This is a genomic window from Paraburkholderia sp. GAS82 (genome assembly GCF_050436285.1).
GTDB classification, from domain to species: Bacteria; Pseudomonadota; Gammaproteobacteria; order Burkholderiales; family Burkholderiaceae; genus Paraburkholderia; species Paraburkholderia phenazinium_B.
Genome location: NZ_JBNDLX010000003.1, coordinates 230687 through 346029 on the forward strand (window position 1 = coordinate 230687; position 115343 = coordinate 346029).

At 61.3% G+C, this 115343-nt stretch carries 98 protein-coding genes, 1 tRNA gene and 2 pseudogenes (2 of these 101 running past the window's edge); 40 read left to right on the forward strand and 61 right to left on the reverse strand.

Annotated features, from left to right (window positions below; translation table 11 throughout):
* The 4 genes from mrdA to P3T17_RS11400 form a co-directional block, all read right to left on the reverse strand.
* Positions 1-373, reverse strand: the beginning of a protein-coding gene (gene mrdA, locus P3T17_RS11385; protein ID WP_429406718.1) for a penicillin-binding protein 2. 2024 nt of this gene lie to the left of the window's left edge; only the first 373 of its 2397 coding nucleotides appear in the window; it begins with the start codon at positions 371-373; its stop codon lies off the left edge, out of view.
* Positions 374-538: 165 nt separating this feature from the next.
* Positions 539-1051 (reverse strand): rod shape-determining protein MreD, encoded by a 513-nt coding sequence (gene mreD, locus P3T17_RS11390; RefSeq protein WP_074263054.1) that lies wholly within the window; start codon positions 1049-1051, stop codon positions 539-541.
* Positions 1048-2262, reverse strand: a complete 1215-nt coding sequence (gene mreC, locus P3T17_RS11395) for a rod shape-determining protein MreC (RefSeq protein ID WP_429406725.1) — start codon at positions 2260-2262, stop codon at positions 1048-1050. Before mreC ends, mreD begins: the two co-directional genes overlap by 4 nt.
* 151 nt (positions 2263-2413) lie before the next feature.
* The gene (locus P3T17_RS11400; protein ID WP_004189550.1) at positions 2414-3457 is read right to left on the reverse strand and encodes a rod shape-determining protein; all 1044 of its coding nucleotides are present in this window, start codon (positions 3455-3457) and stop codon (positions 2414-2416) included.
* Positions 3458-3834: 377 nt separating this feature from the next.
* Here P3T17_RS11400 and gatC point away from each other — a divergent pair, with 377 nt between their 5' ends.
* From gatC to P3T17_RS11425, 5 genes are all read left to right on the forward strand, one after another.
* Entirely contained in the window at positions 3835-4134 is a 300-nt protein-coding gene (gene gatC, locus P3T17_RS11405; protein WP_074301099.1) for an Asp-tRNA(Asn)/Glu-tRNA(Gln) amidotransferase subunit GatC, read from the forward strand.
* A gap of 58 nt (positions 4135-4192) precedes the next feature.
* Entirely contained in the window at positions 4193-5692 is a 1500-nt protein-coding gene (gene gatA, locus P3T17_RS11410) for an Asp-tRNA(Asn)/Glu-tRNA(Gln) amidotransferase subunit GatA (RefSeq protein WP_074263056.1), read from the forward strand.
* A gap of 4 nt (positions 5693-5696) precedes the next feature.
* Positions 5697-7172, forward strand: coding sequence for an Asp-tRNA(Asn)/Glu-tRNA(Gln) amidotransferase subunit GatB (gene gatB / locus P3T17_RS11415; RefSeq protein WP_429406727.1), 1476 nt, complete (start codon positions 5697-5699; stop codon positions 7170-7172).
* Positions 7173-7315: 143 nt separating this feature from the next.
* Positions 7316-8152: a PPK2 family polyphosphate kinase gene (locus tag P3T17_RS11420; protein ID WP_429406728.1), complete on the forward strand. Its 837-nt coding sequence runs from the start codon at positions 7316-7318 to the stop codon at positions 8150-8152.
* A gap of 93 nt (positions 8153-8245) precedes the next feature.
* Positions 8246-9034 (forward strand): exodeoxyribonuclease III, encoded by a 789-nt coding sequence (locus P3T17_RS11425; RefSeq protein WP_074263059.1) that lies wholly within the window; start codon positions 8246-8248, stop codon positions 9032-9034.
* A 28-nt stretch (positions 9035-9062) separates the two neighbouring features.
* On the opposite strand, the gene P3T17_RS11430 is transcribed toward P3T17_RS11425, so the two are convergent.
* The 7 genes from P3T17_RS11430 to argB form a co-directional block, all read right to left on the reverse strand.
* Entirely contained in the window at positions 9063-10250 is a 1188-nt protein-coding gene (locus P3T17_RS11430) for a M48 family metallopeptidase (RefSeq protein WP_429407197.1), read from the reverse strand.
* Between the two features lie 188 nt (positions 10251-10438).
* Positions 10439-11833, reverse strand: coding sequence for an AmpG family muropeptide MFS transporter (locus P3T17_RS11435; RefSeq protein ID WP_429406730.1), 1395 nt, complete (start codon positions 11831-11833; stop codon positions 10439-10441).
* A 14-nt stretch (positions 11834-11847) separates the two neighbouring features.
* Entirely contained in the window at positions 11848-12456 is a 609-nt protein-coding gene (gene metW / locus P3T17_RS11440; RefSeq protein WP_429406732.1) for a methionine biosynthesis protein MetW, read from the reverse strand.
* Positions 12453-13598: a homoserine O-succinyltransferase MetX gene (gene metX, locus P3T17_RS11445; protein ID WP_429406734.1), complete on the reverse strand. Its 1146-nt coding sequence runs from the start codon at positions 13596-13598 to the stop codon at positions 12453-12455. The genes metW and metX overlap by 4 nt, the downstream gene beginning before the upstream one ends.
* A gap of 335 nt (positions 13599-13933) precedes the next feature.
* Positions 13934-14623: a nucleoid occlusion factor SlmA gene (gene slmA, locus P3T17_RS11450; protein ID WP_074263063.1), complete on the reverse strand. Its 690-nt coding sequence runs from the start codon at positions 14621-14623 to the stop codon at positions 13934-13936.
* Positions 14590-15390 carry a pyrimidine 5'-nucleotidase gene (locus tag P3T17_RS11455; protein WP_429406736.1) on the reverse strand — a complete coding sequence of 267 codons (801 nt, stop codon included), beginning with the start codon at positions 15388-15390 and terminating at the stop codon, positions 14590-14592. Before P3T17_RS11455 ends, slmA begins: the two co-directional genes overlap by 34 nt.
* A 246-nt stretch (positions 15391-15636) precedes the next feature.
* The gene (gene argB / locus P3T17_RS11460) at positions 15637-16536 is read right to left on the reverse strand and encodes an acetylglutamate kinase (RefSeq protein WP_074263065.1); all 900 of its coding nucleotides are present in this window, start codon (positions 16534-16536) and stop codon (positions 15637-15639) included.
* Between the two features lie 288 nt (positions 16537-16824).
* On the opposite strand from argB, the gene P3T17_RS11465 reads away from it, so the two are divergent.
* The gene (locus tag P3T17_RS11465) at positions 16825-17055 is read left to right on the forward strand and encodes a cysteine-rich CWC family protein (RefSeq protein ID WP_074263067.1); all 231 of its coding nucleotides are present in this window, start codon (positions 16825-16827) and stop codon (positions 17053-17055) included.
* A 25-nt stretch (positions 17056-17080) separates the two neighbouring features.
* Here the strand turns inward: P3T17_RS11465 and P3T17_RS11470 are convergent, their stop codons facing one another.
* On the reverse strand, positions 17081-18712 hold the full coding sequence (locus P3T17_RS11470) for a hypothetical protein (RefSeq protein WP_429406738.1): 1632 nt from the start codon (positions 18710-18712) through the stop codon (positions 17081-17083).
* 102 nt (positions 18713-18814) lie between these two features.
* Between P3T17_RS11470 and P3T17_RS11475 the strand changes: the two genes are divergently transcribed.
* Together P3T17_RS11475 and P3T17_RS11480 are read left to right on the forward strand one after the other, a co-directional pair.
* Positions 18815-20125 carry an ATP-binding protein gene (locus tag P3T17_RS11475; RefSeq protein WP_429406740.1) on the forward strand — a complete coding sequence of 437 codons (1311 nt, stop codon included), beginning with the start codon at positions 18815-18817 and terminating at the stop codon, positions 20123-20125.
* Positions 20122-20664: a response regulator transcription factor gene (locus P3T17_RS11480; RefSeq protein WP_074263070.1), complete on the forward strand. Its 543-nt coding sequence runs from the start codon at positions 20122-20124 to the stop codon at positions 20662-20664. Before P3T17_RS11475 ends, P3T17_RS11480 begins: the two co-directional genes overlap by 4 nt.
* A 195-nt stretch (positions 20665-20859) precedes the next feature.
* Here the strand turns inward: P3T17_RS11480 and hslU are convergent, their stop codons facing one another.
* The 9 genes from hslU to P3T17_RS11525 form a co-directional block, all read right to left on the reverse strand.
* Positions 20860-22194, reverse strand: a complete 1335-nt coding sequence (hslU, locus tag P3T17_RS11485) for an ATP-dependent protease ATPase subunit HslU (protein WP_074263071.1) — start codon at positions 22192-22194, stop codon at positions 20860-20862.
* A gap of 9 nt (positions 22195-22203) precedes the next feature.
* Positions 22204-22740, reverse strand: coding sequence for an ATP-dependent protease subunit HslV (hslV, locus tag P3T17_RS11490; protein ID WP_074263072.1), 537 nt, complete (start codon positions 22738-22740; stop codon positions 22204-22206).
* 439 nt (positions 22741-23179) lie between these two features.
* Positions 23180-23599, reverse strand: a complete 420-nt coding sequence (gene dksA / locus P3T17_RS11495) for an RNA polymerase-binding protein DksA (protein WP_074263073.1) — start codon at positions 23597-23599, stop codon at positions 23180-23182.
* Between the two features lie 651 nt (positions 23600-24250).
* Positions 24251-25339 carry a CobW family GTP-binding protein gene (locus P3T17_RS11500; RefSeq protein ID WP_429406742.1) on the reverse strand — a complete coding sequence of 363 codons (1089 nt, stop codon included), beginning with the start codon at positions 25337-25339 and terminating at the stop codon, positions 24251-24253.
* Positions 25340-25520: 181 nt separating this feature from the next.
* Complete coding sequence (locus tag P3T17_RS11505; RefSeq protein WP_429406744.1) at positions 25521-26723, reverse strand: class I SAM-dependent rRNA methyltransferase; 1203 nt, start codon at positions 26721-26723, stop codon at positions 25521-25523.
* Between the two features lie 88 nt (positions 26724-26811).
* The gene (gene xerC / locus P3T17_RS11510; RefSeq protein WP_074263076.1) at positions 26812-27735 is read right to left on the reverse strand and encodes a tyrosine recombinase XerC; all 924 of its coding nucleotides are present in this window, start codon (positions 27733-27735) and stop codon (positions 26812-26814) included.
* Between the two features lie 54 nt (positions 27736-27789).
* A complete protein-coding gene (locus P3T17_RS11515) occupies positions 27790-28503 on the reverse strand; it encodes a DUF484 family protein (RefSeq protein WP_429406746.1) in 714 nt (237 codons plus the stop codon).
* Between the two features lie 109 nt (positions 28504-28612).
* Positions 28613-29476 (reverse strand): diaminopimelate epimerase, encoded by an 864-nt coding sequence (gene dapF, locus P3T17_RS11520; RefSeq protein WP_429406748.1) that lies wholly within the window; start codon positions 29474-29476, stop codon positions 28613-28615.
* Positions 29477-29521: 45 nt separating this feature from the next.
* The gene (locus P3T17_RS11525) at positions 29522-30406 is read right to left on the reverse strand and encodes a lipid A biosynthesis lauroyl acyltransferase (RefSeq protein WP_429406750.1); all 885 of its coding nucleotides are present in this window, start codon (positions 30404-30406) and stop codon (positions 29522-29524) included.
* 276 nt (positions 30407-30682) lie between these two features.
* Here P3T17_RS11525 and metK point away from each other — a divergent pair, with 276 nt between their 5' ends.
* Positions 30683-31870 carry a methionine adenosyltransferase gene (metK, locus tag P3T17_RS11530; RefSeq protein ID WP_074263079.1) on the forward strand — a complete coding sequence of 396 codons (1188 nt, stop codon included), beginning with the start codon at positions 30683-30685 and terminating at the stop codon, positions 31868-31870.
* Between the two features lie 57 nt (positions 31871-31927).
* On the opposite strand, the gene P3T17_RS11535 is transcribed toward metK, so the two are convergent.
* A complete protein-coding gene (locus P3T17_RS11535; RefSeq protein ID WP_074263080.1) occupies positions 31928-32281 on the reverse strand; it encodes a hypothetical protein in 354 nt (117 codons plus the stop codon).
* Between the two features lie 406 nt (positions 32282-32687).
* Here P3T17_RS11535 and P3T17_RS11540 point away from each other — a divergent pair, with 406 nt between their 5' ends.
* Entirely contained in the window at positions 32688-33449 is a 762-nt protein-coding gene (locus P3T17_RS11540) for a phytanoyl-CoA dioxygenase family protein (protein WP_429406752.1), read from the forward strand.
* A gap of 153 nt (positions 33450-33602) precedes the next feature.
* Here the strand turns inward: P3T17_RS11540 and P3T17_RS11545 are convergent, their stop codons facing one another.
* Positions 33603-33809, reverse strand: a complete 207-nt coding sequence (locus P3T17_RS11545; protein WP_074263082.1) for a DUF3185 family protein — start codon at positions 33807-33809, stop codon at positions 33603-33605.
* A 255-nt stretch (positions 33810-34064) separates the two neighbouring features.
* On the opposite strand from P3T17_RS11545, the gene mgrA reads away from it, so the two are divergent.
* Positions 34065-35108: an L-glyceraldehyde 3-phosphate reductase gene (gene mgrA / locus P3T17_RS11550; RefSeq protein WP_074263083.1), complete on the forward strand. Its 1044-nt coding sequence runs from the start codon at positions 34065-34067 to the stop codon at positions 35106-35108.
* A 164-nt stretch (positions 35109-35272) separates the two neighbouring features.
* The gene (locus P3T17_RS11555; protein ID WP_429406753.1) at positions 35273-36295 is read left to right on the forward strand and encodes a fatty acid desaturase; all 1023 of its coding nucleotides are present in this window, start codon (positions 35273-35275) and stop codon (positions 36293-36295) included.
* A gap of 63 nt (positions 36296-36358) precedes the next feature.
* On the opposite strand, the gene P3T17_RS11560 is transcribed toward P3T17_RS11555, so the two are convergent.
* The gene (locus P3T17_RS11560) at positions 36359-36544 is read right to left on the reverse strand and encodes a hypothetical protein (protein ID WP_074263084.1); all 186 of its coding nucleotides are present in this window, start codon (positions 36542-36544) and stop codon (positions 36359-36361) included.
* Positions 36545-37162: 618 nt separating this feature from the next.
* On the opposite strand from P3T17_RS11560, the gene P3T17_RS11565 reads away from it, so the two are divergent.
* Both P3T17_RS11565 and P3T17_RS11570 read left to right on the forward strand, forming a co-directional pair.
* A complete protein-coding gene (locus P3T17_RS11565; RefSeq protein WP_074263085.1) occupies positions 37163-37375 on the forward strand; it encodes a hypothetical protein in 213 nt (70 codons plus the stop codon).
* 70 nt (positions 37376-37445) lie between these two features.
* The gene (locus P3T17_RS11570; RefSeq protein ID WP_429406755.1) at positions 37446-38474 is read left to right on the forward strand and encodes a serine/threonine protein kinase; all 1029 of its coding nucleotides are present in this window, start codon (positions 37446-37448) and stop codon (positions 38472-38474) included.
* Positions 38475-38505: 31 nt separating this feature from the next.
* Here P3T17_RS11570 and P3T17_RS11575 read toward each other — a convergent pair whose 3' ends face one another.
* The 18 genes and pseudogenes from P3T17_RS11575 to P3T17_RS11660 all read right to left on the reverse strand — a co-directional run bounded on the left by P3T17_RS11575 (position 38506) and on the right by P3T17_RS11660 (position 58307).
* Positions 38506-38841, reverse strand: coding sequence for a helix-turn-helix domain-containing protein (locus P3T17_RS11575; RefSeq protein WP_367946949.1), 336 nt, complete (start codon positions 38839-38841; stop codon positions 38506-38508).
* 49 nt (positions 38842-38890) lie between these two features.
* A pseudogene (locus P3T17_RS11580) lies at positions 38891-39337 on the reverse strand (type II toxin-antitoxin system RelE/ParE family toxin); the annotation flags it as partial.
* 65 nt (positions 39338-39402) lie between these two features.
* Positions 39403-40425 (reverse strand): XdhC family protein, encoded by a 1023-nt coding sequence (locus P3T17_RS11585; RefSeq protein ID WP_429406757.1) that lies wholly within the window; start codon positions 40423-40425, stop codon positions 39403-39405.
* Positions 40398-40967, reverse strand: a complete 570-nt coding sequence (locus P3T17_RS11590; protein WP_429406759.1) for a CoxG family protein — start codon at positions 40965-40967, stop codon at positions 40398-40400. The genes P3T17_RS11585 and P3T17_RS11590 overlap by 28 nt, the downstream gene beginning before the upstream one ends.
* The gene (locus P3T17_RS11595; protein WP_429406761.1) at positions 40958-42199 is read right to left on the reverse strand and encodes a vWA domain-containing protein; all 1242 of its coding nucleotides are present in this window, start codon (positions 42197-42199) and stop codon (positions 40958-40960) included. The genes P3T17_RS11590 and P3T17_RS11595 overlap by 10 nt, the downstream gene beginning before the upstream one ends.
* Positions 42200-42204: 5 nt before the next feature.
* A complete protein-coding gene (locus P3T17_RS11600; protein WP_429406763.1) occupies positions 42205-43092 on the reverse strand; it encodes an AAA family ATPase in 888 nt (295 codons plus the stop codon).
* 28 nt (positions 43093-43120) lie between these two features.
* On the reverse strand, positions 43121-43918 hold the full coding sequence (locus P3T17_RS11605) for an FAD binding domain-containing protein (protein ID WP_429406765.1): 798 nt from the start codon (positions 43916-43918) through the stop codon (positions 43121-43123).
* Positions 43919-43933: 15 nt separating this feature from the next.
* The gene (locus P3T17_RS11610) at positions 43934-46315 is read right to left on the reverse strand and encodes a xanthine dehydrogenase family protein molybdopterin-binding subunit (RefSeq protein WP_429406766.1); all 2382 of its coding nucleotides are present in this window, start codon (positions 46313-46315) and stop codon (positions 43934-43936) included.
* Positions 46316-46325: 10 nt separating this feature from the next.
* A complete protein-coding gene (locus P3T17_RS11615) occupies positions 46326-46832 on the reverse strand; it encodes a (2Fe-2S)-binding protein (RefSeq protein ID WP_429406768.1) in 507 nt (168 codons plus the stop codon).
* A gap of 344 nt (positions 46833-47176) precedes the next feature.
* Complete coding sequence (locus P3T17_RS11620) at positions 47177-48583, reverse strand: amino acid permease (RefSeq protein WP_429406770.1); 1407 nt, start codon at positions 48581-48583, stop codon at positions 47177-47179.
* 161 nt (positions 48584-48744) lie between these two features.
* Entirely contained in the window at positions 48745-49401 is a 657-nt protein-coding gene (gene rqpR, locus P3T17_RS11625) for a response regulator transcription factor RqpR (protein WP_074265903.1), read from the reverse strand.
* Between the two features lie 10 nt (positions 49402-49411).
* On the reverse strand, positions 49412-50242 hold the full coding sequence (locus tag P3T17_RS11630) for a sensor histidine kinase (protein ID WP_429406772.1): 831 nt from the start codon (positions 50240-50242) through the stop codon (positions 49412-49414).
* Positions 50243-50813: 571 nt separating this feature from the next.
* Entirely contained in the window at positions 50814-51584 is a 771-nt protein-coding gene (locus P3T17_RS11635; protein WP_074263095.1) for a ferredoxin--NADP reductase, read from the reverse strand.
* Positions 51585-52096: 512 nt separating this feature from the next.
* Positions 52097-53056, reverse strand: a complete 960-nt coding sequence (locus P3T17_RS11640) for an ABC transporter permease (protein ID WP_429406774.1) — start codon at positions 53054-53056, stop codon at positions 52097-52099.
* A gap of 61 nt (positions 53057-53117) precedes the next feature.
* Positions 53118-54089 carry an ABC transporter permease gene (locus tag P3T17_RS11645; protein WP_429287812.1) on the reverse strand — a complete coding sequence of 324 codons (972 nt, stop codon included), beginning with the start codon at positions 54087-54089 and terminating at the stop codon, positions 53118-53120.
* Between the two features lie 37 nt (positions 54090-54126).
* Complete coding sequence (locus P3T17_RS11650) at positions 54127-55755, reverse strand: sugar ABC transporter ATP-binding protein (RefSeq protein ID WP_429406775.1); 1629 nt, start codon at positions 55753-55755, stop codon at positions 54127-54129.
* Between the two features lie 356 nt (positions 55756-56111).
* Positions 56112-57134, reverse strand: coding sequence for an ABC transporter substrate-binding protein (locus P3T17_RS11655; protein ID WP_074263099.1), 1023 nt, complete (start codon positions 57132-57134; stop codon positions 56112-56114).
* 120 nt (positions 57135-57254) lie between these two features.
* Positions 57255-58307 carry a LacI family DNA-binding transcriptional regulator gene (locus P3T17_RS11660; RefSeq protein ID WP_074263100.1) on the reverse strand — a complete coding sequence of 351 codons (1053 nt, stop codon included), beginning with the start codon at positions 58305-58307 and terminating at the stop codon, positions 57255-57257.
* 292 nt (positions 58308-58599) lie between these two features.
* Here P3T17_RS11660 and P3T17_RS11665 point away from each other — a divergent pair, with 292 nt between their 5' ends.
* Positions 58600-59568 carry an aldose 1-epimerase gene (locus P3T17_RS11665; RefSeq protein ID WP_429406777.1) on the forward strand — a complete coding sequence of 323 codons (969 nt, stop codon included), beginning with the start codon at positions 58600-58602 and terminating at the stop codon, positions 59566-59568.
* 129 nt (positions 59569-59697) lie between these two features.
* Here P3T17_RS11665 and P3T17_RS11670 read toward each other — a convergent pair whose 3' ends face one another.
* Together P3T17_RS11670 and P3T17_RS11675 are read right to left on the reverse strand one after the other, a co-directional pair.
* Positions 59698-60495, reverse strand: coding sequence for an endonuclease/exonuclease/phosphatase family protein (locus tag P3T17_RS11670; protein ID WP_074263101.1), 798 nt, complete (start codon positions 60493-60495; stop codon positions 59698-59700).
* A gap of 28 nt (positions 60496-60523) precedes the next feature.
* The gene (locus P3T17_RS11675) at positions 60524-61015 is read right to left on the reverse strand and encodes a hypothetical protein (RefSeq protein ID WP_074263102.1); all 492 of its coding nucleotides are present in this window, start codon (positions 61013-61015) and stop codon (positions 60524-60526) included.
* Between the two features lie 323 nt (positions 61016-61338).
* Here P3T17_RS11675 and P3T17_RS11680 point away from each other — a divergent pair, with 323 nt between their 5' ends.
* The gene (locus tag P3T17_RS11680; protein ID WP_429406779.1) at positions 61339-62316 is read left to right on the forward strand and encodes an AAA family ATPase; all 978 of its coding nucleotides are present in this window, start codon (positions 61339-61341) and stop codon (positions 62314-62316) included.
* Here the strand turns inward: P3T17_RS11680 and P3T17_RS11685 are convergent.
* Positions 62313-62585 carry a hypothetical protein gene (locus tag P3T17_RS11685; RefSeq protein ID WP_429406780.1) on the reverse strand — a complete coding sequence of 91 codons (273 nt, stop codon included), beginning with the start codon at positions 62583-62585 and terminating at the stop codon, positions 62313-62315. The two genes, P3T17_RS11680 and P3T17_RS11685, sit on opposite strands and share 4 nt — an antisense overlap.
* On the opposite strand from P3T17_RS11685, the gene P3T17_RS11690 reads away from it, so the two are divergent.
* From P3T17_RS11690 to P3T17_RS11705, 4 genes are all read left to right on the forward strand, one after another.
* Positions 62584-62877: a DUF4148 domain-containing protein gene (locus tag P3T17_RS11690; RefSeq protein WP_429406782.1), complete on the forward strand. Its 294-nt coding sequence runs from the start codon at positions 62584-62586 to the stop codon at positions 62875-62877. The genes P3T17_RS11685 and P3T17_RS11690 overlap by 2 nt on opposite strands.
* Positions 62878-63160: 283 nt before the next feature.
* Positions 63161-64267, forward strand: coding sequence for an NAD(P)/FAD-dependent oxidoreductase (locus P3T17_RS11695; RefSeq protein WP_074263105.1), 1107 nt, complete (start codon positions 63161-63163; stop codon positions 64265-64267).
* 187 nt (positions 64268-64454) lie between these two features.
* A complete protein-coding gene (locus P3T17_RS11700) occupies positions 64455-64766 on the forward strand; it encodes a high-potential iron-sulfur protein (RefSeq protein ID WP_074263106.1) in 312 nt (103 codons plus the stop codon).
* Positions 64767-65008: 242 nt separating this feature from the next.
* A complete protein-coding gene (locus tag P3T17_RS11705) occupies positions 65009-66298 on the forward strand; it encodes an MFS transporter (protein WP_429406784.1) in 1290 nt (429 codons plus the stop codon).
* 36 nt (positions 66299-66334) lie between these two features.
* On the opposite strand, the gene P3T17_RS11710 is transcribed toward P3T17_RS11705, so the two are convergent.
* Entirely contained in the window at positions 66335-67795 is a 1461-nt protein-coding gene (locus tag P3T17_RS11710; protein ID WP_429407199.1) for an amidase, read from the reverse strand.
* A 40-nt stretch (positions 67796-67835) separates the two neighbouring features.
* Positions 67836-68534: a dienelactone hydrolase family protein gene (locus tag P3T17_RS11715; RefSeq protein WP_074263108.1), complete on the reverse strand. Its 699-nt coding sequence runs from the start codon at positions 68532-68534 to the stop codon at positions 67836-67838.
* Positions 68535-68783: 249 nt separating this feature from the next.
* Here P3T17_RS11715 and P3T17_RS11720 point away from each other — a divergent pair, with 249 nt between their 5' ends.
* The 3 genes from P3T17_RS11720 to P3T17_RS11730 all read left to right on the forward strand — a co-directional run bounded on the left by P3T17_RS11720 (position 68784) and on the right by P3T17_RS11730 (position 72636).
* The gene (locus P3T17_RS11720; RefSeq protein ID WP_429406785.1) at positions 68784-69890 is read left to right on the forward strand and encodes an NAD(P)H-dependent flavin oxidoreductase; all 1107 of its coding nucleotides are present in this window, start codon (positions 68784-68786) and stop codon (positions 69888-69890) included.
* 444 nt (positions 69891-70334) lie between these two features.
* The gene (locus tag P3T17_RS11725; RefSeq protein ID WP_074263109.1) at positions 70335-71480 is read left to right on the forward strand and encodes a branched-chain amino acid ABC transporter substrate-binding protein; all 1146 of its coding nucleotides are present in this window, start codon (positions 70335-70337) and stop codon (positions 71478-71480) included.
* A 151-nt stretch (positions 71481-71631) separates the two neighbouring features.
* Positions 71632-72636, forward strand: a complete 1005-nt coding sequence (locus P3T17_RS11730; protein WP_074263110.1) for a cupin-like domain-containing protein — start codon at positions 71632-71634, stop codon at positions 72634-72636.
* Positions 72637-72750: 114 nt separating this feature from the next.
* Here P3T17_RS11730 and P3T17_RS11735 read toward each other — a convergent pair.
* A pseudogene (locus P3T17_RS11735) lies at positions 72751-74013 on the reverse strand (collagen-like triple helix repeat-containing protein); the annotation flags it as partial.
* Between P3T17_RS11735 and P3T17_RS11740 the strand changes: the two are divergent.
* Positions 73935-74456 (forward strand): hypothetical protein, encoded by a 522-nt coding sequence (locus P3T17_RS11740; RefSeq protein WP_429407223.1) that lies wholly within the window; start codon positions 73935-73937, stop codon positions 74454-74456. The pseudogene P3T17_RS11735 and the gene P3T17_RS11740 overlap by 79 nt on opposite strands.
* Before the next feature lie 337 nt (positions 74457-74793).
* On the opposite strand, the gene P3T17_RS11745 is transcribed toward P3T17_RS11740, so the two are convergent.
* Complete coding sequence (locus tag P3T17_RS11745) at positions 74794-76005, reverse strand: MFS transporter (RefSeq protein WP_429406787.1); 1212 nt, start codon at positions 76003-76005, stop codon at positions 74794-74796.
* Between the two features lie 204 nt (positions 76006-76209).
* Here P3T17_RS11745 and P3T17_RS11750 point away from each other — a divergent pair, with 204 nt between their 5' ends.
* The 3 genes from P3T17_RS11750 (at position 76210) to P3T17_RS11760 (ending at position 79039) form a co-directional block, all read left to right on the forward strand.
* Complete coding sequence (locus tag P3T17_RS11750; RefSeq protein ID WP_429406789.1) at positions 76210-76878, forward strand: HugZ family protein; 669 nt, start codon at positions 76210-76212, stop codon at positions 76876-76878.
* 389 nt (positions 76879-77267) lie between these two features.
* Entirely contained in the window at positions 77268-77567 is a 300-nt protein-coding gene (locus P3T17_RS11755; RefSeq protein WP_074263113.1) for an H-NS family nucleoid-associated regulatory protein, read from the forward strand.
* A gap of 269 nt (positions 77568-77836) precedes the next feature.
* Complete coding sequence (locus P3T17_RS11760) at positions 77837-79039, forward strand: cation diffusion facilitator family transporter (RefSeq protein WP_429406791.1); 1203 nt, start codon at positions 77837-77839, stop codon at positions 79037-79039.
* Positions 79040-79096: 57 nt separating this feature from the next.
* On the opposite strand, the gene P3T17_RS11765 is transcribed toward P3T17_RS11760, so the two are convergent.
* The 3 genes from P3T17_RS11765 to P3T17_RS11775 form a co-directional block, all read right to left on the reverse strand.
* A complete protein-coding gene (locus P3T17_RS11765; RefSeq protein ID WP_074263115.1) occupies positions 79097-79555 on the reverse strand; it encodes an Lrp/AsnC family transcriptional regulator in 459 nt (152 codons plus the stop codon).
* A gap of 88 nt (positions 79556-79643) precedes the next feature.
* On the reverse strand, positions 79644-80291 hold the full coding sequence (locus P3T17_RS11770; RefSeq protein WP_074263116.1) for an exonuclease: 648 nt from the start codon (positions 80289-80291) through the stop codon (positions 79644-79646).
* Complete coding sequence (locus P3T17_RS11775; protein ID WP_429406793.1) at positions 80288-80932, reverse strand: MBL fold metallo-hydrolase; 645 nt, start codon at positions 80930-80932, stop codon at positions 80288-80290. The genes P3T17_RS11770 and P3T17_RS11775 overlap by 4 nt, the downstream gene beginning before the upstream one ends.
* 624 nt (positions 80933-81556) lie before the next feature.
* Between P3T17_RS11775 and P3T17_RS11780 the strand changes: the two genes are divergently transcribed.
* Positions 81557-82159 (forward strand): septal ring lytic transglycosylase RlpA family protein, encoded by a 603-nt coding sequence (locus tag P3T17_RS11780; RefSeq protein ID WP_429287656.1) that lies wholly within the window; start codon positions 81557-81559, stop codon positions 82157-82159.
* 117 nt (positions 82160-82276) lie between these two features.
* On the opposite strand, the gene rsmI is transcribed toward P3T17_RS11780, so the two are convergent.
* A complete protein-coding gene (gene rsmI, locus P3T17_RS11785; RefSeq protein WP_429406794.1) occupies positions 82277-83164 on the reverse strand; it encodes a 16S rRNA (cytidine(1402)-2'-O)-methyltransferase in 888 nt (295 codons plus the stop codon).
* Here rsmI and P3T17_RS11790 point away from each other — a divergent pair.
* The 12 genes from P3T17_RS11790 to P3T17_RS11845 all read left to right on the forward strand — a co-directional run bounded on the left by P3T17_RS11790 (position 83163) and on the right by P3T17_RS11845 (position 99359).
* Positions 83163-83621 (forward strand): YraN family protein, encoded by a 459-nt coding sequence (locus P3T17_RS11790; protein ID WP_429406795.1) that lies wholly within the window; start codon positions 83163-83165, stop codon positions 83619-83621. The two genes, rsmI and P3T17_RS11790, sit on opposite strands and share 2 nt — an antisense overlap.
* A gap of 182 nt (positions 83622-83803) precedes the next feature.
* Positions 83804-84391: a phosphoheptose isomerase gene (locus tag P3T17_RS11795; RefSeq protein WP_074263120.1), complete on the forward strand. Its 588-nt coding sequence runs from the start codon at positions 83804-83806 to the stop codon at positions 84389-84391.
* 20 nt (positions 84392-84411) lie between these two features.
* Positions 84412-85203, forward strand: coding sequence for a BON domain-containing protein (locus P3T17_RS11800; RefSeq protein WP_429406796.1), 792 nt, complete (start codon positions 84412-84414; stop codon positions 85201-85203).
* A gap of 14 nt (positions 85204-85217) precedes the next feature.
* The gene (locus P3T17_RS11805) at positions 85218-85583 is read left to right on the forward strand and encodes a c-type cytochrome (RefSeq protein WP_429407201.1); all 366 of its coding nucleotides are present in this window, start codon (positions 85218-85220) and stop codon (positions 85581-85583) included.
* A gap of 63 nt (positions 85584-85646) precedes the next feature.
* Positions 85647-85722 (forward strand) — tRNA-Ala (locus P3T17_RS11810).
* A gap of 190 nt (positions 85723-85912) precedes the next feature.
* Positions 85913-87127, forward strand: a complete 1215-nt coding sequence (locus tag P3T17_RS11815; protein WP_429406798.1) for a tyrosine-type recombinase/integrase — start codon at positions 85913-85915, stop codon at positions 87125-87127.
* Between the two features lie 537 nt (positions 87128-87664).
* A complete protein-coding gene (gene zorA / locus P3T17_RS11820; RefSeq protein WP_429406800.1) occupies positions 87665-89839 on the forward strand; it encodes an anti-phage ZorAB system protein ZorA in 2175 nt (724 codons plus the stop codon).
* 18 nt (positions 89840-89857) lie between these two features.
* Positions 89858-90616, forward strand: coding sequence for a flagellar motor protein MotB (locus P3T17_RS11825; protein WP_429406802.1), 759 nt, complete (start codon positions 89858-89860; stop codon positions 90614-90616).
* Complete coding sequence (locus tag P3T17_RS11830) at positions 90595-92301, forward strand: EH signature domain-containing protein (protein ID WP_429406803.1); 1707 nt, start codon at positions 90595-90597, stop codon at positions 92299-92301. The genes P3T17_RS11825 and P3T17_RS11830 overlap by 22 nt, the downstream gene beginning before the upstream one ends.
* An 85-nt stretch (positions 92302-92386) precedes the next feature.
* Complete coding sequence (locus P3T17_RS11835; RefSeq protein ID WP_429406805.1) at positions 92387-95614, forward strand: DEAD/DEAH box helicase; 3228 nt, start codon at positions 92387-92389, stop codon at positions 95612-95614.
* 44 nt (positions 95615-95658) lie between these two features.
* Positions 95659-98037, forward strand: a complete 2379-nt coding sequence (locus P3T17_RS11840; RefSeq protein ID WP_429406807.1) for an AAA family ATPase — start codon at positions 95659-95661, stop codon at positions 98035-98037.
* Complete coding sequence (locus tag P3T17_RS11845; protein ID WP_429406809.1) at positions 98034-99359, forward strand: McrC family protein; 1326 nt, start codon at positions 98034-98036, stop codon at positions 99357-99359. The genes P3T17_RS11840 and P3T17_RS11845 overlap by 4 nt, the downstream gene beginning before the upstream one ends.
* A 357-nt stretch (positions 99360-99716) precedes the next feature.
* Here the strand turns inward: P3T17_RS11845 and P3T17_RS11850 are convergent, their stop codons facing one another.
* From P3T17_RS11850 to P3T17_RS11885, 8 genes are all read right to left on the reverse strand, one after another.
* Entirely contained in the window at positions 99717-100421 is a 705-nt protein-coding gene (locus P3T17_RS11850) for a protein mobD (protein WP_429406811.1), read from the reverse strand.
* Between the two features lie 9 nt (positions 100422-100430).
* Positions 100431-100892, reverse strand: a complete 462-nt coding sequence (locus P3T17_RS11855) for a hypothetical protein (protein ID WP_429406812.1) — start codon at positions 100890-100892, stop codon at positions 100431-100433.
* Between the two features lie 1360 nt (positions 100893-102252).
* Positions 102253-104292, reverse strand: a complete 2040-nt coding sequence (gene brxL / locus P3T17_RS11860; protein WP_429406813.1) for a protease Lon-related BREX system protein BrxL — start codon at positions 104290-104292, stop codon at positions 102253-102255.
* 14 nt (positions 104293-104306) lie between these two features.
* Positions 104307-106934, reverse strand: coding sequence for a BREX-1 system phosphatase PglZ type A (gene pglZ, locus P3T17_RS11865; RefSeq protein WP_429406815.1), 2628 nt, complete (start codon positions 106932-106934; stop codon positions 104307-104309).
* A 159-nt stretch (positions 106935-107093) separates the two neighbouring features.
* Positions 107094-110672: a BREX-1 system adenine-specific DNA-methyltransferase PglX gene (gene pglX, locus P3T17_RS11870; RefSeq protein ID WP_429406816.1), complete on the reverse strand. Its 3579-nt coding sequence runs from the start codon at positions 110670-110672 to the stop codon at positions 107094-107096.
* A gap of 81 nt (positions 110673-110753) precedes the next feature.
* Positions 110754-114425: a BREX system P-loop protein BrxC gene (brxC, locus tag P3T17_RS11875; protein WP_429406817.1), complete on the reverse strand. Its 3672-nt coding sequence runs from the start codon at positions 114423-114425 to the stop codon at positions 110754-110756.
* Between the two features lie 17 nt (positions 114426-114442).
* A complete protein-coding gene (locus P3T17_RS11880) occupies positions 114443-115018 on the reverse strand; it encodes a DUF1788 domain-containing protein (protein WP_429406819.1) in 576 nt (191 codons plus the stop codon).
* Positions 115019-115040: 22 nt separating this feature from the next.
* Positions 115041-115343, reverse strand: the final stretch of a protein-coding gene (locus P3T17_RS11885) for a DUF1819 family protein (protein ID WP_429406821.1). The gene runs 309 nt beyond the window's last position; the window shows 303 of its 612 coding nt (coding positions 310-612); the start codon falls outside the window, past its right edge — the gene reads right to left on this strand; the stop codon is at positions 115041-115043.

Below are 115343 nucleotides of genomic sequence, written 5' to 3' on the forward strand. Positions count from 1 at the left end.
AATCTTCCTGCAGCTTCTTGAAGTTGCGCCGGTCGCGGGCGTCGATGGTAATGACGGTCGCGAGATTGTCGATGACGTTGTCGAGCGTGTCGTTGAGCTTCGACGGCGTGATTTCCAGCGTGTAGGCAGAGTAGTTCTTCGCCAGCACGACGCCGTTACGATCCGTGATGATGCCGCGATTGGGCACGATTGGCGCAACCGAGATGCGGTTCTCGTCCGCTTGCAGTGAGTACTTGCTGTAGTGCCAGACCTGCAGGAACAGGAAGCGGAAAACAATCAGCCCGAAGCAGACGAACACGAACAGTCCCGCCGCCGCGACTCGCAGGCGGAACTTCGAGAGCTGTTGTTGAGTGTCCTTGAATTCGGCTGCCATGCTTTCGATCAAAAGGCCGCGAAACGGCCGTCAGGTAAGAGTGTCCGGCCGGCGCTCGTGGCCGGCAGGAAAGTGCTGTGCGGGTCGAGCGAACTCCGCGAACCATCGCCTGGCGTCTGCAACATCGTTAGCGTGTTCAAGGAGGGGCTCGATGCGCGCGTTGCGCTAAATGGGACGGGTGTCGTCCGGATCGGCCGGACGGCGCTGCGGCATTAGCAGCAGCACACTCGCAACGGGCCACAAGGCAGCTTCGACGAACCCGTCGATCAGGTAGCCCCAGCCCGGAAAAGCCGCGCCCATCAGTAGACGGATGACGAACGGCACAAGTTGCGCGATGACCAATAAAGGCATCACTGCGAAGGTCTGCACGCCCATTGGCATCCACAATACACGCCGGTGAATCGTGATGGCGCCGTACGACAGCAGCGTATACGCCAACGCATGCTCGCCGAGCAGGCTGGCGTTGTGCACGTCCATCAGGATGCCGAGCAGGAAGGCGATGCCCATGCCGACCTTGCGCGGTTGATGCACATTCCAGAACAGCAGCACCAGCGCGACGAAGTCAGGCACGCCGATCAGGCGTCCCCACGGCATCAGGTTCAGCAGGAAAGCGGCTGCCAGGCTGAAGGAGATGAAGTACGGGTTGACCGGTTGCAGGATGTACTGAGGGCGGTTCATTCGTCGATCCCCCTCGTGGCCGGTTTCGTGGCGCCTGCGGCCGGCTTTCCGTCGGCCGGCGACCCGGCGGCGGCCGATCCCGAGGCCGACCGTCCGGTAGCGGCCCGGATAGCGGCCAGACGTTCAGCCGCCGCTTTCTTTTCTCTGGCCTGCTTCGCGTCGGCACCCTTCTTCTCCGCTTCTGCCAGAGCGGGTTTTGCCGCCGAAGCAGGCTTTGCCGCCGAGGCCGGCTTTGCAGCAGCCGCTGCCGCGGAGGCCGGAGCGGCAGCCTTAGCGTTCTTGTCCGCGGGTTTCTCCGCGGACTTCGCGCCCCTCTTCGCCTTTGCTTCTTTCGCTGCGCTGGCCGCATCAGGTTCGTCAGCCGGACGAGGCGGCACCGTGTTCACATAATGCAGCACCAGCAACTGGCGCGCACCGCGCACCGGCGCAACCGGCAGGCAGACCACGTGGGCGAAGGCGGTGTCGGCCAGCTTGTCGACCCGTACGACCTTGGCGACCGGCAGCCCCGGCGGATAGGTGCCGTCGAGGCCGCTCGTCACCAGTTCGTCGCCAGTCTGCAGATCCGCGCTGATCGGCACGAAGCGCAGATCGAGCGTATCGCCCTTCGGTGTGCCGTAGATCACGCTGCGCAGGCCCGTGCGCACGACTTGCACCGGCACCGCCTGGTCCTTGTCGGTGAGAAGCGTGACCTCCGCCTGCAGCGGAAACACGCGCGTGACCTGGCCAATTACGCCGTCCTCATTGACGACCGGCGAACCGTTCTGGATGCCTTGCTGCGAGCCACGTCCAATGATGACCTTCTGCGTGAACGGGTCGCGCGTGTCGTACTGGATTTCGGCCGGAATCGACTGGGTCGTCATGCGCTGCGAGAGTTGCAGCAGCGAGCGCAGATGCTCGTTCTCGGCGGCCAATGCCGATGCCGTATTGGCCTGCAGCGAGAGTTGCAGGTTCTTCTTGCGCAGCTCGTCGTTCTGACCGCGCAGCGTCGCGCTGGTCACCGCCAGATCCGCCGCGCCCATGAAGATGTCGCGCGGCACGAGCGCGGCACGTTGCAACGGATAGAGACCCGCGCCCAACATGCCGCGGACGATCTCGAGCGTCCTGAAGCGCGCATCTGAGATCAGCAGGACGAACGCAAGCAGCACGAAGAAAATCAGCCGTGCGAGTGCGGAGGGGCCTTGCTTGAACAGAGGCGGCGGACTGTATTCCATGGTCGGCGCCGGGGGCGTGAGCGGTTGGGTATGACTGCGGCGCGAAAGCGCGCGTCAGTGCGCGGTGGCTGGATGAACCAGCTTAGGACAGGCCAACCCCAAGAAGGCTAGCCGTCCGATTCGCGCTGCTGACATGGAGCCAGGCTCCCGCTTACTCGTACGAGAAGATGCTGCCGAGCTTGTCCATGCGCTCGAGGGCCATGCCCGAGCCACGTACGACGCAAGTCAGCGGGTCTTCGGCGACGAGCACCGGCAAGCCGGTTTCTTCCGCCAGCAGACGATCCAGGTCGCGCAGCAGTGCGCCGCCGCCCGTCAACATCATGCCGCGTTCGGCGATGTCGGCGCCGAGTTCCGGCGGCGTCTGTTCGAGCGCGATCTTCACCGACGACACGATCTGGTTCAGCGGATCGGTGAGGGCTTCGAGGATTTCGTTGCTGGAGATCGTAAAGCTGCGCGGGATACCTTCCGACAGGTTGCGGCCCTTCACTTCCATTTCCTTGACTTCCGAGCCCGGGAATGCGGAGCCGATTTCCTTCTTGATCGCTTCAGCGGTTTGCTCGCCGATCAGCATGCCGTAGTTGCGGCGGATGTAGTTGACGATGGCTTCGTCGAACTTGTCGCCACCGACACGCACCGAACCCTTGTAGACGATGCCGCCAAGCGAGATCACGCCGACTTCCGTCGTGCCGCCGCCGATGTCGACCACCATCGAGCCCGTGGCTTCCGAAACCGGCAGACCGGCGCCAATGGCAGCAGCCATCGGCTCTTCGATCAGATAAACCTGCGAGGCGCCGGCGCCGTGAGCCGCTTCCTTGATGGCGCGGCGTTCCACCTGGGTGGAACCGCACGGCACGCAGATGATGATGCGCGGCGACGGCGAGAACATACGCGATTCGTGGGCCGTCTTGATGAACTGCTTGATCATCTGCTCGGTGACGGTGAAGTCGGCGATCACGCCGTCTTTCATCGGGCGGATCGCCTCGATGTTGCCCGGCACCTTGCCAAGCATCTGCTTGGCTTCCTTGCCGACCGCCTGAATGGTTTTCTTGCCGTTGGGACCGCCTTCCTGGCGGATAGACACAACTGACGGTTCGTCGAGAACGATACCTTTGCCACGCATGTAGATGAGCGTGTTGGCAGTGCCAAGGTCAATCGCCAGATCGTTAGAGAAGTAGCTGCGCAAAAAACCGAACATTCAAAATCCTGTCTCGCTTGGGGCCTGGCCTCGCAACATTGCGTAGGGCGGCAGCGGAAAAAATAACAGCTTCAACCGGGCGGATACTGCGCCACAGAGACTTGAAGCTGCGAGGGAATCTACCGGAGGTACGAACAAGACCGCATCTATCTCCGAATCATTTTTGTGGGAAATGACCAGAAAGGTCCTGGTAAGTCGGTCCGGGTTTGGGTCGAACGCGTAATGATACCTTATAATTTTGCTTGATTTAAAGGAAACGGTTGGCACTTTTTGCCACCGCTGGCCCCTTTTTCGAGGGCCTCCTCCAGTGTCGTAACCCGCTGTTACAGCTTTGTTTTTCCGCGCTGTGACAGTTCGCTACATTTTCCGGTGACCGCATGGCTCTGACCCTGACCGATGTTAAGCGCATCGCGCATCTTGCGCGCCTCGAACTGGCCGACGCCGAAGCTGAGCACACGCTTGCCCAGCTCAACGACTTTTTTGGCCTTGTCGAGCAGATGCAGGCCGTCGACACCAAGGGCATCGAACCGCTCGCCCATCCGATCGAGCAGATCGAAGATGTTGCACTGCGTCTGCGCGAAGACGCAGTGACAGAAATCGTCCAGCGCGACGAATTTCAGCGTCCTGCGCCTGCTGTGCAGGACGGGCTGTACCTGGTGCCGAAGGTGATTGAATAAAAACACGGGCGCGGCGCGCGGCGGTTGCTGCGCTGCCATACCCTTGAGGAAAAACGCAATGCATGAAAAAAGCTTGACCGAACTGCGTGCCGCCCTCGCTGCGAAGGAATGCTCCGCGGTCGAACTGGCGCAGCTTTATCTGAAGCGGATCGACGCAGCGAAGAGCCTGAACGCCTTCGTTCAGGTCGACGCCGATCTCACCCTCGAGCAGGCCAAAGCCGCCGACGCGCTGCTGCACACCGGCCACGCCGGTCCGCTGGTTGGCCTGCCGATCGCCCACAAGGACGTGTTCGTGACGCGCGGCTGGCGCTCCACCGCCGGCTCGAAGATGCTCGCCAATTACGCCAGCCCGTTCGACGCGACCGTGGTCGACCGTCTGAAGCGCGCCGGCATGGTGTGCGTCGGCAAGACCAATATGGATGAGTTCGCGATGGGCTCGTCCAATGAGAATTCGTATTTCGGCCCGGTGCAGAACCCGTGGGATACGAAGGCAGTGCCCGGCGGTTCGTCGGGTGGCTCGGCGGCTGCCGTGGCCGCGCGTCTCGCGCCGGCAGCTACCGGCACGGATACGGGCGGCTCGATCCGTCAGCCGGCGTCGTTCTCCGGCATCACCGGCATCAAGCCGACCTACGGCCGCGTGTCGCGCTACGGCATGATCGCGTTCGCGTCGTCGCTGGATCAGGGTGGTCCGATGGCGCGCAGCGCCACGGACTGCGCGCTGCTGCTCAACGCCATGCACGGTTTCGACGAGCGCGACTCGACCAGCCTCGTGCGCGACGACGAAGACTACACGCGCTATCTCGGCCAGAGCTGGTCGGCCGATGCTGCGGGCAATGCCGCGGGCAAGCCGCTCGCCGGTTTGCGCATCGGCCTGCCGAAGGAGTACTTCGGCGCGGGCCTCGCCGACGACGTGCGCGCCGCGATCGATGCCGCGCTGAAGCAATACGAAGCGCTTGGCGCCACGCTGGTCGAGGTGACGCTGCCGAAAACCGAGCTGTCGATCCCCGTGTACTACGTGATCGCCCCGGCCGAAGCATCGTCGAACCTGTCGCGTTTCGACGGTGTGCGCTACGGTCACCGCGCCGCGGAGTACCGCGATCTGCTCGACATGTACAAGAAGTCGCGCGCCGAAGGCTTCGGCCCGGAAGTAAAGCGCCGCATTCTGGTGGGCGCCTACGTGCTGTCGCACGGCTACTACGACGCGTACTACCTGCAGGCGCAGAAAATTCGCCGCATCATCGCAAACGACTTCCAGGAAGCGTTCAAGCAATGCGACGTGATCATGGGGCCGGTGGCGCCGTCGGTCGCGTGGGATCTCGGTGCCAAGGGCGACGATCCGGTGCAGATGTATCTGGCCGATATCTACACGCTGTCGGTGAGCCTCGCGGGTCTGCCCGGCATGAGCGTGCCGTGCGGCTTCGGCGCGGGCGCCAATGCGCAACGTCCGGTAGGTCTGCAGATCATCGGCAACTATTTCAACGAAGCCCGCATGCTGCAGGTTGCGGATGCGTTCCAGCGCGCGACCGACTGGCATCGCCAGGCACCGGCAGGAGTGTGAACACATGACCAAACAATGGGAAGTCGTGATCGGTCTCGAGACGCACACGCAACTGTCGACCGTCTCGAAGATTTTCTCGGGCGCCGCCACCCAGTTCGGCGCGGAACCCAACACGCAGGCTTGCCCCGTCGACCTCGCGTTGCCGGGCACGCTGCCGGTGATGAACCGCGGTGCCGTGCAGCGGGCGATTGAACTTGGCCTCGCTATCGGCGCGAAAATCGCGCCGCGCAGCATCTTCGCGCGCAAGAACTACTTCTACCCCGATCTGCCAAAGGGCTATCAGATCAGCCAGTACGAGATTCCTGTGGTGCAAGGCGGCCAGGTCACGATTCAGGTGCCTGCGAACGAGAAAGCCGGCAAGGAAGCGTACGAGAAGACCATCAACCTGACGCGCGCTCACCTCGAAGAAGATGCCGGCAAGTCGCTGCATGAAGACTTCGAAGGCATGACCGGAATCGATCTGAACCGCGCCGGCACGCCGCTGCTCGAAATCGTCACCGAGCCGGAAATGCGTAGCGCGGACGAAGCGGTCGCCTATGCGAAAACCTTGCATACGCTCGTTACCTGGCTTGGTATCTGCGACGGCAACATGCAGGAAGGTTCGTTCCGCTGCGATGCGAACGTGTCGGTGCGACCGGTCGGGCAAAAGGAATTCGGCACGCGTGCCGAGATCAAGAACCTGAACTCGTTCCGCTTCCTCGAAGAAGCGATCCAGTACGAAGTGCGCCGTCAGATCGAACTGATCGAAGACGGCGGCACAGTGGTGCAGGAAACGCGTCTCTACGATTCGGACAAACGTGAAACGCGTTCGATGCGCAGCAAGGAAGATGCGCACGATTACCGCTATTTCCCAGATCCGGATTTGATGCCTTTGGTCATTGATGCGGCGTGGGTGGAGCGCGTGAAGGCCGAGATGCCGGAACTGCCGGTGGCGATCCAGCAGCGCATCGTCGAACAGTACGGTTTGACGCCGTATGACGCGGGTGTGCTGACCTCGAGCAAGGCGATGGCTGCGTATTACGAAGCAGTCGTGGCGAAAGTGGGCCCGGCGCAAGCGAAGGTCGCAGCCAACTGGATGATGGGCGAAGTGTCGTCGTTGTTGAACCGCGAAGGTCTCGACATCGCCGACAGCCCGGTCTCGTCAGCGCAACTCGCTTTGCTGCTGCAGCGCATTGCCGACGGCACGATCTCGAACAAGATCGCGAAGGAAATTTTCATCGCGATCTGGGACGAGAAGGCCACCGACGAAGCCGCTGCCGATCGCATCATCGAAGCAAAGGGTCTCAAGCAGATCTCCGACACCGGCGAGTTGGAAGCGATCATCGATGAGGTGCTCGCGGCCAATCAGAAATCGGTCGAGGAATTCCGCGCCGGCAAGGAAAAGGCGTTCAATGCGCTGATCGGCCAGGCGATGAAGGCCACCAAGGGCAAAGCGAATCCGCAGCAGGTCAACGAACTGCTGAAGAAAAAGCTGTCCTGAGCGATGGGATGCACATGCCGGAGCGCGCGTCGTCGGATCGGTGCGCGGCTTCGGTCATAACGGGCTGTTGCCGGACGAGAGTGGGGCAGCGGCCCGTTTCCTTTTGCTGGCGCCGCGTTTGAACGCGCCTCTGGAGACAATGCATGGCGAAGAAGCCGGAACTCGACGATTTCCGCGTGCCGTACTTCGACGACAAGAAGATTGCGAAATTCGCGCTCACCGATTTCGATCCGGGCGCGAAGCCGTTTTCAACCGGGTCGAAAGACGGTGACCGCGACCGCCTTGCAGAAATCGGCGCGAAGCTCGATGCGTTGCAGGAGCGCCTGCATGCACAGCGCCTGCAGCGCGTGCTGCTGGTGCTGCAGGGCATGGACACGAGCGGCAAGGACGGCACAGTTCGCGGGGTGTTTCGCGACGTCGATCCGCTCGGCTTGCGCATCGTGCCGTTCAAGGCGCCGACGCCTGACGAACTGGCGCACGATTTCCTCTGGCGCGTGCACTCGCAGGCGCCCGCAGCCGGCGAACTGACCGTCTTCAATCGCAGTCAGTACGAAGATGTGCTCGTGCCGGTCGTGCTGGGTCAACTGAACAAGGCGGCCTGCGAAAAGCGCTACAGCCACATCCGCGATTTCGAGGCGCTGTTGGCCGACAACGGCACGACCATCATCAAATGCATGCTGCACATCTCGAAGGACGAGCAGCGTTCGCGTTTGCAGGCGCGCATCGACGATCCCACCAAGCACTGGAAATTCGACGTCTCGGATCTGGAAGCGCGCAAGCAGTGGGACCAGTATCAGACGGCGTATCACGATGCCCTCTCGGCCACCTCGACGCCTTACGCGCCGTGGTACATCATCCCCGCCGATTCGAAGACGCATCGCAACGTGATGGTCGCGGAATTGCTGCTGCGCACCCTCGAAGGATTGAAGCTCGAGTACCCGCCCGCGAAGGAATCGCTCAAGGGCGTGAAAGTGGAATGAGAGCCGCGCAGGCTTCGGCCTCCCGCTCTGCCTGACCAGCAAGATAAACAGGCTAAGCAAGCCTCGACAACGAATCGACAATAAAGGAACGACATGTTGCGTGTGATTACCGCCAACCTGAACGGCATCCGTTCTGCGGCGAAGAAGGGCTTTTTCGAATGGTTCGGTGAGCAGAAAGCGGACGTGCTGTGCGTGCAGGAAATCAAGTGCTCGCAGGACGACATGACCCCCGAGTTTCTCGCCCCGCACAACTTCACCGGCTACTTTCAGCATGCGGTGAAGAAGGGCTACAGCGGCGCCGGTGTGTACACGCGTCACGAGCCGGATGAAGTGGTGATCGGCTTTGGCAGTGAGGAGTTCGATCCCGAAGGACGCTATGTTGAACTGCGCTTCGGCAAACTCTCCGTTGTCTCGGTGTATGTGCCATCGGGGTCGAGCGGCGAGGATCGTCAGCAGGCCAAGTTCCGCTTCATGGACGAGTTCATGCCGCACCTCGCGGAACTGGGTAAGGAGCGCGAAGTGATCGTGTGCGGCGACGTGAACATCGTCCACAAGGAAATCGACATCAAGAACTGGAAGAGCAACCAGAAGAACTCAGGTTGCCTGCCGGAAGAACGCGAGTGGCTGACAAAGCTGTTCGATGAAGTGGGTTACGTCGACGTGTTTCGCACGCTCGATCAGCGGCCAGAGCAGTACACGTGGTGGAGCAATCGCGGTCAGGCGTATGCGAAGAACGTGGGGTGGCGGATCGATTATCAGATCGCCACGGCGGGCATTGCCGCGAAGGCGAAGCGAACGGACGTGTTCCGCGACATCAAGTTTAGCGATCACGCGCCGCTGACGGTCGACTACGACCACAAGCTGACGAAGCCGAAGAAGTAAGCGCGTTTCTGGCTTAGGTCGCGAACGTTCAGTCGCCGCGAACCGGCACGCGGCGCGGACGGCCGATGCCCGCATAGTCGGGCAGTTCATCGACCGTCTTGCCGATCGCTTTTGCGTAGAGCGGCAGCATGTCCGGCAGGCGCTTCATGAGATCCGCGCGGCGTGCAGGCGAGTACGGGTGCACGTAGATATAGCCCTGATTGCGACTGCTGTGCGTCGCCACGGCCAGCTTGTCCCACAGCGTGATCGCGGCGCGCGGATCGTAACCGGCGCGTGAGGCGATGTCGCTGCCGATCACGTCGGCTTCGGTTTCATCGGTGGGCGTGTATTTCATCTCGACCAGTTGCGAGCCGATGCCCAGCACCGGGGCGCCCAGATCGGCCAGCCCGAATAGCTGCGGAATCGTACCGGACGAATCGAGCTGCGCCGCCTGCTGCTCGCCCAGGCGCTCCCGCGCATGCTCGCGCAGGGCGTGCGCGATTTCGTGGCCCAGCAGCATGCCGAGTTCGTTATCGTTCAGGCGTGCGCGATCGAGGATGCCGCTGTAGATCACGATCTTGCCGCCCGGCAGACAGTACATGCGGATGTCGGGCGAGCGCACTATCGCGATCTGCCACTTCCAGTTCTTTGCCCGGTCATTCCACTTCAACGAATAGGGAATCAGCTTGTCGAGAATGGTCTGCACGCGGATCACACGCGGGTCGGTGTCCGGGTAGAGGCGATCGGCGTGCTGTGCGCCGTAGACGATCTGCTGGAACTCGTCAGCGGCCTGGGCTTCCAGTTGCGGCGACGGAATCAGGTTGCGGAACACCGCGTAGCTGCCGAAGCGCAGTTGCTGCGGCGGTGGGGTGTAGGGCGGCGGCCGGTTGTCGGTGGTAGCGGCGCTGGCGGGGTGCGCTGGTTGCTTCGCGGTTGCCGGGGGCGTAGGCGAGGCGGCTGATGCGGACGCGGGTGCTGAAGACGTCGCCGACGCCGACGACGTAGCCGAGGGCGCGTGCGCGGCACTGGCTGCGCTGCTGGTGCCCGGGCTGGGGTTGCTGGCGCCTTCTGCGGGAGTGGCAGCGGTCGAAGCCGGGCCCTCTGGAGCCGGTGCGCTCGACGCCGATCTGGTGGCGGGTGCGCTGGCCGGCGCGGCGGCACTGCTGGCCGCCACGGCAGGCGTTGCAACCGCGTAGGCGCTCCACGACGTTGCAAGCATGCCGCCTGTGCAGAACAGCACAAGCGCCGCGCGTGCCGCGCGCACGACCAGCGGCGCGTCCTTTGCAGGTAACGTAGGCCGAGCAGGTAACGCATGTGGCACATGTGGCACATGTGGCACATGTGGCGCACGCACGTCAGGCAATGCACGACGTACGATGGCCGCAATCGCTCCCGAGGCGGCCGCTTGCCTTGACGCGAACCCGCTCACGACCTCAGCCTCCAGGGCGCGATACGCAGCAACAGCAGCATGCCCGGCAGCGCCAGTGCGGTGCAGGCAAGGAAGTAGTCGAACCAGCCTATCTGTGCAACCACATACCCGCTCGCCGCCGACGCCAGCGTGCGCGGCACCGACGCGAGACTGGTAAAGAGTGCGAACTGGGTAGCGGTGTAACGCGGATCTGTCGTACTGGCGATGTAAGCCGTAAATGCCGCCATGGTCAAACCAGTGGCAAACGTCTCGAGACCGTAGACGAGCGCCAGCGCAACCGAGCGCGGATCGAGCTGCACGGCCCAATCCACACCAAACACGGACAGCAGCTTCGTCACACCCTGGCTCGTGAAGACAGCGAAATCGTAGATGGCCGTAAGTCCAGGCGACGCCGGCCCAAGATGCGCGAGCCATGCGAAGCCAAGCGTCGACACCATCTGCAGAACGCCGAACACCCACAGCCCGCGGCCGATGCCAATGCGCATCATCCAGATCCCGCCGACGATCCCACCCGCAAGGCTCGCACCGAACGCGGTGGTCTTGGCGATCACGCCAATCTGCGTGCGCGAGTAGCCGATATCCAGAAAGAACGAGGTCGACAGATTGGTCGCCATCGTATCGCCGAGCTTGTACAGAAAGATAAAGCCGAGCACGAACAGCGCCCCGCGCCAGCCGTCGCGCAGGATGAATTCGCGAAACGGCTCGATGATCGCTTCACGCAGGTTCTTCGGCGGCGCACCGTGCACTTCCGGCTCGCGCACGACGAGCGTCATGATCATGCCCGGCACCATGAATGCGGCCGTGACAATGAACACAGTAGTCCATGGCAAATGGTCGGACAGGATCAATGCGAGCGAGCCCGGCACCAGCGCGGCAATCTTGTAAGCGTTGACGTGAACCGCGTTGCCGAGACCCTGCTCGGTATCGGTGAGCAACTCGCGCCGGTAGGCATCAATGGAGATATCCTGGCTCGCGCCGAAAAGCGCCACCAGTGCGGTGAGCGCGGCGACCGTCCAGATCGAATCGCGCGGCGACACGAAGCCGAGCGTGGCGATCGCGCCGGCCACCAGAATCTGCGTGACCAGCATCCAGCCGCGCCGCCTGCCCGGCCGCCAGCCGGGCAGGCGCGGCACGTAACGGTCCATCAGCGGTGCCCAGACAAATTTCCATGTGTAGGGAAACTGGATCAGCGCAAACAGGCCGATTTCCTTCAGATTGACGCCTTCGGAGCGCAACCACGCCTGCACCAGATAGACGAGCGTGAACAGCGGCAATCCCGACGTAAAGCCGAGAAAGACGCAGATCAGCATGTGCGTGTTGAGAAACGCGCGCCAGCCGGTGTGTTCGACGTGAGCGGTAAGTGCGGGCGCCTCGTGCGGCGGGTTCGACATTTGGGTGAGTGACGTTAGCTTTTCTTGACGCGATAGACCGCAAGACTACCACGCCAGTTCGCCCCCCACCGCACCACCTGGCCGCCGTGCAGCACGACCCGGTCGAGTATTTCGATACCGACCTCGGGCGCCAGCGCCTCGAAATCCTTGATCGTCAGCACCCGCACGTTCGGGGTGTTGTGCCACTGGAAAGGCAGCGATTTCGATACCGGCATGCGTCCGCGCAACACCGAAATGCGGTGTGCCCAGTAGCCGAAATTCGGGAACGATACGATGCATTCCTTGCCGACCCGCACCGTCTCGCGCAGGATCGCAGCGGTCTGATGGATGGTCTGCAGCGTCTGCGACAGGATCGCGAAGTCGAAACTGCCGTCTTCGAAGAGCCGCAGACCGTCTTCCAGATTCTGCTGGATCACGTTGACGCCGTTCTGGGTGGCGGCGAGCACGCCGGCGTCGTTGATCTCGATGCCGTAACCGGAGACTTCGAGCTCCTCGGTGAGCGTCGACAGCAGCGAGCCGTCGCCGCAACCCAGATCGAGCACCGTCGCGCGCGGTTCAACCCACCGGGCGATGGCGCGGAAGTCGGGGCGCAGCGCAAGATAATCGAGAGCGCGCTGGTTCATGCGTTCACCTCGTTGGCAATACGTTCGTAATAGGCGCGCATCAGGTTGTGATAGCGGGCGTCGTCGAGCAGGAATGCGTCGTGGCCGTGCGGCGCGTCGATTTCTGCGTACGTCACCGTGCGTTTGTGATCGAGCAGTGCCTTCACCAGTTCGCGCGAGCGCGCCGGCGCGAAACGCCAGTCGGTCGTGAAACTGGCGATCAGGTATTTCGCCGTCGTATGCGCAACGGCCTTGGTCAGATCGCCCTCGAAGGCCTTGGCCGGATCGAAGTAGTCGAGCGCGCGCGTGATCAACAGATAGGTGTTGGCGTCGAAGTAGTCGGCGAATTTGTCGCCCTGATAGCGCAGATACGACTCCACTTCGAATTCGACGTCGAAATTGAAGTTGTACGCGTCGAGGGCACCCTCCGCCCGTCGCAGCGAGCGGCCGAATTTCTCGGCCATGTCATCGTCCGACAGATAGGTGATATGACCGATCATGCGCGCCACGCGTAGTCCGCGCTTCGGCTTAACGTTGTGCGCGTAGTAGTTGCCGCCGTGGAAGTCGGGGTCCGAGAGGATCGCGGAACGCGCCACTTCGTTGAACGCAATGTTCTGCGCGGAGAGCTTCGGCGTGGACGCCACCACAATGCAATGGCCCACGCGCTCCGGATACATCATGCTCCACGCGAGCGCCTGCATGCCGCCGAGGCTGCCGCCCATCACCGCTGCGAAACGCTCGATGCCGAAGCTGTCGGCGACGCGCGTCTGCGCATTCACCCAGTCTTCCACGGTCACCACAGGAAAGCTCGCGCCGTACGGCTCACCGGTCGCCGGGTTGAGGCTCATCGGGCCGGTCGAGCCGAAGCACGAGCCGAGATTGTTCACGCCGATTACGAAGAACCGGTTCGTGTCGAGCGGCTTGCCCGGACCGACCATGTTGTCCCACCAGCCGACGTTTTTCGGGTCATCCGCATAGACGCCCGCCACGTGGTGCGAAGCGTTGAGCGCGTGGCAGACGAGCACGGCATTACTGCGCGCGGCGTTGAGCGTGCCGTAGGTTTCCACCATCAGGTCGAAACCGGCTAACGAGCGGCCGTTCTGCATGAGCAGCGGCTCGGAGAAATGCATTTTCTGGGGAGCGACGATACCGATTGAATCCATTCATTCCGCCTTCAACAGGGCGGCTAAATGGGTGTCGGCAAGGCACGGAGAAGGACAATGTGCGCGGCTGACGACCTCTTTAGCCGCATTTATAGTGAACCGCCGGATGGAATTCCAGCAGGTTCGCGCGCCCGCAATCGAGTCAGCAAATCGGCGCGTCAGTCAAAGCAATTAGCGCAAAGTATAGCGGAAAATTCCGCGCGGCAGCGGCGCCGATGCCGCGCGGGCGTCGCCCGGCGCGAGTTGCGTCTGGATGCGTGAACCATGGCGGAAGCACCAAAACCAGATCGCGGCGAGCGGCAGTCTTGATCCGCAACGCCCGCGATTCCAGCGGACTACTGAAGAATCAATCTCAACTGGGCGTCGGCCTGCTCAGCCGGATTGCGTGCGAAGCCGCCTCGCACATACCGGTGCCAGCGTCCGACGATGTAGCTAAGCAGCAGGTTGGCCCGCACGGCTGGATCGTAGTCCTCCGGCAGCGGCACGGCGGTGCCCTGGGCGGAGGCGTTACCGTTGGCCTGCGAGTTGGCGTCCATCAGGCCGAGCCGCAGGCATTGCTTGAGCGAGGCCTCGACGCGTTCGAGCAACTGGTTGACGCGCTCGGTCAGCCGTTCGTGCTCGCCCACCAGCGCTTCGCATGTCAGCACGCGCGTCATCCCAGGATTCTTCGCGGAAAAGTTGAGCAGCATCAACGCGATCGTACGGGCCTGCAGCACGCCATTGGGCTCTTTCGTCGCGATCTGGTTGATGAGTCCGAAGATCGACTGTTCGATGAATTCGATCAGTGCTTCGAACATTTGCGCCTTGCTGGCGAAATGCCGGTACAACGCGGCTTCCGAGACGCCCAGCCGCGCGGCCAGCGCCGCCGTGGTGATCTTTTCGTTCTTCGGCGCCTCCAGCATGGTGGCAAGCGTCTGCAGGATATGCACGCGGCGCTCGCCCGGTTTCAGGCGGGCCGCGCGGGTACTGCCCGTGGCTGGCGGGTCTTCGGTTACGGCCTCGTCATGCTTGTGATCCGGTTGCATGTCTGTCGTTCCTTCAGGCGCACTGAGCGGGTGCCCAATCTCAGCGATTTTAACGAACGAATCCGGCGGTCGACATAGTGCGGTCGGCCAGTACCGGGCAGCAGGCCTGGTACGCCGTCCGCGCGCACCTTGTTGGGCAGGTGGCCGACGATCCACACAGTGCGGATCCCCAGCCGGCGATAGTTCTTCAGATGCGAGCGCGTGTCTTCGACGAGGATGGCGTCGGCGAGCGGCACGTGGGCGTCGCGCATCGCCCGGCGCAGCATGCTCGCGTCAGGCTTGGCGCGCCAGCCGCGACGATCGCGCATGTGCTCGATGGCGATCACGCGCTCGAACAGCCGCTCTATCCGCAGCTCGGCCAGCACCGCATGCGCGTAGGCTTCCGGGGCATTGGTCAGCACGATCTTGCGGCCCGGCAAGGCGGCAACGAGACGCGCCAGGCCGCGTTCGCTGCGCACCATCGAAGGCAGATCGGCGAACGTATGCACGACCTTCAGAAAATCGTGCACGTCGACCGGATGGTGGCGGGCGAGGCCCAGCAGTGTCGCGCCGTAACGGTCTGTGTAGAGCCTGCGCAGGCGGTCGGCTTCGTCGCGTTCCACTTGCAGCGAATCAATGATGTACTGCGTCATGCCCCGGTTGATCTCTGGAAAGATGGCATGCGATGCGTGGTGCAGCGTGTTGTCGAGATCGAACAGCCATACCGGGCTGCCGCCTGCGATGTGAGGCCGGCGGCGTTTAGCGTGTCTGGACGGGAAGGTGCGCATGGTGAGGGAAAACCGGACCGGGCTCTTGCCGGCGCCGTATGAAATGAACGAGCGGGTGCCTGCGGTCCATCATGCGTGCGCCGGGAGAAAAAGGGAAGGGTGGCGTGCCACGGCGGACGATTGGCCGGGCGCTTGATGCTGAAACTGATGCGGAGGACGACGCGGAAACTGCCGCAGCAAGGCGAAGGGAAACGGCAGGTGAAATATGCAGCGCATCGACGGGACGCGCTGCATATCCAGACATGCTCAGTGCGAGCGGATCATCGTACCGAACGGCTGCTCGGTCAGGATTTCGAGCAGCACCGAGTGTTCGATACGGCCGTCGATGATGTGCACCGAGCGCACGCCGCTCTTTGCTGCGTCGAGCGCGGAGGAGATCTTCGGCAGCATGCCGCCGGAGATCGTGCCGTCTTCGAACAGCGAATCGATTTCGCGTGCCGACAGATCGGTGAGCAGATTGCCTTCCTTGTCCATCACGCCGGGGATGTTGGTCATCATGACGAGCTTCTCGGCGTTCAGCACCACCGCCAGTTTGCCCGCAACCAGATCCGCGTTGATGTTGTACGACAGGCCGTCTTCGCCGAAGCCGATCGGCGAGATCACCGGGATGAACGCGTCGTCCTGCAGCGCTTTCACGACCGCCGGATTGATGGCCTCGACTTCGCCGACCTGGCCGATGTCGACATACTGGCCGGGATTGTCGCGATCCGGCATCAGCATCTTGCGCGCATGGATCAGGCCGCCGTCTTTGCCGGTCAGGCCCACAGCCTGGCCGCCGAAGTGATTGATCAGCGTGACGATGTCCTGCTGGACTTCGCCGCCGAGCACCCATTCGACGACTTCCATCGTCTCTTCGTCAGTGACGCGCATGCCCTGGATGAAGGTGCCCTGCTTGCCGATCTTCTTGAGCGCCTGATCGATCTGCGGGCCGCCGCCGTGCACGATGACCGGGTTGATACCGACCAGTTTCAGCAGAATGACGTCGCGCGCGAAGCCTTGCTTGAGGCGCTCCTCGGTCATCGCGTTGCCGCCGTATTTGATCACCACGGTCTTGCCGTGATACTGCTTGATGTAAGGCAGCGCCTCGGCCAGGATTTCAGCCTTCAGGGTGGGGGCGATCTGCGAGAGGTCGGGAATTTCGGACATGGCGGCAGGGCTCGGCACGGATCAGTTGAAACACGGCGAATTGTACAGGACTGGCGCGCTGCAACAGGGTTTTCCATACGTCTTCTGGCGGCCGGCCCCGCCGGGGTTTCGCAGTGCGCAATCGACGTTGCGCGCACGCCACTCATGCGCCGTTTTCGACGCCGTTTGCGAGGGTAATTCCGTCGAAATCCCGCTTTGTGGACGCAACCTCGAGGCAGGGGCCTTCAGGTGGCTTGCCGGACGTGGCATCATTTCCTGACCGGATGTCCGGTACTTCATTGGGTCGCCATGAAACAGCCCGCTTCCCAGGTCCATGCGCAGAGTGCCCGTTGCCCACGCTGCCGCAGCGTGTTCGATTGTGCAATGCACGGCCAGCCGTTCGACTGCTGGTGCAAATCGATGCCGGCGTTGCCCGCCGAACGGCTCGATCCGGGCAGCCGGTGTTTATGTCCGGAGTGCCTCGCGGCGGATATTGCCCGCGTGCAGGCCGCCGGCGTTCGGGGTGGCGAAGAAGTGTGAGGGGCGCGGCGCGCCCGCTGCGTCGTTACCGCTGGCCGGCTAGCGTGCCGAGGTCCCGCGCTACTTCTTCCAGCACCGGATCCCAGTCGGCGAACTGCCGTTGCCGGTACAGCGTGGCGGTTGGATACCACGGGTTATCGCGCCGTTCGAGCAGCCACGTCCAGTGTGGATTGGTGTCGAGCAGCACCCACGTGCGCTGCCCGATTGCCCCGCTCAGATGCGCGACCGACGTGCACACCGTAATCACCAGATCGAGCGCGCTGACGAAGGCCGCGGTGTCGTCGAAACTTTTCAGCTCGGCGGTGTAGTCGGCCATGGGCAGCCCGGCTGACTGCGCGGCGGCAACATCTGCTGTGGCGCCATGCTGCAACGAATAGAACGCGACGCCGTCGATACCGGCAAAGGCCGACGCGTAGCGCTGCCAGCCCACCGCCCGGAACGGATTGCGCTGATGGTTGAGGCTGCCGGTCCACGCCAGTCCGACCTTAAGCCGCTTTTCTCCGGCGAGCCGCTGGCGCCAGGTTGCGCTGGCTGCGGCGTCCGCTTGCAGATACGGGACCGCGTTGGGAAGGGTATCGCCGAGCGTGCCGAGCACGAGCGGTACGCTCATCAACGGTATCTCATAGTCGAATGCGGGCAGTGTCTCGATGCCACCACCCGCCGAGTACCCGTCCACGTGGCTACCCAGGCTCCGTACCAGCAGCGCTCCCATCTGCGGGAACGAATTCCACACGACGCGGCCGCCTTGCGCATGCACATGCGCCGCCAGCAGCGGGATGAACCTGCAGCATTGCAGCAGATCGCCCATGCCCTGTTCGCCCCACACCAGCAGTGTCTTGCCCATAAGCGGCTCGCCCTGCCACTGCGGCGCCGGCATCGCCGGACGGTTGCCGTCAAGTTCCTTCGAACCTTGCCAGCGCGCTTCGTGAGCGGGCCAGCCCTGCGCGTAGTTGCCATGCACCAGATGCAGCAACGCCAGATTCGAACGCATCGCCGGGTCGCCGGGCGCGAGTTCGCAGGCGGCCTGCGCGAAACGAACGGCGTCGTCCCAGCGTTGCGCTTCCTTGAGTGCCAGCGCATAGTTGTTCAGCGCCAACGAGTTGTGGGGCGCCAGTTCGACCGCGCGAGCGCCTGCTTGCAGCGCGCGTGGCAGATCCATCGCGAAGCGGCTCGACTGGGTGAGATTGATCCAGGCGTTGCTGTCGAGCGGGTCGGCTGCGACCGCACTTTCCAGCAACGTGACCTGTTCGGTCACATCGCCGCCGGTGAGCGCGATTGCGCCCGCCAGATTCGTGCGCAGTTGGGGAAAGTCCGGTTCGAGAGTGAGGGCGCGGCGGTACGGCACAAGCGCCTCGGCGTGGCGGTCGGCGAGCTGCAGCGCGTAGCCTAAGCGGAAGCTGGCAGCGGCATCGTCGGGACGCAGTTGCGCAATAATGGCGGCGAATGCGATGGCGTCGTCGTGGCGGTTTTGTTCCAGCAGCGCGCCAGTGATGTTTGCAAGCGTGTCGTGTTCGACGGGCTGCAGCAGTGTGGCGGCTTCAAGCCAGATGGCCTGGGCTTCGGCCTCGCCGTTTTGCTGCGCCGCCGCGGCGCGCTGAAGGAAAATCAGGAAGGCGACCCACGCAGGGTGGCCGGGGGCGGAAATCGTAAGCGGCATGAGTCTGTTCCAGGCGAGAGCGCGATTGCGATCAAACGCTCAATGGTAATGTCCACGCTCAACACAGTGTGTCGGACAACTCCCAACAGGTAAACTGGCGTTATGCATCGTATAACCATTACCGGCCGGGTCAACCTGGGACATCTGTTCTGGCTGCGCAGTCTTGCGATCATCGGCCAACTGGTGACCATTGCTGTCGTGCAGATCTTCGTGGGCGTGCATCTGCCTCTGCCGGCCATGCTGCTTGTGGTCAGCCTCGAAGTGGCCTTCAACGCGCTGACCTGGTGGCGCGTCTCGCGTCAGCGGCCCGAATCCAATCTCGAACTGTTCGGCCAGCTATGGGTCGATCTCGGTTCATTGTCCGCGTTGCTCTTTCTGTCGGGCGGCACGACCAATCCGTTCGTCTCGCTTTACCTGCCCTCGCTCGCGATCGCGGCGGCGGTGTTGCCATGGCATCTGATGCTGTGGCTCGCGGCATTTGCGGTGGCTTGCTACGCCGTGCTCGGTTTCGATTCGGTGCCGCTGAATCTCGACAATCCCGCCAATCTGTTCGACTACTACCGGGCGGGCATGTGGGTGAACTTCACGGTGAGCGTGGGCCTGATTGCATGGTTCGTCGCACGCATGTCGCGCGCACTGCGGCAACGTGACGCGGCACTCGGCGACGCCCAGCAGCGCCTCTTGCGGGACGAACGCGCGGTGGCCCTCGGCGTGCAGGCGGCGACCGTCGCGCATGAGATCGGCACACCGCTATCGACCATCGCGATGCTCTCCGAGGAACTGCGCGACGCGGCGCGTACCGACAAGGGCCTCGCCCCTTACACCGCTGATCTGGACCTGCTCGAACAGCAGATGACACTGTGTACCTCGGCGCTTGCGCGGCTGCGCTCGCGCGCCTCGGCGCCGGCGAGCCGGCAACCCGTTGGCGAGTGGCTCGAGTCGTTCGCGCAGCAGTGGCGTCTGCGCCATCCGCACGTCAAGTTCGAGCAACTTGGCACGCCGCCCGCCGAACTGAACCTTGACGATACGGTCGCGGTCAGCCAGATTCTCACGATCCTGCTGGACAATGCGGCGCGCGCCAGCAGCGATCACGTGACGCTGACCGCGACGCTGTCGCTGCCGGGCGATCGTATCCAGTTTGAAGTTTGCGACGCAGGGCCCGGCATACCGGCATCGTTGCGCGGCTCGCTTGGCACGATGCCCGTCGACAGCACCCAGGGTGGTCACGGCGTGGGGCTGTATCTGGCGTTTTCGGCGGCGGCCCGGCTCGGCGGATCGATCGAGCTGACCGACGCCCGCGAGGCCAGGCCGCGCGGCACCCGCGCGGTGTTGCGCTTGCCGGTGGCGGGTCGACAATCTTCCGGCGCGGGCCGCACAGGCACCGTGCCATCCAATACGGAGAAACAGGCATGAGCGACATGAATTTTCTGGTGATCGACGACGACGAAGTGTTCTCCGGCATCCTCGCGCGCGGTCTGACGCGGCGCGGCTACACGGTGGCCGAAGCGCACAACGCGGACGAGGCGATCAAGCTCGCGAACCAGCAGAAGTTCGGACAGATCACGGTGGATTTGCACCTGGGCCACGATTCGGGCCTGACACTGGTAGCGCCGTTGCGCGAATTGCAACCGGACGCGCGGATGCTGGTGCTGACCGGTTACGCGAGCATTGCGACGGCCGTGCAGGCGGTGAAGGACGGTGCCGACAACTATCTGGCCAAGCCTGCCAACGTGGAGACGATTCTCTCGGCACTGCAAACCGAAGCAAGCGCGCTGCAGGCGGACGCGGCGATCGAGCATCCCACGCCGCTTTCGGTGGCACGCCTCGAATGGGAACATATTCAGCGCGTGCTGGCGGAGAACGGCGGCAATATCTCCGCGACGGCGCGGGCGTTGAACATGCACCGGCGGACGTTGCAACGCAAGCTGGCGAAGCGGCCGGTGAAGCAGTAAGAGCGAGCGCGCCGGCGGACGCTGCGCGCCACGGTCGATGTGTCGCCGGGAGGCGGTTGAGCTTCAATAAAAGACGGGCGGTCTCTTGCGAGGCCGCCCGTTTTTCTTGCTGCTTGCGTCTTGTTTCAGCGGTTTCAACCGTTTCGACGGCGTCAGCGGCGGACTGCACCGCTGACGGCGAACCGCGTGCCGTTGTTAAAGCACATATCGCGACAAATCTTCGTCGTCCGCGACTTCGTTCAGCGCGCGGTCCACGTATGCCGCATCGATCCTGACGTCCGTGCCGGCATGGTTACCGGCAGCAAACGACACCTCTTCGAGCAGCTTTTCGATCACCGTGTAAAGCCGGCGCGCGCCGATATTCTCGGTCTTCTCGTTCACCGAAAAGGCGATTTCCGCGAGGCGGCGAATACCGTCGTCGGCGAAGTCGAGGCGCACGTCTTCGGTCGCGAGCAGTGCCTGGTATTGCTTCACGAGGCTCGCGTCCGTCGACACCAGAATCGATTCGAAGTCATTCACCGACAGCGAATCCAGTTCGACGCGAATCGGAAAACGGCCCTGCAGTTCCGGGATCAGATCGCTCGGCTTCGCGAGATGGAACGCACCGCTCGCGATGAACAGGATGTGATCGGTCTTCACCATGCCGTACTTGGTGTTGATCGTCGTGCCTTCGACGAGCGGCAGCAGATCGCGCTGCACGCCCTGACGCGATACTTCAGCGCCGCCCGCTTCGCTGCGCGAGGCGATCTTGTCGATCTCGTCGAGAAAGACAATGCCGTTCTGCTCGACGTTCTGCACGGCCTTGGTTTTCACTTCCTCGTCGTTGAGCATCTTGGACGCTTCTTCATCCGTCAGCACCTTCAACGCTTCCTTCACCTTCAGCTTGCGGCGCGTCTTCTTGCCGCCACCGAGATTGGCGAACATCGAACGGATCTGCTCGGTCATGTCCTCCATGCCCGGCGGCCCCATGATGTCCATGCCCGCCTGCGGCAGTTCGACGTCAAGCTCGATTTCCTTGTCGTCCAACTGGCCTTCGCGCAGACGCTTGCGGAACGTCTGACGGGTGGTGCTACCTTCGTCCGTGGTATCGCTGGCGCCGAACCCAACCGGCCGCGCGCTCGGCAAAAGAATGTCGAGAATGCGGTCTTCCGCCTGATCTCCAGCCTTGGTGCGCACCTTGCGCATTTCGGTTTCGCGGGTCTGTTTGACCGAGATTTCGATCAGGTCGCGCACGATGCTGTCCACATCGCGGCCCACGTAGCCCACTTCGGTGAACTTGGTGGCCTCGATCTTGATGAACGGGGCGTCGGCCAGCTTGGCCAGACGCCGGGCGATTTCCGTCTTGCCGACGCCTGTCGGTCCGATCATCAGAATGTTCTTCGGCGTGATTTCCTGGCGCAGTGGGTCGCCCACCTGCTGACGGCGCCAGCGGTTGCGCAGCGCCACCGCGACCGCTTTCTTGGCGCGGCCTTGGCCGATGATGTGCTTGTCGAGTTCCGAGACGATCTCGGCAGGGGTCATGGTGCTCATCGTGTGTCCTTACTCGATCGTCTCGATAACGCGGTTGTGATTCGTGTAGATGCACATGTCGCCGGCAATCTGCAGGGACTTTTCGACGATCTCGCGCGGCGACAACTCGGTGTTATCCGCTAGCGCCTTGGCCGCCGCCTGCGCGTAGGAGCCGCCCGAGCCGATCGCGCAGATGCCGCCTTCCGGATCGAGGACGTCGCCGTTGCCGGTGATGACAAGGGTGGTGTGCGCGTCGGCGGCGATCAGCATGGCTTCGAGCCGGCGCAGCATGCGGTCGGTGCGCCAGTCTTTCGCCAGCTCGACGGCCGAGCGGGTCAGATTGCCCTGATGTTTTTCGAGCTTGGCTTCGAAGCGGTCGAGTAGCGAAAAGGCATCGGCGGTGCCGCCGGCGAAACCGACCAGCACCTGGCCGTTATAGATGCGCCGGACTTTTTTGGCACCGCCCTTCATGACGATATTGCCTAGTGTGACCTGGCCGTCGCCGCCGAGGGCGACCTTGTCGCCGCGACGCACGGAGACGATCGTCGTGCCGTGAAATTGCTCCATATGCATTCCTTTTGCAAAACGGGTAGGACGCGGAGGCGCTTGTGCGCCAGCGTGCCGATGCGTTGGGCGGCGAACCGCAGCGTATAGCCGCCAGAAAGCGGCCCGCGCGTGCTCGTGCAACGCATGTCCGGTTTATTTTAGGGCTTGCGCCGTCATATCAAGAGCCAGCCGGATGGCTAAGGGCGGAAATACGCCGGAAAAAAGCGGCAGAGATGGGGTACGGCGCGGAGATCGGACGGCCGGGCAGAAAAGTGACGGGCCTCGCAGCGAGGCTGGGGCACAGAGCGGTAAAAGCTTCCGGCAGCCGGACGACAGGCGGATCAAGGCATGGCGCGGCTGGCTCAAGGCTCGGCCCACGCAAAGAAAAAGGCGCACAGTTCACCGTGCGCCTCTCAACGAAGCAGCGTATCAGGGCGCGCGGTAGCCGCGCCGCAGACGTTCAGTCGCCGAACAGCTTCTGGCGCAGTTCGCGGCGTTCCTGCGCTTCGAGCGACAGGGTTGCCGTGGGCCGGGCCAGCATACGCGGAATGCCAATCGGCTCGCCGGTTTCTTCGCACCAGCCGTACTCGCCCGATTCGATGCGCGCGATCGATTGCTGCACCTTCTTCAGCAGCTTGCGTTCGCGGTCGCGCGTGCGCAGTTCCAGCGCATGCTCTTCCTCGATCGTTGCGCGGTCGGCCGGGTCCGGCACGATCACGGTTTCGCGCAGGTTTTCGGTCGTCTGGCCAGCATTGCGGAGAATGTCCGCCTGCAGCTGTTCGAGCTTGTTCTTGAAGAAAGCGAGCTGATCCTCATTCATGTAATCCTTGTCGCTCATCTTCAGGATTTCGGCTTCGGTCAAGAGTCGTTTCGTCGTCATCTGGCTTGCTTCTTCAATGTGAGGCAAAACTCGTACATGTTGCCCGCACTCTCGTGTTGCCCGCAAAGGCGCCTCAAAACGCTCAATGAGCGCCGGCGAACACGGACGGTGGGCTGTCGTGACGCCGAAGCGCGGGGCGTCTAAACGCCGGACGCCAAGGCGCCAGGCGACGAGACGTCGATGCGGGGCCGAACTCCTCTGGAAACGATTTTCAAATGCTCCTGAGGCATTGCTTACCGGCGGCGCGCCTTTCGAGGCGGTGGACCAGCCAGCTTGTCGGCGTGCTACTCCCCGGATTAGATTTTCCGGCGCCGTGTCAGGCCCGGCGCGGGATACGCGCTGACCGGGCAATCGTTCTCATTCTCCAGTGGGCACGTATTGTAACTGAATCACAATCCGCCGCCGCAACCGGGATTATTACGAGGGGCGGCACGCCAATATCCCGAAAATATAACGCGCGAACGGCTAAAAAGCGATGGGCTTGCACGATTCCTGCAACAGGGGTTTTCACGCGTTTTTCACACGTGTCGTGCTCTCGGGTCGGCTTCAGTCGGATTCGGGACTTGTCGAGCCGGCAGCATTTCGCGTTCCCGGCTCGTTTCAGTGCTTTTCCCGCGCCTGACGCTGGCTTTTCGGGCGCTTCCCCGCCGTTCAGGCCAGGCAGGCGCTCAGGCCGTCCTCGATCAGGTCTTGAGGCAGTTCGATGCCGATGAACACCATCTTGCTGTTCTTCTTCTCGACCGGTTGCCATTTGGCGGCCAGATCGCTGCCCATCATCTGATGGACGCCCTGGAAAACCACTTTGCGGTCGACCCCCTTCATATACAGCACGCCCTTGTAACGCAGCAGGCGCTCGCCGTAGATCTGCAGAATGCCGCCGAGGAAGTCTTCGAGCTTGTTCGGATCGAACGGCCGGTCGCTGCGGAACACGAACGATTTGATCTTGTCGTCGTGATGCGCATGGTGATGGTGCGCGTGGCCGTGGTCGTGGCCTTCGTGATCGCAGTGGCCATGATCGTGGTCGCAATTCGCATGATCGTGATCGTGCCCATGGTCATGATCATGGGCGTGGTCGTGCGCGTGCTCGTCTTCGGCGAGGAAGTCCGGATCGATTTCGAGCTTGGAATTCAGGTTGAAACCGCGCAGATCGAAGATTTCCTTGATATCGGCGTCACCGAAATTCACCACCTTGATCGCCGCGCGCGGATTCATGTGCAGCAGGCGATGGCGCAGGTCGTCGAGGGCGGCTTCATCCACGAGGTCCGACTTGGTAACGAACAGACGGTCCGCAAAGCCGACCTGGCGCTGCACCACTTCGTGCTCATCCAGCTGGTGATTCGCGTGCTTCGCGTCGACCAGCGTGATGATCGCGTCGAGCAGGAATTCGTCGGCGATCTCGTTGTCCATGAAGAACGTCTGCGCCACCGGGCCGGGGTTCGCGAGACCCGTGGTTTCGATCACGACGCGTTCGAAATCCAGTTCGCCGGCGCGCTTTTTCGCGGCCAGATCGCTGAGCACGCGTGCCAGGTCGCCGCGGATCGTGCAGCAGATGCAGCCGTTGCTCATCTGGATGATCTGCTCGTTGCTGTCCTGCACGAGGATCTCGTTATCGATGTTCTCTTCGCCGAACTCGTTCTCGATCACGGCGATCTTCATGCCGTGCTTTTCGTTCAGGATGCGCTTGAGCAGTGTGGTTTTACCGCTGCCGAGGAAGCCGGTCAGGATCGTGACGGGAATCATGGTGGTCGCCTGTTTTGTGCGTGAATCGGAATGCTTGTGTCGAACGCCGGAGATGTGGGCCGCGCCGTTCGAGCTGATCGGTTATTGAAACATATCTGTCAAGCCGCTGCAGGCGGGGTTTCGGACGCGCTTCATTCAAACCCTGCCGCCTGCAAAGGAAATATTCCTCAACTATGGGCGATCAGGCGATTTGCAACAATAGGCCTTTCAGGTACTCGCCTTCCGGAAAAGCGGTGAGCAACGGATGGTCGACACCGGCCCCCAGCCGCTTGAGGATACGGGCGTCGACGCGGGCATCGGCTGCCGCGCCGGCGACGATCTTCTGGAACAGCTCGGCGTCGATCGCGCCCGAGCATGAATAGGTAAAGAGCAGCCCGCCCGGCCGCAGCAGCTTGAGGCCCGTCAGGTTGATGTCCTTGTAGGCGCGCGCGGCACGGTCCACGTGTTCGCGCGACGGAGCAAATTTGGGCGGATCCAGCACGATCAGGTCGAAGCGCTCGCCTTCTTCATGCAGGCGCCGCAGCGTCTTGAAGGCATCGGCGTCGAGCCAGGTGGCGCGCTCGCCGTCAAAACCATTGGCGACGACGTTCTGTTGTGCCAACGCCAGCGCTTCGCCGGACGAGTCGATCGACACCACGCGTTTTGCCCCGCCCTTGAGCGCCGCCAGCGAGAAGCCGCCGGTGTAGCAGAAGCAGTTCAGCACCTCGCGATCCTTCGCCAGTTGCTGGACGAGCGCCCGGTTGTCGCGCTGATCGACGTAGAAGCCGGTCTTGTGGCCATTGCGCACATCCACGTGGTAGCGCACGCCGTTTTCGCTGGCAATCAGCGCGTCGGACGGCGCTTCGCCCGCCAGCACGCCGGTGATCTGCTCGAGACCTTCCTTTTCGCGGATCGACACGTCGGAGCGCTCGTAGACGTTCGGGCAGCCGGTCGCTGCGCTCAAGGCTGCGACGATCGCCTCTTTCCACGCCTCGACGCCGGCAGCCATGAACTGGCAGACGAGTTGGCTGCGCTGGCCCGCGTCATCGGCGACGTAGTGGTCGACGATCAGGCCTGGCAGGCCGTCGGCCTCGCCGAAGATAAGCCGCACGGCGCCGGTATTGTGAACCATCGCCTGGCGATGCTCGATGGCGCGCTGCACGCGGCGCTTGAAGAACGCATGGTCGATCGGCTCGGCTTCGTCGAAACTCCATACCCGCGCGCGGATTTGCGAGTGCGGGCTGTAGGCGGCGCGCGCCAGAAAGCGGCCGTCGTGCGAGCGCACCAGCACGGTTGCGCCGGCAGCAGGATTACCGTCGACGCGGTCGATAGCGGTCGCGTAGACCCACGGATGGCGGCGCAGCAGCGACTTTTCTTTCGACGGTTTCAGCGTGACGGTATTCATGACTTCGAGAGGTATTGAGCAGAACAAGGTGCCGCGTAAAGCGGCGAAACCGGAGACATCGGGCGCCTATGGCCCATAAAAAGCCGTCTCAGTCGCGTTTTTTGGCGCGCGGATGCGCCTGATCGTAGACGTGCGCCAGATGTTGGAAATCGAGCGCGGTGTACACCTGGGTCGCGGTGATGCTGGCGTGCCCAAGCAGTTCCTGCACGGCGCGCAGGTCACCGCTCGATTGCAGCACGTGGGTGGCAAACGAATGCCGCAGCACGTGGGGATGCACGTTGGCGGGAATGCCGGCGACGAGCGCCAGGCGTTTGACCCGGTCGCGCACGACGTTCGGCGACATCCGGTTGCCGCGCGCTGACAGAAACAGCGGATGCGGATCCTGCCTGACGAACTCGCCGCGCACCGCGAGCCAGGCGTTGAGCGCGTCGATCGCCTTGCTGCCGACCGGCACGATGCGGCGCCGGTTGCCCTTGCCGAGCACCTCGACTTCCGTCGAATCGAGCTTGAGCCAGCCGGCGGAACGATAGCCATCGGCATCGGCAAAGCGCACGTCCAGCCCGACCAGTTCGGCGAGGCGCAAGCCGGACGAATAGAACAGCTCGAGAATCGCGTGGTCGCGCAAGCCTTCGGCGGTGCCGGCGCTGGGCGCTTCCATTAGCCGGTTGGCATCGTCGACCGAGAGCGCCTTGGGAAGCGTCTTCGCCTGCTTCGGCGCCCGCACGGTGGCGACCGGATTGGCCGGCAGATCGACGCGGCCCGCGAGCCAGCGGTAAAACGCCCGCCACGCCGATAGCCGATGACTGATCGAGCGCGCCGTCATCCCTGCCGCGTGTGCTCGGGAAACGGCACCGCGGATGTCGATGGCGGTGAGGCTTTCGAGCGGCCGTCCCTTGGCCAGCAGCTTCAGTTCATCCAGCTCGTGGGTGTAGCCGCGCAGCGTGTGTGCCGATAGCCGCCGCTCGTGTTCGAGATTCGAGAGGTAATCGGCGATCGGGTCGGCGGTAGTCACGGTAGCGGGCGCGTGCTGTGGCGAGCGGCGGGAGTTGGCGGACAGCCGGGCGCGTCAGCGCGGCAGCAGACGGCTCAACGCCGCGCTGGCCAAGGTGCCGATCTGCGTCAGGAAGTCGGTTGCCATGCCTTCGTGAAAGCGGCGCGGGTCGGGTGAGCCCATCACCAGCAGGCCGAAAGTCGCTGCGTCTTCGTTGCTCTCGGGTTCACGCAGGGCCAGTAATGCGATCGATTCCGTTGCGTGCGCACCTTCCTGTGCCGCAGCGCCTTCCGCGGGCACGGAGGTCACCGCCGGCACCAGCCATTGCGCCGCTTCGAAACCGGTATTCGCACCGCAATACGGGCTGGTGAGGCTATTGGCGAAGATGCGGACTTCCTCGCCCACCTGGCGCGCGAAGTCCGCCTGGGTGTACGGCTCGGCCACGTCCCACACACGCAGGGCTGCCTGCGGCACGTCGAACACTTCGCGCAGGCCATTGGCGATGGTGCGCGGCAGCGCGTACGGATCGCGCTCTGACATCACGCGGGTGGTCCAGCGGTTGAATTTCGAGGCAATGCTGTCGTTCTCGTGCCCGTAGCGCAGCAGTTCGGCAAGACGCCGTTCGAGAAGCTTGTTCTTGTCGCGCAGCATTTCCATCTGCCGTTCCTGCAGCGAAACCGCGGATTTGCCGTGCGGGTTCGCGAGCTTGATGGTCGCGAGCATTTCCGCGTGTTCCGCGAAAAAGTCGGGGTTGGCGAGCAGGTATTCGGCGACTTCGCGATCGTTCATGGTTTCGGCTAAAGGACTACGCCCTTAAACGGGCGCATCGGTCATTGGGGGCAGCTGGCTACTGGTCGGGTCAGGCGCGGGCTGTGCATCCGGCCGCGCGTTCGTTCGCTCAGTCGGCCAGTTCGATCTCACCTTCGAAGACGGTCGCAGCGGGACCGGCCATCAGGAGCGGTGTGTTTTCGTGCTCACCGTTCCAGGAAATAGTTAGCGTACCGCCGTGGGTGTGTACCTTCACGGGCGCTTCGAGCAGCCCGCGGCGAATGCCGGCGGCGACCGCTGCACAGGCACCCGTGCCGCACGCCAGCGTTTCGCCAGCGCCACGTTCGTAGACACGCAGCCTGATTTCGTTGCGCGCGACGATCTGCATGAAGCCGGCGTTCACCCGTTGTGGGAAGCGCGGATGATGCTCGATGAGCGGGCCGTCGACGAGCACGGCAAACGCCTCGACGTCGTCGACCACCTGCACTGCATGTGGATTACCCATCGAAACGACCGAGACCCAACGCGTGGCGCCGTTCACCTCGAGCGGCCAGAGCGTGTCGTCGCCTTCCCGGCGGCCGTCGAGGCCGCTCGCATCGAACGGCACGCGGGCCGGTTCGAACACCGGCATGCCCATGTCCACGGTGACTTCGCCGTTGTCCTGCATGGTCAGCGTGAGGATGCCGTTCTGCACCTGGACGCGCACGCTGCGCTTGTCGGTCAGATGGATGTCGCGCACGAACTTGACGAAGCAGCGTGCGCCATTGCCGCAATGCTCGACCTCGCCGCCGTCGCAATTGAAGATGCGGTACCTGAAATCCACGCCGTCGATGGTGGGCTTTTCGACCAGCAGCAACTGGTCGGCGCCGACGCCGAAGTGCCGGTCCGCGAGCGCGCGCACCTGCTCCCCGCTCAGGCTGAGCGGCTGCGTAAAGCCGTCGAGCACGACAAAGTCGTTGCCCGCGCCGTGCATCTTGGTGAATTTCAGTCTCATGGCGCTATTGTAAGTGACGCGCGCGGACATGCGGCTAACGGCGTTTCAATACACGCCCGGCTCGCCCGGCGGCCGCGTCTTGAAGCGTTTGTGCACCCAATAGTACTGTTCCGGCATCTTCGGAATCTGCTCTTCCAGGAAAGCGTTCATGCGGCGCGCGTCGGCCTCGTCGTCGCCGGTTGGGTAGTTTTCCCACGGCTTGAACACCTTGAGACGGTAGCCTTTGTAGTGGGGCAGCACCTCGCCGATAAACGGCACCACCTGCGCGTGGCCGACCTTCGCAAGCCGTCCGACGGCAGTCAGCGTGCAGGTCGGCACGCCGAAAAACGGTACAAAGGCGGAATTGCGCATGCCGTAGTCCATATCGGCCCCCAGCATGACCGGCTTTTTGTCGCGCAGCCAGCGCAGCACGATGCGCGCACTGTCCGCGCGGCTGGCCATATCCGCGCCGAAGCGTGCGCGCGCCGCCTTGGCGACTGCCTCGAGTTCCGGGTTCGACATGGGCTGATACAACGAACCGCACTGTCGATGCAGCGAGTAGTTGAGGAAGATCGAACCTGCCTCGATGCCGACAAAGTGAAAACCGAGAAACAGCGTGGGCGGCAGGTTGGGATCGGTGAGGTCGATCGCGCTGTCGAGCTGGATCAGTTTCTCGAGCCTCCTGGCCGAGCCGAACCACTGCACGCTGCGCTCCACATAGCTGCGGATCGCATGGCGGAAGTGCTTCTGGGCGACGTCCTCGCGGCGTTCGTCGCTCCACTCGGGGAAGCACAGTTTCAGGTTGATATGTACGATGCGTTTGCGATTGCTGGGGATTTGATACAGCAGCCAGCCGAGACCGTCGCCGAGGCGGGCGATCACTCCGTATGGCAATAGCGCAAACAGTTTCAGCAGTCCGATGGCGAGTTTGGATCCGAAGCGGCTCAGCATGCTGACGCTCCGCGGCGCGCACACGAGGACGCTACGTTTGAGAAAACCGAAAACGAGTCGAAATACAACACGCGTGGGTACTCTGTGACAATTGTAGGAAGTCGCTATAATAAGGGCTTCGCCGAGTTAATAGACAACTTGCGGGGCGAAGCTGCCCGGCGCGATCCACGTGATACGCACCGGGCAGTCAGGAAATCCGCTAAAGCGTCGCCGCTTCAGGCTTCCGGAGCTGGCTACGTGAAACTCAACCGTAACCACACAACAGGAGTCTGCAACGTGGCAAACGACTATCTCTTCACCTCAGAATCCGTTTCCGAAGGCCATCCGGACAAGGTGGCGGACCAGATCTCGGACGCGATTCTCGACGCGATCCTGACTCAGGACAAATACTCACGTGTTGCCGCGGAAACGCTGTGCAACACGGGTCTCGTCGTGCTGGCCGGTGAAATCACCACCACTGCGAACGTCGACTATATCCAGGTCGCGCGCAATACGATCAAGCGCATCGGCTACGACAACACCGACTACGGTATCGACTATCGCGGTTGCGCGGTGCTTGTCGCGTACGACAAGCAGTCGCCGGATATCGCCCAGGGTGTCGACCGTGCACACGACAACAACCTCGATCAGGGCGCCGGCGACCAGGGTCTGATGTTCGGCTTTGCGTGTGAAGAAACGCCGGAACTGATGCCGTTGCCGATCCATCTGTCGCACCGTCTGGTCGAGCGCCAGGCCAACCTGCGCCGCGACGGCCGTCTGCCGTGGCTGCGCCCGGATGCGAAGTCGCAGGTCACCGTGCGCTATGTCGACGGCAAGCCGCATTCGATCGATACGGTCGTGCTGTCCACGCAGCATTCGCCGGATATCGAACTGTCCACGCTGCGCGAAGCCGTGATCGAAGAAGTGATCAAGCCGACGCTGCCGGCCGAGCTGATCAAGGGCGACATCAAGTTCCTGGTCAACCCGACTGGCCGTTTCGTGATTGGCGGTCCGCAAGGCGACTGTGGCCTGACCGGCCGCAAGATCATCGTCGACACGTACGGCGGCGCGGCACCGCACGGCGGCGGCGCGTTCTCGGGCAAGGATCCGTCGAAGGTCGACCGTTCGGCCGCTTATGCTGGCCGTTATGTCGCGAAGAACATCGTGGCTGCGGGTCTGGCGTCGCGTTGCCTGATTCAGGTGTCGTATGCGATTGGCGTGGCTCAGCCGACGTCGGTGATGGTCAACACGTTCGGTACGGGCCGCGTGTCGGATGCAACGATCACGCGCCTCGTCCAGGAACACTTCGACCTGCGTCCGAAGGGCATCATCCAGATGCTGGATCTGCTGCGTCCGATCTACGAGAAGAGCGCGGCTTACGGCCACTTCGGCCGCGAAGAGCCGGAATTCACGTGGGAAGCGACGGACAAGGCGCTGGCCCTCGCCGAGGCTGCTGGTACGGAGCCAGTTGCCGCAGTCGTCTAACGCGTACTGCGTCAGCAAAAAGCCCCGCCGGCGTTGAGCCGGGCGGGGCTTTTTCTATTAGAGGCCCGCGAAGCCGAACCAGCCTTCATGGCCAAACGACATCCGGCGCGGGCGGCGGCTTGTGCTGCGCGGTGCGCTTACGCGTTTTGGCGGCAGCGCGCGGCGCGGCGTCGGCTTGCGCAGGAGCGTGCGTAGCGAAAAGCGGCGCGAGCCGGCTTGCGTACGCAGCGCGGTGAAAAACATCTGGAACCACGTGCGGATGCTGTCGACCGGTTTGGCCTCACGCCATTGGCCGGCGAGGGCACGGGTGCGGGTTGCGTGATGGCGCAGCGCACGCACGACGTGCCGGCGCGCGGGACGCGCTGCCTTGAGGGCGGCGCGGGTGAGACGGGTATTCAGGAGAGTGTGCATGGCTTCGAAATGTAGGCAGCGTGTCACGCGACGGGAGGTGCTATAAAAACGAGCACCATCTATGCCAGCGGGATGGACGCGCAAGCCCGAAAACTGAGCGGGAAGTGGCGGCAGCGACCTGCGGAGGCCGCGCGCAAAGGAACGCAGCGGGAATTGCAATCAACATGGGTGCAGGCTACACGCGAATCGTGACGTCAGAAAGTCCGTTATAACCCTCGCGTATGCGGGTTTTTACGGGGCAGATCGTGCTGCAAAGCGCTCACGGTCGGGCCCTTTGCGATCAAAAAGCGTGCACGCCCGCCCCTGTCGCGTGCACCCGTCCGGGATGGGAGCACGGCAAAGTCCGCACGCTGATCGCGCACGTTTTACAATCGAGCATCGGTCAGTAGAAAGTAACGGAATACCCATGTCAGGTCACTCAAAGAAAGAACAGGTTCAGGTGTTGCGGGAACGGGGCTTCGTCGTAGTGCCGGGGCTGGTTTCGCCCGAGCGCTGCAGCGAGCTGAAGCAGATCGCGCAGCGGCAGTTGCAGGAAGCAGCCACGCCGATCGAATTCGAGGCGGATCTGCAGTACCCCGGCGCGCCGGAGTCGAAGCACGCGCCCGGCGGCCATACTGTGCGGCGCCTGCTCGATGCGTATGCACGCCATCCGCGTTTTGCGGAGTGGGCCACGGCACCGGAAATCCGCGGTTGGATGGAAACCTATTTCGGCGAGGAGCCGCGCCTCTCGCGGGCGCATCACAATTGCATGATGACCAAGCATCCCGCGTATGGCAGCCTGACAGGCTGGCATCGCGACGTGCGCTACTGGTCGTTCGAGCGTGATGACCTGGTTTCGGTGTGGCTCGCGCTCGGTCCTGAAACGGTGGATAACGGTGCGCTGTGGCTGGTGCCGCAATCGCATACCGCGACGTTCACGTCGGATCGTTTCGACGAAGCGAAATTCTTCCGCTCCGATCTGCCGGAAAATCAGGCGCTGATCCGGACGGCAGTGTCACCGGAACTCAAGCCCGGCGATGTCGTGTTCTTCCACTGCAACACGCTGCATTCGGCCGGCAAGAATCTCAGCGACCAGGTGAAGTTTTCGCTGGTGTACACCTATCACGGCGCGAGCAATGTGCCGTTACCGGGTTCGCGTTCGGCGTCGAAGCCGGAGATTGCATTCTGAGGGGCGCGTTAGGCCGGGGCGCGCTGGACCGGCTCGCGTTCAATCCTTCGTTGCAGAAAATGCGACCCGTAGGCCATCGCGTGTCGCTCAACCCCGCTGCGGGGACGTTTAAAACCGGCCTGCGCAGCGGAGTCCCACAGCCGGTCGCCTGCCTCAGCGTTTTCCGCCTGAAGTCGCCATTCCGATCAGACCTGCGAGCGTGGCGATCACGCCGCCTGCGATCAGCATGATGGCCTTGTTGGTCGGCGAGCCCGTGAAGACGCGCGACACGTCGCTGCTAAACGAGTGGAACGCCTGGCCGCCGAAATACAGCAGCACCACGCCGCCGACAATCAATGCGAGCGAAATCGCTTTGGTCATGAACTTCCTCCTGTAGAAAAGTCGTGGAAGTGTAGGGGAGCGTCAAGGGCGCGTCCATGTGCAAGCTTCACGTGTCCCGCATAATGGACGCCTGCAATCCTTTCGACGATTCGCTAATATAGTTGGTTCGTCACACCCCGCATGAAACCGTGCGCGGCCGCGCAACATAGTAGTCACGGCCGGCCAGGCTCGCCAGACAGTTGGCAACGCGGCTGCCTGACAACTCTCCTTCCTTCTTCACCAAGGATTCAAGCAATGGCTTACGAAGCAGCTCCAGCACGCTATTCGGACATGCAATACCGCGTTTGCGGCAAGTCGGGCCTCAAACTGCCGGCGCTTTCGCTGGGCCTGTGGCACAACTTCGGCGACACCACGCCGATCTCGACGCAACGCGACATTCTGCGCACTGCATTCGATCTCGGCATCACGCACTTCGATCTGGCGAACAATTATGGGCCGCCGTACGGCAGTGCCGAAACGAATTTCGGGCGCATCTTCAAGGACGATTTCAAGCCGTACCGCGACGAGCTGTTGATCTCGTCGAAGGCCGGCTGGGATATGTGGCCGGGTCCGTATGGCCAGGGCGGCGGCTCGCGCAAATACGTACTCGCGAGTCTCGATCAGAGCCTGCAGCGCATGGGGCTCGACTACGTGGATATCTTCTATTCGCACCGTTTCGACGCTGACACGCCACTCGAAGAAACCGCCGGTGCACTGGCGAGCGCCGTGCAACAGGGCAAGGCGCTCTACGTCGGGATTTCGTCGTACTCAGCCGCCAAGACCCGCGAGATGGCGAAGCTGCTCGCCGAATACAAGGTGCCGCTGCTGATCCACCAGCCGGCGTACAACATGCTGAACCGCTGGGTCGAGCATGAGCTGCTCGACACGCTCGACGAAATTGGCACTGGCAGCATCGCCTTCACGCCGCTTGCGCAAGGTCTGTTGACCGGCAAGTACGTGAACGGTGTGCCGGCAGATGCACGCGTCAACAAACCAGGCGGCGACTCGCTGAAACAGGACCACCTCAGTGCGCAGAACATCGAGCATGTGCGTAAGCTCAATGAAATCGCCCAGCGCCGCGGTCAAAGCCTCGCGCAGATGGCGCTCGCGTGGGCACTGCGCGGCGGCCGTATCACGTCGGTTCTGATCGGCGCGAGCAAACCTGAGCAGCTGGTTGAGAACGTGGGTGCGTTGAAGAACCTCGAGTTTTCGAACGAAGAGCTCGCGGAGATTGATCGCTTCGCGACCGAGGGTGGCGTCAACCTGTGGGAAAAGCCCTCGACGGATCAGGCGGTCTGATCGTCGAACTGACTGACATAGTGTGATTCTGAAAGCCGCCGTAAGGCGGCTTTCCTTTATGGGCTTGGGCTTTCCGTTACGCGCTGTTACCTGGTGACACCGTTCTTCCCGCTGTCATACAGCACTGCTAAGGTCGCGGGCGATGTCGTCTCGACGGAGGGAAGATGGACCCAGGTGCGGTCGCCCAGGGCGGCCCGGCAACGCAATCCACGGCGCATGGACGACGCGCGTCCAAACGCGCTGCCATCGACATACGTGCCAATCTCACGTTGCTGACGGTCGTGACGATCGCGATCGCGCTACAGTTTTTTGCGTTTCCCGTGCTGCTGCGCGCATGGGGCATGCCGGCGCTGCTACTGATCGTGCCGCTGGTTGTGTTGACACCCACGCACTGGGGTTTGATTCACGAGGCGATTCATGGACAACTGTTTGCTGGGCGCCGTCTGAACGAAGGTGTTGCACGTGCGCTGGCCATTGCGTTTGCGTTGCCGTTCGACGCGGTACGTTTCGGACACCTGATGCATCATCGCTTTACGCGTGAGCCTTTTGATCGCCCGGATGTGCTCGATCGCAGCCGTCCCGTCGCGGAAGTGTGGCCTGGCTGGGTGAGTTACTACGGACGTTTGCTCGGTGGGTTGTACGCAGGGGAACTGATGGTCCCGCTGCTCGCATTTGCATCCGCTAACGTCGCGCGTTCGCTCGTGGCCCGTGCTATCAGTACGCAGGGACCGGTCGGCGTCGACGTGCAGCGTCATTTCACCAGCTTCGCGGCCGACCCCGCGCGACGCGCACGAATCCGTCGCGACTGGCTATTGACGCTCGGTTTGTTCGTGCTTGCTTTTTACCTGTACGGAACGTGGTGGCCGGTGCTGGCCTTGACGATGTATTTGCGCGGCGTATGGCTCTCGCTGGCTGACAACCTGCCGCATCATGGTGTCGCGCTGGATCAGCCCGGGCGCTCGCGCAATTTCCGCGTGCCGCGCGGATGGCAAGGTGTGCTGATGAACCACCATCTGCATCGACTGCATCATCAGCATCCGACGCTGCCGTGGACGGCTCTGCCGGCACTCGATTCGCTCGAGCGCGCAGCAGACAGCGAATCGGGCGGATCCAACGACCCCGCCTATTTCCTTAGCGCGTTACGCCAGTTCAAGGGGCCGGGCGCGTTGGACGCGACCACGCGCTAAGCTGCCTCACCAGCTATCCGACTGCGGCTTGTTAAAGACTCCCAGGTGGATTCCCGGGCGGGGCTAGACGAGCGCTGGAAGTCCTTCTACTAGCAGTACCGCGACGCCCACGCCCAACAGGGCGCCAATCAGGCGGAAGACGTTGTGCCGAAATTCTGTCTTGCAGGGTAGCGCGCCGAGAAACAGGGCGCCGGCTAGTGCCATCGGAATGATCAGGATGAAATCGGCGATCGTAAAGTAGGTCGTCATGCTCGTCTCCTTGTATCTTCGCGCGGCCAGCGACGGTCTTTTTAGTTTGCTGTGGCTGTCACGCTTGTTTCGAGTATAGGCGACGGCTGAACTGCTGTCGGAGTTGTTTGTGGCACTGCAGCGGCGCTCCTGAGAGCACCAAAGGCTTGCCCGGCGGGGCTGAGCGCTTTCTGTCAAAGGACCATCGTGCAACGCCATATTCTGGCGTTCGATTACATTGTCCTTTCTGTGAGCCCGCGAGTGGTCGTCAGGCTTCCCACTCACACTGTACTGCGGTTTCCTTGGGGTTCAGCCCAGGCAAGAACCCTGGGCCCATGTTTTTGATATATCAGTGCCGCAAGGTTTATGATGACCCGTGATGATGCGGTACAGTGAGGCCATCGACTTGGCGTTTTGCTGGAGTCGATGAGAGGAAAGCGCTGAAATGAAGGGTCATGTACCGCGAGTTTCCGCTTTTCCCTCACCCGCAAAACGGCAACAATGAGCTTCACCACCACCGCGTGCGACGCGGAGAAACTTAGGTGCGTGCGCAACGTGTTCGGCGAAGCGGCGCTTTTTATCATCACCTCGACCGGCACGATCCTCATATAGCCGGCTACGTGAGAACGGGGAAATATCATGCAAGTCGGTTCTATCGTCCGATCCGTGCATATCGCAGTGCCGCAGGGCGCGCGCGGAATCGTCATGCGCATTCTGGGCGACATGGCGATGGTGGCGTGGTATGCCGGCGAACCCGGCACTTCGCTGCAACTCAATACAGAACCCTTTTTCCTCGAAGACCTAATCGATACAGGCGAACTCGTGCGCCCAGCCAGTGCGCAGATGCACTGAACGCCGGTTGTAGCCCGCGCGTGTCGCTGCAACGCTCGTCTTTGACGACGGCGCGGCGCACAATGCGGGCATGAACTACGAACCTCACGATTCGCAGGACGATGCCTCCGGCACCGTGCCTTTCGCCCGGCTCAAGCCGGAGTGTGTGCTCGACGCTATCGACAGCGTGCTGAGCACGGTTGGCGTGCGCACCGATGGCCGCATGCTGCCGCTCAACAGCTACGAGAACCGCGTCTATCAGATCGGCGTCGAGGACGGTCCGCCCGTTGTCGCGAAGTTCTACCGGCCCGAGCGCTGGACCGACGAAGCGATTCTCGAAGAGCATGCGTTTGTGGCCGAACTGGTGGAGCGCGAGATTCCGGCGGTGCCGGCGCGCATCTTCGAAGGCCGCACGCTGCACACGTTCGACGGCTTTCGCTTTTCGATCTTCGAGCGGCGAGGCGGTCGCGCCCCGGATCTCGACCGGCGCGATACGCTCGAATGGCTGGGCCGCTTTATCGGCCGCATCCACGCCGTGGGACAGACGCAGGACTACACCGCACGACCTACGCTCGACATTCAGACCTTCGGCTATGAGCCGCGCGATTTCCTGCTGTCGCAACGCTTCGTTCCCGACGATGTGCGCACGGCGTGGGAGACAGTGATCAACCTGGCGCTCGAAGGCGTGGAACAGGCATTCGAGCGAGCGGGCGAAATCCGCGCTTTGCGTATGCATGGCGACTGCCATCCGAGCAATGTGCTGTGGACCGATGCCGGTCCACACTTTGTCGACTTCGACGACAGCCGCATGGGGCCGGCGGTACAGGATCTGTGGCTGTTGCTGCCGGGCGAGCGTGCGGAAGCGTCGCGCGCGCTCACCGATCTGCTGGCGGGATACGAAGACTTTTGCGAGTTCGAGCCGCGTGAGCTGTATCTGATCGAAGCGTTGCGCACGCTGCGGCTGATTCACTACCAGGCATGGCTGGCACGCCGCTGGGACGATCCCGCGTTTCCTGCGGCCTTTCCATGGTTCAACACGCAGCGCTACTGGGAAGACCGTATTCTCGAGATGCGTGAGCAGCTTGGCGCGATGCAGGAGGGGCCGCTCTGGCCGGTATAGCCGCCCGTCGGCCCGTGCGGACCGCGGCGGTTCAGGCCGCTGCGTCTTTCGACGTAGACGGTCCGCCCACCGAACTGATCTTCACATCGCGATCGGCAAAGCGAGCGATCAAAACCAGTTCACCGCCCAACGCATGGATATGATCACGCAGCGTGGAGACGTACATGTCCGTTCGCTGCTCGAGCTTTGCGACGCTCGGTTGCTTCACGTTCATCACGGTTGCCAGACCTTCCTGCGAAAAACCCATCGCACGACGCAATTCGGAGAGCGCCATTTCCGCGATCAGATCTTTGGTTGCCTGCTCCGATCGGGCACGCACTTCCGGTGACAGTTGCGCGCGCAGTTCTGCATACTTTCTCGCCATCATTGACTCCTTCTTGATCAAGTCGCGCCAGATGCGCGCCGTATAGGGCATCAGCACGCGGGATATTTATTGCGTACCAGCGATCCTTGCCGGTCTTGTCGCCACCGAGTAAAAGAATGCCGGTGCGCAGTGGGTCGAAGATGTACAGCACGCGGAAGGGCCTGCCTGCATGCTGGATTCTCAATTCGCGCATGCGGCTGTATTTCGAGCCCTTGACCTGGCTGCTGTGTGGGTAAGGCAAATGGGGTCCTACGTTTTCAAGCAATCCAATTGCATTGTCGACTGAACCTTGCTCTTTCTCTGTCAAACCGTCCCACCACGCACCGAACATGTCGGTGTATTCAACGTCCCACGCCATAAATATAGCCTCCATGGAATATTCCGTCAAAGGAATAATTGTCAATTTATGTGCACGGAACGCGGCGGCCGAAAGCGGCGTCGCAACGACTTGCGCGACGAACGTTTCGTCCGGCCACGGACGAGCCGTGCATGAGGCCATGCTATGGATTTGCGGGTGGGATACCAGTCAGCCGAATGGCTAACGTTGAAGAGGATTGCGAACGACTACACGCTGCAAGCCGTTCCGCCGCTCGCAGCGACTTCCCGTGCGGCCTTCGCGCCTTCAACCTGCAGCAGCGTGGGCAGCGAAACGCCATTCTTGGCAGCCGTCACTTCGGCGAGAATCGATACGGCGATTTCGGGCGGCGTCCGGCTGCCGATATAGATGCCCACCGGCCCGTGCAACCGGGCCAGTTCCGTATCGTTCAGATCGAACTCCTTGAGCCGTTCGCGGCGGGCCGCGTTGTTGCGCCGCGAGCCCAGTGCGCCGACGTAGAACGCGGGTGTTTTCAAGGCCTCCATGAGCGCGAGGTCATCGAGCTTCGGATCGTGCGTCAGCGCAATAACAGCGCAACGTTCGTCGAGCTTCATCTCGAGCACTGTGTCGTCTGGCATTGTGCGGACGATCTTCGTGCCGGGTATATCCCATTCGTCGGTGTACTCTTCGCGCGGATCGCAGACGGTCACCTGATAGTCGAGCCCCACCGCGATGTGGCAGAGATAGCGCGACAATTGCCCCGCGCCGATCACCAGCATCCGGTAGCGTGGCCCGTGGATCGTCAACAGGCGCTCGCCGTCGAAGTCGACGCCATCTGTGGCCTGCGCGGGTCCGAGTTGTACCGCGCCGGTTGCCATATCGAGGCGTCGCGCGAGCAGCCGGCCATTTTCCACCGAGTCGCACAATTCAGCGATCAGGCTTGCCTTGCTGAGCGGCTCAAGCACCAACTGGATCGTGCCGCCGCAAGGCAGTCCGAAGCGATGCGCTTCCTCCGCCGAGATGCCGTACTTGACCGCCTCAGGCACATTCTGTTCGATGCCGCGTTGCCGCACGCGTTCGATCAGGTCGTCCTCAATGCAGCCGCCCGACACCGATCCCACCACGAGGCCATCGTCGCGCACGGCGAGCATGGCGCCTTCGGGACGGGGCGAAGAGCCCCACGTTTTCACCACCGTCACCAGTAGCGCGCGATGTCCCTGTTCGAGCCAGCGTGCACTGGACTTCAGGACTTCGAGATCCACGCTGTCCATGATTTCTTCCTTTTCGTCTGATCGTCGCCGGATGCTGCATCGGCGTCGTCGTTTGATGCTGTGTCTGCGGCCGCTGCAGTTTCGGCTGCGGCGTCGCCGTCGCCGCTCACCTGCGCGATGAACCGCTTGAAAAATTCGCCGGCCAGCTTGCGCGCGGCACCGTCGACGAGCCGTGAGCCGATTTGCGCCAGCTTGCCGCCGACCTGCGCGCTCGCGGTGTACGTCAGCTTCGTCGCCTCGGCGCCTTCGGATTCGAGCACGACGCGCGCGCTGCCTTTGCCGAAGCCCGCCACGCCGCCCTGACCCTCGAAGACGATGGTATACGTCTGCGGCGCGTCGATATCGGTCAGCAGCATACGCCCTTTGAAGCGAGCCTTCACGGGACCGACCGACGCGCTCATCGAGAGCGCAAACGCATTCTCGCCGTCTGCCTCGATGCTCTCGCAACCGGGAATCGACGCGCGCAGGACGGCGGTGTCGTTCAGCGCTTCCCACGTGCGTTGCTGCGAGATGGGTAGCGTATAGCTTTCGGTCAATTCCATTGCCTGACTCCTGCCTGGGTGCCGGCCGCCTTAGTCGCGCGGGGCGTGCGCGTCAGCTGCGCCAGATCGCGACCAAATGCAGCCAGACTATCGAGATTATGAACCGGACGGTGCGCATCGACATGCGGAAGGATCGCCTGTACGCCGCGAGCTTTCGCAGAGAAGCCGCTGTATCGAAGTAACGGGTTGAGCCAGACGATGCGGTGGGCGAAGCGGTGCAGACGGGCCATCTCCGTGTCGAGCATGTCGATGGCCTCGTGGTCGAGACCGTCGGTGACGAGCAGCACAGTTGCCCTGCCGGTCAGCACGCGGCGTGCCCAGCGCCGGTTAAATTCGGCGAGCGCGGCGCCGATGCGCGTGCCGCCCGACCAGTCCACGACCTGATCGGCAATTGTCGCGATCGCCACGTCGGGATCGCGCTCGCGCAGCGCACGCGTCGCGTTGGTGAGGCGTGTACCGAACAGGAACACCTGAAGCCGCTCGCGCGATTGCAACAACGCGTGACAAAAATACAGCACCGCGCGCGAGTACGCACTCATCGATCCGGAGATGTCCAGCAGCAGCACGAGCGGCGGTTTGCGCTCGACGACCGCGCGGTATTTCCACACCGTCCAGTCGCCACCCGAGCGTACCGCGTGGCGTGCGCTGGCGCGCAGGTCCGCACGGGTGCCGCGCGAGGCAGCCTTGAGGCGACGAGTCGGTTCGGTGGCGAGCGGCAGACGATGGGCGCGAATCACATGGCGCAGCGTGCGCCATTCGTCGGCGCTGAGGGTATCGAAGTCGCGGTGGCGCAGACGCTCCTCAGCGCTGAAGGTGACATGAGCGTGCAGTTCGCGCTGCTCGGTTTCGGATTTGGCGTGCGTGTTACGCGAGCCGGGCGGACGTGCGGCGAGCGCATCGGCGAGGCGGTTGTTGCGCTTGGGAGGCGGCAGGCCGTCGCGCACTTTGGGCAATAGCAGCGCGCGCACCTTGCCTTCCCAGTCGGGATCGCGCCAGAACAGATTGAAGGCGGCGTTGAAGGTTTCGCGTTCGTCGGGCGCGGAGACGAGCAGGGCGGCGAGCGCGGCGCGCACGTCATCGCGGCGCTCGAGATCGATCCACTGCAAGGCGGCGATGGCGTCGACCGCTTGCGCGGGAGACATCGGCAGCCCCGCGCCGCGCAATACGCGCACGAAATGGACGACGTTGTGCGCGAGCGTGGGCGGCGGTCCATTATCAGGATTCCTGTTCATTGCCATTACCCCGGCACTGCCAGACACTTCGCTATCTGTGCCGCGTCGATCCGTGCCAGATCGTCCTGATACTTGAGCAACACGCCGAGCGTGTCCTGCACGGATTGCGGATCGAGTTCTGTGACGCTTAATGCGGCCAGCGCGCGGCACCAGTCGATTGTTTCCGCAATCCCCGGGGCCTTGAACAGGTCCATGCCGCGCAACTGATGCACGAAGTCGACCGCGCGCTTTTGCAGTTCCGCGCTGGTCTGCGGCGCGCGCGCGGCGACGATCGCCAGTTCGCGATCGCGCTCCGGATAGCCGATCCATTGATACAGGCAGCGGCGCTTCAACGCGTCGTGCACTTCGCGCGTGCGGTTCGAGGTCATCACGACGAGCGGCGGCTGCTCCGCGCGCACCGTGCCGTATTCCGGAATCGACACCTGAAAGTCCGACAGCAGTTCGAGCAGGAACGCTTCGAACGGTTCGTCGGCGCGGTCGATCTCGTCGATCAGCAGCACCCGGCGCGCACCGGGGTGCTGTTCGTCGGGCATCAGCGCCTGCAACAACGGACGCTTGAGCAGGAATTCGCTGCGATATAGCGTGTCGTTACCGGGGCGCTCGTCAGCGGCTTCGGCGAGCCGCAGCGCCATGATCTGACGCGGATAGTCCCACTCGTAGAGCGCGCTGGCCGTATCGAGCCCCTCGTAGCATTGCAGCCGCAACATCGACGTACCGAGCAGACCAGCGGCGGCCTTGGCCAGTTCGGTTTTGCCGACCCCCGGCTCGCCTTCGACAAACAACGGCCGCTCCATGCGCAACGCAAGGAACAGCGCGGTCGCCAGTTCGCGGTTCGCGAAATAGCTTTGGGCGGCGAGCTGGGCGAGGGTGTCGTCGATTGAAGCGGGCTGCATGATTCTCCTGAGGGCGTACGCCCTCGCACTAACCGTTCGCTGTCGCCACCGCGCGCGCCGTCAGCACCGGAATCAGATGCGCCCGATACTCGGCGCTCGCGTGCATGTCGGTGTTCAGCTCATCCGCGGAGACCGTCGCCGCTCGCGCCACCGCTGGCGTGAAGTCCGCCGTGAGCGCGCTTTCCAGCTCCGCCGCGCGAAACACCGACGCCGCCGCGCCCGTCACTGCCACCCGCACGCCATCTGCGCGTTTTGCGACGAACACACCGACCAGCGCAAAGTGTGAAGCGGGATTGCGGAATTTCTCATAGGCGCTGCGCTCGGCTACGGGAAACTCGATCGCGGTGATCAGTTCGTCGGGCGCGAGCGCGGTCTCGTACATGCCGACAAAGAAGTCGTCAGCTGTGATGCGGCGCCGGTCAGTGACGATTGTCGCGCCCAACGCGAGCGTCGCGGCCGGATAGCACGCAGCCGGATCGTTGTTCGCGAGGGAACCGCCAATCGTCCCTAGCGCGCGCACCTGACGGTCGCCGATATGGCTGGCGAGGCTGGCGAGCCCCGGCAATACGCGCTGGATCTCGGCGTGTTCTGCGACATCCGCGTGGCAGACGGCAGCGCCTACGGTCACCGTGTTGGCGTCGACGCGAATCTCCTTGAGGGCGGCGATACGCGTGATGTCGATCAGTCTGGGGGGCTGTGCGAGGCGCAGACGCATCGTGGGCAGCAGACTCTGGCCGCCGGCGAGAAATTTGGCGTCGCTGTCACCGGCGAGCGCTGCGACCGCCGCTTTCGGATCGGCCGCACGTTGGTAGTCGAATGTGTACATGTCGGCTTGCTCCGGTCAGGGTTGTTGCGCAGCGTGGATGGCGGCCCACACGCGATGCGGCGTCGCGGGCATTTGCAGATCCGTCACGCCGAGCGGCGCGAGCGCATCGATGATCGCGTTGATCACCGCCGGCGGCGAGCCGATGGCTCCTGCTTCGCCACAGCCCTTCACGCCGAGCGGATTGTGCGTGCACGGCGTGCCCTTGGCCGTTTCGACCGTGAAGTTCGGCAAGTCGGAGGCGCGCGGCATTGCATAGTCCATATATGAACCCGTCAGCAACTGGCCGCTCTCGTTGTCATACACGCAGCGTTCGAGCATTGCCTGGCCGATCCCCTGGCCCAGGCCACCATGCACCTGTCCCTCCACGATCATCGGATTGATCACATTGCCGAAGTCGTCGACCGCAGTGAACTGCTGGATGCGGCACTCGCCGGTATCCGGATCCACCTCCACTTCGCAGATATAAGCACCAGCCGGATAGGTGAAATTGGTCGGATCGTAGAACGCGCTTTCGTCGAGGCCCGGTTCGAGCTTGTCGAGCGGATAGTTGTGCGGCACATACGCGGCGAGCGAGATATCGGCAAAGGCCTTGGTGCGGTCCGTGCCGGCGACGCGGAATATGCCGTCCTTGAACTCGATGTCTTCTGCCGCCGCTTCCAGCAGATGCGCCGCGATCTTTTTCGCTTTCGATTCGATCTTGTCGAGCGCTTTCATGATCGCGGAGCCGCCCACCGCAATCGAGCGAGAGCCGTACGTGCCCATGCCGAATGGAATACGGCCGGTGTCGCCGTGCACGATTTCGACGTTGTTCAATGGAATACCGAGCCGGTCCGCCACGACCTGGGCAAACGTCGTCTCATGCCCTTGACCGTGGCTATGCGAGCCGGTGAACACTGTCACCGAGCCGGTCGGATGCACACGCACTTCGCCCGCTTCGAACAACCCGGCCCGCGCGCCCAACGCGCCCGCGATGTTCGACGGTGCAAGTCCGCAGGCTTCGATGTAGCACGAGTAGCCGAGTCCACGCCGCTTGCCGTTTTGCTCCGAGGCCTGCTTGCGGGCTGCGAAACCCTTCACGTCAGCGAGTTCCAGCGCGCGGGCGAGGCAGGTTTCGTAATCGCCGGTGTCGTAGGTGAGGCCCACGGGCGTCGCATATGGGAACGAGCGAATGAAGTTGCGACGGCGTATTTCCGCTGGATCGAGATTCATCTCGCGCGCTGCGGTTTCGACCAGCCGCTCCACCACATACGTGGCTTCTGGACGTCCGGCACCGCGGTAGGCATCGACGGGAACCGTGTTGGTGAAGACCGCCTTCACTTCGGCGTAGATCGCGGGCGTGGCGTACTGGCCGGCGAGCAGCGTCGCGTACAGGATGGTCGGCACGCTCGAGGCGAACGTCGACAGGTACGCACCCATGTTCGCAATGGTGTGCACGCGCATGGCGAGGAATTTGCCGTCGGCGTCCATCGCCAGTTCGGCTTTCGTCACGTGGTCGCGGCCGTGCGCATCGGATATGAAGGCCTCCGAACGTTCGGCCGTCCACTTCACCGGCCGGCGGATTTTCTTCGACGCCCACGTGAGCGCGACATCTTCGGCATACAGAAAGATCTTCGAGCCGAAGCCGCCGCCGACATCCGGCGCAATCACGCGCAATTTCGATTCGGGTAGCGACAGCACGAACGCGGCCATCAGCAGCCGCTCGACGTGCGGATTCTGGTTGGCCACATACACCGTGTAGCTGTCGTCCTGCGGCGACCAGCTGGCGTTCACCGCACGCGGTTCGATGGCGTTCGGGATCAGGCGGTTGTTGACGATATCGAGCGTCGTCACGTGAGCGGCTTTCGCGAAGGCCGCGTCGGTGGCAGCCTTGTCGCCGTGGCCCCAGTTGTAGCAGACGTTGTCGGGCACTTCGTCGTGCACGGCCGGCTGACCTGGGTCAGCCGCGTGAGCGGTATCCACCGCGGCGGGCAGGACGTCGTAGTCCACTTCGATCAGCTCGGCCGCGTCTTTCGCCGCCTTCACCGAATCGGCGATCACTATCGCCACCTGGTCGCCGACGTGGCGTGCCTTGGTATGCGCAATCACCGGATGGGGCGGTTCGTGCATCGGAGTGCCGTCGACGCTGTGGATCAGCCAGCCGCAGGGCAGGCCGCCCACGTTGTCGGCGGCCATATCCGCGCCGGTGAACACCGCCACGACGCCTGGCGATTGTTTCGCCGCGGCCGTATCGATGCTTTTGATCCGCGCGTGCGCATGCGGCGAGCGCAGGAACACGGCGTAGGTTTGCTGGGGCAGCACGACATCGTCGGTGTACTGTCCGTTGCCGGTCAGGAACCGGTAGTCTTCCTTGCGCTGGACGGAGGCGCCAATCAGCGGATGCGGGTCGGGTGCGTTCATCGTCGGCTCCTTAGGCGGTGACTTTGTCGGTCGCCAGACTGGCAGCGCCGGACTTCATGCCGGCGGCCCCTTCGAGCACGGCCTTGACGATGTTGTGATAGCCCGTACAGCGGCACAGGTTGCCGTCGAGCTGGGCGCGTACATCCGCTTCGGTGAGATCGGGTTGACATTGGACCAGCGAGGTCGCACTCATCACCATGCCCGGCGTACAGAAACCGCACTGCAAGCCGTGGCAGGCGCGGAAAGCGGCCTGCATGGGATGCAGCTCGCCGTCGTTGGCCAGTCCTTCGATGGTCGTGATCTCAGCGCCTTCAGCCTGCACGGCGAGGATATTGCACGATTTGATCGCACGTCCGTTCAGATGAACCGTGCACGCGCCGCACTGGGCCGTATCGCAGCCGATGTGCGTGCCGGTGAGCCGGAGTTGATCGCGCAGGAACTGGACAAGCAGGGTGTGAGGTTCGATTTCGGCGGTAACGGCTGTGCCGTTCACCGTCAGACTGATGCTGATCGCCATGAACTGTCTCCTTTGTCGATCAGAGCTAGCGCCGTAGTGCTTGCTCTGGTCTCATGCAACATGGTTGCGAGGGGGATCGAGACCGGCGCGGGCCCAAATTCACTACCTTCCGCCTGCCTGCTACGAGGGCTCGCTTCGGTTTGTGCTTTTTATGGTTCCAGCGAAAAGTAAAGCACAAATCGGACGGGCGTGCTATCGGGGGAAATCGTCCGGCGGCTGGCATGCGGCGTGTGCAAGGGCGGCAAAGCATAAAAAACGGCACGCCGCGTGAGCAGGCGTGCCGTTTTCAGAAGGGTGAACGCCAGAGGCTTGCGTTCGCTGCTGCGGGGGGGGGGGGAGAGAGGCTAGTGGTCTTGCGTCCCGTGCGCGAGCTTCGAGTGCCGGCGTGAGTAACCGAAATAGATCGTCATGCCGATCAACAGCCAGATCACGAAGGCGACCCAGGTGACGAATTTCAGGTTCACCATCAGGAACAGGCACGACGCCACCGCAAGGATCGGCACCACCGGCACACCCGGGCAACGGAACGCACGCGGCAGTTGTGGATGCGTCTTGCGCAGGACCAGCACGGCGATCGACACCATCGAAAACGCCGCCAGCGTGCCGATATTGATCAGCTCCGCGAGCACGTTGAGCGGCACGAGAGCGCCGATCAAGCCGAAGAAAATGCCGACGAGCCAAGTGGTGAAGAACGGCGTCGCAAAACGCGGATGCAGGCGCGACAGCCTGGCCGGCAGAAGCCCGTCGCGCGACATCGCGAAGATCACGCGGGTCTGGCCGTAGGCCATCACCAGAATCACGGTCAGCATGCCGAGCACGGCGCCCAGATCGATAAAGCCGGCCACCCATTTTTCACCGGCCACCTGCAAGGCATACGACACCGGGTGCGAGATATTGGCGAACTGCGCCGACGGCATGATGCCCGTGACGACCGCTGCGACCGCGACGTACAGCACGGCACACACGCCGAGCGAGGCGATGATGCCCACCGGCAGGTCGCGTTTCGGATTCTTCACTTCTTCAGCCGCCGACGACACCGAGTCGAAGCCGATAAACGCAAAGAACATGACCGCCGCCGCACCGAACACGCCGTTCCAGCCGTTCGGCATGAACGGATGCCAGTTGGCGGGCGTGACATGGAACACGCCGACGCCGATCACCAGCAAGACCACGGTCACCTTGATCGCCACCATGATGTTGTTGATGCGCGCGGATTCGCGGATGCCAACCGACAGCAGCGCGGTGATAGCCATCATCACCAGAAAGGCGGGCAGATTGAAGAAGGTGGCGTGACCGGGCAGCGCGCCCGGCGCGGCCGACAGTGCAACCGGCAGCGCAATGCCGAAGCCCGACAGCAGCGACTGCAGATAACCCGACCAGCCCACGGACACCGCCGAGGTGGCCAGCCCGTATTCGAGCATCAGGTCCCAGCCGATGATCCACGCGGCCAGTTCGCCCAGCGTGGCATACGAATAGGTATAGATCGAACCGGCGACCGGAATGGTCGACGCGAACTCGGCATAGGCGAGCGCCGCGAAGCCGCAGGCGATGGCCGCGATGATGAACGACAGCATCAGGGCCGGGCCGGCCTGCACGGCGCCGGTGCCGGTCAGCACGAAAATGCCGGTGCCGATGATCGCGCCGACACCGAGGAAAGTGAGGTCAAGCGCGCCGAGGGTTTTCTTCAGGCCGCCGCTTTTGCTGCTGGCGGCGAGCATGTGCTCGACGCTTTTCTTGCGAAACAGGGACATTGGCGTGGGTTCTCCGGTAGTGCACGCGTCTTGCGCGCCGAATGTCGGGAAACCCGCGATTTTAGCGGATGCGCACCCCGATGCATTTTCGGGATGGCAGGCACGGCCTTGCGCCGTACCTCAAGCGTGTCTTATGTCCTTTGCGGTGCGCTTATGCCGCTTTATCCGGCCATGGCCGGATTGAGATCGACGAGCCGGTTGCTCATTACATAGAAGGTGAGTTCGGCGTTGTTGCGCAGCTTCATCTTCTCGAGCAGGCGCGTGCGGTACACGCTCACCGTCTTGACCGACAGCGACAGTGTGTTCGCAATGTCCGTCAGCCGCTTGCCCGAGGCGAGCATGCACAGCGTCTGGTATTCGCGGTCGGAAAGCTTTTCGTGCGGCAACTGCTCGCCGTCGAACGAAACGTAGTCGGCGAGCGCCTCGGCCATTGCCGGGCTGACATACTTGCGGCCGGCCGCCACCTGCTGGATTGCGCCGATCATCTGCGCGGCGTCGACCGTTTTCGACAGATACCCGGCCGCTCCAGCCTTCAGCGCGCGGACCGCATACTGGTCCTCGCGATACATCGAGAACATCAGTACCGCCGCGCGGGGCGCCTTGCGTTTGATGCGCTTGAGCACTTCGACGCCGTTCATGTCCGGCAGCGAGATGTCGAGCAGGATCACGTCGTACACATGCTTTGCCGCGGCAATGAGGGCCTCCGCGCCGGTTTCGGCCTCAGCCACATCGCTCGCGACGCCGCGGTCCATCAATAGTTGACGCACGCCTTGACGGACGACGGCATGGTCGTCCACGAGCAGGATACGCAGGCTCATGTTGGCGCGCTCACGAAGAAAGCGCGGCGGCGCCGGCCGCACGGCGTTCGATGCACGCCGCGTCGGCGAGCATGGCATTCCATGCGAAACGCGCGTGCACCGTGGTGCCGCGCGCTTGCGTGGCGCGCTCGCTGCGGCGGGTGCTGATCTGCACGCTGCCGTCGAACGCCGCACAACGGGCGCGCATGCCGGCAAGGCCGAAATGGCCCTGGCGCGTACGGGCGCGCGGCGCGAGGCCGACGCCGTCGTCGCTGACGACGAGCGTCAGATGGCGACGGCTGGCTTCGATGCGGACATCCGCAGCGCTGGCCCGCGCGTGCTTGGCAATATTGTTCAAGGCTTCCTGGGCGACCCGGAAAATCGCCAGCGCGGCGTCCGCCGGCAAGCGCGTGAGCCGCACGTCGGCAGCGCAGACGAAGCTGGTGCGCAGCTGGGTGCGCACGGCGAAGTCGCCGGCCCATTGCGAAAGTGCATTGACGATGCCCGCGTCGAGCGCGGGCGCATGAAGCTCAGCAACTGCCTGATGAGCGGCCTCACAGACCGTGTCGAGCGAGCGGCCGGCTACCTTGAGCGCGGCGACGCACTGCGGCGGCGCATCGGCGGGCAGCCAGGTTTCGATGCCGGCGAGCGCAAAACGCGTCGCGGTCAGTTCGGCGCCGACGCTGTCGTGCAGTTCGCGCGCCACGCGTTGGCAAGCGGCTTCCTGGGCGTGGATCAGTTCAGCGGACAGTTCGCGCACGCGGGCGCGCAGACTCGCGATCTCACGCTCGGCGCCGCTTTCTTCGCGGGCCATCAAAGGCGGGACATGCGCAGTGATCGGTACGACAGTCGACGTATCCATGACTCTCCCGCTCAGGATGCCTCTGGCACAGCAAACCGGGTGCGCATCGACGGCGCGAAGACGAGGGAACGCATGCGAATCTCTGGCCTTGTGATGTGCCCGCAACGCGTGGCCGCGACAGACAATTCGCGACAGTGTAGCGTAACGAAATTTACATTCGGTTACATATCGGATGTAACCCTGGTGGGCGCTATAGCAACCCATGATGCGCCGCGATCATATCTCAAAAAAAAAGAAAAGGAGCAGATAGAACAAGGGCTAGCGTGGGTTTTTTGCCCCAGGACTTTAACGCGGTTGACATGTCGATATGCATTTTGCACGTAGGAAAAAGGCTGACACGCCAGGTGAAGGCCGCTGTAGGATTTGTAACCGGTCGCGGTTGGCAGAGTTCTACCTGGTATGTGAGATTTTGGCAGTCACTGCGAGGGGCGCAGGGCGCCAAGAAGACGTGAAAAGTATCCGGATCCGCTAGCGCCAAAAAGCAAAAACCGGAGCGCGAAGGCTCCGGTTTCTTGAGGCTCAACCTAGTTGCGGTGAGCGGGGTGGCTTACGGCAGCTCTCGCCGCAGTGCTTAGCCCACGAACGCTTTTTCCACGACGTAGTGGCCCGGCGCGTTGTTGCTGCCTTCCTGGAAGCCCGCGTCGTCGAGCAGCTTGCGCGTGTCGCGCAGCATGTGCGGGCTGCCGCACAGCATGACGCGGTCGTTTTCCAGCGAGAAGCCGGGCACGCCGAGGTCGGCGAACAGCTTTTCGGTTTCGATCAGCTCGGTGATCCGGCCGCGGTTCTGGAACGCCTCACGCGTGACGGTGGGGTAATACAGCAGCTTTTCCTGTACCAGTTCGCCGAGGTGCTCGTGCGCCGGCAGGTGATCCGTGATGTATTCCTTGTACGCCAGTTCGTCGACGAAACGGCAGGTGTGCGTGAGCACGACGCGCTCGTAGCGGTCGTAAATATCCGGATCTTTGATGATCGACATGAACGGCGCGAGGCCCGTACCCGTGGACAGCAGCCACAGCGTCTTGCCCGGCAGCAGGTTATCCGCCATCAGCGTGCCGACCGGCTTCTTGCCGATCAGGACCTGGTCGCCCACCTTCAGATGCTGCAGGCGCGACGTGAGCGGGCCGTCCTGAACCTTGATGCTCAGGAATTCGAGGTGCTCTTCGTAGTTCGCGCTCGCGAGACTGTAGGCGCGGATCAGCGGCTTGCCGTCGACTTCGAGGCCGACCATCGTGAACTGGCCGTTTTCGAAACGGAACGACGGGTCGCGCGTGCAGGTGAAACTGAACAGCGTATCGGTCCAGTGATGGACGCTCAGGACGGTTTGTTGATTCAGGTTGCTCATGGCTTCTTGGATAGTGCGAAAACAAAAACGGCCAGACGAATAACCGGCCGGCACGGCAAGGGCGATGCTGCGCTAACCCTGTGGTTGACCGATTGCTTAAGGAAAAAATGATGCGCAATCCGCTATTTTACCGCGCTCGCCGTCCGCGGGTGGCGGCACGGTGGCTCTAGCGGTTGCCGGACTTGCGGCTCCGGCGTCGTAACGGCACGCGGCGAAGCACGTCGGCGGGGATACAGCCGGGGTTCAGCAGCGGTACGGCGAGGGGCGAAACTCGCGTGGGGCGATCGCCGTCCGGTGACCGGATCGCGGGCCGGCAGGCGCGCGTCCTGACAACAATTTTTGGGATGATACAGAAACCCGTCGCGCAGTGCAGCATTGACCCTGCTGCCGAAACTGGCAAAAGGTGAGGGAAATCAATGGAAAGGGCGCGGAATCGACGCTAAAGCGAGGGAAGTCGTGACTGGGCGCGGGCGTGGCGGACGGTGGGGCGTCCGCTGCCGTCCGGGCCGCGCTCAAGCCGTTACAGCCGCCCGCTTGCGACCGCGTTGCTTCAGCACGCGAGCCTGCATGACGATCACCAGCAGCAGGAACACGCCACGAATCACAGATTGCCAGTACGCCGAGAGGCTGATGAAGCCGAGCCCGTTTTCGAAGTTGAGCAGGTTGAACACCAGCCCGAGCAGCAGCACACCGGCAATCGTCATCGCAATCGAGCCTTCGCCGCCGGTCAGCAGCGTGCCGCCCAGCACTACGGCGGAGATCGCGAACAGCTCCCAGCCGACTCCTTCATTCGGCTGCCCGGCGCCGAACTGCGCCGCGAGTATCACGCCCGCCATACCCGCCAGCAAGCCGCTCACCGCATAAGCCGTCACCAGTGTGCGGTCCACGTTCAGCCCCATCAGGCGCGCCGCTTCCTCGCTACCGCCGATGGCGAGCGAATGCCGCCCGAAGCGCGTGCTGCGCAGCGCGAGCCACCCGGCCACCGCCGCGACGAGCGCGACAATGCCGGGAATCGGCATGCCGAACAGGTCGCCCTGGCCGAAATTGCCAAAATTCGAATCGGCGGCAATCGACACAGCGTCGTTCTTGCCGAGCAGCAGCGCGACGCCGTGTGCGCCGAGACTGGTGGCGAGCGTCGTAATAAACGGCAGGATCTTCAGACGCGTGATGATGATGCCGTTCACCACACCCACGATCAGCCCCGCTACAGAACCGGCCAGCACGGCGACCCAGCCGCCATAGGGGCTGGTGAGCGCGGCCACGATGCTGGACATCGCCGCCACGGTGCCCACCGACAGGTCGATGCCGCCCGTGATGATGACGAACGCCATGCCGACCGAAATCAGCGCAAACATCGAGTTGTAGCGCCAGAACGAATTGATGTTGTACGCCGAGCCGAAGTGTTCGTAGCGCACGAGCCCGAGCACCACGAGTGCGACGAGCGCGAGCAGGATGGGGAGATTCTTTTTCATCGCGTCGAGTCCGAAGTCTTTGTGAGCGCGCGCAGCGGGGTCGGCATGGTGGGAGTGGCTTTCAGCGCGAGCGCCGTTGCACGTACACGGCCGCAATGATGATGGCCGCCTTGACGACCAGCGCCGCTGCGTCGGGAATGCCATGCGCGAGCAGGGTGTAGCGCAGCAACTGGATGATCAGCGCGCCGATCAGCGTGCCGCCGATATACGCCTTGCCGCCCGTCAGCGCCGTGCCGCCAACCGCGACGGCGGCGATGGCATCGAGCTCGATGCCCAGGCCGACCACATTCGCATCCGAGGACGAATTCACCGAGATCGAAATCAGTCCCGCGAGGCCTGCCAGCGCAGCGCATATCGTGTAGGCGATCAGCTTGACGCGCGAAGTCGGTATGCCGCACAGGTACGCAGCCTTTTCGTTGCCGCCGGTGATGAGCAGGTACTGGCCGAACAACGTTTTGCGTACGACCCAGACAAACAGCGCGACCAGCGCGAACATCAGCAGCACCTGGAACGGCACGCCGCCCACCTTGCCAAGCGCGATCCATTGGAACGCGGGGTTGTCGAACGCCTGCAGGCTGCCGTCGGTCACCACCTGGGCGATGCCGCGCCCGGCGATGAACAGCACCAGCGTGGCGACAATCGGCTGGACAGAGAGCCTCGTCACCAGCAGCCCGTTGAACACCCCGCAGGCCGCCGCGGCGATAACCGGCAGCACGAATGCCAGCGCAATGCCGCCGGGCCCCGGGATATTCATGAACAGCATCGGCGCGAGCGCACCGGAAATCGCCATCGACGCGCCCACCGAGAGGTCGATGCCGCCCGTGGCCACCACCAACGTCATGCCGATGCCGACGATCACGATCGTCACCACCTGGGTCAGGTTGACGTTGAAAGTCTGCAGCGACCAGAAGTGCTGTGTGAACAGCAGGTTGAAGACCAGCATGGCCAGCAGCACGATGACTTCGCGCTGGATGGTCAAACGGTGGCGTTTCTTCGCGCGTTCCTGCGCGGCGCCGTCCGTGGTGGCGAGCAGGGCCGGCGAGGTTTCCTGACCTAACGACTTCAGCGACTTAAGCGCCATGACGGTCGCCCTCCAGCGCGTCTTCAATGTGGGCCGAGTGGGCGGCTTCGACGAGTTGCGACGAGCCGTCGCTGCCCCAGGCAATGGCGTCCATGATGCTGCTTTCGCTCATCTGCGCGCCGTTCAGTTCGGCTACCGTGCGACCGTCGCGGATCACGACGGCGCGATCGGCCACGGCAGTCAGTTCTTCCAGTTCCGAGGCCGACAGCAGCACCGCGAGCCCGGCGTCGCGCAGTTCGCGCACGATCTTCGCGACATCCGCCTTGGCGCCGACGTCGATGCCGCGGGTCGGCTCGTCGAGCAGCAGCAGCGACGGTTCGGCGGCGAGCCAGCGCGCGAGCAACACCTTTTGCTGATTGCCGCCGGACAGCTCGCGGATCGGCTGATCCGGCGAACGTAGCTTGATGCCGAGCGAGGCAATGAAACGCTCGACAATCGCCTGCTGCTTTTTCACATCCACGACGCCGTGTTTCGCGAGCGTGCGTAGACAGACAAGCGTGAGGTTGTCGCGCACCGACAGTTCGGGGACGATGCCGTCGCCTTTGCGGTCTTCGGTGAGGTAGGCGAGGCCACGGGCGATTGCATCCTGCGGCGACTTCAGTGTGACGGTTTCGCCACCGAGGGAGAGCGTGCCTTGCTCGAGCGGATCGGCGCCGAACATCAGCCGCATCGTCTCAGTGCGGCCCGAACCGAGCAAACCGGCGAGGCCCACGGCTTCGCCGGCGTGCACTTCGAGCGAGACGTCGCTGACCTTCGGATGCGCGCTCAGGTTGTGCGCCGCCATGACCTGTGCGCCACGGCGCGCAAGATTGGCCTCGCGCGCCGTGGCATCTTCCTGAACGACGGCGGCCAGCGTGCGGCCGAGCATCGTCGTCACGAGCTGCAGCTTGTCCATCTCGGCCATCGTGCTTTGTGCGACGGTCTGGCCGTCACGCATCACCGTGACGCGGTCGCACAACGCATAGAGTTCATCGAGCCGGTGCGACACGAAAATCACCGCACGGCCATCGTCGCGCAGCTTGCGCACCACGGTGAACAGCAATTCCACTTCGCGTTCGTCGAGCGACGAGGTGGATTCGTCCATGATCACCATCTTCGCGTCGGACGATACCGCGCGAGCGAGCGCAACCATCTGCTGAATGGCGGTCGAATAGCTGCGCACGGGTTTCTTCACATCGATCTGCAAACCGAACGATTCGAGCAGTGCAGCGGCGCGCTGCTGCACCGCGCGCCAGTCGATCAGACCGAAGCGGCGCGGCTCACGACCCAGAAATATGTTCTCGGCCACCGAGCGGAACGGCACCAGATTGATCTCCTGATAGATCGTGCTGATGCCCGCTTCGCGCGCTTCCTTCGGCGTGCGGAAATCGATCTCGCGGCCTTCGAAACGCACCGTTCCACCGCCGCGCCGGTAGGCGCCGGTGAGGATCTTGATCATAGTGGATTTACCGGCGCCGTTCTGGCCGATCAGCGCATGCACTTCACCTGCGGCGACGCTCAGATTCGCGTTGCGCAAGGCGGGCACGCCGCCGAAACTGATCTCAATGTCCTGCATCTCCAGCAGCGGCGAACGTCCGGCGCTGGGAGACGGCGGCGTAGGGCTGCCGGATTGCGTCACGTCAATTCTCCTGCTGCAGATACTGTACGGCGGGCGGCGGCGCGGCTCGTGCCACCTTCCCATAGTAGTCCGTAAGACAAAGCGAAGCGACGGCCCGTCGTGGCACGGGCACGTCGCTCCGAACCCTTCCCGTCCCCCTAGGAGACGTAAGAGGGACGTACTGCAGTGCGCTCCCGGCCCTAAAGGTGACCGCCTTCGGAGTCAGGAGCCTTCAGGTGTTCCGTGAACCCCAAAAGGGGACCACCTCTGGGATCGGAACACCCTGTCCGGTGCCGGACTCTGGGTGCGCCGGACCATCGGCATTGCCTGTCAGTTACGACACTCCCGATCAGGCGCGCAGACGGCCCGGGCCTGCATCAATAGCCGTACTGCATGTTCTGCTGCACGTTGCTCTTGTCGTAGAAGCGGTCCGAGACCTTGACCCAGGTCGGGATCTTTTCGCCCTTGGCGAATTTCTGCGCGACGTCACAGGCCAACGGGCCGAAGAACGGGCTCGACTGCACGCTTGCACCGAGTTCGCCGGCTGCGATGGCATCCATGCCGCCCTTGGTGCCGTCGATCGTCACGATCTGGATATCCTTGCCTGGCTGCTTGCCAGCGGCCTTGATCGCCGCAATCGCGCCCAGTGCCATTTCGTCGTTATGCGCGTAGACCGCAGTCACGTCCGGATGGGCTTGCAGCAAGGTTTCCATGACCTGGCGGCCCTTGTCACGCGAGAAATCGCCATCCTGCGACGCAATGATCTGCATGTCCGGATGCTTGGCGATCACGTCGTCGAAGCCCTTCTTGCGATCGTTGGCCGCGGAGGCGCCCGTTGTGCCTTCGAGTTCGATGATCTTCGCCTTGCCGTTGGTGGCCTTCACCAGCCAGTCGGCGGCGCGCTGGCCCTGATTGATAAAGTCGGAGCCGATGAAGGTGATGTAGTCCTGGCCCGGCTTGGCGACCGAGTGATCGACGTCACGGTCCACCAGAATCACCGGAATGCCGGCTTTCTTGGCTTGCAGGACGACCGGCGAGAGCGGCTTTTCTTCACGCGGCGGGAACACCAGCAGATCGACGTGCTGCGCGATCATGTTCTGGATGTCCGAGACCTGCTTGGCGTTCGAGCCGTTGGCGTCGGTGACGACCAGCTGCCAGCCGCACTTGGCGGCGGTGTCCTTCATGCTCTTGGTTTCCGCGAGACGCCACGGATTGTTGCTTTCGGTCTGGGCGAAGCCGACCTTCAGCGGAGTCTTGTTGGGGATCTTGGGCAGGGCATCGTCGGCGTGAGCCGTCGCGACGCCAAAGCCGAGTGCCAGTGCCACAAGGGATGCAGCCAGCGGGGATGCGGTCAGTTGATGAACCCGTTGTCCGCGCGACTGCCGTTTGAGCGATGCCATGTCTTCCTCCAGTACCTGGTGAGGTAGGTGTGTATTTGCTTTTTGTGCTTCTCCTGCCGATCGGCACTTGCGCGCCCCGTGACCGGACGTGCCGATTATTCCACTCGGAATTATTATCGGTCAATCACTAATAATATTAATTATGGGTGATTTTGCCTCGGTAATTACCCTCACTGAGGCGCGTTCGACGAGCGGGCCGTCGAGCTTCACCATGCGGTGCCGCACCGGTGCGCCGGCCGCGCGGTTCTGTTCCTCCTGCAGCAGGGTTTCGACTGCCCAGCGGCCCAGCTCGTAGTTCGGCAGCACCACGGTCGAGAGCGGTGGGTGCGTGTGGCGGGCAATTTCCTGGTCGTCGTAGCCGAGCACGGAAACGTCTTCCGGGACGCGCAGCCCTAGCTGCTTGATGGCCTCGATCGCGCCGAGCGCGGTCAGGTCGTTGGCGCAGAAGATCGCCGTCGGCGGATTCGTTTCGCGCATCAGGGAGAGCGTGTGTTCGAAGCCGAGACCCGAACTCCAGTCGCCGTCGCGCACGAGTTCAGGGGCGAACGGCAGGTCAGCGGTGGCGAGCGCGGTGCGATAGCCCTTCTGGCGGTCTTTCGACGCGTCCTGCCAGGGTTCGCCGTTGATGTAGGCGATGCGCCGGTGGCCGGCATTCAGCAGGTACTCGGTGGCGATATGGCCGCCCGCGACTTCCGCCGGCACCACCGACGACTGGCCGCCCTCGCTCGTGTAGCAGTTGAGCAGCACGGTCGGCACGCGCGAGAGCGCGGCGGGCAGCGTCACCTTGCGCGTGTAGACGGTTGCATAGATCACGCCGAACAGCTGCGGGTTCGACAGCGTGGTTTCGAGCACCTGCTGCTCGACGTCCGCGTTACCGTGAGTCGAGTAGACCGCCAGCATCTTGCCGCTCGCGTAGGCCGCGTCGCGGGCGCCGTCGATATTGACGACCGGGTGCGGACTCGTCGAGATTTCGTCGGCGAGATAGACGATCAGGTTGCGTTCGTCCTTGGAGGCAAAAACCGGTTCGCGCGGCGAGAGCCGGTAGCCGAGATCGTGGGCCGCCTTCAGTACCTTGTTGCGGGTGGTCTCGGAGAATTTCGCGCCGGTCGCGTTGTTCAGGACGAGCGAAACCGTCGACTGCGACACGCCAGTGAGTTTGGCGATGTCGGTCATCGTGGGACGGCGTTGAGTCGATTTTTTCATTGTGCGGGCCGTCCGGCAACGGCGGCTAAAGCAGGAATGCCCTCGGGCATGATCGTGATGACGGTACCACTAATAATATGCGGGCGGCAACGCGCAAAAACCCGTCATTTGGGAAGTCTAGAAAGGCGTCTTATTGCCTTTTGTGTGAATAGAATATTACTAATAATATTGACCTGAGGCGCGTAGCGTGCGATTCTCGGTCGCGCGGGCCCCGTGAGCGGACGTGGGTCGCATTCTGCCCGAGGCCTTGATTATTTTCACCATGCGCGATGTTTCCCTGAATCCGGTCCGACCATCTGCGGCAGACGCGTTCTCGCTGGACGATCCCAACCTGATCGCTCTGGCGAGCGGCGCGATGCGCGTGCTGGTCGCGCCGCATGTAGGCGGTGCGATTGCGGCGTACTACGAGGTCGCAGCAGCCGGACCGGTCCACTGGATGCGGCCCGCGACCGACGCTGCGCTCGCCGAACGCGATCCGCTGCGTATGGCAAGTTTCCCGCTGCTGCCGTATTGCAACCGTATCCGCGATGCGCGCTTCGTCTTCGAAGGCCGAACGGTCGATTTGGCCGGCGACGGCAACCGTTTCGCCCACGCGCTGCATGGGCACGCATGGCGTCGGCCGTGGCAGGTCGGCGCGGTGACGGCGAATTCGGTGGAGCTGCACTTCGAACATGAGCCTGATCCGCATGCGCAGGGTGACTGGCCGTTTCACTATCGCGCGACGCAACGGATCGAACTGGCGGGGGATACGTTGCACGTGACCTTATCCGCGCGGAATCTGGCTGGGCAGCCGATGCCGTTTGGCATGGGGCATCACCCGTATTACCCGCGCACCGCGGAAACCCGCGTATACGCGCAGGTTCAAGGGATGTGGCACGCCGACGGCGAGGTGCTGCCGACACATCTTGGCCCGCATCCGGCGGTCGATGCGATGCGCGAAGGCATGTCACCCGGTGCGTTCGATCTCGACAACAACTTTGCCGGCTGGTCGCGCAGCGCGACGATTGCGTGGCCCGACGAGGGTCGCCGGCTGACGTTGACGGCACAAGCGCCGTTTGATCATCTGGTGGTATTCGCGCCGGCTACCGAAGCGCTGCTGTGCGTCGAACCGGTTACGAACACCACCGATTGCTTTAACGCCACCGAACCGCGTGAGCACGTGGGTGGCTGTGTGTTGATGCCGGACGAGGAGATGACGGCGACGGTGAACTGGACGCCGCAGCGGGTCTAGGAGGATCGGCGAGGTGGCTCGGGCACTGGCTTGTACCGACGCAACTGGCCTGGTTACCGAGCCAGCTGCAGCGGTTTCGGCGCCTTCAGTGCCGCGCTCATCGTACCCGCCGTGCGGCGAGCGCGGCGCTCATTCCACCCGCAAACGCGCCATATACGGCAAATGATCGGACAGCCACGCGGTCTCCTGGGTGGGCTGGATCCATTCGACCGGTTTCATGCCGCGCACGAACATCTTGTCCAGCGCGAGCGCTGGTGAAAACGCCGGGAAGGTTCGGCCGGATTCGCCAAGCAACGTTGCCACCTCATGCATGCCATGTTCGCCGAAGAGCGGCACCGAGTCGTTGCGCCAGTCGTTGAAGTCCCCAGCCAAAACTAGCGGCCCTTCGGGCGCCTCTTTTGCAATCCAGTGCGCGATCCAGTGCATCTGCCTCAGCCGCGCCGCGCGCGTGAGCGCCAGATGCGCGCACAGCAACGTCACCGAATGACCCGCGAAAGTGGCGCGCGCCACCAGCAGGCCGCGCTTCTCAAAGCGATGTGCGGAGATGTCCCAGCGTCCGCCGAGATCGAGCGGGTGCGGCGAGAGAATTGCATTGCCATGCCGCCACGACGGCTTGAATACGTTCGGCCCGAGCGCGATCTGCAACTCCAGCGAGCGCGCGATTTCGGTAGCCTGACAATGCCAGATGTCGTCGAGCGGATCGCGCAACGGCGCGCCAAAGCCGCCCGACAACACCGGCGCCGGCATGCGCCGCGCCATCGCTTCCTGCAGAAAATAGGCGTCGGCGTGGGTCGACTGCACCCAGCGCTGCATCGCCTGCCAGGCCTGAAAGCCAAGCGGCGTGCGCCCCTTGTGCAGGTTCCAGCTTACTGCGATGAAATCCTTAGGCTGCGCGCTCTCGCGGATGAGTTCTTCGGGGTTTCGCATGCCGCGTGGTCCACGGTTTTCGTTGATATCAAGGGTGATTGGCGAGGCTGGCACGGACTCGATATACAAGGGTTGGATTCTTGTCGACGATTTGCCAGGTGGCCCATTGACCGGCCGGCACCTGCAGCCCCGGATGATTGGCCGCTACCTGACGCGGCTGTGGCGGCAACTTGCAACCGGTGTCGGTTTTCGGCGCGCTGTCGTCCTCGAGCGTTTCCTGCGCGTCGATTGCGAGCGTGACCTGATTGGCGTCGGCCTGGATCGGCGAGACGGTCAGCGTGCGCGACAGATCGATACTGCCGCCAGGCGCATCCTTGCAGCCGACATTGTGCTGCACCACCTGATGATGCGTGTCCGTGCGTGCCTGACCCACGGTTGTATCGGCCTCGAACGAGTCGATCTGCTGGCCGTCGCGCATCACCTGCAATTGCCAGTGCACGACCTGCTGAGCTGCAGGTTGCTGGGCCTGAGCGAGTAACGACGTGCCGCACAGTACGGCGACGAGACTGGTTTTCCACATGTTTGACGGCTCTCCGGGGTGTGGCGTCCAGCGTGATGAGACAGGCGCCCATCTTACGCCTGATGGTCGCAACCTCTTTCTGACACCGCTGCGCGGGCCGGGTTCAGCAATAGTCCATTTCAGATGGGGGCGGTCTCGTTCAAGCCAATGCCGGTTTCGCCGCAACGCGCCTGGCGTCTGGCTCGCGGCCCGACCGCCAGACTGGTGTTAGCAGCAGACCCGCACGGCTGCTGGCTTGCGCATGAATATTGCCTCGATACACTGGACTTGAAACGGCGCCGGGCCGGCGCCGCAGCCGCAAGACCAGTACGACGGGGTGATCTATGACAACAGCAATGGTCAAACAGGAAATCGCAGTGGCGTCGTTCAGCAAGGTCTACGACCTCGATCGGGTCGAAACCGCGTTGAACGATCTTGGCGAAGGCGCGAACGATGCGCTGCGCTCCACCTACGAAAAAATGCTGAAGACCGGCAATTTACGCTTTTGCGTGAAGCCGAACCGCATGCCGTCCATCGACGATCTGGTCGATGCGCTGCCGAACTTCAGCGAGCCGCTCGACGATGTGCGCAAACAGGTTGCGTTGTGCCTCGAAACCGAGGACCGGCTCGAACTGATGCCAATTCTGCTGCTTGGCGACCCCGGTATCGGCAAGACGCATTTTGCGAAGCAGCTCGCGCGCTTGCTGGGCACCGCGTATCACTACGTCGCGATGAGTTCGCTGACCGCGGGCTGGATTCTTTCGGGTGCATCGTCGCAATGGAAGAACGCGAAGCCCGGTAAAGTTTTCGATGCACTCGTGCATGGGAGCTACGCGAATCCGGTGATTGCCGTCGACGAAATCGACAAGGCCACGGGCGATTCGCAATACGATCCGCTGGGTGCGCTGTATGCGCTGCTGGAGCACGATACAGCGCAAACCTTTATCGACGAATTTGCCGAGATTCCGATCAATGCGGGGCACGTGATCTGGATCGCGACTGCTAACGACGCGCGCTCGATTCCCGAGCCGATTCTCAACCGGATGAATGTCTACGAAATTCCGCCACCGGATCTGGAAGGTGCACGCCGGATTGCCCAGTCGATCTATAACGAAATCCGCTCTGCGCACGGCTGGGGATTGCGTTTCCCCGTCGAACTCGGTGACGCTGCGCTCGACGCACTAAAGCACGCTTCGCCGCGTGAAATGCGCCGCGCGATTCTGAACGGCTTCGGTGCGGCGCGCATCGACGACCGTGACTGGATCGGCGCAGAAGATATCCGGCTGGATTACGGCAACCGGCGCAAACCGATCGGCTTCTAGGCGGCAGAATTTGCTTGCTGCACGACAACCGCCTTCGGGCGGTTTTTCATTGCCGGAGCTTGCGGAGAACTCGCGCGATCTCCAATCTCCATCGCGACGCCGGGCAAATCGCGATTGTTCTTCTGGGCGTAACTGTTAGTTGTTTCAATCAGAATGATTCTTTGATAGTCGGAGCCTACACTGGGTAATCCGAAATGCAGCGATGCGCGCCATGGCGACGCCGCTTCATTTCCGCCCCGAACAGTCCCGACGAATCTGGAATCCATCATGAAATTCGCTCCTCTTGCTGCCCTGCTGATTTCCGCTGCTGTTGCCTTGCCCGCCTTCGCAGGCGATGACACCGCGAACCCGGTTGCGAACGGTCCGAAGACGCGCGCCGAGGTCAAGGCGGAGCTGGCGCAAGCGCGCGCCGACGGTGAACTGAGCATGAACCCGAACGCGCCGGCGTATCCGCAGCAATTCGCGATGGGCGGCTATACCGTACCGCGCGCGCAGATCAACACCGTACACGCTAGCGCTCAAAGCAGCGCCTCACTCATCGGCACTGCTGTCCAGAATTGAGGACCGGGTGAGCGAAACGATGCCCACATGATTTGACCGCATTAACCCTTGACGGCGTACACTGAAGCCGTCCGGCATACAGACTCAAGATCTGGCACGCGATCCGATGCCCGCAGTCGTTGCGACTGCGGGCATTCGTTTCTGTGCTGCGTCGTAGAATTTTGTCTTGTGCGCAGGACGCGTTCGACAGCGAGCGGCGGGCGGCACGAGATAGCCGCGGCCGTTCTTCATCTTCATCAGGTGGACGAGGGGTCACGCGGTGCGGTAGGCCGCGTCAAGGGACATGGATCAGATCGAATGTGTAGTGATCGGGGCCGGCGTCGTGGGCCTGGCCATCGCGCGTGCTCTCGCGGCACGCGGTCGCGAAGTGATCGTGCTGGAGGGCGCCGAAGCCATCGGCGTGGGCACCAGTTCGCGCAATAGCGAAGTGATTCACGCGGGCATCTACTATCCGCGCGGTTCGGTGAAAGCGGCGCTGTGCGTGCGCGGTCGTGAAATGCTGTACGACTATTGCGAGGCGCACGGCGTGCCGCATTCGCGGTGCGGCAAGCTGCTTGTCGCAACCTCGCGCAACCAGATTCCGCAACTCGAAAGCATCATGGCGCGCGGCAAGGAAAACGGCGTGCTCGACCTGATGCGGATTGGCGGCACCGAGGCGCAAGCACTGGAACCGGCGCTCGAATGTGTCGAGGCAGTGTTCTCGCCGCGCACGGGCATCGTCGACAGTCATCAACTGATGCTGGCGATTCAGGGCGATGCCGAACGCGATGGCGCTGTGTGCGCGTTTCATGCACCGGTCGAGGCGATCGAGTCGAGTAACGGGCGTTTCGTCGTGAAAGTCGGCGGTGCCGCACCCACCACGATCAGCGCGGCGTCTGTGATCAACAGCGCGGGTCTGCAGGCCAATGCGCTCGCACGCAAGATTCGCGGACTCGACGCGCGGCATGTGCCGCCGCTGTATCTTGCACGCGGCAACTACTTCAGCATCTCGGGACGCGCGCCGTTTAGCCGCCTGATTTATCCGATGCCGAACGAGGCGGGTCTGGGTGTCCATCTGACCATCGATCTGGGCGGCCAGGCGCGCTTCGGTCCCGACGTCGAATGGGTCGATGCGATCAACTACGACGTCGATCCGCATCGAGCCGATTCCTTCTACGCGGCGATTCGTGCTTATTGGCCCGCGTTGCCCGATGGCGCATTGCAGCCGGCGTATGCAGGCATTCGCCCCAAGCTCTCCGGTCCTGGTGAACCCGCTGCGGACTTTGTGATTCAGGGGCCCGCTGCGCACGGCGTGCGCGGCCTCGTGAATCTGTTCGGGATCGAGTCACCTGGGCTGACGGCGTGTCTGGCGATTGCGCAGCGTGTCTGCGAAGTGGCAGGAGTGGCGTAGTTATCGAGGCGGCGCTGCAGGTTGATACTGCGGATTGAGCGCCGCGCCCGGCAACGGGCCGGCGTCGAACTACGAAATCGCTTATCTCTATCATTTGGACCGTCACGCGTTGGGGCTTCGTTGTTATGCTTGGGGATCGCTGTCGTTAGAACGGCGTTTAGTCCCATACAAAATGGAGTGAGTCCCCATGAAGTCATCCCGTCGTACGTTCCTGATTACGAGCATTGGCGTTGCGTCGACGCTCGCGTTGTCGCGCCAGGCTTTTGCCGACGCCCCAAAAGTCACCGAAGCCGATCCCACCGCCCAGGCGCTCGGCTACAAAGCCGACGCGACTCAGGTCGACAAGGCCAAGTATGCGAAGTACGCGGCCGGCCAGGCTTGCGGCAACTGCAGCTTTTATCAGGGCAAGGCAACCGATCCGTGGGGCGCCTGCCCGATGTTCGGCGGCAAGCAGGTGTCGGCCAAAGGTTGGTGCAGTGCATACAACAAGAAAGCGTAAGGCCCGGTAGGGTCCGTTCAGCATGCCTGTCGCGGTAAATTGCGCTGCAGCATGACGGCGCAATACTTGCAAAGATGTGCCAAGGCGTCCGTCACACCGAGTGGCCGGCGCCTTTTTGCTGCTTGAAAACCTTTACAGCCATCTTTACACTCGCAATGCATTTCGCATGGCGGCATTGCGTCGTCTCGCCGGGCGGCTTACGTTCAACACAGCGCGCAACACTTTTAAGGCTGGAGATCCTGATGCCGGCGTCAAAGAGCCTCAACACACGAGCAGTTGCAGCAGCGGTTATCGGCAATGCGCTCGAGTGGTACGACTTCACGGTCTTTGGCTTGATGACGGTGGTAATCGCGGAGCTCTTCTTTCCGGCCAGCAGCGATTACTCGTCGTTGCTTCTCACCACTGCGAGTTTCGGCGTCGCATTTGTCATGCGGCCGATTGGCGGCATCGTTCTTGGGCTTTACGCGGATCGTGCGGGACGCAAGGCGGCTTTGTCGCTGGTGATCGCGCTGATGACGTTCGGCATCTTGCTGCTGGCGATTGCGCCGCCCTATTCGGCGATCGGCATTGGCGGCCCTTTGATCATCGTGCTCGGACGTCTGCTGCAGGGCTTCTCGGCCGGCGGCGAGTTCGGCAGTTCGACTGCGCTGCTAATCGAAGCGGCGCCTTTCTCGAAGCGAGGTTTTTATGGCGGCTGGCAGATGGCAAGCCAGGCGGCCGCGCTGGTGCTGGGCGCCGTAGTCGGCGCATCGATTACGCACGGGCTCTCACCGGAAGCGCTCAAATCGTGGGGCTGGCGTGTGCCCTTCATACTCGGCCTCGTGATCGGGCCAGTCGGTTTTTATATTCGCCGCCACCTTGCCGACTCGGAAGCGTTTTTGCATGCCCAACAGACGGCCCGTCGCGCGACATTGCGTGAAGTTCTTTCGGGCCACGGTCGCGAAGTGGTCTGCGGACTCGGCACGGTGATCGCGCTCACGGTCACGATCTACGTATTGATCAGCTATCTGCCGACTTTCGCAGTGAAGCAACTGAAGCTGCCCTATGCGCAGTCGTTCTATGCGGTGATCGTAGGCAACCTGCTGCTGATGGTGCTCTCGCCGCTGACCGGTGCATGGTCCGATCGCATCGGCCGCAAAGGGCTATCGATCTGGTCGCTGGTGTTGACGCTGATCCTGATCTACCCGCTGTTCTCCTGGCTCGCCGGGTCGCCGAGCGTGGCGAAACTGGTCCTCGTGCAAGCGATTCTGTCGATCACGCTGTCCGGTTACTACGGCCCATTTGGCGCCATGATTGCCGAACTGTTTCCCGCCAATGTGCGTTCGACCGGGCTCTCGCTCGCCTACAACATTGCGGTGATGCTGTTCGGCGGCTTCGGTCAGTTGATCGTTACGTGGCTTACCCAAACCACGGGCTCGCCGCTCGCGCCAACCTACTACGTCATGGCAGGTCTCGCACTGTCGATCGTGGCGCTTGCCTATACGCCAGGCATGCGCCACGCCGATCTCGACGCGCGTCGCAAACACGCATGAGCTAGCGATGCTGTGCGCAGAGAAGCTTAGATACCGCTAGATGCGTGCCGGCATTAAAGGCGGTCTTCTGGAGAACCAGGGACGTGCGGTTTCAAGTTGCGCGGCCAGGCGCAACAATGTCGCTTCGCCACCCTCACGCGCCGCGAATTGCACACCCACCGGCAAGCCACGGGCATTCCAGTAAAGCGGCACCGACATCGCGGGCTGTCCGCTCAGATTGAATATCTCGGTGCAGCCGGCCCAGGCGAATGCCTTGTCGGCGGCTTCAGCGAGCATTCTTTTCAGGAGCGCCTCGATTGGCATCGTGACGACCGCACGCATCTGCATGCGCTCGCTTGCGCTCGGTTGCATCTCACCGATCTTGATCGGCGCGGAGGCCAGCGTCGCGCACAGGATCACGTCGTAGCGCGACAGCAGATCGGTCAGCTTCGCGGTGATGCGGCGTTGTTCCTCGAGCGCGGCAGGCAATGCGCGTTCGCCGAGCTTGCGGCCGATTTGCGCCATCGCCCACGTGGCGATTTCGAACTCTTCGCGCATCGGTTTGCGACCGGTGATGCGATCCGCGTTGAGCACCATGTCGCGCGTGGTCACCGAACACAGCATCAGGAACGCATGGCGGACTGCTTCGAAATCGATGCCGAGCGAGACCGGCTCCACGTGATGACCGAGCGATGCTGCGAGTTTCGCCGCGTCGTCGAGCGCCGCGCGTACGTCGGCTGATAACGTGGGTGCCAGCATCGGCTCGGTCACATAGGCAATCGTCAATGGCCGGCACGGCTCGCTCACCGCGCCCAGAAACGTACCGGGCGTGCCGATGGCGCCTTGCTGCGTTTGCCCGGTCACGAGGTCGAGCAGCAGTGCGCTGTCGCGCACGCTGCGCGAGATGGCGTGATCGACGCCCAACTCGCCGGCCCCGGGCGCATGCAAACCCGGCACCAGTCCGCGCGATGGCTTAAGACCAAAGAGACCGCAGCAGGAGGCAGGAATGCGGATCGAACCGCCGCCGTCGGAAGCATGCGCCAGCGGCACGATACCGGCTGCGACTGCAGCGCCCGCTCCGCCGCTCGAACCGCCCGGCGTGTGATCGAGACTCCACGGATTGCGGCAAGGGCCGAACAGCTCGGGCTCGGTGTAGGGCATCTGACCAAGTTCCGGCGTGTTGGTCTTGGCGAAGATGTTAAGACCTGCGGCGCGCGCCAAGGCAACCACCGGCGCGTCTTCGGTGGGCACGAAGTGCCGGTAGTGGCGACTGCCCATCGACATCCGCAACCCCGCCACCGGCGCACCCAGATCCTTGATCAGATAAGGTACGCCCGCGAGCGGGCCGTCGCCGAGCGCACTTGCATCATCGCGCGACGCGCGTTCGCGCGCGGCCTCGTAGTCCTTAAGAACGATCGCGTTGATCGCGGGGTTGGCCGCTTCGGCGCGAGCGATGGCGATGTCGAGCAACTCGCGCGCGCTGGCCGCGCGCGTGCGCACCAGCTCGGCGAGACCCATCGCGTCATGGGCGAGGTAGTCGGAGAGCACGCCGTGCCGCTTACAGACGTTCGCCGAGGAACGTCAGCGTGCGGCCGTGGGCCAGCGCTGCGGCGTGCTGGTTGTACGACGCGCGGTCGGTGCAGTTAAAGCCGTGATCGGCATTCGGATAGATGTGGAATTCCGCATCGCCACGGCCGGCGAAACGTTCCTGCACCTGACCCACCGCTTCCAGAGGAATGCCGTGGTCGAGCTCGCCGTAGTGAAACTGCATCGGCACCTTGATCTTCGCGGCTTCGTCGAGCAGATTCTGGATGCCGCCGCCGTAGTAGCTCACGCCCAGGTCGATCGTGTTTTGCGCGGCAGTCAGATAGGCGAGCCGGCCGCCGAAGCAATAGCCGATCGCCGCCACCTTGCCGGTCACTTCCGGCATCGCGCGCAGAGCGGCCGCCGTTGCGCTGATGTCGGCCACGGCCAGACCCACGTCGGTCTTTTGCAGGATTTCGATCCCCTTGTCACGGTCGGCGCCGACATAGGTCAGTTCGACGCGCGGCTGGGTACGCCAGAAAATATCCGGCGCGAGTGCCACGTAGCCATCTTGCGCGTACTGTTCGGCGACCGCGCGAATATGGCTGTTCACACCGAAGATTTCCTGAATGATGATGACGGCCGGTCCCTTGCCGCTTTTGGGCAGCGCCAGATAACCCTCGAAACTGTCGTCGCCGGCGGGAATGTCGATCCAACGGGTAGTCACGCTCACGTCACTCTCCTTCAAATTGCGGTAGGTGCAAGCGGGCAAAGCCCGCGGCGGGCGGTCAGTTTGCCACTAAAAGAAAGGCCGTGCAGAGCGGCCAGACGCGGCGCGCGCTGCCTCCTTGCCGGGCCCCGCTTTCTCGTTCGACGATGGAAACGTTCTCGATAATTCATTTTTCGGCGTTACGGCGCTCCAGTAGAGTCGTCAGCATCAGCCCACGCGCGATGTGGGCACCCCATGCCGAAGGACGTCATCATGAGTAACGTACATCGTTTCGCCTCGCCGTTTGCCGAACGTTTCGATCTGCGCGTGCCGGTCGTGCAGGCGCCGATGGCGGGTGGCCCGACTTCACCCGCCATGGTCGCCGCCGTTTCGAATGCGGGCGCCCTCGGGTTTCTCGCCGCCGCGCCTTTTACCGCGGAGAAACTCGCCAGCGAAGTGGCGGCGATTGGCGCGCTCACCAGGCGCCCATTCGGCGTGAATCTGTTCGTGCTGGAGCCGTCGGCACCGGACGACGCCACCGTGCGCCGCGCGCTGAGTGCCATCGATCCTTTGCGCGCCGAACTGGGACTGCCGCCAGGCCAGCCGCTCGCGCGCTACGCCCCCGACTTCCGGGAACAATTGGACATGCTGATCGAATTGCGCGTGCCGGTGGTGAGTTTCACTTTCGGTTTGATCTCCGCGCAGGATGTCGAGCGTCTGCACGCGGCCGGCAGTTATGTAATCGGCACGGCGACGCATACGGCCGAAGGTGTCGCGTGGCGCGATATCGGCGCCGATGCGATCGCCGCGCAAGGCTCCGAAGCGGGCGCGCATCGCGGCACTTTCATCGGCCGCTTCGAGGATGCGCTGGTGGGCACGATGGCGCTGGTGCCGCAACTGGTCGACGCCACCGGTCTGCCGGTGCTGGCCGCGGGCGGCATCATGGATGGACGCGGCATCGTGGCCGCGCTTGCGCTTGGGGCTCAAGCCGCGCAAATGGGCACCGCGTTCCTCACCTGCGCCGAAAGCGCGATTCCCGCAGACTGGAAGACCCGCGTGCGCACGTTGGCCGATACGGCGACCGAGGTGACCCGTGCCATCACCGGCCGGCATGCACGCGGCATACGCAATCCGTTGATGCAGCAGTTGAGCGAACAGCCTGGAAACGTTGCGCCGTACCCGGTGCAAAACGCGCTGACGCACGAATTGAGGCAGACAGCGAGCCGCGCCAATAACGGCGACTATCTGTCTTTATGGTCGGGGCAGGCCGCGCCGCTCGGAAGCAAGCGTAAGGAAGGGCTGCCCGCGGCGGAACTGGTCGAACAGTTGCACGCGGAATGGCGTGAGGCGGCCTCGAATATCGCCGCTCTTGCTGGATAAATTGCGTAGCGTCGACCGGGGTATCGGGCCGGTGTCGCATCCGTGCGATGGCGCTATCGTTTGCGCCGCTCAATCCTTATTCCGCGAATTAATGGCATAGCCCCGAAAAACCTTTACCCAGCCTTCGCGACAAACCACCCGGTTTGAGGGAAACCCGCGCCGGCTGGTGTTCTCCGGCGTGTTTCGCGTCTTCTCATTCGACGTTGTGGGATAAACGCTATTAGTGTTCATCCCACTTACTCAAAAAAATCCCACAAATTAATTTGATAGCCTACACTTGCGCGCAAGTACGCATAGCCGCCTGCCACAAACAGGCCGATTGACGTACTGTCCAAGTGCATACACGATGCAACCGGCGTGGTCGTCCACGGGACTGAGCGACACGAGAAGGAAGCGGGGCACAGGGCGATTACGTTGTTTTTGGGACCGAAACTGGAGACTTACATGAACATCAAGATTCAAAAGCTGTTGCCGATCAGCGCTGCTGCCATGTTGTTTGCGTCGTTGGCAACGGGCGCGGTGGCGGACGAGGTCGTCAAGATCGGCCACGTCGCACCGCTTACCGGCGGTATTGCTCACCTGGGTAAAGACAACGAAAACGGCGCTCGTCTGGCGGTTGAAGAAATCAACGCCAAGGGTCTGACGATTGGCGGCCAGAAGGTCACGCTGCAACTCGACGCACAAGACGACGCGGCTGACCCGCGTACGGCAACGCAGGTTGCCCAGAAGCTGGTTGACGACAAGGTCGTTGCAGTGGTCGGCCACTTGAACTCGGGTACCTCGATTCCGGCTTCGAAGATCTATAGCGATGCAGGTATCGTGCAGATCTCGCCGTCGGCAACGAACCCGGCTTACACGCAACAGGGCTTTAAGACGACGTACCGCGTCGTGGCGACCGATGCGCAACAAGGTCCGGCACTGGCTAACTACGCAGCCAAAGAACTGAAGGTGAAGAGCGTCGCGATCGTCGACGACTCGACCGCTTACGGTCAGGGTCTGGCAAACGAGTTCGAGAAGACCGCCAAGTCGCTCGGCCTGAACGTGGTGTCGCATGACGCGACCAACGACAAGGCTGTCGACTTCCGCGCCATTCTGACGAAGATCAAGGGCGAAAACCCTGACGCGATCATGTACGGCGGCATGGACGCCACCGGCGGCCCGTTCGCGAAGCAAGCCAAGCAGCTCGGCCTGCGCGCGAAGGTTCTGGCGGGTGACGGTGTCTGTACCGACGGCCTGTCCGACCTGGCTGGCGACGCAACCGACAACATCGTCTGCTCGGAAGCCGGTATGGCGCTCGAGAAGATGGCTGGCGGCAAGGCGTTCGAAGCCAAGTACGAAAAGCGTTTTGGTCAGCCGATCCAGATCTACGCTCCGTTCACGTATGACGCTGTGTACATCATTGTCGATGCTATGAAGCGTGCTAACTCGACGGATCCGGCAAAGATCCTGGCAGCAATGCCGACGACCGACTACAAGGGCGTGATTGGCGAAACGACGTTCGATTCGCACGGCGACCTGCAGCACGGCGTGATCTCGCTGTATGACTACAAGGGCGGCAAGAAGACGCTGCTGGACGTGGTCAAGATGTAAGTTTTTGCCGCATGACGGTGGGCGTTTTGCCTGCCGTCTATCGGACGATTCAAGGCGTGCATTCTTTACGGAATGCACGCCTTTTCTTTTGGGCGCGCGCATGAGAATCTAACGATCGGACAAATCAAAAACAGAGAGAGGGGGGCCGACCATGACTCGCACGAACGACGATATGCGTCGCTGGATTGCTGAAAATCTTTTGCTTGGGGCAACCGCGCAGTCGCTCCACGCTGCCATGCTCAACGAAGGTTTCGATGCCGACGAAGCCGCGCTCGAAATCAACACCGCACTTGCCAGCCCCTATCTGCAGGGTGGCACGCGCCTGCGCAATCGTTTGCGCAAGCGCGACTGGACCTTATCCGTATATGGCCAGCTAAGCAGGATGCGCGCGAGCGGCGCCGCGGTCGAGCGGCGCGAGCGGCTTACGCGCGAAGAATTCTTTGAGCAGTACTACTTTCAGAACCGGCCGGTGATTATCACGGGCGCATTCGACTCATGGCCGGCACGCACGCAATGGAGTTTCGATTACTTTCGCGCGCGTTGCGGCGATTGCGAAGTTGAAGTCCAGTTTGGCCGCGAATCGGATCCGAACTACGAGATCAATCAGCCGAACCTGAAGCGCAAGATGCCGTTCCGCGAATATGTGGATCTGGTCGAACGCAGCCGGCCGACCAACGACTTTTATATGACGGCGAACAACACGTCGATTAATCGCGCCTCGCTTGCGGCGCTATGGGAAGACGCGCCGACGATTCGCGAATATCTCGATCCTGCGTCGCCGGATACAGGGTTTTTCTGGTTTGGACCTGGCGGTACAAAGACGCCGTTTCATCATGATCTCACCAACAACTTCATGGCCCAGGTGATTGGGCGCAAGCGGATCAAGCTGATTCCGATGTCGGATACGCCGTATATGTACAACCACTTGCATTGTTATACGCAGGTGGACGGCAACGCGATCGATGCGACGCGGTTTCCGGCTGTGCAGCAGGCGAACCTGATCGAATGCACGATCGGGCCTGGCGACCTGCTGTTTCTGCCGATCGGATGGTGGCACTACGTGGAAGGACTCGAGCCGTCCGTCACGATGACGTATACCAACTTCGTCGTGCGTAACGACTTCTGCAATACCTACGACACCTATAACGAACTCTAGGCGCGCAATGCGCTGTATTTCCCGCCTGATTGCGTTTGCCGGTGCGCAATAAAAACCGGCGGACCGGTTACCCGGTCCGCCGCCCCCTGGTACTGCTTCTTTTAATTGCCGTCGTTATTTCTTGGGCGCCAGCACGCCGAGCAGGCCGCCTGAGCTACTGCTCGAGCTACTGCTGCTGGAACTATTGCCTGAGCTCGAAAGGGCCAGTCCACCTGTCAGCGAACTCACCAGTCCTGTGATTGGCGTCAGCAGACTGGCGGCGGCACTGGCGCTGCCGCTTGCGGAGCCGGATCCGGACGCGCTCGCCGAGCCGGAGATCGAAACACTTCCCGTCACCGAACCCAGTGCGCCGGTCAGCGAGGAAACCGCTGAGGTGACTGGCGCCAACGGATTGCCCGAGCCGCCGCTGGCGCCGCTGAGGGCACCCGTCAACGACGAGGTCACCGTGGTCAGCACGCCGGTAATCGGCGCAAGCGGGCCACCCGAGCCACCGCTTCCGCCTGTCAGGCCGCCACTCAGCGTGCCGGGCAGGGCTGTCAGGATGCTAGTGATCGGCGCGAGTGGGTTGCCGCCCAGCGGGTTGCTACCGGTGCCGCCTACCAGCAGACCGCCAGCGGAAGTGACGGTATTGCCGAGCCTGGTGACGACGGTACCGAGATTCTCGCCGACCGGGTTGCCGGTTGCTGTGCTGATCTTGTTGCCGGCGCTATCCAGTCCGTGGCCGATCGTCGACAGCAGGCCGTTCAGCGGCGCACCGAGCCCGGTAGCCTCGCCGACGGTTTGCGTCGTCTGCGCGAGGGTCGAGGTGATCGGCGTGATGGCGGAGCTGACCGAGGTCGTGAGCTGCTCGATCGGACCGGTCGAAAGCGTCTTGCCAAGCTGGGTGCCGAGTCCGGCGACTGCAAGGCCAACGGTGGAGACGGTGCTGCCGAGCGGTGTCGTCAGTGGACTGAGCGCAGCTGTCGGGCCGCTGCCGAGACTCGTCACGAGTTTTCCGGCGCTGTTGACTGCCTGGCCCGCGTCGTAGACAAGGTTGCCGCTGCTCGAGATCGTGATGCCCAGCGGATTGCTCGACAGGCCGAGCTGGCCGAGGCCGTTCGTCGCGCCCATGCCAACAGCGGTGACGCCGTTGCCGACGTTCGACAGGATGTTGCCGAGCGCCGTGGTGGTCGCCGAGTTGCCGCCGGGCAGCGGCGTGAGGCCGATCTGGCTGCCCAGTGAGGAGACGGTCTGGCCGGTCGACGAGACAACGTTGCCCGCGTTCTGGATGACTACGCCGACGGCGTTGGCGCTGGGGGTTGGTGTTGGCGTCGGCGTCGGCGTCGGCGTCGGCGTCGGAGTCGGAGTCGGAGTCGGTGTCGGTGTCGGCGTTGGCGTTGGCGTCGGCGTCGGAGTCGGAGTCGGCGTCGGAGTCGGCGTCGGAGTCGGAGTCGGAGTCGGTGTTGGCGTCGGCGTCGGCGTTGGGGTCGGCGTCGGTGTGGGCGTCGGAGTCGGTGTCGGTGTTGGCGTCGGCGTCGGCGTCGGCGTCGGTGTCGGTGTTGGCGTCGGCGTCGGCGTCGGAGTCGGCGTTGGTGTCGGAGTCGGAGTCGGTGTCGGTGTCGGAGTCGGAGTCGGAGTCGGAGTCGGAGTCGGAGTCGGAGTCGGAGTCGGAGTCGGCGTTGGCGTTGGCGTTGGGGTCGGCGTCGGAGTCGGCGTTGGTGTCGGCGTCGGAGTATGCGTGCCCGTACCCGAGCCACCGCCTGCACCCGCGCCCGAACCGCCGCCTGTGCCAATTACGCCACCGCTCCCCGAGCCGCTACCCGTCGTCGGCGGTTTATTGACCGTGGACCCGCCGCAGCCTTGAAGTACCATCACTGACGACACGCACATGGCGATGGCCGTCATCTTGAAATTGCGATTCATGTTTATGCTCCCCCTGATTGAACCAGTGGGGGAGCTAACTGCAAGGCCTATGCCATTTGTGCGGAGCGCCCTGTCGTGCAGAATAAATCGATAAAAATCAAAGCACTACGACTCCCGACAGAGTCATCGACGAATGTCGCAAGCATTGATGTGTCGCGGAACGGGATCGTGCGGCAAGCCCATGTAACGTAACGTAAGGCTGCACGTTTCGGACGCTGCCACGAGCCGTTGACCGGCTCGCTGCGCCCGTCTCCGTCAGATCTTCAAACGACGCAATACCTTCGGCCCGGCGAACGCGATCACCGCCGAACATATCGCGACCACGGATAGCCCGATCGGCAGGCTGGTCACCTGCGCGACCCCGCCGATGATCACCGGCCCGAGCAGTAGTCCGAAATAAGCGAGCCCCGCGACATGCGCAAGCCCTTCCGCCGCATGAATCCCTTCGACCCGCGCGGCCGCCGCGAATAGCACCGGCATCATGTTGGCCAGCCCGAGGCCCATCAGCGTGAATCCTGTCAACGCCGTGAACGAGTAGGGCAACAGCAGCGCGCCGATCATCCCGGCGCACGCCAGCGACGCGCTTGCCATCACCAGCTGCGGGGCGCCGAAGCGGGCGCGCACGGCATCGCCGGCAAAGCGGGCCGCCGCCATGCCGCCCGAAAACGCCGCGTACGCCGCGCTCGCGAGCCCCGGCGTCGCGACCACGACGTCGCGCATGTAGACGGTGGCCCAGTCGTACATCGCTCCTTCGGCGATCAGCGCCACCAGCGCAGTCGCTCCGAGCGCCCACAGCGCCGGCGAGCGCCAGCGGTTGGCGCGCGGCGTCGCGGCATCCGGATGATCCGCCTGCGGCACATGAGGCAAAACCGCGGGACACGCCACCAGCAGCACGAGCGCACTCAGGATGGCAACGAGAGCGAGATGAACGGCCGGCGCCATGCCACGTGACAGCAACGCTCCGCCGACGGCGGCGCCCACCATCCCGCCTACGCTGAACATACCGTGCAACTGGGACATGATTGGCCGTCCGAGCGTCTGCTCGACTGCGCTCGCTTCGGCGTTCATCGCCACGTCCAGCGTTGCCATTCCGGCGCCGAAGACTGCCAGCACAACCAGCAGCATCCAGTAAAACGGAACTATCAGGATCAGCGCGGCGCAGACCGCCATCGCAAGGCCGCCGGCGAGACACGCGCGGCGTGTGCCGACCCGCGCAATCCACGAAGCGTTGGTCGCCATCGCGGTGATCGAGCCACCTGCCACCGCCAGCAATGCGATCGACAGCAGCGCCGGATTCAGATGGAAGCGGTCGCGCACGGTCGGCACGTGCACCCCCCACGACGCGTACATCATCCCGGCGATAAAGAAGAGCGCCATCGTTGCATAGCGGGCGCGCTGCAACGAGGTGGCCGGCAGATCGCGATGGGCGGCGGGAAGCGCGGAAAGGTCGGGGGAACGATCGGACACGGAAGTCTCGTTGGCATAAAGCGAAAGCGGAACCGGACAAAAACGCGAAAGCCGGCTGAAAGCGAAGTTCCGATTCTAACGAAGCGGCCGGGGTCCTGCAGGCGAGCGCTGAATTAATATCTAATTTCTACCGGACCACGGCCGCGCTTTCACCTTGAGCCAGCCGGCCGAACGCCATCCACGCCATCCTTCGAGGACGCGCTCTTGAATATCCCCGCTCACGCGCCGCTTCATCTGCTCCACCAGGTCGCCGCCGGCACGCTCGCGACGCACTCGCGCCAACCGGAGGGATTTCCGTATCCGTCGATCCTGCCGTTTGCCCCGGACGCGCGGCATCGTCCTACGATCCTCGTGAGTCGCCTGGCCGAACACACCCGTAACCTGCAAGGCGATTCCCGTGCGGGCTTCCTAGTCGCGCACGCTCCGGACGGCAATGTGCTCAACGGCCAGCGGGTCACGCTGCTGGGCTCGTTCGAGACAGTCGAGCCGACGCCTGCCGTGGTGGGGCGTTACCTGCGTTATCACCCGGACGCCGAGCGCTACCTCGCGCTGGGCGATTTCAGCTTTTGGGTGATGACGCTTGAGCGGATGCGTTATATCGGTGGCTTTGGCGCGATGGGCTGGCTCGATGGCAATGAACTGGATCCGTTCGAACCCCTCGGCTTCGACGAAGAGCGTGCATTGCTGGAGTTTTTCGACGCACATCCGCAGCGGCCGGATCATCTTGAATTAATTGGCATCGACCGCTATGGCGCGGATCTGAAACACGAAGGTGCACGCAGCCGCTTCACATTTGACGAGGTCGCAAAAAATGCCGACTCCTTGCATGCCGCACTAAAAGATTGCATCACGCGAAACGTGAAACGATCGTGACTAGAACTATTGCGGGAAAACACCCAGACGCGATGCATTTCGACTATTTATTTCGCCTGCTCGCAGGCTGTTCGCCGAAAGCTCTCATGCCATGAGATGTTCCGGTGCAAATGGCATATTAATTTTCATATTTTGGGAGTTAATTGAGATATTTACTCATAGCCGAGTTCGCTTTTTCGTAAGCTGCGAAAGAAGATGTAAATGAAAAACTTGCTGACTGTGCCGTTTCCTGAAATTTTTCGAAACGAAACATAATTAATTTAAGAACTGGACTTTTCCACGCTTTCTATTTTGTGTTAATCTCGCCTGCAAATTCCGAGGCATGAACACCTTTCAAAGGGCAAACCGGCTTAGACTGGTAGTCACTTATCTAAACCACAAGGGAACCTATGTCTTCCTACAAGGAACTACTCGCACAGCGAGAGAAGCTGGAACAGCAGATCGAAGAAGCAAAGTCGCGTGAATACGCGGAAGTGTTGAACGAGATCAAACAGAAGATGGCTGACTACGGCATTACGCTTGCTGAGTTAGGCGGCGGCCGTGGTAAGGCAGCGAAAGTGGGCCGTCCGCGAGCTGGTGTCGCGCCGAAATACCGTGATCCGGATAGCGGTAGCACGTGGTCGGGCCGTGGTAAGCCGCCGCGTTGGATCGCCGGTCAGGATCGTGAGAAGTTTCTGATTCAGCGTTAATTGCAGTATCCCTGCGGGCGCATTAGCGCGCCCTCGGCCGAAGAACCGCGCAACCTTAAGGTGCGCGGTTTTTTTACGTCCATGTTTAGCTGTCGGACCGATCTCCAGCTTCGCATTCCGTGACTTGCGGGAGCGTATTCCATTGAACCGGAACGCGAATACTTCCCGTTTAGATAAGCATCTGATTTAAAAGAGAATTTTAAGGGATTCCGCAGATTGTCATGCGAGCGCGGTTAGAATCCACACATTGAAAAACCGCATCTGCTCGCATGCCCGCCACCTTCGCCGCCCAATCCGCAGAAAAACATCACGTTGCGCGCAAAAGCACGTTTGTCAGTATCGCGCTCAATTCGGTGTTGATGACGCTGCAAATCGTCATCGGGATGATCGCCCATTCGCAGGCACTGGTTGCCGATGGCGTGCATTCGCTTGCCGATCTCGTTTCGGATTTTGTCGTACTAATCGCCAATCGGCATAGCGGAGCAAAGCCGGATGCGGATCACAATTACGGGCACAGCCGCTATGAAACCGTGGCTTCGCTGTTTCTCGGCGCACTGCTAATTGCGGTCGGTGTCGGCATGCTATGGCGCGCCGGAGCGCGGCTGGCCGATTTGCAGGATATTCCCGCCGTTCACCTTAGTGCGTTAGCCGTTGCTGCGCTGGTGCTGGTTTCGAAAGAAACACTGTTTCGTTATATGCTGCGCGAAGCCCAACGGGTGCGCTCGGCCATGCTGATTGCCAATGCATGGCATGCGCGTTCGGATGCGGCGTCGTCGCTGGTTGTTGCGCTCGGCATTATCGGCAGTCTGGCTGGCGTGCGACTTCTCGATCCAATTGCAGCGGCGATTGTCGGTTTCATGGTCGCGCGTATGGGCTGGACGTTCGGGTGGGATGCGCTGCAGGATCTATCGGACCGCGCACTCGACGACGCCGCTGCCGCCGACGTGCGCAAACTGCTGATGTCGACGCCGGGTGTGCGCGATGTGCACGAACTGCGCACGCGCAAGATGGGTGACTTCGCGCTCGTCGACGCACATATCCTGGTCGACCCGCTGATCTCTGTATCGGAAGGTCACTACATTGCTGAGACGGCCCGTTCGCGCGTCCTCACTGACAGCCGGGTGCTCGATGCGCTGATTCACGTCGATCCGGAAAACGATGCACTGGCGCGACCGCCTATCGGATTGCCGCCCCGTGAGCGGGTCGTCGCGGAGGTCGAGGCGGCGCTTGCTGAACGGGGTGAGCGGGCGGCGGGCGTCAATATCCATTACCTGAGCACTGGCCTCGATGTCGACGTGACGCTAGCTGCCAGCGCGCTCAATGCTATCGAGAGCGACGCACAGCGACTCGCGCATCTTGATCTGGCAGAACTAAAGAGCCGCCTGGGCGTGCGGCATCTGAGCGTATTGCGGGCTATTGCTCTGGATGAGCAGGCTGAAGCCGCAGCGCCGGAGCGTCATGACATTGCCTAAAGCGGTAGCGCAGGGCAGATGAACACGGCCGGCCTGGCCGGCGTCGCCATCAGAATCTCAAAGCGGCAGTTGCGTATCGAACTTGATTTCCCGCAGCACGACGCTTGTGCGCACTTGCGCGACGGCCGGAATCTTGAAGATGCGTTCGTGCAGAAACGCGTCATACGCCTTGATGTCCGGTGCGACGATCTTGAGGATGTAGTCGGATTCGCCGGTGGTGCTGTAGCACTCGGTCACTTCAGGACAGGTGGCGATCTCGCGTTCGAACTGTTCGACGCCACCTTCCGTGTGCCGCGTCAGGTGGATGTGAGCGAGCGCGCACACGTGCAGCCCCAGCTTTTCGCGATCCAGCAGGGCTGTGTAGCGCTGGATCACCCCCGATTGCTCCATGTCCTTGATCCGCCGCCAGCATGGGGTGCTCGAGAGACCGACCTGGTCGGAGATTTCCTGCACCGAACGGCGAGCGTCAAGCTGCAGCAGGCGCAGGATCTTTTGCGAGAACGTATCGAGTGTCAACTGCGCCTCCGTTGGCGTGCCGTGGCTCTAATAGTAGAGGCGACGAAAACGAAACGCAATGTAAAACGGCTCTGACGAGGGAGATTACCTAATTTGCCGGTTTGGCAGCGGCGTTTTGCCCTGAGCCGTCCCCATCTTTTGGGACTGTTTCCGCCGCTGCATGAGCGGCGAGAACGGCTTGGCCGGCGCGCAACTCGGCGAGCATGTTGCAGAACAGGGCGCCTTGCTCGATCGCATCGTCGAGGGCGACGTGGGTGTGCGGATGGTCGTCGAACCACCGCTGCGGCAGGCGCGGTTTGATGCACTTGCGATAGGGCAGACCGGTCATCGCAAAGGCGAGCGTCTTGATGTCCAGCGCAGACCACGAGAATGGGCAGCGGCCGGTGAAGCGCATCATGTACCAGAACATGAACGTGAAATCGAAGCCGGCCGGCATGGCCACGAAGACCGGTTTGCCCGGCAGCGCTTCAACCCACGTTACGTAGGCGTTCAAAGCCGTGGCGGGCTGCTGCAGATCGAGACGGCAGGCGGCCCACGCCTCGGGCTGGGTTTTCCACCACGCCTCCTGAACCGGATGGGCGGTCGCACCTTCCAGCGTTTCCAGGTTCGCAGAGAAAGTGCCGATAAGCTGCTTGTCTTCCGTGTACGCGGCCGAGGCAAAGCTGAGCATGGAATGCGGGCCGGGGATCGGGCCGTCCGCTTCGACGTCGGTGCTCACATAGATTTCGGCGCTCATGCGCGCACTCCGTCTGCGACGTACGGATTCGTGCGGCGCTCGGCGCCGAACGTCGAGGTGGGCCCATGACCCGGCACGAAGGTGACATCGTCGCCGAGCGGCCAGAGCTTCTCGCGGATCGCGCGAATCAGATCGGCATGATTGCCGCGCGGAAAATCGGTGCGGCCGATCGAGCCTGCAAACAGCACATCCCCAACCAGTGCGACGCGATGCGCGCGGCTAAAGAAGATCACATGGCCCGGCGTATGCCCCGGGCAGTGATAAACCTCGAGCGTCTCATTGCCGAACTGAACCGTGTCGCCGTCCTGCAGCCAGCGGTCCGGTTCGAACGCCTGCGCTGCCGGGAAGCCGAAACGCGTGCTCTGGGCGGGCAACTGATCGATCCAGAAACGCTCGTCGGGATGTGGACCGACGATCGGGACGCCGTAGTGCGTAGCCAAAGTTTTCGCGCCGGCGCAATGATCGATGTGACCGTGCGTCAGGAAAACCTTTTCGACCGACACGTTTTGCCGCTTGACCTCATCCTGGATGATCTCGAGATCGCCGCCTGGATCGACAACGGCGGCGCGTCCCGTCGCCTCGCAAACGAGCAGCGAGCAGTTCTGCTGGAACGGGGTGACGGGGATCAGAGTGACTTTCATGAGGACGGTGGGTCGCAGCAAAAACGTTGATTGTACCGGCGTGCCGAGCCCTCCGCCGATATGCCAAATGGCTGGTCCGCGATGCCTATTTTTGCAGCAATAGTGAAAATTCATCAAAGCTATCAAGCGCTTGTCATCCCAAAATTGTGTTTTGGGTATAATGCGGTCATGTGTACGGGAAACCGTGCTGCCACAGGACGATGCGTCCCCATTCAGAATGGAGCGCTGATCGTCGTCAAGTAAGTGCCGTCGGTGTTGTCGACGGCAAATCCAGCATCGGATGCGTCCGATGCGCACGTCTCGTCCAGCCAGGTGCCACGCGCCTGCAACGGCCTTCTGCCGTGACGCTGGGTGGGGCCTACGCCGCCGTTCCTGCGCACTGCTGTCTGGCGCGCAAGAACGTGTTTGCCACGTTCGATGGCGGCTTGTGGGGTCTGGTCAGGCTGCCGGGGACAGGTTGCGCCAGACGTGAAATTTAACCGTGCGGGAGCGGCAGAGTATGCCGCGTGCGGGCTTCGGCGTACTGCGCTTTTTTGCGCGGCGCGTGGTCGTTCGTTTTCCGCCGGAGTCGCAGCAACACGCAGCTATCGCGTGATGCGGCTCGACAATGTGATTGCACGTCTTATGAAAACTCGGTCATCCCGAAGTATGGGGAGTCTTTTTGCCTTTTTTGTGCTCGCAGGGTGCGCCATGCCCCCGAACGCAGCCAACGAGGCAAGTAATCCGCCGCTCAGCACAAAGAGCGCGCAAGCAGGCAGCGCCGGTACGATGGCGCCGCAGGCCTTCGGAACGCCAGCTGCATCGGCGTCTGAAGCTAACGGCACGTCGCTCGCCGACGCCCAGCCGCTCACCGAAAACGGTCCCAATGTGGCCGGTTTCCACGAAACCGGGCGCGCGTCCTGGTACGGCAGGTTCTTCCACGGCCGTCGCACGGCGAACGGCGAGCGCTACGACATGCACGCGCTGACCGCCGCGCACCGCACGCTGCCGCTCGGTTCGTACGTTCGCGTGACGAACCCAGCCAACGACAGTTCGGTCATTGTCCGGATCAACGACCGCGGCCCGTTCGCGCGCGGCCGGATCATCGACCTCTCGCTGGCGGCTGCTACCGCACTGCATATGCAGAGGGCGGGCACGGCGCGCGTGCAGATCGTCGGTCTGACGCCAAAGGAAGCCAAAGCTGAACAGGCCGAGACGCTGGCGTCGAATACGAACGACGTCAAATGATGTGACTGGAGCGAGCGGTGCGTGTATGCACGTCTGCTCGCCCCCGGTGTTGAAAAACGCGTGGGCTCTGCTCGCGCGTTTGTCCGCACTCAAGGGCCGCTTGCGCGGCCCTTGTTTTTACTCGCTATCTTCCCCGTCCTTCTTCAACGCCAATGCGCGGGTGTACAACGCATTGCGCGATGTTCCCGTGATAGCCGCCGCGACTTTCGCCGCACTACTCACCGTCAGCTCTTCCAGCAGGATGCCCAGCAGCGCGTCGTGATCGTGCTCGCCCGCGGTTTCCTGTTGAGCGCCTTCCACCACCAGCACAAATTCGCCACGCTGCCGGTTCGGGTCCGCCGCCAGCCACGTTGGCCCTTCGGCCAGGGTGCAGCAATGCAGCGCTTCATGTAACTTCGTCAGCTCACGTGCGATCAATAGTTTGCGCGCGCCGCCGAATGCTTCGGCCAGCGCTTCGACTGTTTCTACGATGCGATGCGGCGCTTCGTAGAAGACCATGGCGTGAGGATGCGTCGCGAGCGGTTGCAGCGTTGCAGCGCGTTGCTTCGCCTTTGGCGGCAAAAAGCCGAGAAACGAGAAGGTCGCGACCCAATCGCCGGCGGCACTGAGTGCTGTGGCCAGGGCGCTCGCGCCGGGCAATGGAATCACTGGGAAGCCGGCTTCACGCACGGCGTTGACGAGCTTCGCTCCGGGGTCCGAAATGCCGGGAGTGCCGGCGTCGGACACGTAGGCGACGCGCTCGCCCGCTTGCAGATGTTCGACGATGCGCAGTGCCGCGGCGCGCTCGTTGTGCTGATGCACGGCCAGCAGCGGCTTCGAGATGCCGTAGCGCGCCAGCAGTTGGCCGGTATTGCGCGTGTCCTCGGCGGCGATGCGGTCCACCAGTCCGAGTACGTGCAGCGCGCGCAACGTGATGTCCGCGACGTTGCCGATCGGCGTCGCCACCACATAGAGCGCGGCAGCAGGATATTGCTGCCCTTGCGCAAGTTCGGAGAGAGGGGTCATGAGACAGAAGACGCAGACAGACAAAGCAAGGCCGACATTGTGCCACGCAGAGCCGGAGCGCCCGGCGCCCCGTTCAGGCGCTCACAACTTTTTGGGACGCGGAGGGTCCAAAGACGTCGGAGCCGCCTTCGAAGCTCACGCACTCGCCTTCTTGCAGCGCCAGCGGTTGCGTTTCGTAGCGCGCAACGTGGCGTGTCGCGGCGGAGAGATCGATCTGGTGATGCGCGAGCGTGACGGCTCGCTGGTGTTCGTCGAAGTCCGGGCGCGTGCGCGCTGGCACTATGGTGGCGCGGCGGCCAGCGTTGGATGGCAGAAACGTCAGCGGCTGGTGCGTGCTGCGCGGCATTATCTGGCGACGCGCGTGAGCGTCGTACCGGCGTGTCGTTTCGATGTCGTCGCGTTCGAATCGGGGCGACTTGTCTGGTTACGCGATGCCTTTCGTGCAGATGAAGTCTGAGCCACGCTGCGGATATCGCGCCTGAGTGCGATAAACTTGCGCTCGCGTACGAGTGACACGGCGAACGCGTCCCAGACGGTTCCGGTGACGCATCGGCGTTGCCTGCACCGTCAGCCAGAATAACCTGTCTTCACAACACGGCCGCGCGCAGCGGTCCATACGCGGCAAAAGATAGAGACTCGATGTCAGTCGAACGTATTCAACAGCACTTCCGCGACAACGCGGCAGTCACAACCGAAGCTCTCGAAACCCTCTCGATGCCGATCGCCGCTGCGATCGACACGATGTTTATGGCGCTTGCCAACGGCAACCGCATTCTTGCGTGCGGCAATGGTGGATCCGCGGCCAACGCGCAGCATTTCGCGGCCAAGCTGATGGGCCGTTTCGAGCGCGAACGCCCAGGCTTGCCTGCCATTGCGTTGACGGCCGACACGTCGATCATCACCGCGATCGCCAACGACGACGCGTTCGAGCAGGTGTTCGCGAAGCAGGTCTGGGCATTCGGCCAGCCTGGGGACGTACTGCTTGCCATCACGACCTCGGGCGATTCGGCGAACGTACTGGCCGCGATCGCGGCGGCGCACGAGCGCGAGATGATCGTGGTGGCGTTGACCGGCAGGAGCGGTGGCAAAGCGCACGAAGTATTGGGCGACACCGACATTCATATTTGCGTGCCCTCAGATCGCACCGCGCGTATTCAGGAAGTGCATTTGCTGACCATCCATTGTCTGTGCGACGGCATCGATGCCATGTTGCTGGGCGAAGACTGATTCCGAAGGAGAGCTAGTTAATGAGCGTATTCCGCATCAAGACGACACTGGTGAGGACCACACTGGTGGTGGGGCTGGCGGCAGGGCTGTCCGCGACGTTGCAGGGTTGCTTCCTGTTGGTGGCCGGCGCGGCCGGTGGCGGTGCGCTGGTTGCGACCGACCGGCGCACGCTTGGTGCGCAGACGGAGGATCGCGAGATTCAGGTGAAGTCGATCGCGCAGATCAACCAGAACCTGCCGGATCCCGCGCACGTCAACGTGTCGGTTTTCAATCGGCGCGTGCTGCTGACCGGCGAAGTGCCGGACGATGCATCGAAGCAGAAGGCCGAGCAGATTGTGCGTTCGCTCAACAATGTCACTTCCATCGTCAACGAGCTGACGATCGGGCCGGCTGCCGACCTGTCTTCGCGGACCAACGATTCGTACCTTGAAACGCGGGTCAAGACGGCGCTGATCGCCGAGAAGAACATTTCGGCGAACAACTTCAAGGTGGTGTGCGAGAACGGCTCGGTGTATCTGATGGGTCTTGTTACGCGCGATGAAGGCGCCCGTGGCGCCGACGTGGCGAGCCGCGTGCCGGGTGTGACGCAGGTGGTGAAGGTGTTCCAGTACATCCTGCCGCAAGACGCAACTGCGACGAGCGCGCCGGCGGCCAGCGCGCCGGTTGCGTCGCAGCCTCCGCCGACGCCGGATGCGACGGTGGGTGCGGTGCCCGATTCGTCGGTGAGTTCGCGTCCGCTTGAGCAGCAGGCGCCTGCGCCGGTGACGAATTCGAGCCCGGTTCATCCGGGGAATCCGGCGGTTAGTCAATGAAGTTGCGGGGCTTGATGCGGCGTTGCGTGGTGATGCTCGGGGTGCGGAAATCGGGGGCTTTGGTTGTTGCTCTGGTGGGCCTTGCCGGGTTGGTGACGGCGGCGCGGGCGGATGATGCACCGCGCGGTCAGATGATCGCGCGCGCCAATGCTTGCATGGGCTGTCACGCGGTGGACCGCAAGGTCGTCGGGCCTTCGTTTCAGCAGATCGCGGCGAAGTACAAGGGCGATGCGCAAGCGCCCGCGAAACTTGTGAACAAGGTTAAGGATGGTGGTTCGGGTGTGTGGGGTGTTTTGCCGATGCCCCCGCACCTGGCGATGAGCGATGCGGATATCCGCACGGTTGTGGATTGGGTGCTCGCCGGGGCGCCTTCCAGGTGAGGTTTTGTTGGGCCTGGCGGCTTGGCAAAACGGAAAAACCTTGTGCTAGAATCGTTTGTCGTTGGGGGGGTAGCTCAGCTGGGAGAGCGTCGCGTTCGCAATGCGAAGGTCGGGAGTTCGATCCTCCTCCTCTCCACCATCACGTGTTCCAGGTAGTTCCAGAGAATTCCGCAAACCCCGCGTCCCGTAAGGCTCGCGGGGTTTTTGTTTCCATTTCGGGATTGTGGTTTCCGTTGACAGCCGGGGGCCTTTCAGCGCAGCTTTAGGGGCATCAGGCCCATTTTTGAGCCTGCCGGGAATTTAGGCCCCCACGCTACGGGAGGTGTCCCATGCCTCTTACCGATCTGGAAGTTCGCCGGGCTACCGCGCATGAGAAGACGTACCGCGTCTCCGACGGCCGCGGCATGTATCTCGAGATTTCTCCGTCCGGCGGCAAATACTGGCGCCTCAAATACCGGTTCAACGATCGGGAGCGGAAGCTCGCGCTGGGCGTGTATCCGGATGTCACACTCGCCCACGCCCGAAGAAAGCGCGACGAAGCCCGTGCTATGCTGGCCGATGGCATCGACCCCGGCCAGGCCAAGAAGGATAAGAAACGCCTGGCGCGGCTCAACGCGGCCACGACTTTTGAGGCCGTCGCGCTCGAGTGGTTCGAGCTGCAGGCGCCCGGCTGGGCACCCAGCCACTCCGAGAAGATCATGGGGCGGCTGAAGAAGGACCTGTTCCCGTGGCTTGGTTCGCGTCCCATTGCCGACATCACCCCACCTGAAGTCCTCGAAGTGCTGCGCCGTGCCGAGAAGCGCGGTGCTCACGACACCGCACACCGGCTTCAGCAGAACTGCGGCCAGATCTTTCGCTACGCCGTGGTGACCGGGCGCGCGATGCGTGACGTAAGCGCCGATTTACGCGGCGCGCTGCGTCCCAACCGGCATACCCACTTCGCCTCGATTACGGATCCACAGAAAGTCGGGGAAATGCTGCGGGCCTTCGATAGCTTTTCCGGGACACTGGTCGTGCGCGCCGCGCTGCAACTTGCGCCGTTGTTGTTTGTGCGGCCCGGCGAACTGAGGCAGGCTGAATGGGCGCAGATCGATCTGGAACGGCGCGAATGGCGCTATACCGTTTCCAAGACGAAGACGGAGCATCTGGTACCACTGGCCACACAGGCGGTGGATATCCTGAAAGAGTTGCAGGCGTTGACGGGCAAATGGCGGTGCGTCTTTACGGGTCGCGATCGCAGAAAGCCTATGAGTGGCGCGGCGATCAATGCCGCGTTGCAGCGGCTGGGCTTTGATACGAAGACCGAGATCACCGGGCACGGATTCCGGGCTATGGCTCGGACCATCCTGCATGAGCGGCTTCGGTTTCCGGCCGAAGTCATCGAGCACCAGCTGGCCCACCAGGTACCCGACTCGCTCGGAAGTGCCTACAACCGCACGCGGTTCATCGACGACCGGATCACGATGATGCAGGCATGGGCCGATTATCTGGATCGGCTGAAGGCCGGCGCTGAGGTGGGGCCGATCCGGCCGAGAGGCGTTTGACGCGAGGTTTTTCGTGGTGGCGGAATGCAGTTGGTCGTCGTTCGGTGGCCGGGAAATCCATTGCGCCGTGAACTGAAATCGAATACCTGGCACGACAGATCGCTCAAAAGTCGGAGCTGCGCGTTATCTGTGGTCACACGGTTACGTCTAGTCACATTTTGAAACATCGCGTGTATAGTACATGGCGTTGCATCCGGGGATCGGGCATGCCCACTAAAAGAATATCGGTCAGTTATCGCGTGTCGGCCCGTTTCAAGGAATTGCTTGAAGCTGCCGCTAAACATGAAAATCGCAGCCAGACGAACTTACTCGAGACATTGCTCTTGGAATTCTGTCGAGCGCGAAAAATAGAACCAGATTCAGAGAGACCAAAATCCATGAGCCACTTCCAATAGCAATTGACCTCCTGACGTTCGGCCGCGCGTTCGCATACTCGCTGCGCCGCTCTGTCGATCGAATCCTGCGCCGAGTGGACCACACTTGCGTCGCCCTACAAAGGGATTCGCTTGATCCAATTATTTCTAGTGTCATGTGCTCATGAGCCTCGCTTCTGCTGCGCTTTCCACGATCTTGCATGTGTCCGTCTTGTCGGCGCTGGCCTTCGCGCTGGCGTTTTTCATCGGGCAGTTCGCGCTTCCTTTCTTCCGCGTCCGACGGGAACTCGGCCAAGCCATACGGGCGCTGAAGGCGTTAAAAGACGCAGACCAACGCGTCGATGCGGACAGCATCGGCGAAAAGGTCATGAAGAAATCGGCGTTCGAGCATTGCTGGGATGAATATCGCGACACCCTTCACGCTCAGAAGCACGTCAACGCGGAGGGCATCGCGGAGACGAGCCGCTGGCGCGCGACGGCGACCGCGAGCACCTTCTTTACCGAGCAGGCGTTGATCGACGCGCCATTGCGAACGGAGTTCTACAAACATCTGCCTGGCATTCTGACCGGTATCGGCATCATCGGTACCTTCTCGGGCCTGATTCTTGGCCTGAACGGATTCAAGATCACGGACGATCCTCAAGTCGTGCGTGGCAGCCTCGAATCGCTTGTGTCGAGCGTCGGCGGCGCATTTTTGCTGTCGGGCCTGGCCATCTTTCTTGCGATGATCGTGACGACCGTCGAAAAGGCCATGGTCAACAAGCTCTACACGTTGCTCGACAAGCTCTGCGGCGACGTCGACGGCCTGTTCGAATCCGGCGCTGGCGAGGAATACCTGCAACGGCTCGTCGAAGCGTCCGAAACCTCGGCCACGCAGGCGATGCAGATGAAGGAGTCGCTTGTCACGGATCTGAAACAGGTTCTGAGCGAGTTGACGCAGCAGCAGATCGCGGCGATCACGAACACGAGCACCGAACTCGGCAGATCGATCACGACGAGTCTGTCCGAAGGTTTGGCGGAGCCGCTCGCGCGAATCTCGAACGCGGTGCAGTCGGTCGGCAATAGTCAGGGCGAGGCGGTGAACAGGCTACTCACCGACGTGTTGTCGAGCTTTACCGCACAGATGGAGAACATGTTCGGCTCGCAGTTGCGCGGCATGAACGACATGCTGCTTAAAACAGCGAATACGATCGAAACGGCGTCGCACGGTTTCGAGGCGCTCGCTAGCCAGATCCAGCAAGCCGGTGCGGGCGCCGCTGACGCGATGGCCAAGCGCGTCGAGGAAGCGCTCGAGCAGATCCAGGTTCGACAATCGGAAGCCAACGACCAGATGCGCGCGTTCGTCGATCAGCTGAAGGAAAACGTCGCGCGTGGGCAAGCTGAATCGGCAGAACTGACCAACGACATGTTGCGTCAGCTGAGCGAGAGCACTTCGTCACTGGTCAGGGGCTTGCAAGAGCAAAGCCACGCGAGCCAGTCCGAAGCAGCTGCACGTCAGGCCGAAGCGAGCGAACAGATGCGCGCGTGGATCGAAGAGGCACGCGCTGGAATGGCCAAAGGCCAGAGCGATGCCGCGGATGCGTCGACGCGCCTGATTGGTCAGCTCGGGGACAAGGCGGGGGAAATGTTCGAGTCGCTCAAGACGCAGAGCGCGGCTGCGCACGAAGAACACAGCAAACGCCTGGCACAACTCGCAGAGCAGATCGCCGGCCTACTTGACGAACAAGCCGGGCAGATCGCGAAGGTTACCGAGGCGGTCGATCGCGGAAGTGTCGCGATGCTCGACGTGGTGAACAAGCTGAACGCCGCGACGCATGGCAACATTGAACGCATGGGGCAAGGCGCCGAACGCCTGCACGACGCGTCCGCGCGCCTCGCTGATAACCTTCAGTCCATGAGGGCCGCGAGCGACGGCGTGACCGGCACGGCTGAGCGCCTCAACCAGGCGGCCGCTTCCCTCACAAGCTCGCTAAGCAGCGTACAGCAGGCACTCGCCGATCAGCGCAACGTGCGCGATTCGCTCGCCGGCATGGTCACCGAACTGCGCGGCGTGGTGGAAACCGTCTCCCGCGAGGCGACGGTCAAGCGCGATCTGATAGCGTCGATGGAGCAGGCGAGCCACTCCATGCGGGAGGCGCAGGAGATGACGCGCCGGCATCTGGCCGATCTTGTCGAAGACATGACGAAGGTTCACGCCGAGTTCGCCGAACAGATCAAGCGGACCTTGCGCGAGGGCAACAGCTCGTTCCATAGCGAGCTTGCACAGGCGACGGGGATTTTGAAGGGCGCGATCGTCGATCTGGGCGAAGTCTTCGACCGTCTGCCGACTGCAGCCTGACAAGAGATCGGATAAAACATGTTGGGCATGCAGACACCCGCGCGGCGACGCAGCCGTGACGAAGGCGAAAAGCCATTCTGGATCTCGTTCGCTGACCTGATGACGGCGCTGATGGTGCTGTTCCTCGTCGCGCTGAGCGTGGCTTTACTCGCGGTGACCAAACACGTGTCGGAGGCGGAGCGCGAGGAAAAAGAGCGCTCCGAGCAGATCAGCGCGCTTATGAAGGAAGTAGAACACGTGGCCAGCCAGTTCGAGGGCGTCCGCGTCATCGGCACGACGATCGACTTCGGGCCACGCGGTCGTTTCGAGCGCGAAGGGCAGAACATTCTTTCTGACCCGCAGCGCGAGCTACTGCGCGACTTTACGCCGCGTCTTCTGGAGCAATTGCGCACGACCGATGCAGGCAAGAACTGGTTCAAGCGCGCGACCGTGGAAGGTTACGCAAGCCGTAGCGGCAAGTATCTGTTCAACCTGAATCTCAGTCTTGAGCGCAGCGAGCGCGTGCTGTGTGAACTGCTGCGCGATCCTGGCCACGGCGAGCCGCTGTTGTCCTTTGCGGATCGCAAGCTGGTGGCGACACGTTTCTTTGTCGGTGGCGCGTCGTTCAACTCGTTGCGCGCGACTGCGGACGACAGCCGACGCATCGAATTCAAGCTGGAATTCAAGTCGCGCCAGGAGCGCAAGGATGAAGCCGCTCACGCGTCGCCCGAAACCGATGACGCGGCGCTCGAACAAGCTCTCGACCCGAAAGAACGATGCCCACTGATCGACCGCTGACATCCATCGGAAAGAAACTGATGGAAGCCATGCTGCCTGATCGTCCCGGCGCATGGGCAAACCCACGCGAAATGACCTTGGCGTTGCGTGAGGTTCGTCGCGCGTTCGGCGACCATGGTGACGTACCGTCGCTGGATCAGCTGAAGATCGCACTACGGGCGTTCTTCGCCGATCGCACTGATCTGAGTCCGACCCAGGTCAAATACGTCTGCTACGGCGTTACGGTGCCATGGGATAACACCGAGGATGGCACACGGATCATCGACGATCGCACGCTGTTTGAGGCGCTGCTGACATTGCTGCGTGATTATGAGGCGCAGGAAAGGCGTTTTCGCAACTGCTATCAGGGCCTGTTGCATGGCTACTTCGGCTTCAGGCGCGATCACGGCGACACTTCGTCCGCGCACTCTAACTGGACCGACTTGCGCCGTTATCTGAGCGACCGTTTACCGCCGATGCATGCGAGCGCGAAATCGCGTGGGTTCGTGCCGATATGGATCGACACACTCAGCGAGCATAAGAACCTGCTCACGGAAGATCCCTGCAGTCGCTATGCGGACACGTTCGAGGCGGGTAGAACGGATGAACTCCGCGCCTTGTTCGGCGAACTCGGCATCGAATCAAATTCGTGGGTCTGGGACGAAGTGGTCATGGGCTATGTTCGCACGATTTGCGAGCGCGGCGACGCGGACTTTCAGGCCGCGTTGGAAATTGTGCTGCCTTTTCTGAACGGCAAGGCGAACATCAAGCTGCCGCAATTGCTCGCCGTGCACGCGGCCGCAATGGTGGTGAAGCGTTACGCGCAGTGCCGGAACCGTCCGGAACACGATGGGCTGCGCGATACATGCGTCGCTTTGATAGGCAACCCGTGGCTCGATCCGACGGCCTGGCATGCTCAAGTCGGCCATGAACCGGCGCGCGAGATGGTCGAGGGATGGCTGAAGCGCCGGCTGATTAGGGACTTCTTCGAAGTTCTGGCAAAGGATGGGGCGGCGGATCTGCGGCGGCTCAAATACTGGCTCAAGTGGGAACCCGAGATTTCCGACATGTGGTTCGTGCTTGGGGAGGACGCGCAACGCAACAAAACCGCTGCGTTCAATAACGTACGCAAGCGCATGGGCCGCAAGGCTCGGCTGCTTAAGGATGCCGCCGATGACAACAACGCATTTGTCATGCGCATCGGTTCGCTGCTGGTGATCGAGTTTGGCGTCACCGGTAACGCTTGTTACGTATTCGATGATTCGAAGGTCCCGGTTGATCTTGATGCGCCGGTATTCAGCATCCGTCTCCTGAAAAATCAGGTGCGCGCGGCGCTCAGGCTTTCGCATATCGGATCGTGGGAATACAACTTCGACGTCAGGCTCCGCGAAGCGCTCGACCGCGCGCCAACGCGCGCACGAGTTAACAGCACAGCTATCGGTCGCACGCGGGCCGCCGAGAAGCCGGCTTACCCCGCGGTGTCTTCGGCCATCGCGCCGCCGCGTGCTACCCCTCCCGAAGGATGGGAAATTCAGGAAATGCTGCTCAAGTGTGCGAAGCACGGCATCTCGTACGAAGACAACCGCCGGAAAAGCGGGGCCTTGTGGGTCCTGCTCGGTGACCCGAAACGCAGCCCACGCATCGCCGAGGAACTGGTCGAATTGGGCTTTACGTTCAAGGAAGGCAGCGGCTTCTGGATAAAGTGAAGGGACATCCATGCTGGCAAGGTTATTTGGTCGCTACAAAATCGAAACGCCCGAAGCGATCGCTGGAACAAAAGCAGCGCCGGGCGTGCCCCTGACCATCGACGCAGAAGGATTTCGCTATGCCTCACCGGCGCCGCTTGCGAAGCAATGGCTCGCCGCGCCGTTCGATTATCCCGAACTCGCGGAACTTGGCGCGCATCTGGCCCAAGTCGAGCAAGAGGGATTGGGCTTCGCGATGGAATCAGAGTTCTTACTGTCGTGGGAGCATGTCTATGCGATCGTCGCCCATCCCGAACTGAGTGCCTTCCGCAGGGCGCTGCGTTTCCCGCCGGATAGCGCGATGCGGCCGCGGCTGGCGAGCACCGGCTCGCTCGGTGATGCGGACTTCTCTTTGCGCTTCGACGAATGGGTGGATGCACAGGGACGCGGCGCGCGTCCCGCGCCAAAGCTAATCGGCAAAACCTTGCGTACGGCCGAGTCCGAGGCGTTGCTGCCGCTACCCGTCAGCGAAATGCTGGACTTGCTCGCCCGCTTTCATGCCACACCGGCTGATGATCGCACGCTCCCTTTCAAGGAGCATATTTACGGCCGCGTGCGCACGCTCGCGGCGCAGAGCGGCTGCCCGATGTCCGACTATGTCGCCAGCACTGTGGTGCTGGCGCCGGACCATCTGAAGCTCGATATCCAACGACGCGGTGAAGGCGACGCCACCGTCCTCGAAGTCGTGCCCAGATTCGACAACGCGCCCGACAAATGGGTCACGCAGTTCGACCGCCTGCCGCTGCAGGATCGCTACGAGGTGCCGGAAGGGCGCGCGCTCGTACGCATCGTGCCCGTGCCCGAGGTAAAGTCGGTCCTCGGCGAAATCAAACAGGAGATGCGCGGCCGACGCGTGGCGGGACCGCGCGCCCAGGCTTTCGTGCGCAATCCGTTCGCGACTCTCGGCGAAAGCGCGAGAAATGTTCTCGATCCGAATGAATTCGAGGCGGCATGCGAGGCTGCGGGCATCGTCTTCAAGTCCTTCACGCCGCAGGTGGAACGCGGCGAGCGTGGGCAGATCGAACGCGTTGGATTGCTCGTGCATCCAATTTCGGTGGGCGAGCAGGAAGCGATGATGACATGGATCGCCTCGCCCGACGATCTGTCCTCATTCGCTGACCGATTGACCCGTGCGCTCGACGACGGCTCGCAATGTGTCACGTGGGGCGATCACGAATTGGAGATCGTTGGCGACACGATCGACCATCTTCAAATACTGTCGAGCTGGTTGCGCGAATGGAAAAGTCCCGCGCTATGGACTGCCGCCGAGGTGCTCGACCTAAGTCACTATTCCGCACGTATCGACGAGATCGGCGAGGAGCGCCCGTTCGCTGTTCCGGTCATCGCCTTGAATCGCGAGGAGGGCGGCTGGTTCGAGAACAATACGACGATCGGCCTACGAGTCGACGATCCCGCTAATGGCGGCATGCGCTACGTGCCGCTCGAATTCGGCGAGATTCCGTCGCTGCAAGAATCGGTGAAGGCGGCGCGCACGGCGGGCGCGGATCGCGTCTCGCTGCCCGGGCTGCTGCAGCCGATCCCTATTGTCGATGCACAACGCGCTCTCGACGCACTTGCCAAAGCTTGTGCCGACGTGCAGCGCCGTGAATTTAAAGGTGGCGGTGGTGCAAGGCCGGCCGCCAAAAAACGGCTCATCATCAAGCACAATTTCGAGGACATCGAATACAACGAAGCGCGCGCCGACGCGCTGCAGATGCCGCCCGATCGCACCCCGATCGTTCCTCGCTCGCTCAAGACTGACATTACGCTCAAGCCGCATCAGGAGGTGGGCATCGCGTGGCTGCAGCATTTGTGGGAACTGTCGCCGTCGGCATGCCGGGGCACCGTGCTCGCAGACGACATGGGGCTCGGCAAGACGCTTCAATTGCTCACCTTCATGGCGTCGTGCTTCGAGCGCGATCCGCAACTCGAGCCCGCGCTGATCGTCGCGCCGGTCGCGCTGCTCGAGAACTGGCGCAACGAATTGGAGCGCTTTTTCGAGGCGGACACGCTGCCGCTCCTGCTGCTCTATGGCGAGACGCTCAAATTATTGCGTGCCAGCCGTCAGGAGATCGACGAGAGCCTCGCGTCGCAGGGCGTGACGCGGCTATTGAAGCGGGATTGGCTCAAGGGCGCCCGTCTCGTGCTCACAACTTACGAGACCATGCGCGATCTGGAATTTGCGCTGGCACGTCAGCCATGGTCGATCATGGTGTGCGACGAGGCGCAGAAGATCAAGAATCCCGCCGCGCTCGTTACGCGCTCGGCGAAAAAGCAAAAGGTGCGCTTTCGCATCGCCTGCACGGGCACGCCCGTGGAAAACACGCTGGCCGACTTGTGGTGCCTGTTCGACTTTGTGCAGCCCGGCATGCTGGGCGCGCTGAATCACTTTTCCCGCGTGTATCGGCGGCCCATCGAAGCGAAAAGCGAGGAACAACGGACGAAGGTTGAAGAATTGCGCGGAGTCATCCAGCCGCAGATCCTCCATCGGAAGAAGACGGACGTTGCGAAAGACTTGCCGGTGCCGGTCGAGGATTCGTTCTGCAAGCGGCTGCCGATGTCTGCATTTCAGCAGCGGCACTACGAAACCGCGCTCGCGACGTTGCGAGAGCATCGCGAGACCGACCCGTCGGCCCAGTTGCAGGCGCTTCTGGCGATCCGCAAGATTTGCACGGACCCCCACGGCTTCGCGGAGCCTGATACACGCGAAATCTCGATCAAGCGGCTCGTAGATGAGTCACCCAAGATGGGCTGGCTCGTGAAAACGCTCAAGGAGCTCCGCGCCGATGAGCCGGGACGCCATAAGGTCATCGTGTTTTGCGAATTCCGGGAGCTTCAACTCGTTCTGCAGCGCGTCGTAGCTGCACTCTTCGGTTTTGCACCGAGTATCGTGAACGGCGAGACATCAGCCGATCCGCGCGCGGTCAACAATCGCCAGCAGTTGATTGATGCGTTCCAGGCGAGTCCGGGATTCAACGTGATTATCCTATCGCCGTTAGCGGTCGGGTTTGGCGTGAACATTCAGGCGGCAAATCACGTTGTTCATTTCACGCGCACATGGAATCCTGCGAAGGAGGACCAGGCGACAGCGCGGGCGTATCGCATTGGTCAGACGCGCACAGTCACGCTCTACTATCCGGGGGTCGTCAGCGATGATTTTCCGAGTTTCGACGTGCGCCTCGACGCCCTTCTACAGCGCAAGCGCGCGTTGGCGGGGGACATGTTGAACGGTTGCAGTGATCTGACGGCTGCGGACTTTGCGGATTTCGGCTAAGCGCAGTCGGCCTCATGTTGATATTTATTGGCAAAAGAACAAATATGAAACTGATTGAAGTCTTCAGTGATCTCGTTTCTGCGAACGTCAGACATCAAGAGCCAAATGGAGCACCGGATACGTTCGCGGAGTTCCTGAATACGTTCCCCGTCGACAGAATCGAGAAGCTCACGCTCGACGGATACTGTCTCGGCGCCCGAGGCAACGGCGAAATGAAAAGCTTCTCTTGGTGGTTGGAACACGGCCTCCAACCCGCGTTGGGCAGTTACGCGCCTGGAACCGCCAAGGGTCATCTGCTTTACTGGCAGAAGGACGGAACACTCTACAAAAACCGGCATCTAGAGAAGCTGTCAGATGTGGATGCGTTGAATGCCGTGCTGCGATTGCACGCTCACGTTGCGAGTACTCGCACGCTTGACGAGGCTCGTTCGCTGGACGATCAGCAGGCGCTGGAAGGCGGGCTTGCTCTTCCGCCCGGATTCAGCATGTCAGATGGACGCGTTCTGCGCTTGCTTGCTGCGTATCACCCCGAATTCAGTCTGCCGATCTACTCGCAGAAGCATTTGCCTTATTTCCTTGAATGCTTCGGTATCGAACGCGATGAGATGGCTACCGGCGCAGTCGCTCGAATGCTGCAACTGTTTGGAGTCTACGACGCCGTGCGCGAGCATGTGCCGGACGTGACGCCTTGGGGCTTCGTCAATACGCTATATAAGGCTGGTGAGCAACTGGAAATAAGGCCGCCTAGGACCTCGCATGCATATGCGGGCTCGGGCCGCAAGAAGGCAGAAAGTTCGGCCGTGCCGACAGGGCAGGGCGATGCCTCCGACGACACACAACGCGGCGCTGAGCAGCAGCCGCCACTGAATCAAATTCTCGTCGGGCCGCCCGGGACCGGCAAAACGCGTCACACAATTCTCAAGGCGCTCGAAATCATCGAGCCGGATCTTTTCGAAGAGCACAATCCGGACAGTCCAGACGGCTTCAGGTCGCTCAAGGAACGCTTCGACGAACTTCGCGACGAACAGCGTATCCGCTTCGTGACCTTCCACCAGAGCTTCAGTTACGAAGACTTCGTGGAAGGGCTGCGCATGAGCATCTCTGAATCCAAGGACGATCTGGATGACGCGGAAGGGGCCACCTCTGAGTTGCGCCCCGAAGCCGGCGTCTTCAAGCAGATAGCCACCCTTGCGAGCAACGATGCGATGCGGGAAAGCGTCGGCGATGGCATCGCTCTTTCCGGGCGTGTCTGGAAAATATCACTGAATGGAACGCAATTTAATTCGGTGAAAGAGTGGTGTTTTGCAAATGGTCAAGCACGCATCGGCTGGAACCGGGCCGGCGATTTACACAATCAGCAGCCGGAGGAGGTGGAGTATTTTAAGCAACTCGGGCGCAACGAAAAGAAGTCGCTGACGTACTTCTCGCAGGAGATTCAGGTCGGCGACATGTTGCTGTCAATCGACAGCAACACCTCTGTCGATGCTGTCGGCATCGTTCAAAAGCCGTATTTTTACGACCCGGCCCCCTTCGAGAGATTTCCTCAGGCTATCGAGGTGCGTTGGATCGCGCGGGGGAGCATCCCTTTTCAAAGCCTCAACGGCGGCAAATTGTTCGCGCTTTCGACTGTGTCGCCGATGCACCGGATGTCTCAATCGTCCGTCGTGAAGCACTTGGCCGCGCAGCAAGTGTCTATCGAGCAGATTGGACAGAAGCGACAGCGGCGTCCCTACGTGCTCATCATCGACGAGATTAATCGCGGCAACGTCTCTCGCATTTTTGGCGAACTGATCACGTTACTCGAACCCAGCAAGCGCGAAGGCGCGGCCGGTGAAACCCAGCAGGTGATTCTGCCCTACAGCAAAGCACCATTTACGGTTCCCGACAACCTTTACATCGTCGGCACGATGAACACCGCCGACCGCTCGCTTGTTCCGTTGGATACGGCACTACGTCGCCGCTTCCATTTCGAGGAACTGATGCCTGATGCTAGTGTTCTGAGCGGCATTACCGTGGAAGAGGAGATCAATATCGCGAAGATGTTTAGTGTGATGAACGAGCGCATCACCGCTCTGCTGGGCCGAGAGCGCACGCTCGGGCACAGTTATTTTCTTCCGCTCAGGGACGACCAAAGCATCGGCGCGCTTTCCCGAATCTTCTCCAAGCAGATCATCCCCCTGCTGCAGGAATATTTCTTCAACGACTGGCAACGAATTCAATGGGTTTTGAAAGATCAGAAGAAAAAGCCGGAACATCGTTTCGTCATTGACGGATTTCCCTCGCACGGCCAAGACCTCGGCAAGCTTTTTGGTGATGACGCGGTGGCGCAAGCGCTCGGCGAGATACGCCATTGGACAGTCAACGAAGCCGCATTCAACGAACGCGAGAGTTACCTCGGCATCTACGACAAGGATCATGCATGACCGTTGCCGTCGCGATCCGGGAGTTCGGCGTTCTGAGCACCGTCCCAGGGCCGCAGTCGCTCGACTATCGCACTGTGTCCGCGCATGACTTTGAAAGCCTTTTAACGCTTACGGCCGCGCTGGGATCAAAGGACGTCGCTCCCCTGCGATTAACGATGCGCGGTGGCCGCCGCTGTCTTCAGGCTGTCAATTACGTTGGTATCATCGGAGGCTTCGGAGGATTTCAGCTTGAAATCCTGCCGAAGATCACGAACGCCCTGACCGAAGATCGCAGCCGCCGCCTTTTGATCCGGATGATCGAGCAGGCGATCGGGCTGCGCACGCTGGAAAGCGGCCCTGCTGTACTCGACGAGGCACGCATCCCATTGTTTGAAGTGCTCATTCAACGCTTCGTTCAAGTGGCACAGCGAGTCGCGGAGCGGGGATTGACGCATGCCTATGTAAGGACAGACGACTTGACGCCTTTTCTTCGCGGACGTCTCCGCGTCGAATCGTATCTGCGCAAACCGCCCACGCGTCGACACATTTTCGAGATCGAGCACGACATCTTTGTACCTGAGACACCCGAGAACCGCGTGATCGCGGCGTGCTTGTCGATCGTTGCTCACCTGACGCGTTTGCATCGGACCCGTCAGCAGATTGCTGAGGTCGCCGATACGTTCAGTCGGGTGACACAAAGTCATGACCCGCACCGCGACCTCGCGGCGTGGGACCCTAATGTACACGACCCTGCCTACCAGGCCATCCGGCCGTGGTGTGAGCTGATACTCGGTGGTAACTCGCCGCTCGGTCCAACGGAAAAGCGCGACACCTTCTCGCTGCTTTTCCCGATGGAGAAGCTCTTCGAACGTTATGTCACCCTACATATCGGCCGTATCTTAAACGAGGGGTGGAAAGTTGATCAGCAAATCGCCTCGCAGCATCTGGTACGACATTTGGATAAACCTTGGTTCAAGCTCAAGCCTGACATAGGCGTTTTTTGCACCTCGAACGGCAAAAAGACAATAAAGACTGTGCTGGACGTCAAATGGAAGCGGCTCGACGCGTCCAAAGGCGATTGGATGTCAAAGTACCACCTGTCGCAGGCAGACTTTTACCAACTGTTCGCGTACGGACATCGATATTTGAAAGATGCCGACGCGGACATGTTGCTGATCTATCCCCGCACTGAAGAATTTTCTGACCCGCTGGCCGTGTTCGACTTCGAGCGAGAGCGTCGCTTGCGCATATGGGCGGTACCTTTTTGTTTGGAAGAAGAAACGCTCATTCCGGGAGGCTGGGATGACCATGCGCCATGGTATCGGAGCGGAACAAATCCTTAGATCCAACGTTCCGCTTATTGAGAAGCGAAACTAATCGCCGCGACGAGACCTCTGGACCGACTTTAACCCGGGGCAGGAATACCTCAAGAAATGCGCACAGCGCGGGCGCTCGACGAGCGGGCGCGCAAGGTCCAACCGGCCCGTGATTGGTATCGATCAGAAACTGAACCTAAACCGAGCGCCATGGATGCTCGCTGACGCCTCGTGCCAGATGAAGGCCTAGCCTGGTAGGAGGGCACCGGCGGAGTCCCTCGGTTCATTCAAACAGGATACCCATCGGGGCATGCTCGACCAGACTGAGTGAAAGTGACCCGAAACTCGCATTCAAACGCAGAAGACTGGGTTGCGCTAGGGGATTCACCCGTGACGTCGAGAAGCAGGCGTCAACTGGGCGAACATCATGCTGAACAGCTCGCGCCAGCGCAGCAACTCCGCCCGCTCTCCGAGATGCATTGTTTCCGCCGCCTTGCGTATCGACAGACGCTGGCTGCGCAGTTCGTCCGCGACACGATCCGCGAGATCAGGAAAATCGAGCGACCGCCCTTGTGTTTCGATCGCCTTGCGAAGGTTTGACTCCCGGTACAACGCGAACTTTTCCGGCGCCCCGAAATAGCTGTTGCGCACAACGTGTGTAACAGCACTGGGGAATGTCGCGCCGAATTTCAGCAGCAACTCCAGGCTATCGCGTTGTCGATTGATGACCCATAGTACGACGAGACGCCGCGCCAGTTCGTCGAGCGCATTGGCGAGCGTCCCGCCGTACCGGGCGACGCCGGCCTGGCTGCGCGCTGCCGTATTGACAACCACGGTCGCGTCCCGGTGCAGATCGCAGAAATTGACGAAGTCAATCCAGCCGCTCACGTCGTCCAGATCACACGACCCACATTCGATCTCATCGTGAACAGCTTTCATCACATCGGGGTTGGACGTATCCGTCTCAACGAGCACGACATTGACATCCATCCGGAGAAGGTAATCGACCAGCGCCAGAGTAACGAGGCTCTTGCCAACACCGCCCTTGCTGCCCCCGATCACATAGATGGGGGGATTGTCCGTCGCCATGTCACACCTCTACAAGTTCTCGGTATCCGGGCTGACCGGAAATCCGAGAAAGCCCTGTGCCTGTTGCCCCGACCCGGTTGCTCTTTTATCCTCTTTCCGCTGCGATCCAGTGCGCAGCGCATTATCGCGCCCGGCACTGGCCTGTGCCGATGTCCTGTTCTGTGTGGGCGCTACATATCGACTTCGCACTGCTTCCTTGCGATCCTGTCGCACTCGCGCCTTTTGTTCCGCCCGGCGCATCGCATATCTCAGCGAGTTGACACTCACATCGATACCTTCCTGCGTCGCCTGGTCAATCAGTTCGATCAGCGTGTAACCTTTTTCACGTGCTGCACTGATCTGCGCTCGTATGGTCTTGACGCCGTCGCCGACCTTGAGCGATTGATTCTCTCTTGCCTTCTCTGGCAGCTCATCCAGCCTGCGCCCAAGGGCCTCCCACTGCCCTCGCGTGTAACTTCTGACAACCGGCATGACATGCTCCAATACAACCCATTGAATGCATCTTGCGCAGACGTTTTCGTGCCGTCAACACCCCATACACGCTGCTATCGGTTCTGACGGAATACTCTGGAATGCAGAGGATCATCACGGATTAGAAAATATTTTTTTATTCTGTTCGCCAGATTCCCGGCGGTGCATACGTATTCGAAGATGCTTGCCGTTCACGCACGTAGGCAACCACAGCACGAAGCGCCTCGTGAATGTCGATTCGCATTGAAAGATATCGTGAACAGATCCGAATTCAATTGCGCAAGAACTCGATGCGTGGCTGGCTTGCCCCGCCGTTGCCATGCATGTCATCATGCACAGTCTCCCGACCCGCACAAGCACTCACGGCATCCAGCAGTAGATCGAACCGACAAACATCCCTGTCTTACACGAGGTGATCATCGGTTGCACCGCTGATCATCTCGCGTTAACAGTCCTTGCATATGCCGCGGCATCTGACACGCTACGGAGCATTCTTTCAGCCGCACATCGGTCACCTGTTCGTACCGCTTCGGTAGCTGCACGACGCAATGCGATTTCACTGGCGTGCATTTCCGATTCGCATGTCGTGTGCACATTGCGTCCACAGAAGTGACACTCGACGCGGAAAACAACATGAAAATTGAGTGATGGCAGGATAGGCTACCGCCGGTTTTGGGCGCCATCTACTTGTCGAGTTATTTTTGCGTATGGATGGCTACGCATCGGCGTGTGCCTTCGGTCGCTAAAGAATCGCTAGGGAAGGGCGGAATCGAAATGGCAATGCTCCATGCAGCGTTGTTTCGATGGGTAGAATGAGTCGGCATAGATGAGTCGGCATAGGCTTTGTAAAAAGTGCGCTCGAGGAGCATGTGTCCCGCTGCTAAGATGAGCCGCATAACTGCGGCCAGTTCGCAGATGGATCGAATGAAGACGCTTTTCGTGCACGGCAGCGGCTCAGGAATTTGAAGCCAAGGTTATCCGGCACTTATTGGGGATCTGGATTCAGCTGATGACGATGCAGCGGGCGCGGTGCGGAGCGCGCCGGCCGACTTCGGGTGCAAATTTTTTACGACGCATATGGGTGATGACGTCGAGCCGCGGCGGGCGTTTATCGAGCCGAATGCGCCGCGGGCGAGGAATATATGCGCAAGCCGGATTTGTCGTTGCAGGGAAGCGGAAATCATTGGACTAGCGCCGGGTTAGGGACGGCATGCAAAGTGTCGGCGCCCTCGAGTCGACTCCTCCATTGTGCTCCCAGACGTACTTACGAGGCGCGAAGGCTGGAGTTGTTAGCCCAAGACCTCCGCTCGATCCGCTTCGCCATGCGGGCGCGCCCGCAAAGGGTCTAGGAATACCGGTCTCAATCCACGCCTAATGCCTTAATAACCGCATCCACGGGGTCTGCGTAGAAGCTCGTCTGGAACTTGGTGAACAATTCCGGGGGGATCGTCGGTAAATCCACCGCGCTACTCATGGGCAGAGCTACCCGCTTGCCACCTGCGTCGAAGGCTACCTGCAGACATTCAGCGATGCTTTCCACGGGAGTAATGTTGCCACCCAGACTCATATCCCCAAGTACGACCATCTGCCCCTGCGCTGGGCGACCAACCAAGCCCGAGGCGAAAGCCACCAAACTAGCGAGCGCCATGTGAGTCAGCGGCCCGGTGTTTTGCAACTCCACTACATGTAGGTGAAAATCGTGCTCCAGAACTCTGGCCGATGCGCTAATACGTGAGGCATTTGCCTTGAAGTAATCAAAGGCAATCTTCACTTGCTCTTTGGCAATGCTGGAATTCCAGAGGCCAGATGTCGCGAGCTTCCCGGTACCTTTGGTGACCTGTAGCTCAAGTCGGTAGAGCCCAGGCATACCTTTACCGCTCAAGCCAATGGTGTGAATGAAACCTGGCTTGCTCTGGCCTTCTGGGATCAGCGTCCCGCCTCCCTGTTCTTTCACCGTTACGAAGTGCTCCTCCAGAGTTTCGTTATCGATGTAGCTGAAATGCACATCGTAAAACTCCATACCACCAATTTTTTTCAACTGCTCCTTGACCCGACGACGCGCCTGTAGGGCGTACGCAAGACACTGTCGTACATCTTCCTTGACGAACTGGTCATGGGGGTAGAGCAGCTTGAGAAGTCCAGAAACTGTCTTCCGTACGGCGATCACGTCGCGCTGGTTGAGATTGTTGCCAAGCTTGAAGTACTTGTCGATGGCATCTGCGAAGCTACGCTTGCGCATTTCGCGAAAAAACTCTGCTAGGTAGTCGACGATCAGTCCGTACCTATTGGTGAAGTACTCCGGGCGCATCTTCGGAATCTCCCAGCCCGGGATGTAGGCATGGAAGCGGTCAAAGAAGGCCGAGTCAATCATCTGCTCTGGGAACGGAGCCAACAGGTGGCTGGTCTTCACGAGCGACTCGACGCTCTGATTGATGTTACCGACGAAGACCATAGAGGCGGAGGCTTCCATCTGCTCGCGCCCCCGGCCAAAAGATCCGGAGGCCATGAAGTCCTTCATGATCTGGACGCCATCCTTGTCCTTGAAGTTAATGCCAGCTACCTCATCGAAGGCAACGACATCCCAAAGACCGACTAGGCCGATGCGCCGGCTGCTCATGTTGTAGAAGAGGTTAGCCACCGTTGTCTGCCCACCGGACACCAGCATGCTGTTGGGCGAGCACTCCTTGTAGATGTGGCTCTTGCCGGTACCACGCGGCCCTAACTCGCAAACGTTGTAGTTGTTCTCTACAAAGGGAACCATGCGAGCCAGCAAGTGCCATTGCACAGACTCATCCAAAGTGGAGGGTTCCATGCCGATAGAGCGAATCAAGGTCTCACGCCATTGCCCAGCGGTCAGGGCAGAACGAGCCGAGAAAAGTTCCTGCATGTTCATATTCGGCATCTGAATCGGCTTGAGCAGCGTAACGCCGAAGGGGGAACCGCTCTGGCCTTCCTCGTGGTAGTAACTCAAGGTGGCAATTACCCAGATGCCGCCGACCAGCAGCTTCTCGTACTCCTTGACGATGCCGGCAGAAATCTCAGCATCCTTTATGCCCAAGTTGCTGAACGAGGCCTCGTAACGATCCTTGCGTTCGTTGAGTCGTACGGTCACCCGATCAATCACCTTGTAGGTACCGCGTTCGCGCACAAGAGATTTGACCTTCTCGGCCTCGTCAGGGCGCACATAGTTTTCGGCCAGAATGGTCTTGACGTTCTTGAGGCCCTGTTCAATGACATCGGTGTCGTCCGATGCGCAGTACATACCCAACAGGTATTCGAGTACATAGACGGGAACGTTAGCGCCCTCCTTGATCAGCTTGGTCAAGTCTTTTCGCACCACACGTCCGGCAAAGTGTTCATTGAGAAGCTGATCCAAGTCTTTGTCCGGATAGATGTCCATTGCGTCTCATGCTCTCAAAAAAAATCGTCGGTGAAGGCCAAGTCGATGGTGACCTTATAGCGCTCCAACTCTGTATGCAAATCCTTGTCGCGGACGACCAGGAAGTAGTCCTTCTTGCGGTCGAAGTCACCGCCGAGCAAAGACAGTCGTACTTGCTTCATACGCTCGATCATGGAGTCAGTGGCACTAGCGAAGGTCACGACCTCCTCACTAGATACCAGCTGCTCGCCCTCGAAAATGGCGACCGCCACGGTGATTGGAAGCACCTGATCACTTACCGGCTCTGTCTGGATCAAATCGAAGCGCTGGATATTAGTCACCATCTTCAGCACTGACTTCGGTGAAATCACTCCCACCTTGCGCTTGGTGCGTCTCTCGGCCTTCTCGCCGCGCAGTTGGTTGACCGTCAGCACCGGTACAACAATCTCCTGGGGCATGGCGCCGCCATGTACAAACCGCGCACCGCCAACAAAGTGGAAACGGTTAGCGCCCTTTGGAATCCAGAATCGTGTATCCGAGGTTGTACCTGCTGTCTGCCTGGTGGATCCCTGCCAGACATCTTTAGCTGGGGGCAGCGTATGCCCGACGACGTAGCGTTTCTTGCTCTTGATCGCGTTCTCGGGTTTTTCCACGAGCGAGGTGCGGTCAGCGATTTCCAGCTTGCTCTGCTGGAACAAGAAACCATGGTCGGCGGTAATCAGCACAGTGCTTGTGTTGAAGTGCATGAGGATCTTTCGAGTCAGCTCCGTCAGTTCCTCAATGGCCACCTCCACATGGTGGAACGTGTCCGATTCGGAAGGGCCGCCACTGTCACTACGGTCATCGATGACGTTGTGATAGACGTAAACCAGTTGCTGATCTTTCAGTGCTTCTCGGCCTTCATCTCGTGACCAAGCTTTCACCTGGTCGGCTGTCACTGCCATGCCATTGTACTGAGCGAGGATCCTGTCACGTTGCGTTGTGCCGGCGGTGGATTGTCCATCTACGAACACCGTATCAACTGCACTTTCCCTATACTCCAAGGTGTTGTGGGGTAGTAGCGAGGCCATGCCCAATGTGGTGTAGCTGGGCAGCACGCCAAGCTGACTAGCGAGGGTTGCCTCGCTGTAGCGTTTCTCATTGATGCGGTCACGCAGTTCAACCGCGGCCTCATAGCGGAAAGCGTCACTGATGATAACCACTAGGCGCTTACTCCGATTCTTCTCAAATTGCGGCTGTACCCAATGATCGAAGAAGTTCTGCTGGTTGGGGACCCCCGCGATCCTCCAGTGCTCCAGCCGTTGCTCGGCCTCTACATTATCGCCCCAGCTTCGTGCCAGTTGGTCGAGGTACCAGTAGGCATAACATTGCTCGGCGGCTTCATCAAGCTTCTTCAGCAGCTCTACGTTAGCGCGCCGGGAAGCCGCAAAATAGTGGCGGTAAGCACTATCAAAGTGATACAACTCGCTTTCATAGGCCTTGTAGATCGCTTCGGTATTGGCGAAATGGAATCCACCGGCATGCTGCTGACGCAGGCTGAACAAATCAATCGCGGCTGACAGTGCAGCGTAGAGCAGGCGGTACTTGCGGCGGACCTCGTCGTCCTTGTGACGTGAGGCCCAGTAGTTATCCAAGCGTTCGGAAATAATCTTAGAAAACAGGCCTAGATCGTGTGGATCTGACTCCGGGATGGCCTTACTAAGATCGACGATAATCTGCCGCTCGACGGCCTCGAAGGTAGATACATTGACCAGCGTTTCCAACGGAACGCCACCAATCTTCTGCCCGATATGTAGAGCCTCGGCGACCCAGCTGGAGATTTCGTCGTAAGCCTTGTAGTAGCGCGAGCTATCCCGCCAGCGTGAAAGGAGCGCCCTAGAAGTCGTCCGGGCATTGGCAGACGGAATAGCAATAGCAGACGCCCAACTCGGGATGTCGCCGATGCTTTCGCAGAAACCGGTCGCCAGCAGCCGAACCAGGAAATGTCCGAGACTGAACGGTTTTTCGCCATTGATTTCCTCGACGCTTGCCGGATAGCCGACCTCATCCCGCAGCGCCTGGAGCAACGCTGGCATCAGGTCGAATTTGTACAGCTCATCAATAACTGGGTGATTCTGCTCCAAGCCCAGGTCATCACTTACCACTGCCACGGCCATGGTGCAGAGCAGCTCCATGATGTCGCTGGCGTTGGCCCCCAACACCACGGCAATCATCGCCAAATCCAACGCCTGTTCACTGTCGCTTGGCTGGATCAATCGTTTCAGGCTGGCCAAGCGATTTTTGTTGCCGAGGAAGCGCTCACGGCCAGCCAGATACTCGCGCAAACTCTGCTGCTGGAGGCCCAACTCGTTGAAAATCAGTGAAACTTTGTCGGCGTAGAAGCAGCGCGAGTAAAGCTTTACGTCCAACAGCCAGTCATCCTCGGCGTCCGGCTCGGCGCTGGGGAAATACAGCAGGTACTTGCCCTCGGTGTCATCCAGCTCCAATTTCAGCTTGAGGCCAAAGGTGGACTCGCCCGGCATATTCAGTACCTGAACATCAGGCAGATCAAGTTCGGGCAGCGCATCGACAAAGCTCTGTTCCGGGTCGTACCAGAACACGATGCGGTGGTTTTCCGCAAAAAAAGCCTGCTTCAGGCCTTGAGTCAGTTGTTTGGTGTTCATTCTGTCAGCCTTTGTCATTCACGGCTTATCTTGCAGCAGTACACACGCACCAGAGTTTGGGGTCCAGGAATCGTGCGCCTGCGCTACCTCTAGCGAAACGACGTTCCGGCTTTCAGCATCCGTGTCGCAAAGAATTCTCATAATCGTACCCGCAGACGTTTAGTCGCTCGACTTCTCGCCCCTAATCGCGTTCACCTCAGCCAGCAGGTCACCAAATTTCCCGTAGTTGATCTTCACGCCGTCATCCAGATCCAAGCTGATGCGCTGATCGGCATAGTGGCGGAGTTTTTCGTCGAAGGTGGCGATTTCGGCCTGTTGGCTGTGTAGGCTGGCGAGTTGTTTTTCTAAGGCCTTTTTCTCGGCGGTGCTGGTACTGGCGTCTATGTCCCGCTCAAGCTTGTTGGCGTATGTATTGAGCTTGGCAGTCAGTGGAATGACGTACTCGGTACGCATACGCGCCAGTGTGCCTTCGTTGTAACGATGCAGATACACCAAGCACTGGAAGGCCTTCTGCTTGCCGCTGCTGAAGAGCCAGTAGATCGGGCGCTTTTTGTAGGATCGCAGGTGATCCTTGAAGAAGTTCTCGCAGAGATAACGGCGCAGCGTTTCGCGGCTCGACTCGGTCTTCTTCGGCGAAAGGTTGTCGGTGAGGAAGCGCAGATTGGCTTCAAGATGAGTCTTGTCCCAGGCAACTGAGACAAATTCGATCAGGCGATTGGCCGCATCATCAGCAAACCATTCTTTGTCCGTGAGCGGCAGGATGCCGTCGGCATCGGCTGGATAGATAGTGTAGCGGCTGGGGTCGAAGCCGTGGTTGCCGCCGTGGGCGTAGATCAGCCCGGGTTCGTCGAGGCTGTAGCGGCCGAGCATGCAGCCGACGGCGTAGGAGACCAGCTCCGCGCAGGTGTCCTCGCGAAAGCGCGTCCACAGCTCGGCTTCGCTAAGCTTGCCGCCGTAGCGGTAGGCCGGGTTAACTGTGAGAGTGATCTGCTCGATGGGGACGTCGGGGGTGACCTCGCCCACCAAGTTGTAGGCGTCGATGAAGAGGCGGTTGTTCTCCTCTTCGAGGCGCTTCATTTCGGCGATAGTGTCTCGATTCTCGCTGATCCAACTGTTGTAGCTGGATTCGAGGGTGGGCGCGAGCTCGGAGGATGCCGTCAGGATTGGGAGGGATTGGAAATCCCAGGAGCGCTCGTAGGCATTCCAGTCAACCTTGCTCGCTGAAACACAGGCGTCGCCTAGCGCACGTAGGTGGTGTTCATCCCCGTAAACCGCGAACGGCAGCTTGTTGAAGTAGCCAATGTGAAAGTGGATTGTCGGATTGATAAGATCAGCCGCCAGCCCAAAGAACTTGGTATTGCAGTAGGCCACCAAACGCAACTTCCAATCCTCATCTCCTCCGAAAGCAGAGTGCCCAACAGCATCATGAATAAACCCCTGGGGGAACACGCGGAACGAAGACAATCCTGATGTCACATCCGACCAACTAACTGATTCATGAAAATAGTAATGCGGGTTTCGAATCACAGACTTCGGCACGAAGTTTCTAAGTTCCCTCCCGTCGTCTTGCCAGTCCAGTACGAACTCATGATTGCCGTACCACTTTCGGAATTCGCCACCTTTATTCGATGGGAACCAGCGTTTCTGAGACGCAATCGCTTCCGTTCGATCACCGCACCCTCGCGCGATGTTCAAATCCGAGACTTCGAACCAGAACCGAAGGAATCGTCCGTTATCACCCGTTTGCAGGCCAACCGCCGCTTCGGCAACTTCACCGAGTGACTTGCAATCTCGGAACACCGCACGCATAGCATCGCTTATCCAGTAGGCAAGCGGGCTCCCTGGGATATCCTCAAATTCGGTTGTAGTCTTTCGATATATCGCCTCCTTGGCCCGGCGTCGAGCAAGAAACAACTCGTTCTTGTTTACGGTCGCCGGTACATCGCTTAGGTTTTGATAATTGCCGGCTAGCTCCAGGGCATCGTTCCTCAAGACGAATGCCACCCCACGATGGTAAGTGTGAACTTCAGGAAAACAGTTCCAGCCTACGTGGACGAGGCTCTCAGTGTGGTGTTCTCTTAGCAGAGACTCTCTCAACTCAGTAAATGACGATAAGAACATCCAGCTATCCATCGTGACCATTGCGGTACGGCCTGTCGTGCTTGCGAGAATGCAGCCTCTCTGAATGAAGCAAGCGAAGAGATCGCTACGAGCATCGATATACCAGTCCTTGACGAACTCCTTGACGCTAGCGTTCATGCCAGTACTTCCCATGTACGGCGGATTTGCGACCACCGCGTCATACTTCGCCCCCAAGAGCTGGGCTTGCTGCACCAACGCCCCCAAACGCTTGAGCTCATCCGCCACAAACAGGTCCTGACTAGTCGCCTCACTCAGCAGCTTCAGCCCCGGAATCTTCTTAGCCAACTCTTCCGGTACCTGAATCAACGAACCGAAGGTCGTGGCGTGTTCGAACAGCCGCTTCAGCTCTGTGAGATCGTCCAGTTGCAGTCCGTAGTCCGCCAGCGTTACGCCGCTAGCCAACACCTCGGGATCAAACCCCGCGCTGTCCATCAACGCCATAACATTGAGCTTCACCTTGCGCTCGAACAGCCGCCGGTCGTCCGCTCGCCCCTTCATCATCAGCGCGAATCCGGTCAGCTGTGCCGCCCGAACGTCGATGTCGAGGCCGAAGACGTTTTTCTCAAGGATCAGCTGCGCCGCATCTCGCTGCCGGTAGCCGCGCTCCAAGTAGATGGCCCGGAATAGGTCGTAGGCCTCAACCAGGATGTGTCCGGATCCACTGGCCGGATCGATGAGGGTCAGCGCCTCGGGGTTGAGCTGGCTGGGCGTTATTGCCGCAAGCTGCGCCTTGACCTTGACGGTCTGTTCGGCTGGCTCGATGTAGTACTCCATCTGCGCCTTGAGCGGCGAGTCGGGATAGGTCGCCAGCCACTGTGCACCCAGCGAGTTCTGCACCATGTACTTGACGATCCAGTTGGGTGTGAACAGCTGGGTGGCTGCCGGTATGTCTTCCGACTTGACCACCTTGCCAATGACCTGGTCCTTCTTCTCCGAAATGTAGAACTGGTAGAGCCAGCCGATGATCTCGATATTGGCCCAGTCATCTTCGGGAATGGTGTTGACCAGCTCGCGGATCAGCGAGTCGGTCTTGGTTAGATTGTCCGGCAGCAACAACTCGGTGGCGTCATCTACCGCCTCGAAGAGAAATGGCATGGCCTGATGTAGCGCGTGACACTGGGCCAGAAGCAGTTCGCGGTAGAGTTCTTCGTCTTTGTTACCGTCGAGTTTCAGCTCGGCAATGCGCTGCTTATCTAGGCCCGGCAGATCGATATCCAGGCAATCATCGAGAATTTGGAAGCTACCTTGCTGCTCGGGATGACTGAGCACCCTCAAGCCGTGGTCGAGGTAGTCCTTGAGCTCCATAAAGCGGATGGCGCACAAGCGGTTGAACCAGCTATAGGCGGCCTGCTCCATCACTTGGGCAAAGCCCATCTGCTCAACTTTTTTCACCAGGGCCTCGCGGGGGCGAATGATGCTGGCAGGGAAAGGCCGGTCTCCGATCAAAGCCAGATCGCCTTTCTGCTCCAGCGGCTCGACGCCCATGCCGGGGATGCTCGACTCGCGAATGCCGAACAGCGCTGCGCGCTTAGTCATGGCGACGATAAAGGCGATGCGCGCCTTGGGGGCGTAGCTTTTTATATTGTTGGTGTTCATCTGAGCTTTCTCTAGTTCTCTTTTAACTGGCATTGACGTTTTGCTGCGGCCTGAAGGTGGCCTCCCTCAGGTCGCGCTAGGTCAGCGAATACGAATGCGCTTGTCTTGCTTGATGGCGCTTTCCAGCTCGACCTTGAGGGCGCCAATAAAGCGATCGATGTCATTCTGGCTTTCCAGATACAAGCCGTTGCCCAGTTGATTGAACACGCTGGTGGCAGCGACTTCGACCACTGGCTTGGGCGGCGCTATCGGTTTGGGCGCGGGCACCGGCGCAGGTGCTCGGCCCTCCTTAACATCGGTCGCCGAACTGGCCGCCTGCAACGTCTTAGTCTGCTCCTGCTGAAGCTTCTGCTGACGTTCGGCTTCGGCTTGAGTGGCGCGTTCCAAATCGAATACACCGTCATGCAGACGCTCGTCCGCGGTCTGGGTTTGCAGCATGTAGATATTGGCGATGCTCGTTTCCGTCTCCAGATCCGCCTTGACCAGCTGCAGTGGGCGCAGCAGACGGTTACTCAGCTCGGGGGTTTCGATACCGCTCTTGGCAATTTCAGCCTGAAGCTGTGCAATTTTCTCATCGATACGTGCCAGAGCATGCTGACGCTTTTCGGCCAGGATTGCGGCGTTAATGGCTTCTACCGTTTCAACCAGTGAAGCGACCTGATGCAATTGGCCATACGGCGAAGACTTCTGCTCAATCGATTTCAGCTCGGTCAGGGCTCGGTGCGACTTCTCGTCCTTATCAAGCGCTTGTTTGTTTTTCTCAAAACGGCGCAAGGCCTGCTGCAGGTGCTGCCAAGTGTGTAGCTGGTTGGTGAAGAACTCGTGCAGAGCGCGGTAATCCTCTTCGAGATCCAGATAGTCATTTTTGTTGTCGACCACTGCCTTAAAGAAATCGACGCTATCGGTGTTGCTCAGCAGACGCTGCAAGCTGAGTAGAGCTTGCTCGATGGCATCTTTGCCTGGGAAGCGCCCTGCATTGACTGTTGCTTTGTATTTTTCCAAGTTGGAACACCAACTGCCAAATTTCCCGCTGTAGTACTCGAACAACTCCTTCTCGCCTGCAGGACCAAGAGCGTTGAACAACTCCTGGGTGAGATTGCGTGCTTGCTTGAGCAGTATTTCGTCGGTCTGGCGCTTCTTCTGCACCGAGATTTCGCGACGACGGCGACTATTGGTCAGATACTCGCAGGCTTCCGACAGCGGCATGCTGGGACCAGCTGCGTGAAACGAGACACGACCGGCTGCAGCCAGGCGACCGAGGATCAGGAGAATTTCGCCATCGGGCCAACCATAGGGGCGCTTGCTGAAGCGCTCGACGATGTCGGCAACTAATAAGCGTTCGTTGCCGGAAGCGCGCAACGAAATGAACTGCTCAACCTCCTTGATAGCCTGGGGGTTACCCTCTTCCCCATTCAGCGTGAGGCCGAGCTGACCGATATCATTGGTGTGCAGAATGGCGTGAAGCTCACGCTCCGGCTCCTGTTGCAGCACACGCAGGTAGCCCAGTTTGGTAAAGGTGTTTTCGAGGAGATACTGGCAGGCCTCATCGTACTTGCTGACGATGTTGCTGCTGTTTAGCTTCAGGTGCTGCCCCTGGGCATAGACCTCTGCACGCTCAGCCAACTCTTCAAGCATGAGGCGTAGGCGTTTCTTGCGTTCCTGGTTTTCACGGCCACGCTCAGCGAGGATCTTGCTCAGCTCGGGCTGGCTGCCGTCGTCGTTAAGACGGATGAACTTGTTGGTTTTCAGCCAAGTGCGCAGCTCTGTGAAGAAGTCCTTACTGTCAGGCAATTTGAACAGTGCCATGCCGACAGGAGCCTCGCTGCTTTTGTTCACGCAGCCAGCCTCTCCGTAGAGGGCGTAGTCGAGATCCAGTGGCGAGATGACTTCGACACGGAGGTCATGCTCATAACGGCCTTCCAGGCTGTGACCGTCGAGGTAACGGCCGATGCTGTAGTCGGTCTTGTTGGCGCTGTAGCGGAACTTGTTCTTGTCCTTGAGCAGGTCCTTGTAGACCAAGTCTGAGAGTGCCTTGTTTTCTTCTGAGCCCGCGATATCTGTGGCTTTGATCTTTCGCGTGATGTCGCGTTCCTCGTTGGTGAGGAATACAAACTCATCGCCGTTGCGAGTGATCAGACTTTCCTTTTCAAGGCGCTGGAGGGTTTCTTCGATACTGCGACGTAGAGCCAGTTTGTCTTCGTCGACCTGTTCGATGGAGAGGGTGACAAGGTTATCTAGGGTGCCCTTGATCAGGTCGACATAGCGGATCATGAACAGAGTGCGTAGGATCTGTACATCGAAGGCATCAAGGACACTGCTTTCGGCCGCTTGATCAATAGTGCGCTTGACTGCTGTATCGAGGAAACCTTCGACTGCGCGGTAGAAGCTGTGCATGGGAATCAGCGCGCCGAGCGGTTTATCCGCAATGGCCATGGCCGCCATCTGGAAGGCATCAAGCATCGAGCGCTCGCCGTAGGCCAGGTGCGCCCCGGTGGCACCGACCTTGCGGATTTCTTCGAAGACCTTTTGCACCAGCTGGAAGTGGTATGGGGCAAAGGGGTAGTTGCTGATGAAGTTTTCCGGGCCGTCGAAGTTTTTCAGGGTCGGGCCGGAACGGTCGAAGGTGATCTGGTTACGAAGGATGTCGCCTTTCTGCGACCACAAGGCGCGCAGCTCTGCTTCGGCCGCCGGTGTTTTGCGCAACAGGCGCTTCTGGATGACTTCGTCTGTGTTGGAGCTGGATAGCGACAGACGCGTCTTGAAACGCCCGGCGATCTTGGAGAAGTCGTTGGCCTTGGAAGCGGACAGTTCGCCCAGGACGGCATCCATGTCGGCCTGCGAAGTGACAATGATCCAGGCGCGACCCTTGCAGATGGTACCGAGGTTTTCGGTAATCGTCTGCAAGGTCAGCATCAGGCGGGTGTCACTACCGATGAACTGACCGACTTCGTCCACCAAGAACAGCACGCGGTGCTCGGCTGGCCTACTGTCGAGATATTCCCGCACCCAGTTGCAGAAATTTTCGACCGAAACGCTGAAGGTCTGCTCAGAATCTTCAAACCACTTGTGTGCCGCCTCAGTCGACAAGTCGAGCGCTGCGGCTACCGCATGTTCGATATCATCCTGATAGAACTGATAGCCATCACGCTCCTCAGCCCAGTTCATCCCAGTGGATTCATTGAAGGCTTGCTCAAATCGTTTGTAGACACCGCGCTGGGTCAGGTGACGCTCCATATGCGCGATGTGCGGGTGATCGCCACTGAAGCCTTGATGCTCGTTGAATACACGCAGGAATACGTTGAGGATTGGATTGCCAGCATCGTTGGAGCTGGCCTTGCTGTCGATGTTGAACAAGATGACATCGGCGCTGTTGGCAACGGCCTTGTCGATGTCGGCACGGATCATGGCATCGCGCAGCTTGTTGGCATCAAAGAAGGAAACAGCCTTTCGAACTTTGCCCTGCCCGTCTCGTGCGTCAATATTGGCCAATAAGTAGGACAACGTCTTAAGGAAGTGCGACTTACCCGAACCGAAGAAGCCGCTGATCCATACGCCGACGCGGTTGGCGATGGACGGATCGCTCAAGTCAGTACTGTAGGACTCGAAGAAGCTGCGGAAATGCTTTTCCAGTTCGTTGGTGACGACGTACTCATCTAGCTCCTGGTGTACGGTTGCGTCATCCGACTGATCCGCCTTGACCACCCCGTTGATTGGGCGGTCGAGTTCCTTGAAGAAAATATCTTTAATGCTCACGTCAATCGTCCTATTGATCAGGGAACCAGGCTGAAGGCACGGTAGTAGTTGTTGCTGGGAATTCGATTGAACAAGGCGAGTGACTGCCCCGAGTAATGACCGGGGTAGAAAAGAACTAATGGCTTGTGACCGAGCAACGCGTGCAGTTTGTTAAGCAGATTATGGGCACGCAGAACGGGCCAAACGGAACCCACACCGTTAATAAGCACCACATCGTGCAGGCTGGCGCCGCTGTGCTCCATCAAAAAAGGAGCAAACTTGTCCATATGCAGCGGCCCAGACAGCGCCTTGAGCAATGCTTGATCGCCCTTGGCCCGCTGCATCTGAATGGCTTTATCCGTGAAGCTGCGTTGATCCAGATAATCACGCATAGCGTGGAGTAGGTTGATGTGCGCTACTTTGAGCTGCCTGTGCTTCTTGGCTAGAAAGCTCTGCAGGAAACACAGGTATTCGCGTACCTGCAGCTCATCTTCGGGCGCATAGTCAAAAATCCAGAAACCTAGCTCGTTGCCCAGGCCTTGGCCCTTCAAGAATTCCTCGGTGAGGATCTTTTCTGGGATCTGGTTGAGCCGATCCTGCAGTTGCTGATTCATGCGGACACTCCTTATTGCACGCCTACTGTCCAGTGGCGCTGGATACTTCCAAACAGGCTTTTAGGCGATATCGGTAGCTGTCGTCGAGCAACGCGCGAACCTCTGACCGAATCATCAGGTTTTGCAGTTTCATGTTGCGGGTGCTTTCCAACAAACCGACCTCGGCCAGCATGCGATAGATGACTTGCGCCATCTTCTTGCAGCTGGACTCTGTCCAGGTGCTGATAGCGGGGTCGCGATGGCTGCGCTCATCCAGGAACTCATTCCAGTGGTAGGGCTCAAGCACTCCAGCGCGCGTAACAAAAGCATCCCGCACTACAGTTTC

Bases quoted from the DNA above. Each gene is read 5' to 3' on its own strand.
- mreD (WP_074263054.1), bottom strand. From the start codon at position 1,051: ATGAACCGCCCTCAGTACATCCTGCAACCGGTCAACCCGTACTTCATC.
- mreC (WP_429406725.1), bottom strand. From the start codon at position 2,262: ATGGAATACAGTCCGCCGCCTCTGTTCAAGCAAGGCCCCTCCGCACTC.
- P3T17_RS11400 (WP_004189550.1), bottom strand. From the start codon at position 3,457: ATGTTCGGTTTTTTGCGCAGCTACTTCTCTAACGATCTGGCGATTGAC.
- gatC (WP_074301099.1), top strand. From the start codon at position 3,835: ATGGCTCTGACCCTGACCGATGTTAAGCGCATCGCGCATCTTGCGCGC.
- gatA (WP_074263056.1), top strand. From the start codon at position 4,193: ATGCATGAAAAAAGCTTGACCGAACTGCGTGCCGCCCTCGCTGCGAAG.
- gatB (WP_429406727.1), top strand. From the start codon at position 5,697: ATGACCAAACAATGGGAAGTCGTGATCGGTCTCGAGACGCACACGCAA.
- P3T17_RS11420 (WP_429406728.1), top strand. From the start codon at position 7,316: ATGGCGAAGAAGCCGGAACTCGACGATTTCCGCGTGCCGTACTTCGAC.
- P3T17_RS11425 (WP_074263059.1), top strand. From the start codon at position 8,246: ATGTTGCGTGTGATTACCGCCAACCTGAACGGCATCCGTTCTGCGGCG.
- P3T17_RS11435 (WP_429406730.1), bottom strand. From the start codon at position 11,833: ATGTCGAACCCGCCGCACGAGGCGCCCGCACTTACCGCTCACGTCGAA.
- metW (WP_429406732.1), bottom strand. From the start codon at position 12,456: ATGAACCAGCGCGCTCTCGATTATCTTGCGCTGCGCCCCGACTTCCGC.
- metX (WP_429406734.1), bottom strand. From the start codon at position 13,598: ATGGATTCAATCGGTATCGTCGCTCCCCAGAAAATGCATTTCTCCGAG.
- slmA (WP_074263063.1), bottom strand. From the start codon at position 14,623: ATGCAACCGGATCACAAGCATGACGAGGCCGTAACCGAAGACCCGCCA.
- P3T17_RS11455 (WP_429406736.1), bottom strand. From the start codon at position 15,390: ATGCGCACCTTCCCGTCCAGACACGCTAAACGCCGCCGGCCTCACATC.
- argB (WP_074263065.1), bottom strand. From the start codon at position 16,536: ATGTCCGAAATTCCCGACCTCTCGCAGATCGCCCCCACCCTGAAGGCT.
- P3T17_RS11465 (WP_074263067.1), top strand. From the start codon at position 16,825: ATGAAACAGCCCGCTTCCCAGGTCCATGCGCAGAGTGCCCGTTGCCCA.
- P3T17_RS11470 (WP_429406738.1), bottom strand. From the start codon at position 18,712: ATGCCGCTTACGATTTCCGCCCCCGGCCACCCTGCGTGGGTCGCCTTC.
- P3T17_RS11475 (WP_429406740.1), top strand. From the start codon at position 18,815: ATGCATCGTATAACCATTACCGGCCGGGTCAACCTGGGACATCTGTTC.
- P3T17_RS11480 (WP_074263070.1), top strand. From the start codon at position 20,122: ATGAGCGACATGAATTTTCTGGTGATCGACGACGACGAAGTGTTCTCC.
- hslU (WP_074263071.1), bottom strand. From the start codon at position 22,194: ATGAGCACCATGACCCCTGCCGAGATCGTCTCGGAACTCGACAAGCAC.
- hslV (WP_074263072.1), bottom strand. From the start codon at position 22,740: ATGGAGCAATTTCACGGCACGACGATCGTCTCCGTGCGTCGCGGCGAC.
- dksA (WP_074263073.1), bottom strand. From the start codon at position 23,599: ATGACGACGAAACGACTCTTGACCGAAGCCGAAATCCTGAAGATGAGC.
- P3T17_RS11500 (WP_429406742.1), bottom strand. From the start codon at position 25,339: ATGATTCCCGTCACGATCCTGACCGGCTTCCTCGGCAGCGGTAAAACC.
- P3T17_RS11505 (WP_429406744.1), bottom strand. From the start codon at position 26,723: ATGAATACCGTCACGCTGAAACCGTCGAAAGAAAAGTCGCTGCTGCGC.
- P3T17_RS11515 (WP_429406746.1), bottom strand. From the start codon at position 28,503: ATGAACGATCGCGAAGTCGCCGAATACCTGCTCGCCAACCCCGACTTT.
- dapF (WP_429406748.1), bottom strand. From the start codon at position 29,476: ATGAGACTGAAATTCACCAAGATGCACGGCGCGGGCAACGACTTTGTC.
- P3T17_RS11525 (WP_429406750.1), bottom strand. From the start codon at position 30,406: ATGCTGAGCCGCTTCGGATCCAAACTCGCCATCGGACTGCTGAAACTG.
- P3T17_RS11535 (WP_074263080.1), bottom strand. From the start codon at position 32,281: ATGCACACTCTCCTGAATACCCGTCTCACCCGCGCCGCCCTCAAGGCA.
- P3T17_RS11540 (WP_429406752.1), top strand. From the start codon at position 32,688: ATGTCAGGTCACTCAAAGAAAGAACAGGTTCAGGTGTTGCGGGAACGG.
- P3T17_RS11545 (WP_074263082.1), bottom strand. From the start codon at position 33,809: ATGACCAAAGCGATTTCGCTCGCATTGATTGTCGGCGGCGTGGTGCTG.
- mgrA (WP_074263083.1), top strand. From the start codon at position 34,065: ATGGCTTACGAAGCAGCTCCAGCACGCTATTCGGACATGCAATACCGC.
- P3T17_RS11555 (WP_429406753.1), top strand. From the start codon at position 35,273: ATGGACCCAGGTGCGGTCGCCCAGGGCGGCCCGGCAACGCAATCCACG.
- P3T17_RS11560 (WP_074263084.1), bottom strand. From the start codon at position 36,544: ATGACGACCTACTTTACGATCGCCGATTTCATCCTGATCATTCCGATG.
- P3T17_RS11565 (WP_074263085.1), top strand. From the start codon at position 37,163: ATGCAAGTCGGTTCTATCGTCCGATCCGTGCATATCGCAGTGCCGCAG.
- P3T17_RS11570 (WP_429406755.1), top strand. From the start codon at position 37,446: ATGAACTACGAACCTCACGATTCGCAGGACGATGCCTCCGGCACCGTG.
- P3T17_RS11575 (WP_367946949.1), bottom strand. From the start codon at position 38,841: ATGATGGCGAGAAAGTATGCAGAACTGCGCGCGCAACTGTCACCGGAA.
- P3T17_RS11585 (WP_429406757.1), bottom strand. From the start codon at position 40,425: ATGGACAGCGTGGATCTCGAAGTCCTGAAGTCCAGTGCACGCTGGCTC.
- P3T17_RS11590 (WP_429406759.1), bottom strand. From the start codon at position 40,967: ATGGAATTGACCGAAAGCTATACGCTACCCATCTCGCAGCAACGCACG.
- P3T17_RS11595 (WP_429406761.1), bottom strand. From the start codon at position 42,199: ATGAACAGGAATCCTGATAATGGACCGCCGCCCACGCTCGCGCACAAC.
- P3T17_RS11600 (WP_429406763.1), bottom strand. From the start codon at position 43,092: ATGCAGCCCGCTTCAATCGACGACACCCTCGCCCAGCTCGCCGCCCAA.
- P3T17_RS11605 (WP_429406765.1), bottom strand. From the start codon at position 43,918: ATGTACACATTCGACTACCAACGTGCGGCCGATCCGAAAGCGGCGGTC.
- P3T17_RS11610 (WP_429406766.1), bottom strand. From the start codon at position 46,315: ATGAACGCACCCGACCCGCATCCGCTGATTGGCGCCTCCGTCCAGCGC.
- P3T17_RS11615 (WP_429406768.1), bottom strand. From the start codon at position 46,832: ATGGCGATCAGCATCAGTCTGACGGTGAACGGCACAGCCGTTACCGCC.
- P3T17_RS11620 (WP_429406770.1), bottom strand. From the start codon at position 48,583: ATGTCCCTGTTTCGCAAGAAAAGCGTCGAGCACATGCTCGCCGCCAGC.
- rqpR (WP_074265903.1), bottom strand. From the start codon at position 49,401: ATGAGCCTGCGTATCCTGCTCGTGGACGACCATGCCGTCGTCCGTCAA.
- P3T17_RS11630 (WP_429406772.1), bottom strand. From the start codon at position 50,242: ATGGATACGTCGACTGTCGTACCGATCACTGCGCATGTCCCGCCTTTG.
- P3T17_RS11635 (WP_074263095.1), bottom strand. From the start codon at position 51,584: ATGAGCAACCTGAATCAACAAACCGTCCTGAGCGTCCATCACTGGACC.
- P3T17_RS11640 (WP_429406774.1), bottom strand. From the start codon at position 53,056: ATGAAAAAGAATCTCCCCATCCTGCTCGCGCTCGTCGCACTCGTGGTG.
- P3T17_RS11655 (WP_074263099.1), bottom strand. From the start codon at position 57,134: ATGGCATCGCTCAAACGGCAGTCGCGCGGACAACGGGTTCATCAACTG.
- P3T17_RS11660 (WP_074263100.1), bottom strand. From the start codon at position 58,307: ATGACCGACATCGCCAAACTCACTGGCGTGTCGCAGTCGACGGTTTCG.
- P3T17_RS11665 (WP_429406777.1), top strand. From the start codon at position 58,600: ATGCGCGATGTTTCCCTGAATCCGGTCCGACCATCTGCGGCAGACGCG.
- P3T17_RS11670 (WP_074263101.1), bottom strand. From the start codon at position 60,495: ATGCGAAACCCCGAAGAACTCATCCGCGAGAGCGCGCAGCCTAAGGAT.
- P3T17_RS11675 (WP_074263102.1), bottom strand. From the start codon at position 61,015: ATGTGGAAAACCAGTCTCGTCGCCGTACTGTGCGGCACGTCGTTACTC.
- P3T17_RS11680 (WP_429406779.1), top strand. From the start codon at position 61,339: ATGACAACAGCAATGGTCAAACAGGAAATCGCAGTGGCGTCGTTCAGC.
- P3T17_RS11690 (WP_429406782.1), top strand. From the start codon at position 62,584: ATGAAATTCGCTCCTCTTGCTGCCCTGCTGATTTCCGCTGCTGTTGCC.
- P3T17_RS11685 (WP_429406780.1), bottom strand. From the start codon at position 62,585: ATGATGGATTCCAGATTCGTCGGGACTGTTCGGGGCGGAAATGAAGCG.
- P3T17_RS11695 (WP_074263105.1), top strand. From the start codon at position 63,161: ATGGATCAGATCGAATGTGTAGTGATCGGGGCCGGCGTCGTGGGCCTG.
- P3T17_RS11700 (WP_074263106.1), top strand. From the start codon at position 64,455: ATGAAGTCATCCCGTCGTACGTTCCTGATTACGAGCATTGGCGTTGCG.
- P3T17_RS11705 (WP_429406784.1), top strand. From the start codon at position 65,009: ATGCCGGCGTCAAAGAGCCTCAACACACGAGCAGTTGCAGCAGCGGTT.
- P3T17_RS11710 (WP_429407199.1), bottom strand. From the start codon at position 67,795: ATGGGTCTCGCCGAGCTGGTGCGCACGCGCGCGGCCAGCGCGCGCGAG.
- P3T17_RS11720 (WP_429406785.1), top strand. From the start codon at position 68,784: ATGAGTAACGTACATCGTTTCGCCTCGCCGTTTGCCGAACGTTTCGAT.
- P3T17_RS11725 (WP_074263109.1), top strand. From the start codon at position 70,335: ATGAACATCAAGATTCAAAAGCTGTTGCCGATCAGCGCTGCTGCCATG.
- P3T17_RS11730 (WP_074263110.1), top strand. From the start codon at position 71,632: ATGACTCGCACGAACGACGATATGCGTCGCTGGATTGCTGAAAATCTT.
- P3T17_RS11755 (WP_074263113.1), top strand. From the start codon at position 77,268: ATGTCTTCCTACAAGGAACTACTCGCACAGCGAGAGAAGCTGGAACAG.
- P3T17_RS11760 (WP_429406791.1), top strand. From the start codon at position 77,837: ATGCCCGCCACCTTCGCCGCCCAATCCGCAGAAAAACATCACGTTGCG.
- P3T17_RS11770 (WP_074263116.1), bottom strand. From the start codon at position 80,291: ATGAGCGCCGAAATCTATGTGAGCACCGACGTCGAAGCGGACGGCCCG.
- P3T17_RS11775 (WP_429406793.1), bottom strand. From the start codon at position 80,932: ATGAAAGTCACTCTGATCCCCGTCACCCCGTTCCAGCAGAACTGCTCG.
- P3T17_RS11780 (WP_429287656.1), top strand. From the start codon at position 81,557: ATGAAAACTCGGTCATCCCGAAGTATGGGGAGTCTTTTTGCCTTTTTT.
- P3T17_RS11790 (WP_429406795.1), top strand. From the start codon at position 83,163: ATGAGACAGAAGACGCAGACAGACAAAGCAAGGCCGACATTGTGCCAC.
- rsmI (WP_429406794.1), bottom strand. From the start codon at position 83,164: ATGACCCCTCTCTCCGAACTTGCGCAAGGGCAGCAATATCCTGCTGCC.
- P3T17_RS11795 (WP_074263120.1), top strand. From the start codon at position 83,804: ATGTCAGTCGAACGTATTCAACAGCACTTCCGCGACAACGCGGCAGTC.
- P3T17_RS11800 (WP_429406796.1), top strand. From the start codon at position 84,412: ATGAGCGTATTCCGCATCAAGACGACACTGGTGAGGACCACACTGGTG.
- P3T17_RS11805 (WP_429407201.1), top strand. From the start codon at position 85,218: ATGCGGCGTTGCGTGGTGATGCTCGGGGTGCGGAAATCGGGGGCTTTG.
- P3T17_RS11815 (WP_429406798.1), top strand. From the start codon at position 85,913: ATGCCTCTTACCGATCTGGAAGTTCGCCGGGCTACCGCGCATGAGAAG.
- zorA (WP_429406800.1), top strand. From the start codon at position 87,665: ATGAGCCTCGCTTCTGCTGCGCTTTCCACGATCTTGCATGTGTCCGTC.
- P3T17_RS11825 (WP_429406802.1), top strand. From the start codon at position 89,858: ATGTTGGGCATGCAGACACCCGCGCGGCGACGCAGCCGTGACGAAGGC.
- P3T17_RS11830 (WP_429406803.1), top strand. From the start codon at position 90,595: ATGCCCACTGATCGACCGCTGACATCCATCGGAAAGAAACTGATGGAA.
- P3T17_RS11840 (WP_429406807.1), top strand. From the start codon at position 95,659: ATGAAACTGATTGAAGTCTTCAGTGATCTCGTTTCTGCGAACGTCAGA.
- P3T17_RS11845 (WP_429406809.1), top strand. From the start codon at position 98,034: ATGACCGTTGCCGTCGCGATCCGGGAGTTCGGCGTTCTGAGCACCGTC.
- P3T17_RS11850 (WP_429406811.1), bottom strand. From the start codon at position 100,421: ATGGCGACGGACAATCCCCCCATCTATGTGATCGGGGGCAGCAAGGGC.
- P3T17_RS11855 (WP_429406812.1), bottom strand. From the start codon at position 100,892: ATGCCGGTTGTCAGAAGTTACACGCGAGGGCAGTGGGAGGCCCTTGGG.
- brxL (WP_429406813.1), bottom strand. From the start codon at position 104,292: ATGGACATCTATCCGGACAAAGACTTGGATCAGCTTCTCAATGAACAC.
- pglZ (WP_429406815.1), bottom strand. From the start codon at position 106,934: ATGAACACCAAACAACTGACTCAAGGCCTGAAGCAGGCTTTTTTTGCG.
- pglX (WP_429406816.1), bottom strand. From the start codon at position 110,672: ATGAACACCAACAATATAAAAAGCTACGCCCCCAAGGCGCGCATCGCC.
- P3T17_RS11880 (WP_429406819.1), bottom strand. From the start codon at position 115,018: ATGAATCAGCAACTGCAGGATCGGCTCAACCAGATCCCAGAAAAGATC.